General features: G+C 60.2%; 111 protein-coding genes and 1 tRNA gene (2 of these 112 cut by a window edge). 46 read left to right on the forward strand and 66 right to left on the reverse strand.

The features are described from left to right. Together FHW37_RS09075 and FHW37_RS09080 are read left to right on the forward strand one after the other, a co-directional pair. On the forward strand, positions 1-48 hold the final stretch of the coding sequence (locus tag FHW37_RS09075; RefSeq protein WP_145635220.1) for a LysR family transcriptional regulator. The gene continues 840 nt to the left of window position 1, outside the view; the window shows 48 of its 888 coding nt (coding positions 841-888); the start codon falls outside the window, past its left edge; its stop codon occupies positions 46-48. Positions 49-228: 180 nt separating this feature from the next. Next, entirely contained in the window at positions 229-1,557 is a 1,329-nt protein-coding gene (locus FHW37_RS09080) for an alpha/beta hydrolase family protein (RefSeq protein WP_145635222.1), read from the forward strand. 267 nt (positions 1,558-1,824) lie between these two features. Here FHW37_RS09080 and FHW37_RS09085 read toward each other — a convergent pair whose 3' ends face one another. Continuing rightward, on the reverse strand, positions 1,825-2,400 hold the full coding sequence (locus FHW37_RS09085) for a TetR/AcrR family transcriptional regulator (RefSeq protein WP_145635224.1): 576 nt from the start codon (positions 2,398-2,400) through the stop codon (positions 1,825-1,827). 131 nt (positions 2,401-2,531) lie between these two features. On the opposite strand from FHW37_RS09085, the gene FHW37_RS09090 reads away from it, so the two are divergent. Together FHW37_RS09090 and FHW37_RS09095 are read left to right on the forward strand one after the other, a co-directional pair. Beyond that, complete coding sequence (locus FHW37_RS09090; RefSeq protein WP_246690711.1) at positions 2,532-3,140, forward strand: DUF308 domain-containing protein; 609 nt, start codon at positions 2,532-2,534, stop codon at positions 3,138-3,140. A 188-nt stretch (positions 3,141-3,328) separates the two neighbouring features. Beyond that, positions 3,329-3,517: a hypothetical protein gene (locus tag FHW37_RS09095; RefSeq protein WP_145635226.1), complete on the forward strand. Its 189-nt coding sequence runs from the start codon at positions 3,329-3,331 to the stop codon at positions 3,515-3,517. Positions 3,518-3,535: 18 nt separating this feature from the next. On the opposite strand, the gene corA is transcribed toward FHW37_RS09095, so the two are convergent. From corA to FHW37_RS09115, 4 genes are all read right to left on the reverse strand, one after another. Continuing rightward, the gene (corA, locus tag FHW37_RS09100; RefSeq protein WP_145635229.1) at positions 3,536-4,543 is read right to left on the reverse strand and encodes a magnesium/cobalt transporter CorA; all 1,008 of its coding nucleotides are present in this window, start codon (positions 4,541-4,543) and stop codon (positions 3,536-3,538) included. A 276-nt stretch (positions 4,544-4,819) separates the two neighbouring features. Beyond that, positions 4,820-5,101 carry an acylphosphatase gene (locus FHW37_RS09105; protein ID WP_145635231.1) on the reverse strand — a complete coding sequence of 94 codons (282 nt, stop codon included), beginning with the start codon at positions 5,099-5,101 and terminating at the stop codon, positions 4,820-4,822. A gap of 124 nt (positions 5,102-5,225) precedes the next feature. Next, on the reverse strand, positions 5,226-5,615 hold the full coding sequence (locus tag FHW37_RS09110) for a hypothetical protein (protein WP_145635233.1): 390 nt from the start codon (positions 5,613-5,615) through the stop codon (positions 5,226-5,228). A gap of 223 nt (positions 5,616-5,838) precedes the next feature. Continuing rightward, positions 5,839-6,867, reverse strand: a complete 1,029-nt coding sequence (locus tag FHW37_RS09115) for a YihY/virulence factor BrkB family protein (RefSeq protein ID WP_145635235.1) — start codon at positions 6,865-6,867, stop codon at positions 5,839-5,841. 141 nt (positions 6,868-7,008) lie between these two features. Between FHW37_RS09115 and FHW37_RS09120 the strand changes: the two genes are divergently transcribed. Together FHW37_RS09120 and FHW37_RS09125 are read left to right on the forward strand one after the other, a co-directional pair. Continuing rightward, on the forward strand, positions 7,009-8,586 hold the full coding sequence (locus FHW37_RS09120; RefSeq protein WP_145635237.1) for a helicase HerA-like C-terminal domain-containing protein: 1,578 nt from the start codon (positions 7,009-7,011) through the stop codon (positions 8,584-8,586). 28 nt (positions 8,587-8,614) lie between these two features. Then, positions 8,615-9,013, forward strand: a complete 399-nt coding sequence (locus FHW37_RS09125) for a c-type cytochrome (protein WP_145635239.1) — start codon at positions 8,615-8,617, stop codon at positions 9,011-9,013. Positions 9,014-9,211: 198 nt separating this feature from the next. On the opposite strand, the gene FHW37_RS09135 is transcribed toward FHW37_RS09125, so the two are convergent. The 4 genes from FHW37_RS09135 to FHW37_RS09150 form a co-directional block, all read right to left on the reverse strand. Next, entirely contained in the window at positions 9,212-9,514 is a 303-nt protein-coding gene (locus FHW37_RS09135) for an alkylphosphonate utilization protein (protein WP_145635241.1), read from the reverse strand. A 130-nt stretch (positions 9,515-9,644) separates the two neighbouring features. After that, positions 9,645-10,475: a M10 family metallopeptidase C-terminal domain-containing protein gene (locus FHW37_RS09140; RefSeq protein WP_145635244.1), complete on the reverse strand. Its 831-nt coding sequence runs from the start codon at positions 10,473-10,475 to the stop codon at positions 9,645-9,647. Positions 10,476-10,560: 85 nt separating this feature from the next. After that, positions 10,561-12,003 carry a DHA2 family efflux MFS transporter permease subunit gene (locus FHW37_RS09145; RefSeq protein ID WP_145635246.1) on the reverse strand — a complete coding sequence of 481 codons (1,443 nt, stop codon included), beginning with the start codon at positions 12,001-12,003 and terminating at the stop codon, positions 10,561-10,563. A 162-nt stretch (positions 12,004-12,165) separates the two neighbouring features. Next, entirely contained in the window at positions 12,166-13,077 is a 912-nt protein-coding gene (locus FHW37_RS09150; RefSeq protein WP_145635249.1) for a LysR family transcriptional regulator, read from the reverse strand. A 124-nt stretch (positions 13,078-13,201) separates the two neighbouring features. Between FHW37_RS09150 and FHW37_RS09155 the strand changes: the two genes are divergently transcribed. Then, complete coding sequence (locus tag FHW37_RS09155; protein WP_145635250.1) at positions 13,202-13,936, forward strand: SDR family oxidoreductase; 735 nt, start codon at positions 13,202-13,204, stop codon at positions 13,934-13,936. A gap of 21 nt (positions 13,937-13,957) precedes the next feature. Here FHW37_RS09155 and FHW37_RS09160 read toward each other — a convergent pair whose 3' ends face one another. Continuing rightward, positions 13,958-14,377 carry a winged helix-turn-helix transcriptional regulator gene (locus FHW37_RS09160; RefSeq protein ID WP_145635252.1) on the reverse strand — a complete coding sequence of 140 codons (420 nt, stop codon included), beginning with the start codon at positions 14,375-14,377 and terminating at the stop codon, positions 13,958-13,960. 119 nt (positions 14,378-14,496) lie between these two features. Here FHW37_RS09160 and FHW37_RS09165 point away from each other — a divergent pair, with 119 nt between their 5' ends. Beyond that, positions 14,497-15,252, forward strand: a complete 756-nt coding sequence (locus FHW37_RS09165) for an SDR family oxidoreductase (RefSeq protein ID WP_145635254.1) — start codon at positions 14,497-14,499, stop codon at positions 15,250-15,252. A 263-nt stretch (positions 15,253-15,515) separates the two neighbouring features. Here the strand turns inward: FHW37_RS09165 and FHW37_RS09170 are convergent, their stop codons facing one another. From FHW37_RS09170 to FHW37_RS09180, 3 genes are read right to left on the reverse strand one after another with little or no spacing between them, the layout of a single operon-like run. After that, entirely contained in the window at positions 15,516-16,334 is an 819-nt protein-coding gene (locus tag FHW37_RS09170) for a VOC family protein (RefSeq protein ID WP_145635256.1), read from the reverse strand. A gap of 46 nt (positions 16,335-16,380) precedes the next feature. After that, positions 16,381-16,842, reverse strand: a complete 462-nt coding sequence (locus FHW37_RS09175; RefSeq protein ID WP_145636029.1) for a DUF1579 domain-containing protein — start codon at positions 16,840-16,842, stop codon at positions 16,381-16,383. A gap of 42 nt (positions 16,843-16,884) precedes the next feature. After that, positions 16,885-17,640, reverse strand: coding sequence for a DUF899 domain-containing protein (locus FHW37_RS09180; RefSeq protein ID WP_145635259.1), 756 nt, complete (start codon positions 17,638-17,640; stop codon positions 16,885-16,887). Positions 17,641-18,160: 520 nt separating this feature from the next. Here FHW37_RS09180 and FHW37_RS09185 point away from each other — a divergent pair. Next, positions 18,161-20,590 (forward strand): glucose/quinate/shikimate family membrane-bound PQQ-dependent dehydrogenase, encoded by a 2,430-nt coding sequence (locus FHW37_RS09185; protein ID WP_145635261.1) that lies wholly within the window; start codon positions 18,161-18,163, stop codon positions 20,588-20,590. 82 nt (positions 20,591-20,672) lie between these two features. On the opposite strand, the gene FHW37_RS09190 is transcribed toward FHW37_RS09185, so the two are convergent. Further along, positions 20,673-21,050 carry a nuclear transport factor 2 family protein gene (locus tag FHW37_RS09190; RefSeq protein ID WP_145635263.1) on the reverse strand — a complete coding sequence of 126 codons (378 nt, stop codon included), beginning with the start codon at positions 21,048-21,050 and terminating at the stop codon, positions 20,673-20,675. A 124-nt stretch (positions 21,051-21,174) separates the two neighbouring features. Here FHW37_RS09190 and FHW37_RS09195 point away from each other — a divergent pair, with 124 nt between their 5' ends. After that, positions 21,175-21,636, forward strand: coding sequence for a MarR family winged helix-turn-helix transcriptional regulator (locus tag FHW37_RS09195; protein WP_145635265.1), 462 nt, complete (start codon positions 21,175-21,177; stop codon positions 21,634-21,636). Positions 21,637-21,721: 85 nt separating this feature from the next. Here FHW37_RS09195 and FHW37_RS09200 read toward each other — a convergent pair whose 3' ends face one another. From FHW37_RS09200 to FHW37_RS34460, 6 genes are all read right to left on the reverse strand, one after another. Continuing rightward, entirely contained in the window at positions 21,722-22,471 is a 750-nt protein-coding gene (locus tag FHW37_RS09200) for an SDR family NAD(P)-dependent oxidoreductase (RefSeq protein ID WP_145635267.1), read from the reverse strand. A 128-nt stretch (positions 22,472-22,599) separates the two neighbouring features. Continuing rightward, complete coding sequence (locus tag FHW37_RS09205) at positions 22,600-23,520, reverse strand: LysR family transcriptional regulator (RefSeq protein WP_145635269.1); 921 nt, start codon at positions 23,518-23,520, stop codon at positions 22,600-22,602. A gap of 113 nt (positions 23,521-23,633) precedes the next feature. Next, positions 23,634-24,059 carry an SRPBCC family protein gene (locus tag FHW37_RS09210; protein ID WP_145635271.1) on the reverse strand — a complete coding sequence of 142 codons (426 nt, stop codon included), beginning with the start codon at positions 24,057-24,059 and terminating at the stop codon, positions 23,634-23,636. Then, positions 24,052-24,387, reverse strand: a complete 336-nt coding sequence (locus tag FHW37_RS09215; protein WP_145635274.1) for an ArsR/SmtB family transcription factor — start codon at positions 24,385-24,387, stop codon at positions 24,052-24,054. The genes FHW37_RS09210 and FHW37_RS09215 overlap by 8 nt, the downstream gene beginning before the upstream one ends. A 131-nt stretch (positions 24,388-24,518) precedes the next feature. Then, the gene (locus FHW37_RS09220) at positions 24,519-26,111 is read right to left on the reverse strand and encodes an ABC transporter ATP-binding protein (protein ID WP_210249283.1); all 1,593 of its coding nucleotides are present in this window, start codon (positions 26,109-26,111) and stop codon (positions 24,519-24,521) included. Positions 26,112-26,482: 371 nt separating this feature from the next. Beyond that, positions 26,483-27,910 (reverse strand): M10 family metallopeptidase, encoded by a 1,428-nt coding sequence (locus FHW37_RS34460; RefSeq protein ID WP_145635278.1) that lies wholly within the window; start codon positions 27,908-27,910, stop codon positions 26,483-26,485. 245 nt (positions 27,911-28,155) lie between these two features. Here FHW37_RS34460 and FHW37_RS09230 point away from each other — a divergent pair, with 245 nt between their 5' ends. Continuing rightward, a complete protein-coding gene (locus tag FHW37_RS09230; protein ID WP_145635281.1) occupies positions 28,156-29,502 on the forward strand; it encodes a M10 family metallopeptidase C-terminal domain-containing protein in 1,347 nt (448 codons plus the stop codon). Between the two features lie 6 nt (positions 29,503-29,508). On the opposite strand, the gene FHW37_RS09235 is transcribed toward FHW37_RS09230, so the two are convergent. The 3 genes from FHW37_RS09235 to FHW37_RS09245 form a co-directional block, all read right to left on the reverse strand. After that, complete coding sequence (locus tag FHW37_RS09235) at positions 29,509-30,255, reverse strand: RES family NAD+ phosphorylase (RefSeq protein WP_145635283.1); 747 nt, start codon at positions 30,253-30,255, stop codon at positions 29,509-29,511. Then, positions 30,215-30,598 (reverse strand): MbcA/ParS/Xre antitoxin family protein, encoded by a 384-nt coding sequence (locus FHW37_RS09240; RefSeq protein WP_145635286.1) that lies wholly within the window; start codon positions 30,596-30,598, stop codon positions 30,215-30,217. The genes FHW37_RS09235 and FHW37_RS09240 overlap by 41 nt, the downstream gene beginning before the upstream one ends. Before the next feature lie 120 nt (positions 30,599-30,718). Beyond that, complete coding sequence (locus FHW37_RS09245; protein ID WP_145635292.1) at positions 30,719-31,141, reverse strand: organic hydroperoxide resistance protein; 423 nt, start codon at positions 31,139-31,141, stop codon at positions 30,719-30,721. Positions 31,142-31,284: 143 nt separating this feature from the next. Between FHW37_RS09245 and FHW37_RS09250 the strand changes: the two genes are divergently transcribed. Next, complete coding sequence (locus FHW37_RS09250; RefSeq protein WP_145635293.1) at positions 31,285-31,746, forward strand: MarR family winged helix-turn-helix transcriptional regulator; 462 nt, start codon at positions 31,285-31,287, stop codon at positions 31,744-31,746. Between the two features lie 78 nt (positions 31,747-31,824). On the opposite strand, the gene FHW37_RS09255 is transcribed toward FHW37_RS09250, so the two are convergent. The 6 genes from FHW37_RS09255 to FHW37_RS09280 form a co-directional block, all read right to left on the reverse strand. After that, positions 31,825-32,544: a L,D-transpeptidase gene (locus tag FHW37_RS09255; protein WP_145635294.1), complete on the reverse strand. Its 720-nt coding sequence runs from the start codon at positions 32,542-32,544 to the stop codon at positions 31,825-31,827. A gap of 257 nt (positions 32,545-32,801) precedes the next feature. After that, the gene (locus FHW37_RS09260; RefSeq protein WP_145635295.1) at positions 32,802-33,626 is read right to left on the reverse strand and encodes a L,D-transpeptidase; all 825 of its coding nucleotides are present in this window, start codon (positions 33,624-33,626) and stop codon (positions 32,802-32,804) included. Between the two features lie 271 nt (positions 33,627-33,897). Next, complete coding sequence (locus tag FHW37_RS09265) at positions 33,898-35,028, reverse strand: hypothetical protein (RefSeq protein ID WP_145635296.1); 1,131 nt, start codon at positions 35,026-35,028, stop codon at positions 33,898-33,900. Between the two features lie 70 nt (positions 35,029-35,098). Beyond that, complete coding sequence (locus FHW37_RS09270; RefSeq protein WP_145635299.1) at positions 35,099-36,724, reverse strand: cisplatin damage response ATP-dependent DNA ligase; 1,626 nt, start codon at positions 36,722-36,724, stop codon at positions 35,099-35,101. A gap of 172 nt (positions 36,725-36,896) precedes the next feature. Then, on the reverse strand, positions 36,897-37,907 hold the full coding sequence (locus FHW37_RS09275; RefSeq protein WP_145635301.1) for a ligase-associated DNA damage response exonuclease: 1,011 nt from the start codon (positions 37,905-37,907) through the stop codon (positions 36,897-36,899). Positions 37,908-37,947: 40 nt separating this feature from the next. After that, positions 37,948-39,420 carry an MDR family MFS transporter gene (locus tag FHW37_RS09280; RefSeq protein ID WP_432442843.1) on the reverse strand — a complete coding sequence of 491 codons (1,473 nt, stop codon included), beginning with the start codon at positions 39,418-39,420 and terminating at the stop codon, positions 37,948-37,950. 276 nt (positions 39,421-39,696) lie between these two features. Here FHW37_RS09280 and FHW37_RS09285 point away from each other — a divergent pair, with 276 nt between their 5' ends. Next, entirely contained in the window at positions 39,697-40,236 is a 540-nt protein-coding gene (locus FHW37_RS09285; RefSeq protein WP_145635303.1) for a MarR family winged helix-turn-helix transcriptional regulator, read from the forward strand. A gap of 3 nt (positions 40,237-40,239) precedes the next feature. On the opposite strand, the gene FHW37_RS09290 is transcribed toward FHW37_RS09285, so the two are convergent. After that, the gene (locus tag FHW37_RS09290) at positions 40,240-41,751 is read right to left on the reverse strand and encodes a sensor domain-containing protein (RefSeq protein ID WP_186458197.1); all 1,512 of its coding nucleotides are present in this window, start codon (positions 41,749-41,751) and stop codon (positions 40,240-40,242) included. 214 nt (positions 41,752-41,965) lie between these two features. On the opposite strand from FHW37_RS09290, the gene FHW37_RS09295 reads away from it, so the two are divergent. Next, on the forward strand, positions 41,966-43,336 hold the full coding sequence (locus FHW37_RS09295) for a TIGR03808 family TAT-translocated repetitive protein (RefSeq protein WP_145635307.1): 1,371 nt from the start codon (positions 41,966-41,968) through the stop codon (positions 43,334-43,336). Between the two features lie 331 nt (positions 43,337-43,667). Here the strand turns inward: FHW37_RS09295 and FHW37_RS09305 are convergent, their stop codons facing one another. Next, positions 43,668-43,994: a ribbon-helix-helix domain-containing protein gene (locus FHW37_RS09305; protein ID WP_145635312.1), complete on the reverse strand. Its 327-nt coding sequence runs from the start codon at positions 43,992-43,994 to the stop codon at positions 43,668-43,670. 145 nt (positions 43,995-44,139) lie between these two features. Here FHW37_RS09305 and FHW37_RS09310 point away from each other — a divergent pair, with 145 nt between their 5' ends. After that, a complete protein-coding gene (locus FHW37_RS09310) occupies positions 44,140-44,799 on the forward strand; it encodes a glutathione S-transferase family protein (protein ID WP_145635314.1) in 660 nt (219 codons plus the stop codon). A gap of 33 nt (positions 44,800-44,832) precedes the next feature. Here FHW37_RS09310 and FHW37_RS09320 read toward each other — a convergent pair whose 3' ends face one another. Then, complete coding sequence (locus FHW37_RS09320) at positions 44,833-45,726, reverse strand: LysR substrate-binding domain-containing protein (RefSeq protein ID WP_145635316.1); 894 nt, start codon at positions 45,724-45,726, stop codon at positions 44,833-44,835. Between the two features lie 101 nt (positions 45,727-45,827). Here FHW37_RS09320 and FHW37_RS09325 point away from each other — a divergent pair, with 101 nt between their 5' ends. Then, the gene (locus FHW37_RS09325; protein WP_145635317.1) at positions 45,828-46,034 is read left to right on the forward strand and encodes a hypothetical protein; all 207 of its coding nucleotides are present in this window, start codon (positions 45,828-45,830) and stop codon (positions 46,032-46,034) included. Positions 46,035-46,052: 18 nt separating this feature from the next. Here FHW37_RS09325 and FHW37_RS09330 read toward each other — a convergent pair whose 3' ends face one another. Together FHW37_RS09330 and FHW37_RS09335 are read right to left on the reverse strand one after the other, a co-directional pair. Continuing rightward, entirely contained in the window at positions 46,053-46,682 is a 630-nt protein-coding gene (locus tag FHW37_RS09330) for a glutathione S-transferase family protein (RefSeq protein ID WP_145635319.1), read from the reverse strand. 80 nt (positions 46,683-46,762) lie between these two features. Beyond that, positions 46,763-47,122, reverse strand: coding sequence for a DUF4406 domain-containing protein (locus tag FHW37_RS09335; RefSeq protein WP_145635321.1), 360 nt, complete (start codon positions 47,120-47,122; stop codon positions 46,763-46,765). Between the two features lie 125 nt (positions 47,123-47,247). On the opposite strand from FHW37_RS09335, the gene FHW37_RS09340 reads away from it, so the two are divergent. After that, positions 47,248-48,003, forward strand: coding sequence for a DeoR/GlpR family DNA-binding transcription regulator (locus tag FHW37_RS09340; protein WP_145635324.1), 756 nt, complete (start codon positions 47,248-47,250; stop codon positions 48,001-48,003). A gap of 9 nt (positions 48,004-48,012) precedes the next feature. Here FHW37_RS09340 and FHW37_RS09345 read toward each other — a convergent pair whose 3' ends face one another. Then, positions 48,013-49,020: an asparaginase gene (locus tag FHW37_RS09345; RefSeq protein ID WP_145635326.1), complete on the reverse strand. Its 1,008-nt coding sequence runs from the start codon at positions 49,018-49,020 to the stop codon at positions 48,013-48,015. Positions 49,021-49,133: 113 nt separating this feature from the next. Here FHW37_RS09345 and FHW37_RS09350 point away from each other — a divergent pair, with 113 nt between their 5' ends. After that, positions 49,134-49,874: a DUF3750 domain-containing protein gene (locus FHW37_RS09350; RefSeq protein ID WP_145635328.1), complete on the forward strand. Its 741-nt coding sequence runs from the start codon at positions 49,134-49,136 to the stop codon at positions 49,872-49,874. A 73-nt stretch (positions 49,875-49,947) separates the two neighbouring features. Here the strand turns inward: FHW37_RS09350 and FHW37_RS09355 are convergent, their stop codons facing one another. Continuing rightward, entirely contained in the window at positions 49,948-50,094 is a 147-nt protein-coding gene (locus tag FHW37_RS09355; RefSeq protein WP_145635330.1) for a DUF1127 domain-containing protein, read from the reverse strand. A 691-nt stretch (positions 50,095-50,785) separates the two neighbouring features. On the opposite strand from FHW37_RS09355, the gene FHW37_RS09360 reads away from it, so the two are divergent. Further along, positions 50,786-52,015 carry a YcxB family protein gene (locus tag FHW37_RS09360; RefSeq protein ID WP_145635332.1) on the forward strand — a complete coding sequence of 410 codons (1,230 nt, stop codon included), beginning with the start codon at positions 50,786-50,788 and terminating at the stop codon, positions 52,013-52,015. Continuing rightward, on the forward strand, positions 52,012-52,599 hold the full coding sequence (locus FHW37_RS09365) for a hypothetical protein (protein WP_145635334.1): 588 nt from the start codon (positions 52,012-52,014) through the stop codon (positions 52,597-52,599). Before FHW37_RS09360 ends, FHW37_RS09365 begins: the two co-directional genes overlap by 4 nt. Before the next feature lie 77 nt (positions 52,600-52,676). Here the strand turns inward: FHW37_RS09365 and FHW37_RS09370 are convergent, their stop codons facing one another. The 4 genes from FHW37_RS09370 to FHW37_RS09385 all read right to left on the reverse strand — a co-directional run bounded on the left by FHW37_RS09370 (position 52,677) and on the right by FHW37_RS09385 (position 56,640). Then, a complete protein-coding gene (locus FHW37_RS09370) occupies positions 52,677-53,675 on the reverse strand; it encodes an NAD(P)H-quinone oxidoreductase (RefSeq protein ID WP_186458198.1) in 999 nt (332 codons plus the stop codon). Between the two features lie 112 nt (positions 53,676-53,787). Further along, a complete protein-coding gene (locus FHW37_RS09375; protein ID WP_145635337.1) occupies positions 53,788-54,156 on the reverse strand; it encodes a hypothetical protein in 369 nt (122 codons plus the stop codon). A gap of 163 nt (positions 54,157-54,319) precedes the next feature. After that, positions 54,320-56,122 (reverse strand): bifunctional diguanylate cyclase/phosphodiesterase, encoded by a 1,803-nt coding sequence (locus FHW37_RS09380; RefSeq protein WP_145635339.1) that lies wholly within the window; start codon positions 56,120-56,122, stop codon positions 54,320-54,322. Positions 56,123-56,331: 209 nt separating this feature from the next. Beyond that, on the reverse strand, positions 56,332-56,640 hold the full coding sequence (locus tag FHW37_RS09385; protein ID WP_145635341.1) for a HigA family addiction module antitoxin: 309 nt from the start codon (positions 56,638-56,640) through the stop codon (positions 56,332-56,334). Positions 56,641-56,774: 134 nt separating this feature from the next. On the opposite strand from FHW37_RS09385, the gene betC reads away from it, so the two are divergent. Together betC and betB are read left to right on the forward strand one after the other, a co-directional pair. Further along, positions 56,775-58,292: a choline-sulfatase gene (betC, locus tag FHW37_RS09390; protein WP_145635343.1), complete on the forward strand. Its 1,518-nt coding sequence runs from the start codon at positions 56,775-56,777 to the stop codon at positions 58,290-58,292. A gap of 2 nt (positions 58,293-58,294) precedes the next feature. After that, positions 58,295-59,758 carry a betaine-aldehyde dehydrogenase gene (betB, locus tag FHW37_RS09395; RefSeq protein ID WP_145635345.1) on the forward strand — a complete coding sequence of 488 codons (1,464 nt, stop codon included), beginning with the start codon at positions 58,295-58,297 and terminating at the stop codon, positions 59,756-59,758. 8 nt (positions 59,759-59,766) lie between these two features. Here betB and FHW37_RS09400 read toward each other — a convergent pair whose 3' ends face one another. Then, positions 59,767-60,132, reverse strand: a complete 366-nt coding sequence (locus FHW37_RS09400; protein ID WP_145635347.1) for a helix-turn-helix domain-containing protein — start codon at positions 60,130-60,132, stop codon at positions 59,767-59,769. Between the two features lie 9 nt (positions 60,133-60,141). After that, the gene (locus FHW37_RS09405) at positions 60,142-60,381 is read right to left on the reverse strand and encodes a type II toxin-antitoxin system RelE family toxin (protein ID WP_145635350.1); all 240 of its coding nucleotides are present in this window, start codon (positions 60,379-60,381) and stop codon (positions 60,142-60,144) included. 91 nt (positions 60,382-60,472) lie between these two features. On the opposite strand from FHW37_RS09405, the gene betA reads away from it, so the two are divergent. Further along, the gene (gene betA, locus FHW37_RS09410; RefSeq protein WP_145635352.1) at positions 60,473-62,122 is read left to right on the forward strand and encodes a choline dehydrogenase; all 1,650 of its coding nucleotides are present in this window, start codon (positions 60,473-60,475) and stop codon (positions 62,120-62,122) included. A gap of 9 nt (positions 62,123-62,131) precedes the next feature. On the opposite strand, the gene FHW37_RS09415 is transcribed toward betA, so the two are convergent. The 11 genes from FHW37_RS09415 to FHW37_RS09465 all read right to left on the reverse strand — a co-directional run bounded on the left by FHW37_RS09415 (position 62,132) and on the right by FHW37_RS09465 (position 71,081). Continuing rightward, positions 62,132-62,431, reverse strand: coding sequence for a type II toxin-antitoxin system RelE/ParE family toxin (locus FHW37_RS09415; protein WP_145635354.1), 300 nt, complete (start codon positions 62,429-62,431; stop codon positions 62,132-62,134). Continuing rightward, positions 62,428-62,709, reverse strand: coding sequence for a YlcI/YnfO family protein (locus FHW37_RS09420; protein WP_145635356.1), 282 nt, complete (start codon positions 62,707-62,709; stop codon positions 62,428-62,430). The genes FHW37_RS09415 and FHW37_RS09420 overlap by 4 nt, the downstream gene beginning before the upstream one ends. 82 nt (positions 62,710-62,791) lie before the next feature. Beyond that, positions 62,792-63,169 carry a type II toxin-antitoxin system VapC family toxin gene (locus FHW37_RS09425; RefSeq protein WP_246690713.1) on the reverse strand — a complete coding sequence of 126 codons (378 nt, stop codon included), beginning with the start codon at positions 63,167-63,169 and terminating at the stop codon, positions 62,792-62,794. Beyond that, a complete protein-coding gene (locus FHW37_RS09430; RefSeq protein ID WP_145635357.1) occupies positions 63,163-63,378 on the reverse strand; it encodes a CopG family transcriptional regulator in 216 nt (71 codons plus the stop codon). The genes FHW37_RS09425 and FHW37_RS09430 overlap by 7 nt, the downstream gene beginning before the upstream one ends. Before the next feature lie 60 nt (positions 63,379-63,438). Beyond that, the gene (locus FHW37_RS09435; RefSeq protein ID WP_186458199.1) at positions 63,439-64,818 is read right to left on the reverse strand and encodes a virulence factor family protein; all 1,380 of its coding nucleotides are present in this window, start codon (positions 64,816-64,818) and stop codon (positions 63,439-63,441) included. Then, positions 64,815-66,137 (reverse strand): GNAT family N-acetyltransferase, encoded by a 1,323-nt coding sequence (locus FHW37_RS09440; RefSeq protein WP_145635362.1) that lies wholly within the window; start codon positions 66,135-66,137, stop codon positions 64,815-64,817. Before FHW37_RS09440 ends, FHW37_RS09435 begins: the two co-directional genes overlap by 4 nt. 308 nt (positions 66,138-66,445) lie before the next feature. Beyond that, positions 66,446-67,483, reverse strand: a complete 1,038-nt coding sequence (locus tag FHW37_RS09445; RefSeq protein ID WP_145635364.1) for a sulfate/molybdate ABC transporter ATP-binding protein — start codon at positions 67,481-67,483, stop codon at positions 66,446-66,448. Between the two features lie 13 nt (positions 67,484-67,496). Then, a complete protein-coding gene (cysW, locus tag FHW37_RS09450; RefSeq protein WP_145635366.1) occupies positions 67,497-68,372 on the reverse strand; it encodes a sulfate ABC transporter permease subunit CysW in 876 nt (291 codons plus the stop codon). Beyond that, the gene (gene cysT, locus FHW37_RS09455) at positions 68,365-69,222 is read right to left on the reverse strand and encodes a sulfate ABC transporter permease subunit CysT (RefSeq protein WP_145635368.1); all 858 of its coding nucleotides are present in this window, start codon (positions 69,220-69,222) and stop codon (positions 68,365-68,367) included. Before cysT ends, cysW begins: the two co-directional genes overlap by 8 nt. A 43-nt stretch (positions 69,223-69,265) precedes the next feature. Then, entirely contained in the window at positions 69,266-70,312 is a 1,047-nt protein-coding gene (locus FHW37_RS09460; RefSeq protein ID WP_145635370.1) for a sulfate ABC transporter substrate-binding protein, read from the reverse strand. Positions 70,313-70,520: 208 nt separating this feature from the next. After that, entirely contained in the window at positions 70,521-71,081 is a 561-nt protein-coding gene (locus FHW37_RS09465; RefSeq protein ID WP_145635372.1) for a GNAT family N-acetyltransferase, read from the reverse strand. A 214-nt stretch (positions 71,082-71,295) separates the two neighbouring features. Between FHW37_RS09465 and FHW37_RS09470 the strand changes: the two genes are divergently transcribed. After that, complete coding sequence (locus FHW37_RS09470; protein ID WP_145635375.1) at positions 71,296-71,670, forward strand: hypothetical protein; 375 nt, start codon at positions 71,296-71,298, stop codon at positions 71,668-71,670. 171 nt (positions 71,671-71,841) lie between these two features. Continuing rightward, positions 71,842-72,582: a carbon-nitrogen hydrolase family protein gene (locus tag FHW37_RS09475; protein ID WP_145636039.1), complete on the forward strand. Its 741-nt coding sequence runs from the start codon at positions 71,842-71,844 to the stop codon at positions 72,580-72,582. 30 nt (positions 72,583-72,612) lie between these two features. Here the strand turns inward: FHW37_RS09475 and FHW37_RS09480 are convergent, their stop codons facing one another. Further along, positions 72,613-73,068 (reverse strand): RrF2 family transcriptional regulator, encoded by a 456-nt coding sequence (locus tag FHW37_RS09480; RefSeq protein ID WP_145635377.1) that lies wholly within the window; start codon positions 73,066-73,068, stop codon positions 72,613-72,615. Between the two features lie 366 nt (positions 73,069-73,434). Between FHW37_RS09480 and FHW37_RS09485 the strand changes: the two genes are divergently transcribed. The 5 genes from FHW37_RS09485 to FHW37_RS09505 all read left to right on the forward strand — a co-directional run bounded on the left by FHW37_RS09485 (position 73,435) and on the right by FHW37_RS09505 (position 80,467). Continuing rightward, complete coding sequence (locus tag FHW37_RS09485; RefSeq protein WP_145635379.1) at positions 73,435-74,244, forward strand: phosphoadenylyl-sulfate reductase; 810 nt, start codon at positions 73,435-73,437, stop codon at positions 74,242-74,244. A 46-nt stretch (positions 74,245-74,290) separates the two neighbouring features. Then, positions 74,291-75,244, forward strand: coding sequence for a sulfate adenylyltransferase subunit CysD (gene cysD / locus FHW37_RS09490; RefSeq protein WP_145635381.1), 954 nt, complete (start codon positions 74,291-74,293; stop codon positions 75,242-75,244). A 1-nt stretch (position 75,245) separates the two neighbouring features. Further along, on the forward strand, positions 75,246-76,736 hold the full coding sequence (gene cysN, locus FHW37_RS09495; protein ID WP_145635383.1) for a sulfate adenylyltransferase subunit CysN: 1,491 nt from the start codon (positions 75,246-75,248) through the stop codon (positions 76,734-76,736). A 513-nt stretch (positions 76,737-77,249) separates the two neighbouring features. Then, positions 77,250-79,973, forward strand: coding sequence for an ABC transporter transmembrane domain-containing protein (locus FHW37_RS09500; RefSeq protein ID WP_145635385.1), 2,724 nt, complete (start codon positions 77,250-77,252; stop codon positions 79,971-79,973). 41 nt (positions 79,974-80,014) lie between these two features. Further along, positions 80,015-80,467: a cyclic nucleotide-binding domain-containing protein gene (locus tag FHW37_RS09505; protein WP_145635387.1), complete on the forward strand. Its 453-nt coding sequence runs from the start codon at positions 80,015-80,017 to the stop codon at positions 80,465-80,467. Between the two features lie 212 nt (positions 80,468-80,679). Here the strand turns inward: FHW37_RS09505 and FHW37_RS09510 are convergent, their stop codons facing one another. Then, positions 80,680-81,159, reverse strand: a complete 480-nt coding sequence (locus FHW37_RS09510) for a class I SAM-dependent methyltransferase (protein WP_145635389.1) — start codon at positions 81,157-81,159, stop codon at positions 80,680-80,682. A gap of 14 nt (positions 81,160-81,173) precedes the next feature. After that, positions 81,174-82,511, reverse strand: coding sequence for a nucleotide sugar dehydrogenase (locus FHW37_RS09515; RefSeq protein ID WP_246690714.1), 1,338 nt, complete (start codon positions 82,509-82,511; stop codon positions 81,174-81,176). A gap of 329 nt (positions 82,512-82,840) precedes the next feature. Here FHW37_RS09515 and FHW37_RS09525 point away from each other — a divergent pair, with 329 nt between their 5' ends. Both FHW37_RS09525 and FHW37_RS09530 read left to right on the forward strand, forming a co-directional pair. After that, positions 82,841-83,932, forward strand: coding sequence for a glycosyltransferase family 4 protein (locus FHW37_RS09525; RefSeq protein ID WP_145635392.1), 1,092 nt, complete (start codon positions 82,841-82,843; stop codon positions 83,930-83,932). After that, a complete protein-coding gene (locus FHW37_RS09530; protein ID WP_145635393.1) occupies positions 83,929-84,666 on the forward strand; it encodes a polysaccharide deacetylase family protein in 738 nt (245 codons plus the stop codon). Before FHW37_RS09525 ends, FHW37_RS09530 begins: the two co-directional genes overlap by 4 nt. A gap of 5 nt (positions 84,667-84,671) precedes the next feature. Here FHW37_RS09530 and FHW37_RS09535 read toward each other — a convergent pair whose 3' ends face one another. Then, on the reverse strand, positions 84,672-85,658 hold the full coding sequence (locus tag FHW37_RS09535; RefSeq protein ID WP_246690715.1) for a glycosyltransferase family 32 protein: 987 nt from the start codon (positions 85,656-85,658) through the stop codon (positions 84,672-84,674). Positions 85,659-85,962: 304 nt separating this feature from the next. Here FHW37_RS09535 and FHW37_RS09540 point away from each other — a divergent pair, with 304 nt between their 5' ends. The 7 genes from FHW37_RS09540 to FHW37_RS09570 are packed head-to-tail and all read left to right on the forward strand — an operon-like array spanning position 85,963 to position 95,657. Next, positions 85,963-87,858 carry an ABC transporter ATP-binding protein gene (locus tag FHW37_RS09540; protein ID WP_145635395.1) on the forward strand — a complete coding sequence of 632 codons (1,896 nt, stop codon included), beginning with the start codon at positions 85,963-85,965 and terminating at the stop codon, positions 87,856-87,858. 2 nt (positions 87,859-87,860) lie between these two features. Continuing rightward, positions 87,861-89,789 (forward strand): ABC transporter substrate-binding protein, encoded by a 1,929-nt coding sequence (locus FHW37_RS09545; protein ID WP_246690736.1) that lies wholly within the window; start codon positions 87,861-87,863, stop codon positions 89,787-89,789. Position 89,790: 1 nt separating this feature from the next. Next, on the forward strand, positions 89,791-90,789 hold the full coding sequence (locus tag FHW37_RS09550; protein ID WP_145635397.1) for an ABC transporter permease: 999 nt from the start codon (positions 89,791-89,793) through the stop codon (positions 90,787-90,789). Then, positions 90,786-91,961, forward strand: coding sequence for an ABC transporter permease (locus tag FHW37_RS09555; protein WP_145635399.1), 1,176 nt, complete (start codon positions 90,786-90,788; stop codon positions 91,959-91,961). The genes FHW37_RS09550 and FHW37_RS09555 overlap by 4 nt, the downstream gene beginning before the upstream one ends. A gap of 58 nt (positions 91,962-92,019) precedes the next feature. After that, a complete protein-coding gene (locus FHW37_RS09560) occupies positions 92,020-93,225 on the forward strand; it encodes a glycosyltransferase family protein (protein ID WP_145635401.1) in 1,206 nt (401 codons plus the stop codon). A 9-nt stretch (positions 93,226-93,234) separates the two neighbouring features. Beyond that, positions 93,235-94,482 carry a glycosyltransferase family 4 protein gene (locus tag FHW37_RS09565; protein WP_145635403.1) on the forward strand — a complete coding sequence of 416 codons (1,248 nt, stop codon included), beginning with the start codon at positions 93,235-93,237 and terminating at the stop codon, positions 94,480-94,482. Continuing rightward, a complete protein-coding gene (locus FHW37_RS09570) occupies positions 94,479-95,657 on the forward strand; it encodes a glycosyltransferase family protein (protein WP_145635405.1) in 1,179 nt (392 codons plus the stop codon). Before FHW37_RS09565 ends, FHW37_RS09570 begins: the two co-directional genes overlap by 4 nt. Positions 95,658-95,759: 102 nt before the next feature. Here FHW37_RS09570 and FHW37_RS09575 read toward each other — a convergent pair. After that, a tRNA-Pro gene (locus FHW37_RS09575) sits at positions 95,760-95,836 on the reverse strand. Between the two features lie 259 nt (positions 95,837-96,095). Here FHW37_RS09575 and FHW37_RS09580 point away from each other — a divergent pair. Continuing rightward, positions 96,096-96,452 (forward strand): hypothetical protein, encoded by a 357-nt coding sequence (locus FHW37_RS09580; protein WP_432442834.1) that lies wholly within the window; start codon positions 96,096-96,098, stop codon positions 96,450-96,452. Positions 96,453-96,525: 73 nt separating this feature from the next. Here the strand turns inward: FHW37_RS09580 and FHW37_RS09585 are convergent, their stop codons facing one another. Next, the gene (locus FHW37_RS09585) at positions 96,526-97,842 is read right to left on the reverse strand and encodes a capsular polysaccharide biosynthesis protein (protein ID WP_246690716.1); all 1,317 of its coding nucleotides are present in this window, start codon (positions 97,840-97,842) and stop codon (positions 96,526-96,528) included. A gap of 312 nt (positions 97,843-98,154) precedes the next feature. Between FHW37_RS09585 and FHW37_RS09590 the strand changes: the two genes are divergently transcribed. After that, positions 98,155-99,585 carry a phosphomannomutase gene (locus tag FHW37_RS09590; RefSeq protein ID WP_145635409.1) on the forward strand — a complete coding sequence of 477 codons (1,431 nt, stop codon included), beginning with the start codon at positions 98,155-98,157 and terminating at the stop codon, positions 99,583-99,585. Positions 99,586-99,681: 96 nt separating this feature from the next. Beyond that, positions 99,682-101,109 carry a mannose-1-phosphate guanylyltransferase/mannose-6-phosphate isomerase gene (locus FHW37_RS09595; RefSeq protein ID WP_145635411.1) on the forward strand — a complete coding sequence of 476 codons (1,428 nt, stop codon included), beginning with the start codon at positions 99,682-99,684 and terminating at the stop codon, positions 101,107-101,109. 428 nt (positions 101,110-101,537) lie between these two features. Here the strand turns inward: FHW37_RS09595 and FHW37_RS09600 are convergent, their stop codons facing one another. The 4 genes from FHW37_RS09600 to FHW37_RS09615 all read right to left on the reverse strand — a co-directional run bounded on the left by FHW37_RS09600 (position 101,538) and on the right by FHW37_RS09615 (position 106,166). Next, a complete protein-coding gene (locus FHW37_RS09600; protein WP_145635413.1) occupies positions 101,538-102,818 on the reverse strand; it encodes a hypothetical protein in 1,281 nt (426 codons plus the stop codon). A gap of 141 nt (positions 102,819-102,959) precedes the next feature. Continuing rightward, positions 102,960-104,120, reverse strand: a complete 1,161-nt coding sequence (locus FHW37_RS09605; protein WP_145635415.1) for a polysaccharide biosynthesis/export family protein — start codon at positions 104,118-104,120, stop codon at positions 102,960-102,962. Between the two features lie 152 nt (positions 104,121-104,272). Further along, entirely contained in the window at positions 104,273-105,355 is a 1,083-nt protein-coding gene (locus tag FHW37_RS09610; RefSeq protein WP_246690717.1) for a polysaccharide pyruvyl transferase family protein, read from the reverse strand. Continuing rightward, positions 105,327-106,166, reverse strand: coding sequence for a polysaccharide pyruvyl transferase family protein (locus tag FHW37_RS09615; protein ID WP_186458200.1), 840 nt, complete (start codon positions 106,164-106,166; stop codon positions 105,327-105,329). Before FHW37_RS09615 ends, FHW37_RS09610 begins: the two co-directional genes overlap by 29 nt. Before the next feature lie 429 nt (positions 106,167-106,595). Here FHW37_RS09615 and FHW37_RS09620 point away from each other — a divergent pair, with 429 nt between their 5' ends. From FHW37_RS09620 to FHW37_RS09635, 4 genes are all read left to right on the forward strand, one after another. Further along, positions 106,596-107,780, forward strand: coding sequence for a glycosyltransferase (locus FHW37_RS09620; protein ID WP_145635420.1), 1,185 nt, complete (start codon positions 106,596-106,598; stop codon positions 107,778-107,780). 18 nt (positions 107,781-107,798) lie between these two features. Continuing rightward, positions 107,799-108,512, forward strand: coding sequence for a hypothetical protein (locus FHW37_RS09625; protein ID WP_145635421.1), 714 nt, complete (start codon positions 107,799-107,801; stop codon positions 108,510-108,512). A 148-nt stretch (positions 108,513-108,660) separates the two neighbouring features. Beyond that, positions 108,661-109,986, forward strand: a complete 1,326-nt coding sequence (locus tag FHW37_RS09630; protein ID WP_246690718.1) for a glycosyltransferase family 4 protein — start codon at positions 108,661-108,663, stop codon at positions 109,984-109,986. After that, positions 109,983-110,732, forward strand: coding sequence for a hypothetical protein (locus FHW37_RS09635; RefSeq protein WP_145635423.1), 750 nt, complete (start codon positions 109,983-109,985; stop codon positions 110,730-110,732). Before FHW37_RS09630 ends, FHW37_RS09635 begins: the two co-directional genes overlap by 4 nt. Before the next feature lie 135 nt (positions 110,733-110,867). On the opposite strand, the gene FHW37_RS09640 is transcribed toward FHW37_RS09635, so the two are convergent. The 3 genes from FHW37_RS09640 to FHW37_RS09650 form a co-directional block, all read right to left on the reverse strand. Beyond that, on the reverse strand, positions 110,868-111,113 hold the full coding sequence (locus FHW37_RS09640; protein ID WP_145635424.1) for a hypothetical protein: 246 nt from the start codon (positions 111,111-111,113) through the stop codon (positions 110,868-110,870). 162 nt (positions 111,114-111,275) lie between these two features. Then, positions 111,276-112,370: a hypothetical protein gene (locus tag FHW37_RS09645; protein ID WP_145635426.1), complete on the reverse strand. Its 1,095-nt coding sequence runs from the start codon at positions 112,368-112,370 to the stop codon at positions 111,276-111,278. Between the two features lie 716 nt (positions 112,371-113,086). Beyond that, a protein-coding gene (locus tag FHW37_RS09650) for a hypothetical protein (protein WP_145635428.1) crosses the window boundary here: on the reverse strand, positions 113,087-113,754 show its 3' portion. Its footprint extends 460 nt past the window's final position; 668 of the gene's 1,128 nt are visible here — the last part of the coding sequence; its start codon lies beyond the right edge, outside the window — the gene reads right to left on this strand; its stop codon occupies positions 113,087-113,089.

Below are 113,754 nucleotides of genomic sequence, written 5' to 3' on the forward strand. Positions count from 1 at the left end.
GTCCATGCAAGGGCGCTGGTCGACTATCTTTCCAAAGAGCGGGATTAACGTCTCGGCGGCCTGGGGTGGAAACCCACCCACCTCTTTCCGCATTTGGGCATGATCCGACCCATAACCCCCAGCAAAAACCGGTTGCCGGCCATCTCCCTGCCGCGATCGGTTGTTTCCTTCTCTCCGTGCCATAGATCCGCCTTTCGAGATGCAGAGGCAGGAATGGAGGAATTGTTGATGTATTTCAGATCGATGCTTGTTTCGGCGGTCGTTTTTGCCGCCTTTTTGCCCGCGGCACCGTTTTCCGCAGCCGCCGCCGACGAAAAAGCGGCGGGGCCGAAAAAGGCGGAATGCCCGGCGGCACTGCCGAAGGATGCCGACTGCTTTGCCGGCCAGGACGAGAACGGTGCCTATTACTGGATGGCGCGCCCGAAGAACTGGAACGGCATTCTGGTCGTGCATTCGCATGGCGGCCCGCGTACGGCGAAACCGAAGCCGGATGATCCGGTCGAGGATCTGGAGCGGTTCGCCGTCACTGTCGATGAAGGTTATGCCTGGGTCGGCTCGAACTATCGCAGGCCCGGTTATGGCGTGCGGATGGCGGCGGCCGATACCGACAATGTCCGAAAAATCGCGGAAGGTTTTCTCGGCAAGCCGAAACTGGTTCTGCTGCACGGCCAATCCTGGGGCGGCAATGTGGCGGCGAAAACGGCCGAACTTTATGCGATCGATCCGGACGGGCATAAGAACTATGACGGTGTCGTGCTGACCAGCGGCGTGCTTGGCGGCGGCACTTATTCCTACACGTTCCGCGCGGATTTGCGGGCCGTCTATCAATATTACTGCAAGAACCATCCGCGCGCCGACGAGGTGCAATATCCCGTCTGGCAGGGGCTGCCGAAGGACGGCAAGATGAAGCGCGAGGAGCTTGAGGCGCGCGTCAACGAATGCACCGGCATTTCCGAGCCGAAGGACAAGCGCACGCCCGAACAGGCGAAGAATTTGCAAAACATCCTGGCCGTGACGCATGTGCCGGAGAAGACGCTTGTGGCGCATCTTTCCTGGGCCACCGGCCTGTTCCACGACATGGTCTGGAAGCGGCTCGGCGGCAAGAACCCGTTCGACAATTCCAAAACCGTCTATGCCGGCTCGGATGACGATGCTGCGCTGAACAAGGGCGTCGAACGTTTTACCGCCGACCCTGAAGCCGTGCGCCTGCTCGCCTATGATGCGGACCTGACCGGCGAGATCGTGCTGCCGACGATCACCATGCACGCGAAAAACGACCCGACGGCGTTCGTGCCGCTCGAGGCGCATTATCGCGATGTCGTGGAAAAGGCGGGAAACAGCGACCTGCTCGTGCAGAACTTTACCGACGAGGCCGAGCATTCGAAACTTTCGACACCGCAATATGCGGCGCTGTTTTCGCAGATGGTCGACTGGATCGAAAAGGGCGAGAAGCCGACGCGGCAGACGGTGGCGGCGAGATGTGAGGAGAAGAGCAAGGTTTACAAGGAGCCTTGCCGGTTTCTGCAGGATTTCGAGCCGCAGTTGGAGAAGGAATGAGGCGGTGGGCTCTGGCCTAGCTGCTATCCGCCCCATGAGAGGCGGAGTTATTGCATGTGGGATTGGGCATCGATGCAGAGCTCCCGATGATCTCCCCCCTTGTGGGGGAGATGTCACGAAGTGACAGAGGGGGGTGAGCAACGGTTCCGCAAATTCGAGGTGAAACGGGAGCGTGGGGATACCCCCCTCTGCCCTGCCGGGCATCTCCCCCACAAGGGGGGAGATCGGCAAACCGCATGCCCATCGCCCATAGAAGCTAAGCCGCGATCACCCCCGCAACCGCGCCAAAAGCGGATCTGTAATCACCGAAAAAATCCCCGGATCGCCATAAGCCCTCGCCGACAGCATCGCGCCATGCACGATCGCCATGAAAGCCTCAGCCTCGGCACGCGGTGACGCGATCAGCGTCAACCTTCCCTCCGCCTCGCCAGCCTGCATCACCTCGGTCAGCCAGCCGGCCAGCGTGGAAAAATGGGCGCGCACGCCCTCTGCCACCGGTGCCGGCAGCATGGTCATTTCGCCGGCCAGCATGGCGCAGACGCAAAAGGGTGCCGTCGCATCGGTGATGCAGGCGCGCCAGTAACCGATGAAGGCGGCGAGTTTTGCGGACGGGTCGGTAACGGCGCGGTCGAGCGTCGCCAGCCCCTCGGTTGCCTCTCGTCGATAGCCCTCGACCACCGCATGCACGAGATCGGCCTTGCTGGCAAAATGATGGTGGATGCTTGCCTTGCGGATGCCGACGACGCCGGCAATGTCGGCATAACTGAAGCCGTTATAGCCCCCCGCGACAAGAAAGCTGCGGGCGGAGGCGAGGACAGCGGCTGAGGTCGAAATCTGGTCCATCGCGCACGCCTACCAACCAATTGGTAGGGCGTCAAGTCAGGACTGTTTGAACTTAAAGTGACTGGTCTAGACACCGCAGCGGATTGCGTCATTCTGGAAATCTACCTACTAGTAGGTTGACACCTTAGGAGATGATCATGACCAGCCAATCCACAACCTCGACCGGCAGCAGCACGGCTAAGAATGCGGGCAACAATGCCGGCAGCTGGCTGCGTTCCTATTATTTTACCCGCGGCGCCTTTTCGGTCGCCTGGGTCGCGGCCGCCTTTGCCACCGGCTCGAATTTCGGCCCCGTTACCGCAGTGCTTCTCGTCGGTTACCCGCTCTGGGATGCGGCCGCGAACCTTGTCGATGCGCGCCGCAATGGCGGGCTCGGGAAAAACCCGACCCAGACGCTCAACGTCTTCGTCAGCACGCTGACGGCGGCTGCAGTGGCGATCGGGCTCGGTTACGGCATGAATGCGGTGCTGGCCGTGTTCGGCGCCTGGGCGATCTTTTCCGGCCTTCTGCAGCTTGCGACCGGCGTACGCCGCTGGAAGATTGCCGGCGCGCAATGGGCGATGATTTTGAGCGGCGCGCAGTCCTCGCTCGCGGGCGCGCATTTCATCGTCAAGGCAACGGGCGATACGGTGCCCTCGATTGTCGATATCGCGCCTTATGCAGCCTTCGGCGCCTTCTATTTCCTCGTCTCGGCGATCAGCCTGTCGATCTCCGCCTACCGCGCCCGCCGCTCGGCCTGAGCCGCCCTCAGGTGGAGCCCCACACAGGATAGAGGCGCGTGAGAACCGGCGCGGCAAGGGTCGCGCCGGTTTTCCCTCAAGGCCTGCGATTATCCTCAAACCTCATCACGATCGCGTCTAATCCATCCTTCTGCGCTTGTTTGACAGCATTGACGCCTTAGATCCTGCCTCACAAACAGGAGACCAGCATGCTGCCGGAAAACAGGATAAAGCGCCACGAAGAGACCGTCGCACGCCTCAAGGAGGACATTGACTGGCTGCACGAAACCGGTTTCTGGACCGATATCGCCAGCAATGCCGACCTGATCGAGGCGAATGAAAAGGTCGTCGCGCACTATGTCAGCCTCGTGCGCGAGCTTTCGCGGGTACCGGGCTAAGAGAGGCGACGACCTGGCTTACAGCCAGCCTTTTCGCTTGAAATAGACATAAGGCAGAACCATCGAGGTCACCATCAGGACGATGGCGAGATGGTAGCCGTAATGCCATTGCAGTTCCGGCTGGTAGGCGAAGTTCATGCCGTAGACCGAGGCGACCAGGGTCGGCGGCAGGAAAACGACCGAGGCAACGGAGAAGATCTTGATGATCTGGTTCTGCTCCAGATTGATCAGGCCGAGCGTCGCATCGAGCAGGAAGTTGATCTTTCCCGACATGAAGGCCGAGTGGTCACCCAGCGAGGTCGCGTCCCGCTGCAACAGCTTCAGGCGCTGGCGCATTTCCTTCGGCAGCTTGCGGTCGACGCCATCGAGCGCCGCGTAATAAGCGACGACGCGCGAGACGCTGACGAGGCTTTCGCGGGTGACGGTGATGAACTCGCCCTTCTGGCCGATCGCCCGCATCAGTTCCTGCAGGTCGCGCGTCTTCTTGTTGGCCTTGTCGGCCTTGGCCTCGAAGACATCGCGGGAGATCTGGTCGATATCATTGCCGAGCCGTTCCAGCGTATCGGCCATGCGGTCGATGATCGCTTCGATCAGGCCGGTCATGATCAGCTCGCCGGTTGCCGAATGCAGGCCGGTGCCATTTGCCTTGCGGGCACGAGCCATGAAAGCGTCGAACGGGCGGGGCTCGGAATGGCGGACCGTGACGAGCACCGAACCCTTGACGATGAAGGTGACCGGCACCTTGTGCGGCGTGCCGGAATCCGGCCGGATCAGCACGGTCATGGTCATGAACTCGGCGCCATCCTCCTGATAGAGGCGGGCGGAAAGTTCGATATCTTCCATCTCGTCCATGGTGGGGACGGTAATGCCAAGGCATTCCCCGACCTGCCGCTCTTCCTCGGCAGTCGGGTTGATCAGGTCGTACCAGACAACGGCGGGTGCGGCTTCGGCGGGCTCCGCCACAACCCGATCATCGGGCGATGCGGAAACAAGGCGGTCAAGGTCATAGGCATGGATACGCAGCATGACGGCTCCTTTTCGGACCATCGGGTCCCCGGAGCGCGTATCCGAAAGAGAGAACGGATCAGAGCCCCGAAGAAACAGGTCTATGTATTGACGTCGAACTTCGACTGTCGGGGTTCATCTCGGTTGTCCTTTGAAAGAGCGGGGTCCGGTCGGGCCTCCGCTTTGCGCGTGAAATGGGCCTGTTTCGATGGAAAGTCAATGGGGTATGGGGTGGGGAAAATACCTAGGCGGCGAAGCGCAGTGAGGCTTGGCAGTGATCAGTTTCCGCAGGCCGGATCAGCGCGTGACTCGAAAGTCTGATGGAATTGCCTCTCCATCCGACGGCAGCATCGTGACATCTGCAACCGAAGCGCCCAGCGGGCCACGATGGAGACGTTCCAGCATCGTGGCGACCGCTTCAGGCCGGCCGGCGAGAAAGGCGGTGACGGCGCCATCCGGCTCGTTCCGCACCCAGCCTGTGAGACCAAGCCGCCGCGCCTCGCGTTCGGTCCAGGCGCGAAAACCGACGCCCTGCACCCTGCCCGTCACCCTTACCTTGGTAGTTGCAAATTCGACCATGATTGTCTCCCGCGGCGGTCCTGCTGCCGATCATGAAACGGCCGGGCCGGCAAAGCCATATCCTCGAACGAAAAAGCCGCCGGCCTCGGGACGCCAGCGGCTCGAAAGGTTTTCGATCAGCCGATCAGACGAACTGGCTCAAGCCCGGCACCGAGCCGATCACCTTGTCGACGATCTCATCGCCGGCATGTTCGCGGGCAACGGCCATGGTTTCCTTGGCAAGCGAGGTGATTTCGCCCATGCCAAGACCCTGGCTCATCAGCTGCTGGCCGAGCGCCATGACGCCGCCGCCGAAGCTTGCCATCAGGCCGCCGAGCAGGCCACCGCCGCCGGAACCTTCGCCGTTAAAACGGGCGACCAGTTCGGTCGCACCCGGTATGGCCTCGATCATCTGGGCGACCGCGCCGTCATCCGCTTCGCGCTGCAAGAAGCCGAGCATCATGCCGATCGCCTTTTCGGCGAGATCCGGCGAAATGCCGACGCTTTCGGAGACGCGGGAAACCAGTTCGTTCATCAATCTCTCTCCTCGGGGTTTTGACGTTCACGTCAAGGTAATATCGCATGTCGGTCATACAGCCAGTTTTGGCGAATGCCAACAGTCGCTCACAGTTGGCATGATCGATGCGCCGCTTCAACCACTGCCCGGCGCGACGGACACGATCAGGCTGCTACAGGAGGCCGCAGGCTGCGGCTTTCTCTATCACATCTTTGACAACAGGGCTGTGGCACAAGAGGCCTCAAGCCTGGTCGGAAGCTTCTCCGACCGTATCGGCCATGTAGGCGCCTCGCTCTCCCATCGGCTGCGGCCGGCCGGTGGTGGAATCGATGGCCGTCTGGTGCTCCAGTTCGGCATTGATCTCGGCGCCGGCGATCACGATGATGACGGAAATCCAGGTCCAGACCATAAAGCCGATCAGCGCGCCGAGCGTGCCATAGGTGGCGTTATAATTGGCGATGTTGGAGAGATAGAAGGAAACGCCGAGCGAGGCGGCGAACCAGAATATGGTGGCAAAACCGGCGCCCCAGGTGAGCCAGCGCAGTTTTGCCGGCTCGCGGCTCGGGCCAAATCGATAGAGCGCCATGATGCCGCCGGCGACAAAGAGCATCATGATCGGCCAGCGGGCGATGCGGATGATCAGTTCTGCCCAGCGGTCGAGCCAGAGATAGGAAAGCACGGCCGGCACGATGCCCATGGCGACGAGAATGACGATAGCGAGGAACAGGGCGCCGAGCGTGAAGACGAGCGAAATCAGATTGAGGCGAATGATGCTGCGCTTTTCCTGCTCGGCATAAGCGACGTTCATCGCCTCGAACAGCGCCTTCATGCCATTGTTGGCGCTCCACAGCGCCAGCGCGAGACCGCCGATCAGGCCGATGGAAAGAGTGGAGCCGCGTTCGGAGGCAAGGGCTGCGACCTGATCGAGGAAGATTTTCAGGCCATCTGCGGGCATGACCGTGCTGAGGAAAGAGATCCGATCGACGATCGCGGCGGGATCGGAGACGAAACCGTAGATCGAAACGAGCGCGCTTGCGGCGGGAAACAGGGCGAGAAGCAGGTAATAGGTGACGCCGGCGGCGATCAGGGTGATGCGGTCTTCGGTGAGCGCGGCAAAGACGCGCCAGAAGACGTCCTTCAGGCCACGGGCGGGGATTTCTTCCGGGCCGGTCGCTTCGCGGCCCCTGTCCTTCGCATGAATATCCTTGGCATGAATGTCTGCGGCACCGAGATCTGCGGAATAGGCGTTGCTCATATGATCGATGGCCATGGCCGCCCCTTCCCTCTCGTCGAACCGCGTCAGCAGTATGCGGCCTAAACCTTGCCTGCGACATCGCACAGCCGTTGCCGGGTTGTTCAGCTCATCCTATAAAGCTTTTCAAAACAACGCGCCGAGGGAGTGCATAGTTGCATGGACGAGACCGGAAAAATCTTCGTTGGCGGCAGCCGCAAGCCTGACGACACGCTCAACAAGGCCGAATATCTCGACCTGAAGTTCGGCAACCGCCACGGGCTCGTCACCGGTGCCACCGGCACTGGCAAAACGGTGACGCTACAGGTTCTGGCGGAAGGTTTTTCGCGGGCCGGCGTGCCGGTCTTCGCGGCCGATATCAAGGGTGACCTTTCCGGCGTCGCGGCCAAGGGCGTGGAAAAGGACTTTTTGCTGAAACGCGCCGAAGAGATCGGGCTGCAGGATTACGAATTCGAACAGTTTCCGGTGATCTTCTGGGATCTGTTCGGTGAAAAGGGCCATCGTGTGCGCACCACGATCGCCGAAATGGGCCCGCTCCTGCTCGCCCGGCTGATGGATGCGTCGGAGCCGCAGGAAGGCGTGATCAACATCGCCTTCAAGCTCGCCGACAAGGCCGGCCTGCCGCTGCTCGACCTCAAGGATTTTACAGCACTTCTGAATTACATGGCCGACAATGCCTCGGAGCTTTCCAAGGAATTCGGGCTGATTTCCAAGGCTTCGGTCGGCTCGATCCAGCGCGCCATGCTGGTTCTGGAACAGCAGGGTGCCGAACACTTCTTTGGCGAACCGGCGCTGAAGATCACCGATATCATGCGGGTGAACCCGAATTCGGGCTACGGCCAGATTTCCGTCCTCGCCGCCGACAAACTGATGATGAACCCGCGCCTTTACGGCACATTCCTGCTCTGGCTGCTTTCGGAACTGTTCGAGGAACTGCCGGAAGTGGGCGATCCGGAAAAGCCGAAACTCGTCTTCTTCTTCGACGAGGCCCATCTCCTGTTCGACGATGCGCCAAAAGTTCTGCTCGAGCGCATCGAACAGGTGGTGCGGCTGATCCGTTCAAAGGGCGTCGGCGTCTATTTCGTCACCCAGAACCCGCTCGATGTGCCGGAAACCGTGCTGGCCCAGCTCGGCAACCGCGTGCAGCACGCGCTGCGCGCCTACACGCCGCGTGAGCAGAAGGCGGTGAAGACGGCGGCCGATACGTTCCGCCCCAATCCGGATTTCGATTGCGCGACCGCGATCACCCAGCTCGGCACCGGCGAAGCGCTGGTCTCGACGCTGGAAGCCAAGGGTGTGCCCTCCATGGTCGAACGTACGCTGATCCGCCCGCCAGCGGCGCGGATCGGGCCGCTCACCGATGCGGAGCGCCAGACAGTCATGGACAAGAGCCCGGTGCTCGGCGTCTATGACGAGGATATCGACCGCGAAAGCGCGTTTGAAATGCTCGCCGCCAAGGCCAAGCAGGTGTCGGATGCCGCAGCCCAGAAGCAGGCCAAGGACGAGCTCGACCCGGCCCAGCCGCAGGCTTCCGGCCCGACGATCGGCGGCTGGACGCTGCCCGGCTTCGGCACGAATGACGATGACGACCGCAAGGGCAATGGACGCTCCACCGGCCGCTCCGGCTACCAGCGCGAGACGATCGTCGAAGCGGCGATGAAGAGCGTGGCCCGCACCGTTGCGACGCAGGTCGGTCAGGCGCTGGTGCGCGGCATTCTGGGGAGCCTGAAGCGGTAGGCCGAGGCCTGCCGCGATCGGATACAGCATGGCATATGAAATGATCTTTCGGCCGCTGATGGCAGCGGTCGTTTATGGGACCCTCTGTCTTGGCACGGCGACCCTTACCCAGGCCGCCGATGCCGCCCACGGCCAGCAGGTTTTCCGGCAATGCAGCGCCTGCCATTCGGCCGATACGGCGACCAACAAGGTCGGCCCGTCGCTCAAGGGCGTTGTCGGCCGGCATGCGGGCGCGGTGGCGGATTACAAATATTCGAAGGCACTGACCGACGCCGGCACCGGCGGAACGGTCTGGGACGACGCAACGCTCGGCGCCTTCCTTGCCAGCCCCCGCAAGGCGATGCCGGGAACGCGGATGAGCTTTTTCGGGCTGTCGAAACAGGCCGATATCGATGACGTCATCGAATATCTGAAGAGCAATCCGTGAGAGGGCAGACCTCTTTTCCTCACGGCACGCAAGGGTTTGCCCCTCACCCTAACCCTCTCCCCGTTCTGACGGGGAGAGGGGACGTGCCCCGTGTGATGTTGAAAGGTGGATTGAACCTGGCGACTTGCTCCCTTCTCCCCGCATGCGGGGAGAAGGTGGCGGCAGCCGGATGAGGGGCAAACTACACCCACCGTTCCTTTACCGCTTGCGCACGAACTCCGTCCGCAAAACCAGACCCTTGATGGCGTCGTGGCGGCAGTCGATTTCTTCCGGGTTGTCGGTGAGGCGGATCGACTTGATGACCGTGCCCTGTTTAAGCGTCTGGCCGGCGCCCTTGACCTTCAGGTCCTTGATCAGGGTGACGGAATCGCCGTCCTTCAGGACGTTGCCGGCGGCATCGAGCACCTGGTTTGCGGCGGCAGCTTCAGCGGCCAGTTCCGATGCCGGGCGCCATTCGCCGGTTGCTTCGTCGTATACGTAATCGTCGTCATCGGCTGCCATCGGCGTCTATCCTTCAAAAAAATGCAAGCATGTGTCGGATCGGCGCTTACAGCATGAAGGATCACACCCGCAAGAACCGGCGCGCACAAAGCGCCGTAGCGGTGGCGGTTTGTCACAGCCAGAAGGGACGTCAGAGCAGGAAGTCGTCCATGTAGATCTTGATCGACTTGTTGAAATGGATAGCGAAATCGGCTTTTCCGTCGCCATTCACATCGGCATAGACATAGGTGTCGTGCTTGAGTTTTTCATAGCGCAGTTCGCCGGCATGGCCGCTGAACTTCTTTGCGCCGATCCAGTCGAAATCCTGATGACCGGAAAGCTTCGTATTGGCATCGATCGCCTGCAGATCGATCACGTCGCGCATCGGATTGCCCTTGGCATGATCCCAGTCGGCAATCGTATCCGGCGCCTTCACCGTGCTTTCCTTGATCGACTTGTAGAGGAAGGTATCGGCTCCGTCGCCGCCATAAAGCGTATCCTTGCCGAGGCCGCCATACAGGACGTCATTGCCGTCGTAACCGTAAAGCTTGTCGTCTCCGGCGCCGGCGATGATCTTGTCGCTGCCGCCGGCTCCCTTGATGACGTCGGCCTTCGAGGTGCCCTTGATGATTTCCATCACATCCGTGACCTTCAGGGTCAGGATGTTTTCACCAAATCCGGACTCGCTCTTGACCCATTCGCCATCGACATAGGCCCGGATCTTGATTTCGATATGAAGCTCGTTGTCTTGCAGATATTCGTAATCGAGCGCCTTGTTGGTGACGATCTTGTTGCCGACCAGCTTGAACGCATCGGTGGGGATTTCGTTTTCGAGCCAGGTATAGAAGCCTGCGGCAATCGTATAGGTGACGTCACCATCCTGGGGTTCCGCGAGAGCCAGTTCCGCAATCACGGTGCCCTTTGGCACATTTTCGGGAACGGACGAACGGTAATAGGTATAATGAACCGGTTCTACTGCCACGACCACCCTCTCCTCGATCAGTTGATCGAAAATTAGTCGAAGGATGCTGCCGCATCAAGAATGCTTTGCAGGGAATTCGGTCGGATTATTCGGCTTCTTCCAGACGCATCTTGTAGCCGCTGACCGCCGCGCCATCCTCGCGGCGGAGGGCCAGAAAACCCGGTAGCGCAAGAAGCGGCAGGATGGCGGAGATGAGGAAGACGGTGCGGAATGTTTCCGCCGTCAGGCCGGCGCCGTCGAGCATGACGAGGCCGAGCAGCATGGCGGCGACCGAGACGCCGAAGGACACCGAAAGCTGCTGCAGCACGCCGAACAGGCTGGTGGCGCGGCTGAGCTTTTCCGCCGGCACATCCGAATAGGAGAGCATGTTCGAGCCCAGAAACTGCACCGAACGGGTCGTGCCGACGAGGAAGGCATAGATTGCCAGGAACCAGTGTGGCGTTGCGGGATCAAGGAACGCGAAACCGGCAAGCAGCAGCGACCCCGCAATCGCGCTGACATTCAGCAGCGTGCGGAAACCGAAGCGGCGCAGGAGGAAGGGCAGAAACGGCCGGTTGGCGAGAATGCTCAGCGCGCTGGCAGACGTGATCAGGCCGGCCGAGACCGGGCTCATGCCGAAACCGACCTGCAGCATCAGCGGCATCAGGAAAGGCACGCCGTTGAGGCCGATACGACAGAGGCCGCCATACAGCGTACCAACCATGAAGGTACGAGTGCGGAACAAGGTGAGATCGACGGCCGGCTCGCGGGCCGTCTTCGCATAAGAATAGAACATCGCCAGCAGGCCGGCGCCGAGTGCCAGAACGGCAATGATGGCCGGCACGGGGATGGCCGGGTGGCCGACATTCTCGATGCCGTATTGCAGGAAAAGACAGCCGAAGCCGACCATCAGGAAGCCGGGGAAATCGAAACGCGCCTTGGTATCAGCACGGGTATCGTCGATATAACGCAGGGCAACCAGAACGCCGATCAGGCCGAAGGGCACGTTGACCCAGAAAATCCAGCGCCAGTCGGCATAGGTGGTGAGCAGGCCGCCGAGAAGCGGGCCGATCAGCGGGCCGACGACCGCCGGCAGCGTCATATAGGTCATCGCCTTCATCAACTGGCTGCGCGGAAAGCTGCGGATCATGGCAAGCCGCCCGACCGGCGTCATCATCGCGCCGCCAAGGCCCTGCAGCGCCCTCACCGCGATCAGCATCGGCAGGCTGGTTGCCAGGCCGCAGAGAACGGAGCTGATGGTGAAGATAAAGAGGGCTGCGGCAAACACCTTCTTGGCGCCGAACCGATCGGCGAACCAGCCGCTGACGGGAATGAACATGGCCTGCATCAGCACATAGGCCGTGATCGCAAGGTTCATCCGGAGCGGCGTGGTATCAAGGCTTTTGGAAATGTCCGGAATGGCAGTGACGATGATCGTCGAATCCAGCTGTTCCATCAGGAAGGCGATCGCGACGACGCAGGGAATGATGATGCGAAGTTTCGGATCGCGCTCGACCGCGTAAACGGGTGTATGTTCGACGGTGGTCATGTCAGAGGTCTATGCCGGGCGAAATGGGACAGGGAAAAGCAGGCTGTCGCGATGGCGGCGGTCGGCGAGGCCCTTTAACCACCGATCATGCTGCATTGCAACAGAAGCGACCCTCCCGCTCACGCAGGCGTGACGCCTGGCAGATCTGCAATGGCGGCATGGCTAGAGCTGATCTTCCGCCAATTCGCCAAGGAAATCCAGAAACGCCCTGACCTTTGCCGGCATCAGGGTCTGCGCATGATAATAAACGTAAAGCGGAAAGGTTTCGTCAGCCCAGTCCGGCAGGATAGGGACGAGGCGGCCATCGGCGAGGAAATCGCGGGCGTAGACGCCGAGAAGCTGGGCTATCCCCTGACCGCCGAGGCAGGCGCCGATCAGGCCGCCGGTGTCGTTGACCATCATCTGGCCCCGGACCTTGACCGGAACCGCCTCTTCCCCGCGTGAAAACTCCCAGTCGTAATGCCGGCCGGTTGCCGGGTTGCGCAGGAGCACGCATTGATGCTCCGCTTCCAGATCGGACGGATGTTGCGGCAGGCCGTAGCGTTCGACATAGGCCGGCGAGGCGCAGGTGGTGACGCGGGTCTCGAAGAGGAGACGGCAGGCCAGCGCCGAAGGTTCCGGCTCGCCGAAATGCACGGCGACGTCAAATCCTTCCGCCGTCAGGTCCCCCACCCTGTCGCGGACCGCAAGATCGAGATGCAGATCCGGGTGGCGGGCAAGGAAGGCTGCGAGACGCGGCGGCAGGAAATGATGGCCGATGGCGCCGTCTGCCGTGACCCTCAGCCGGCCGCGCACAGCGACGGTCGAGCCACCGGCGCGGATGGCCGCCTCCTCGATGCCTTCCAGATGCGGGGCGACCGACTCATAAAAACGTCGTCCCTCGTCGGTCAGCGTGATCGAGCGGGCGCTACGGTGAAAGATGCGCAGGCCGACACGGCTTTCCAGCCGTGACACGGCGCGGCTGACGGCCGATTGGGTCAGGCCGAGCGCCTCTCCGGCGCGGGAAAAGCTACCGGTATCGATGACGGCGGAGAGGACGCCGATGCCGTTCAGGAGGCGGCTGTCGAAGGACATCAAGACATACTTTCAGTCATTTTAATGACGACATCTATGTATTATGCGCAATCTCGCGGCGGGTGTAAACCATCTCCATCGGACCGGCGTTGTTCTCGAAGCCGGCCATTTGTGGAGAAAGATCATGAGCACAGCAGGCAAGACAGCCATCGTTACCGGATCGTCGCGCGGCATCGGCAAGGCCGTGGCCGAACGGCTCGCCAAGGACGGGTTTTCGGTCGTCGTCAATTATTCGGGCGATGCAGCAGCGGCGGAAGAGACCGTGACCGCGATCAAGTGGGCCGGCGGAAAGGCCATCGCCTTCAAGGCGGATGTCGCCGACGAGGTGGCGGTGGCTGCCATGTTCGATGCGGCAGAAGCGGAATTCGGCGGCATCGACGTGGTCGTCAATTCGGCCGGCATCATGGTCCTGTCGCCGATCGCCGAGCTGAAGCTCGAGGATCTCGACCGCATGCACCGGATCAATATTCGCGGCACGTTCGTCGTCAACCAGCAGGCGGCGCGGCGGGTGCGGCATGGCGGGGCGATCGTCAATCTGTCGACCTCGGTGGAGAAACAGGCAATCCCCGGTTACGCCGCCTATGCGGCCAGCAAGGGCGCCGTCGAGGCGATCGGCATGATTCTGGCCCGCGAGCTGCGCGGCCGCCGGATCACCGTCAACACCGTCGCCCCCGGCCCGACCGCGACCGACCTTTTCCTCAAGGGCAAGGACGATGCGCTGATCGCTCAGATGGCCAAGCTCAACCCGATGGAACGGCTCGGCACGCCGGAAGACATTGCCGAGGTCATCTCCTTCCTCGCCGGTCGCAATACCTGGATCAACGGCCAGGTGCTGTATGCCAATGGCGGCATGAACTAAGACATTGGTGAAAAACGGGCGTCAGGCTCCGGCCTGCCGCTCTTCGAACTTTTGGCGCGCCGCCTCGATATCTTGATGGCGGGCGGCGGCCCATTCCCAGACGCCGCAAAAGGCGGCGCCGAGGCTGAGGCCCAGTTCCGTCAGGCTATATTCGACCTTGGGCGGGATGACCGGATAGACGGTGCGGGTGACAAAACCGTCGCGCTCCATCTGCCGCAATGTCTGGGTCAGCATCTTCTGGCTGATGCCGCCGACCTGACGGCCGATCTCGGTAAACCGCATCACCCCGTGTTCATCCAAGACTTCGAGGATCAGCATGGTCCATTTATCCGCCACCTGGCCGATAATGCCGCGCACCAGTTCCTCCAGCGCCGGGTCGATCTCGTCGGGGATTTCCCGGCCGGATGCGGACAGTCTTGGAGCGCGAACGCCTTGATCCACAGTCACTCTCCTTTTGGTGTGTATAAATCTTTCGGGTGCCTTCTTACCGATAAAGACCGATAGGCCTAAATCCCTCGCAGCGCAATCGAACGCAGCGCAAACAGCAAAGGCGATATCCCATGAAAATGAACGGAAACACGATCCTGATCACTGGCGGCGGCTCCGGCATCGGCCGCGCACTTGCCGAAGCGTTTCATGCGCTCGGCAACAGCGTCATCATCACCGGCCGCCGCAAATCGGCGCTCGATACGGTGACCGCCGCCAATCCCGGCATGCAGGCCATGGTGCTCGACATCAACGATGCCGAGGCGATCAAGGGTTTTGCGGCCGAGATCACCAAAACCCATCCGGCGCTCAACATCGTCATCCACAATGCCGGGATCATGGTGGCCGAGACGATCGGCGACGCGCCGGATTATCTGGAAACCGCGGAAGCGACGATCGCCACCAATCTTCTCGGGCCGATCCGGCTGACGGCAGCGCTCCTGCCGCATCTGAAGACGCAAGGCGATGCCTCGGTCGTCAACGTCTCCTCCGGACTTGCCTTCATTCCCTTCGTGCTGACGCCGACCTATTCGGCCACGAAGGCGGGCATCCATTCCTATTCGATGGCGATCCGCGAACAGCTGAAGGGCACGTCGGTCAAGGTCGTCGAGATCGCCCCGCCTTACGTGCAGACGGAGCTGATGGGCGAACATCAGGCGAGCGACCCGAACGCCATGCCACTGACCGACTTCATCTCGGAAGTGATGCAGATCCTGACCGACAATCCGGATGCGAAGGAAGTCATCGTCGAACGCTGCAAACCGCTGCGCTTTGCGGCCGAGAGCGGCAATTTCGATGCGATGTTTGCGGGCGTGAATTCGCGGCATTGAGAAGAGGCCACCGAACCTTAGAACGATACCCCATTGAGCGGGCACCGCATATGGAGCGAAGGCCCCTCCCCACCCTCCCCACAAGGGGGAGGGCTTAACCCAGTCGATCCGCCGAGGCTCAATTCGAGGCAGGAGAGTGCCGCAAGTCTTCTCCCCCCTTGTGGGGGAGATGGCCGGCAGGCCAGAGAGGGTCTTGGCCATATGCGACAGCCCTGCCCCTAAAAGATGCTCTCGCCCCATCATCAAGGCGAGTGCGCACAAATCTACCTTTTCGGCGCCACCAGACAAAAGAACGCCCCCTGCGGATCCGTCGCCTGAACGACAAAACTGCCGCCGGGGACTTCCATCGGGCCGTTTGCCACCTTGCCGCCTGCCGCTTCGATGCGGCCAACGGCGGCGTCGATCGCGTCGATGTTGAAATAATAGACCCAGCAGGCGACGGGAACGCCCGGCGGTCTCGTCATCATGCCGCCGATGTCCTGGCCGGCATGGGCGAAGACGCGGTAGGTGCCCATCGGGCCCATGTCGACAGCGCGCGACAGGGTCCAGCCGAAAACCGTTTCATAGAAGGAAAACGCCTCTTCGCCATCGCCGGCATAAAGCTCGTGCCAGCCGACATTGCCCGCCGCATTTGGCGCAAGTTCCGGCGGCGGATCCTTTGGCGGGATCGGGGTCATGATGCAGATGACGGCGCCATGCGGATCGGCGACGACGGCAAAACGGCCAATCTCGGGAATATCCTCCGGCTCGCGCTGGATACGCCCGCCGAGCTCTGAAAACTGGCGCGCGGTCGCATCGACATCATCGACGGCGACATAACCGGTCCAGTTCGGCGGGATCTTGCCTTCGAGTTCCGGCGGAAAATTCATCATGCCGCCGACGCCGGGGCAATTGTCGCCCTCGCCCATGCCGAACAGGTAATAGGACATGCCCGGCATCTGCATTTCGCGCACTTTCCAGCCGACGACCTCGGCATAAAAGCGGCCGCCGGCATCGGTGTCGGTCGTCATCAGCTCGCACCAGATGAACTTGCCATGGGTGTCGGAGCGGATGGCGGAGTGGGTCTGCGATGTCTGATCCATCATCATTTCCTCTCGTCGGTTGACCGGGCCCTATCGACCCTCGGTTTCATGCCTTGCGGTGGTAATGCGCTTCCATGAACTGTTTCCAGCTGCCGTCCGGCTGTTTTGCGCCCGACGTGAAGGTGCGGTGGTCGTCGCTGAGGAAACGGATCTGCTCGCGATAATCCGCCATGCCCTCGCCTTCCATGGACGGGCCGGTGGTATAGAGGCTGAGCGTCTTGCCGTCCGGCTCGACCTCGCCGTCATAGACCCAGAGATTGTCCATCATCGAACCCAGCCAGGTACCGACATATCGGCCCCTGGCCGCATCGAAACCAAGCGTCAGCATGGTCGTTGCCGGGCCTTCGCCGCCCGGCATGTCGCCGCTGCCCTCGGCAATAAACCAGATGCCGGAGAGCGAGCGGACGGTTTCAACCCAGGGCTTGTCGCTCATTTCCGACGTTACATCCCAGCGCCCGACCAGCTTTTCCAGAAAACCATGCTCGGCACGCGGTTTCGCCATGACCATCGTCATGTCTTCCTCCCTAATCCGTTACAATTTTAGGCCGTCTCAATGGCAGCAGGATGAACCACCGCTCTCGGCCGGCTTCGGCGCGTATTCGTCATGCCGTTTGACGAAATGCATCGTCTGATCCTCGTTGCGGCCAAGCGGCGCGCGATCGAGAATCATCAGCGTGCCGATCAGCTCCTCCGGCCCGCGCGCATAACTCGAATAGGTGTGAAATACCTGACCGTCCGCGTCCTTGTAGAAGGCGGAAAGGCCGGGCAGTTCGTCATGGCCCTGGGCGCGCGGGATGTCGGTGAAATTGTAGCGGATCGTCTCGCCCGACAGATCTTCCGGCGCAAACGAGACGTGATAATCGAAGTTGAAATCGCTGCCGTTCGAAGACACCCAGGGGAATTTCCAGCCCATACGCTTCCTATAGGCCTCGATCTTGTCGAGCGGCGCGCGGGAAACGGCGACCCAGGTGACGTCGTGATTGTTGAGATGCGGCAGGGCGCCGTCGACATGGTCGGACAGGAAGGAGCAGCCGACGCAGCCCGCATCCCAATCCGGCCCGAGCATGAAATGGTAGACGAGCAGCTGGCTGCGGCCCTCGAACAGATCGGCCAGCCGCTTTTTGCCCTGTGGCGTGTCGAAGACATAGTGCTTGTCGACCTTGACCCAGGGCAACGCCTGTCTTTCGGCGCGCACCCTGTCGCGTAAATGAGTCTCTTCCTTTTCCAGTAGAAGCAGCCGGCGACGTGCCTCCAGCCATTCCTCCTGGCTGACGACCTTGTTCTTCGGTGTCGTGGTGATGTCCATCTCGGTCTCCTCTTCCTCGATAGATTGCGTTCATACCAATACAATCATGGCAGGCTGTCAAATCTGCGGTCGGCCTGCCTTTCGGGCCTGTTTGGGCTTTTCACAAAAGCCCGCGCCGCTGCGAAAAACGGCGGCCCTCAAGTTGAAGACGTGCGGGGAGAGCGTCATCCGACACATGCCACAAGAATTTTTGTCGCTGCGGTCATTTGTCATCTGACATTTCGTTGATCATCAAACGATATGTTTATAATTTTAGAACTTGAAAAATTTCATTTCATGGATTTATAACCCGATCCGCAGGGTAATACCTGCGATCCCACAACGCATGGGAGGGCGTTGCGCTGGATTTCCGACAATGCCCGAAAGACACTCCCGATAAGACAATCCATTGTTCTCGGTTCGGTGTCTGCTCGGCTGAATGACGAGGCCCCTGCGCGATGTTGTCCAACAAGACCTGCTACAGACCAACGGTTCTCCACTGTCCTTCAGTCGACACTCTCAAAGGAACTGGAAACCACAAATGACCGACACAAAAGGGGCGCTCCCCCTGATCGCCAGACTATGGCTGATCCTCCTGGGCGCCGTACTCATTCTCGCAGGCCTCTTCTTCGCCATTGGCGGGGGCAAGCTCGCCATGCTCGGCGGCAGCCTCTACTTCCTGATTGCCGGTATCGGCATCGTCATTTCCGGCCTGCTCGTCATTCTGCGCAAGCCGTCCGGCGCGCTTCTTTTCGGTCTCGTCACCATCGGCACCGCCATCTGGGCCGTTGCTGATGCCGGTTTCGATTTCTGGCCGCTGATTTCGCGCCTGCTCGCCTTCGGCGTCGGCGCAACCGTGATCGCGCTGACTTTCCCGCTTCTGCGCAAGGCCGCCGGCCGCAGCCCGGCCACTGTTCCGTCTTTCATTCTCGCTGCCGTGCTGGCCATCGCCTCTGCCGCAGCTTTTGCCGGCATGTTCGTGCCGCATCCGACCGTTGCCTTTTCCGGCACACCGGAAGCCCTGACGCCGGTCGATCCGGCCAAGGAACAGAAGAACTGGGCAGCCTATGGCAATACGACCGGCGGCTCGCGTTTTGCCGCGCTCGACCAGATCACCCGCGACAATGTCAAGGATCTGACGGTCGCCTGGACCTACCATACCGGCGATACGCCGATCAGCCCCGGCGCCAATGGCGCAGAAGACCAGGAAACGCCGCTGCAGGTCGGCGACCGCGTGTTCCTGTGCACGCCGCATAACAATGTCATCGCCATCGATGCCGATACCGGCAAGGAAATCTGGAAGAACGAGATCAACGCAAAGTCGTCCGTCTGGATGCGTTGCCGCGGTCTTGCCTATTTCGATGCGACCCAGCCGATCGTGCAGCCGACGGCCGACGGCTCGACGCCGGTGCTGCCGGCCACCGTTGCCGAAGGTGCGCTTTGCCAGCGCCGCATCCTGATGAACACGATCACCGCACAGCTGATCGCGCTCGATGCCGATACCGGCGCCTTCTGCCCGGATTTCGGCGTGAATGGCCGCGTCGACCTGAAGGCCGGCATGGGCAATGCGCCCGATCCGCAATATGTTCTGACCGCCCCGCCGACCGTTGCAGGCACCACCGTCATCGTCGGCGGCCGCGTTGCCGACAACGTCCAGACCGACATGCCGGGCGGCGTCATGCGCGGCTTCGACGTGATTACCGGCAAGTTCCGCTGGGCTTTCGATCCGGGCAACCCGACCGATCACAGCGAACCGGCTGACGGCAAAACCTATGCCCGTTCGACGCCGAACAACTGGGCCGGCATGTCTTATGACGCGGCCTCCAACACCGTCTTCATTCCGATGGGCAGCCCGTCCGTGGATATCTACGGCGTGCCGCGCACCCCGCTGGAGCACAAATACGGCGCTTCCATGCTGGCGCTGGACGCTTCGACCGGCAATGAGAAGTGGGTCTACCAGACCGTCCATAACGACCTCTGGGATTTCGACGTGCCGATGCAGCCGTCGTTCATCGACTTCCCGAAGGCCGATGGAACGACCGTTCCGGCGCTCGTCTTCGGCACCAAGGCCGGCCAGATCTGGGTGCTTGACCGCGCCACCGGCCAGTCGCTGACCAAGGTGGAAGAAGTTCCGGTCAAGCCGGGCAATATTCCGAACGAGCCTTATTCCCCGACCCAGCCAAAATCTGTCGGCATGCCGCAGATCGGCGCTGAAACGCTGACCGAAAGCGACATGTGGGGTGCCACCCCGTTCGACCAGCTTCTGTGCCGCATCGCCTTCAAGGGCATGCGTTATGACGGCCTCTACACCGTGCCGGACACGACGCTGTCGCTTGCCTATCCAGGTTCGCTCGGCGGCATGAACTGGGGCGGTCTTTCCACCGACCCGGTGACCAACACGATCTTCGTCAACGACATGCGCCTTGGCCTGTGGAGCCGGATGATCCCGGCCGCACCGAGCGACAAGGTCGCTTCGGGTGGCGAATCGGTCAATACCGGCATGGGCATCGTTCCGATGAAGGGCACGCCCTATGCGGTCGACAAGAACCGCTTCCTGTCGGCACTCGGCATTCCCTGCCAGAAGCCGCCTTTCGGTACGATGACTGCGATCGACATGAAGACGCAGAAGATCAAATGGCAGGTTCCGGTCGGTACCGTCCAGGATACCGGTCCGCTCGGCATCAAGATGGGCATGCAGATGCCGATCGGCATGCCGACGCTCGGCGGCACGCTCGCCACCCAGGGCGGCCTCGTCTTCATCGCCGGCACCCAGGACTATTACCTGCGCGCCTTCGATTCATCGACCGGCAAGGAAGTCTGGAAAGCCCGCATGCCGGTCGGCAGCCAGGGCGGCCCGATGACCTACAAGTCGCCGAAATCAGGCAAACAGTATGTCGTCATCTCCGCCGGCGGCGGCCGCAACTCGCCCGACCGCGGCGACTATGTGATCGCCTACGCACTGCCGAAGTGACCGGCCAAGACTGAGAGAACAAGGAAATGCCCGGTGATGAGCCGGGCATTTTCGTTTCTGGGGGACCAGAAGAGCAGCCGGCTCAATCGGTTTCGCGGATATCGAAGCGGGCGACCTTGCCGCTTCTGATCGTGAAGACATGGAAAACGGTCTTGTCCTTCAGGCCCTGCACCTCCCCTCCGAGCGGATTGCCGTCCAGATCGAAAAGCTTCTGGATCACTTCCACGGCAAGCACCCCGCCCTCCTCCGGCTTGAACGCGACCGGCTCGACATGCGGGCTGACGAGCGCCCATTGCCGCGTCCAGTAATCCCGAATGGCGTCCAGCCCATGAACATGGCCGCCTTCCATGCCATTGGCCCAGGCGACGTCATCGGACAGCGCGGCAAGCACGCCGTCGATATCCCGCGCATTAAAACGCTCGTAGAGATGGTTGATCAGCTGAATCTGGTTTTCGGACATGAGATTTCCTCGATATCGTTTTCGAACGTCTTCAAGCCGGCAAGCCGAGCTTGATCGGCGTTTCATGTAAATATATATGTACGTATATATCTAGGCGTCAACGGCGAAAACAAGGACCGATCCGATGAAAGAAGACGTGCTGTCGACACCGGGGCATCTGATCAGCCTGGCTGCACGCGGCTTCGCGCGGCTGAGCGAGGCGCGGCTGAAACCGCTCGGTTTCGGCGTTGGCCAGTTGCCGGTGCTGGTGGCGCTTGGTGAAGGAAAGGCGAGCACGCAGCGTGATCTCGCCCGTTTCGCAAAGGTGGAACAGCCGCCAATGGCGCAGATGCTGTCGCGCATGGAGCGGGATGGGCTGATCAGCCGGACACCGGACCCGGCCGATGGCCGCAGCAGCAGGGTGGAACTGACTGCAGCCGCGCGGGAAAAGATGCCTGAAGCGATAACGACCCTGTTTCAGGGCAATCGCGAGGCGCTGGACGGATTTTCGGATGAAGAGGCGGCACAGTTCGTCCAGTTCCTGCAACGCGTGATCGACAATCTGGACCGGATCGCCGGTACCGAGACGGGGCCGCAGCATCCGTGACCCACGTTGCGGGTCGTCACTTTTCGCCCGTTTCTCGCGTGAATGGGAGCCGCTTGGCAAAGCGGCTCCGGTGATGTCAGGCAGCTTAAACCTGCGCCCAGCCGCCATCCACCGTCAGTTCGACACCGGTGATGAACTCGCTGTCATCGGAAGCGAGGAAAAGCACCGATTTAGCAATCTCTTCGCTCGTCCCCATCCGGCCGAGTGGCGTATGGGCGGTCGCCTGACTGGTCATTTCGGCGATCATCGCGTCGCTAAACCCGGTCCGCTGCATGACGCCGGTATCGATGTAACCCGGCGCCAGCGCGTTGATGCGAATGCCCTTCGGACCGTATTCGGCGGTCAGCGAGCGCGCCAGAGAACGGAGCGCTGCCTTCGTCGCGGAATAGACGGAAAAGCCGGCCGTGCCGCGCACACCCTGGATCGAGGTATTGAGAATGATCGAGCCACCGGCCGTCATCAGCGGAATGAGCTTCTGGACGCTGAAGAACGTGCCCTTGAAATTGATGCCGACCGTGAAATCGAAATCCTCCTCACTCACCTCTTCGAAAGACAGGGGCCTTGCACCGCCCGCATTGGCAAACAGGATATCGAGACGGCCGTAGCGCTGCTCGATATGCGCTCTCAGCGCCTCGAGGTCCGAAAATTTCGAAATGTCGCTGCGGACCGCGTCGATATCCGGGCCGATTGCCGCGACGGCGGCATCGAGCGATACCTGATCGCGGCCGGTGATGATGACCCTGGCGCCCTCTTCGGCCAGCAGCCTTGCGGTTGCGAGCCCCATGCCGAGGCTGCCGCCGGTGACGAGGGCGATCTTTCCATCCAGTTTTGCCATGATTTTATCCTTCCATCCTGTGCTGCGGGAGTGCAGCCATGGGCAGGATCTAATCAACGCTCCGGCCTCGCCGTAGGCGGGGCAACGGACTAGTATCCATTCCGGCAGGGAATGGATGTGAAAGGCGCCTATGGTTTTGGGCGCGATCCGGAACGCAGGGCGGGCTCTTCCGCACAGATATCGGCAAGGAAATCGGCAACGACGCGAAACCGCTCCGGCATGCGCCGGCCGCTGACGCAAATGACATGAATGGGCGACGGATCGGGCGCAAAATCCTCCAGCAGCGGCACGACGTTTCCGGCCCTGATATCCGCCTCCAGCATGGCCCGCCCGGTATACCCGATGCCGAGACCGGCAAGGATGGCGGCGCGCTGGTCCTCGACATCATTGGAGCGGAGATTGCCTTCCGGCTCGACCAGAAAAGGACCGCCGGGACTGTTGAATTTCCAGGCCTGCGTTGCCCCTTGCGTCTGGCCGGCGATCAGGTTGTGGTCGCGCAGGTCTGCCGGCGTCAGAGGCATTCCGTGCCGCTCGATATAGGCGGGCGTGGCGGCGACCATCATGTGCAGATCGCCGATTTTTCGCGCTATCAGCGCGGAATCGCTGAGAGGCCCGACCCGGAGCGCCATATCCAGCCCTTCCCGCACCAGATCGACACGGCGTTCGGCAAGAGAGATATCCAGCGAAAGATCCGGGTAGCGGGCAAAAAAGCCCGGCAGTCTTGGAATGATATACATGCGCCCGAGCGCCGGCGGTGTTGCCAGACGCGCGATGCCCGCCGGAGTGATGCCGCTTCGACCGATCCGCCCTTCGGCCTCATCGAGGTCGGCGAGGATCTTTATCGCGGAATCATAAAAATCCTGGCCGGCCGCAGTGGGATTGAGACCTCGCGAGGTGCGACTGAGAAGCTGCGATCCGAGGCGCAGTTCCAGGGCGGCAATCTGCTTGCTGACTGCCGGCTGGCCAAGGCCAAGCTCGCGGCCGGCGCGGGTAAAACTGCCGCTTTCCACGACGCGGACAAAGAGCTGTAATGACGAAAAGCGATCCATAATAGCCATTCCCTTCGGGAATAGCGTTGCCAGCTTTTTGTGCCGACCTCAACCGCGTTTTGTGAGCAAGGCGCACCCATCTTCGCGGCGATGCGCCTTGCTGCTTGCCCTCTTCAGCCGAGCATTGTTTCGAGATTGCCCAGAATGGCGGTCCAGCCGCCGATATGGCCGTCGCGCGCCTCGATGCTGCGGAATTTGACCTGGCGCAGGGTCAGTTCCGTCGTGCCGGCATCGATCTCGGCAAAATCGATCGTCACGACGCTGTCGTCCAGCGAATAGGGCGATTCCCAGGTGAAGGAGAGATGTTGGTGCGGATCGACCGCCAGATAGGTGCCGCCATGGGGGATTTCCTTGTCGCCGGCAAACATCACGATGGAAAACCGGCCGCCCTTGACGGGATCGGTGGAGGTACGCGACGGCGGGCCGCCGGAGGGTGTGCGCATGAAGGCCGCAAGGGTTTCCGGCGAGAGCCAGGCCTGAAATACTTTTGCACGCGGAGCGGCGATCTTGCGGGTGACCGTCAGTTCAAGTTCACTCATCACTGTCCTCCTTCTGAACAAGCAGTTTTTCGAGCGCCTCAAGGCGCAGTTCCCAGATGGACTTGAGATCGGAAAACCAGGCCTCCGTCAGCCGGAGGGGTTCCAGCTCGGCGGTGATCAGATGCTCGCGACCAAAAGTTCGGCGGGTGACAAGTCCCGCCTCCTCCAGCACCTTGATATGCTTCGAGACGGAATTCAGGGACATGTCGAAATGGTTGGCGAGCGCCGTCACTCTCAGCGCCCCCTCCTGAACGAGAAGCGTGAGGATCTGCCGCCGCGTGGCATCGCCAGCGGCCTTCAAAATACGTGATAGCGCGTCGTCGTCCATTCATTCACCCGTATGGTTGAATATAAATATCCAGCTGGAATAGTCAACCATATGGGTGAATGATTTTGAAGCCGTGCCACGATGCCGCCCACAGGAACTGCTGTGCGGAAAAGCGGATGGCCACGCGGAACTCAGTTCGGAGCGGGAGTATCGAGGCTGACAATCCGGTCTGCCGGGCCGATCACGGATCGCCTGTGCGTGATCGCCAGCACGGTGACATCGCTGCAGAGAATGCGGATATGGTCCATCACGCCTTTCTCCGTCGCTTCGTCGAGGGCGGAACTGGCCTCGTCGAGGAAGAGGATGGCCGGATCACCATAAAGGGCACGGGCGATGGCGATCCGTTGCCGTTCACCGCCTGACAGTTTCAATCCGCGCTCACCGACCGTCGTTTCAAACCCATCCGGCAGGTCCTCGATGAACGTCAGGATTGCCGCCTTGCCGGCCGCAAGCCGCAGGCGTTTCTCGTCTCTCGGTCGGCCCAGAAGGATATTGTCGGCGAGCGTCTCGTTCAGTAGGATAACCTCCTGCGGCACCACGGCGATGGCCGAATACCAGTCGGCCCGGCCTATGGTCTCGAGATCGGTGCCGTCGATGACGATACGGCCGGCGGTCGGTGACATCGATTTCAGCGCGAGCTTGAAGATCGTCGATTTGCCGGAGCCGGTCTCGCCGACGAGAAAGGTGATGCCGCCGCGGCTCGCGTCAAATGAGACGTTCTCGACACCACGACCGTTGTCATAGGCATAACCGACATTTTCGAATTGCAGCTTGCCGGTTCGCGGAGAAAACCTGGCCGCGTGCGGAAGAACCCGTTCCTCGCCAGCCCGCCACATGTCCGACATCGGCGCAAGATCCGACCTGACACGGGCAAGATCGTCGAGCGTATGGGCAATCATCTCGAACGGCATGTTGAGCTGGATGAGAAGAGCATTGAACAATACGAGATCGCCAACCGAGAGTTCTCCCGACTGGTAACGTGGCAGAAGAAGCAGAAGGGTGACAGCGAACTGCAAGGCAAGACCAAGGCCGATCACGGCGACATAACCGATGCGCTGCAGCACGTAGCTGCGCCAGCTGGCGCGAACCTCCTCTGCCTTTTCGACAAAACGTCGCTTCATCCAGGCATGGCTGCCAAATTGCCGAAGCGTCTCCATGGCATTCATCGCATTGCCGACAAAGCGCGAATTCTCCTGCCCCGCCTCGACGGCGCGGTCGAGGAAGACGCGTGCCCGCCGGGTCGAAACCAGCGTCAGCCATGTGGAGAACACGCCATAGGCTGCGACGATGGCCACGACCTGCAGGTCGATCATTGCGCCGAGTGTCACAAGCGTCAGCGCGATCTGCACCATGCCCGGGATGAAGACGATCAGGCCGAGCTGAAGAAGCTGCGTCAGGGCGCCCTGCCCCTTTGCTCCCGCCAGCATGATCTCGGACGGATTGTGCTCGATGAAGAAGGCAGATGTCTTCCTGAGGATCGTTTCGAAAAACTGCGTGCTGGCAACGAAGCCGAGATTACGAGCAGTCATCAGCGACAAGAACTGCACCATCTGCTGCAGGACCGACGAGAGGCCCAGAAGCAGAGCATAGACGATGAAGGCAAAGGCGACGCCTTCCACTGCCCGGTCACGCGGAAGCGCATCGATGATGCGCGAGAAAACGATCGGAGCCGCAATGGCGCCGCAGCTGGCAATCGGCACGATGGCAAAGCTCAGAAGGATCATCCAACGATCCAGCTTCCAATAGGCTCGAAAAATTCCACGGACAGGTTCGAAAACGTGTCGGTTATCCGGCATGACAATAACCTCTCACCTTGCGGGGAAACCTGCCGCCGTTGCGGTTCAAAAGGCATGGAAATGCGCTGAAGCGCGCGGCGGCAATGCGGAGTAACGATTTGCTTCAAAACAGGAATTGGGCGCAAAGCAGTTGCGATACCAACGATCGCCATATGCACCCGAAACTGGTGTAACGAAACATAATATTGACTGCAACAGTCATATTAAATTCCGACGACCAATGGTTCAGCAGGCCGTGAAACAAAAAATGCCCGGTTCGCCACCGGGCATTTCGTCGATCAAGATCACCGCAAAAACGATCATGCGATCAGGAAATCGTTGAAGGCGAGTTTGTAATTGTTGTCGAGCTCGGCCAGCTTGATGGCCGCGGCACCTGTGCCGGCGCCGTCCCTGTCGTAATAGACCCAGTGATCCTTGGTGTCGTAGAACAGGTGGTCGCCCTTGCCCATCGACTTTACCGAGGTGCCGGAGGAAAAGTCCGCCTTGGAGACGCCGGTCTTCTTGTCGGAATCGAAGACCGTGAATGTGGTGTCCAGCAGCGTGATCTTGTCGCCCTTGCCGAAATCGAGGATCAGGTCGAGGCCGAGCTTGGAGAGGGCCGAGCCACCGAAAACGAAATAATCGCGGCCGGCGCCGCCGGAGAGCGTGTCCTTGCCGGTACCGCCATAAAGCAGGTCGTTACCGCCGCCGCCATAAAGCTTGTCATTGCCGCCATTGCCGATCAGCGTGTCGTTGCCGCCGCGGCCTTCCAGCTTGTTGGCCACGGCATTGCCGGTGATCTCGTCGGCGCCCGAGCCGCCGATCGCGTTTTCGATCGTCACGCCCTTGGCGATCGAGACATTGTATTTCAGGCCGCCGACCGAGGAAAAATGTTCGGCGTTGAGATCGATCACCTGCTTGTTGGAATATTTGGCGAAATTCAGCGTGTCATTGCCGCCGGCATCCCAGATCGAAAACACCGATTTGTCGCTGGCCGAAGACAGGCCATAGACGCCATCGCCGCCGAAACCATAGGTGTCGTTGCCGGTGCGCGTCGTCATGTTGGCGCCGTAGAGGCGCTGCAGGGCGGCGATATCGTGCAGGCCGAGCGTCTTCAGATAACGGCCGCCGAACACCGCGCCGGTCTCGGACGCATCGAAATAGCTCATGACCGTGTATTGCAGGCTGTCCTCGACATAGGAGGCGTCGGACGCATAATCGAAATCATCCGGATAGTCGGTCGGATGTTCAAGGCCGAGCGAATGGCCGAGTTCGTGCATGACGGTGTTGTAATCGTCGGAACCGACCCGGATATTCGGGCTGTTGCCATTGTCGTTCGGGCCCCGGAGATTGTACCAGAAGTCACCATCCGTCGAGGCGGCGCTGCGGTCGCCGTAACCGACCGTGTAGGAATAACCATAGGTGTCGCTGTTCGCGCGGTCGGCGTAATTGCCGAGCAGGATCGTTGCGTCATCGGAATAACCGTCCGTGCCGGAAACGCGCGTCAGGGTGATGCCGGCCACGTCCTCGAACTGCTTGAAGATCAGTTCGCTGATGGCGATCTGGCTGGAGGTGAAGCGCTGGAAGGTCGAGGCTTCGATGTAATCACCCTCATAACCGGACGGAATGCTTGCCCGGTAGGCATAGGTGACCGTCGCGTGTTCCTTAAGGTAATCCGACCAGCTGGAATCGTAGCGCGTCAGCTGCGCGGCAGCCTGCGCCGTGGTCAAAGATTTCTTCGTGGCCATCAACTTCCCCTTTAGTCCCGCCGGTGTATAGAAACACGCCAGATTCGCAGGAATATGGCAACCGGCCCAGTATTTCGATACGGGAATACACTTAATAAATCAGCCTTATACATGAAGTATGGCTCACTTTTTCCGGGATCGGTTCTCAAAGCTCGACCCCGCGTGTATAAGCAAGCCGGGATGGCAAGATCGGCGGCGTGATCCGCCCGTGGCCAGTTTTGCGAAGGCATGATCGGGAGGACGATATGGCGAACCTTACCCCGCAGGAACAGCTGATGCTCGAACTGACCAACCGGGCCCGGATGGACCCGGCCGGCGAGGCGAAGCGGTTCGGCATTTCGCTCAACGAGGGCCTTTCGGCCGGAACCCTGTCCTCGGCGCCGCGGCAGGTGCTGGCGGGCAATGATGCCATCGCCAAGGCTGCCGACAATCACAGCGCCTGGATGATCGAGAACGACAATTTCGCCCACCAGGAAACAAAGGGCACGACCGGCTTTACCGGCGAAGGCCCCGGCGACCGCATGACGGCCGCGGGCTATGAATTCACCGGCAGCTGGACCTATGGCGAAAACATCGCCTTTCGCGGCACGTCGCAGACCCTGACGACCAAGATGCTGACGGAATATATCATCCTGCAGCATCAGGATCTTTTCGTCGACGAAGGCATTGCGGGCCGCGGCCACCGGCTGAACATTCTCGGCAAGGATTTTCAGGAAATCGGCATCGGCCAGCAGACCGGCGCCTTCACCTCCGGCGGCACGACCTTCAATGCCTCGATGGCGACGCAGGATTTCGGCAAGACCGGGGATAAGGTCTTCATCACCGGCGTCGTCTACAAGGACACGGTGATCAAGGACGATTTCTTCAGCGTCGGCGAGCAGATGACGAAGGTGAAAGTGTCGTCTTCAGGTGCCGTTACGAACACGACGGGCGCCGGCGGCGGCTACGAGCTTGCCTATAGCACCAGTGGAACGAAGACGGTCGATTTTGCGCTTTCGACCGGCAAGATCTCCGTCGGGCTTGCGCTTGGCGCGACCAATGTGAAGCTTGATGTCGTCAACGGCCACGAAGTCTGGTCGAATGCCTCGATCAGCACGGCCTCGGCCAAGGTGACCGAGCTGCATGTGCTCGGCATTGCCAAGACCAATCTTTCCAGCGGCTCGACCGGCCAGAAACTGTTCGGCAATGACACGGTGAATGTGCTGAAGGGCAATGGCGGCAATGACACGCTGTATGGCGGTCGCGGCGCCGACGACCTTTATGGCGGCACGGGCAAGGACACCTTTGTGTTCAAGGCAGCGACCGACAGCACGGTGAAGAGCAGCGGCCGCGACACGATCTTCGACTTTTCCGGCACGAGCGGCGATAAGATGGATTTTTCCGATATCGACGCCAATTCGAAGACGGCCAAGGACGACGCTTTCAGCTTTATCGGCACCAAGGCCTTTAGCGGCCATGCCGGCGAGCTGCGTTACGAAAAACAGGCTTCGGACACTTATGTCTATGGCGATGTGAACGGCGACAAGAAGGCCGATTTCGCCGTCCATCTCGATGACGCGATGGCGCTCTCTAAGGGCTATTTCCTGCTCTGACAGGCGTCAGAGCCTGCCGTCAGCGGCAAAATCGGCGGTGGCGAAACCGAGCCGCATGGGCGGGAAATCGCGGATAGCCTGAATGCCGGCGCGAGACAGGCGGATGCGCCAGGTCTGGCGTTCGGTCGGCTCGCTTGCGGCAAAACCCTTTGCCGTCAGCAGGGCGACATTCACCCCTCCCCCCGGATCACGCACCGAGCGATAGAGGATCGCCTCGGCGCCAGCCTCCCGGGCGGTATCGGCAAGCGCCTGGCAGGCGGTATAATCGCGCCGGTCCTCCCAGAAGGTACGATCGCGATCGAGCGGCGGCAGCGTCAGGTCGATGCCGAAACCGGTTTCGATCGGCACGGCGAAGGCGGAATATTCGGCAGCATTGGCTGGAAGCGGCGTTGCCGGCGATTCGGCAAAGAAAAGCAGCCGGTAAAAGGCCATTTCGGCAACCGCGGTTTCGATCCGGGCGGCCGCATAAAAGACGCCGAGCGTCTTGCCGGCGCGCCGGAAACGCGAGCCGTAGGGATAGGCGGCGGCATAACGGAACGGGGTTTTAAGGAGATAATCCAGCCCCTCGCATTCCGGCGGGAAAGCAGGTTTCGTCTCTTCCAGCAGCGTTTCCAGAAGTGCCTGCTCCTCCACCGTATCGACGAGCTTCATTGTCGAGACACGGTGCTGTGCCTCGACGAGCCGCCAGAAGACGCCGGAGACGGTGCGGAACTCAGACGAGAGCGCGGCGGGCGTCCAGATAGGCAAGGACATCGGTCAGGCCGGATATGGAAAGGATCTTTTCGGCGGGAATGCCGCCGAGTGCGGTGTTTTCATTGCGCAGCCAGCTACGCGCCACTGCCTCGTCACCGCCGGAAATCGCATCCAGAGAACGGAACAGGCGGATGAAGAGAAGCGCCAGTTCATACGGCTTGCTGCCCTTTTCGAGCAGATGATCGAGCCGTTTCATGCGCGATACGGAGGCTTCCGAGACGCCGATGACGCCGGCAAGGGCGCGGGCATTCAATCCCAGCCGCTCGGCTGCGACGGTCGCGGCCTTGGTGACCACCTGGCCCTCGGATATGGCGAGAGGCTCTCTTTGCTGCTGCAAACCCATGGCAATTTCCTTTCCCAAGAAAGAAATAGCAGGGATCTACATAAAATTCAAGGAAGCGACCGAAGCCGCTTCCCTGATTGTCTTTACAGATCTGCTTGTCCGCCCGACAGGGCGAGTTTGTCAGGCGAGCTTGACCGGCACTTCGGTCGAGGTGCGCATGGCGTGGCTGTAAGGGCAGACGATATGAGCCTTGGCAATCAGGTCTTCCGCGACGGCGCGATCGACGCCCGGGATATCGACGAGGAGCGACACTTCGATGCCGAAACCGGTGCCATCATCACGCGGGCCGATGCCGACGGTTGCGGTGACCTTGGCGTCTTCCGGGATCTTTACCTTGGCCTGACCGGCGACGAACTTCAGCGCGCCGAGGAAGCAGGCCGAATAACCGACCGAGAAGAGCTGTTCCGGATTGGTGCCGGTGGCGCCATCACCGCCAAGTTCCTTCGGAACCGTCAGCGTGACATCGAGAACGCCGTTTTCAGAAGCGCCGTGGCCAGCGCGACCGCCGGTGGCGGAACCCTTGGTGGTGTAGAGAATAGCCATGATCGATACTCCTTGGTTTAAAAATTTGTCCGCAATTCAATTGCGCACAATCTAATTACGCGCATTGAAATCTGCCGTCAAGCCTGCGATATTGTGTTTGAGGAAAAAACTTAGGTCACGAGAGCGTGACGTCAGGACCCGCCATGTCGAAAAATGCGCAGACAGTTGCCCCGGAACCGCCGATCAAGATCGATGCCATGCTCTGCTTTGCGATCTATGGCGCGGCGCATGCCTTTACCCGCACCTATAAGCCGCTACTCGAGCCGCTTGGCCTCACCTATCCGCAATATCTGGTGATGGTGGCGCTCTGGGAGGAGGATGCACAGACGGTGAAGGCGCTCGGCGAACGCCTCGGCCTCGATTCCGGCACGCTGTCGCCGCTGCTGAAACGGCTGGAACAGGCAGGCCTCGTCGCCCGAAAGCGCAATCGCGAGGACGAGCGGCAGGTCAATGTGCATCTGACGGAACAGGGGCTGACGATGAAGGCCGAGGCCGCATCGGTGACCGCGAATATCGGCAAGGCGATCGGCTGCAGCCTCGACGAGGCCGTGGCGCTGCGGGATGCGGTAAATGCGCTGAAGGGGCGGCTTGACGGGGCGGAGTAAGGCGAAAGATCCAGCCTCCATGAAAAAAGGCCGCAATCGCTGCGGCCTTTTCCATGTCTTGATCGCTGTGCGCCAGGCTTACTGCCAGACGACGATCCGCGCCTTCTGCGGCACGCGGTCGTAGAGATCGATAATGTCCTGGTTCATCAGGCGCACGCAGCCGGACGAGACGGCTTTGCCGATTGAATTCCATTCCGGATTGCCGTGCAGGCGATAAAGCGTGTCCTGGCCATTCTGGAAGATATAGAGCGCGCGGGCACCGAGCGGGTTCAAGAGGCCCGGCGGCATGCCGCCATTCTTCGACGAATATTTGATGAGCTCCGGCTGGCGGGCGACCATTTCGTCCGGCGGGGTCCATTTCGGCCACTTTTGGCGCCACTGGATGACGCCCTCGCCCGACCACGAAAAACCCTCGCGGCCGATGCCGACGCCGTAACGCATGGCGCTGCCGCCTTCTTCGACCAGATAAAGGAAACGCGACGGCGTATCGACAACGATCGTGCCGGGACGTTCGCCGGTCGGATCGACGACGCGCTGGCGGTAATAGCGCGGATTGATCTTCTGGTAGGGAATGGCCGGAATGTGGAAACCGCCATCATCGACGGCGGCATACATGGAGGCGGCATCGACGGAGCCGGCCGCATCCGGGCTGCGGAACGTGACGCCGTCACGATAGCTGATGATGGAGCCGCCCGGACCGGGTGCTGCGGTGGAAGCACAGCCGGCCAGCGTGGACGCGGCACCGACGCCCATCAGCGACAGGAGGCCCCGGCGGGATAAACGGATATCTGAGATCATGTGAGGCAGGACCACCCAAGAGAAACGCAACGAAATGCTCAAAAGCACATTTAAACGGCGCCATCCCCAAAAGGTTCCGATTCGCCGTCCCCGAGATTTGAGAATAGGCCGCCGGTCATTAACCAACCATTCACGACAAGACACGCCGGTTCACACCGGCGCGATCCCCACACAAGAAAAAGGCCCGCGGATCGCAAGATCCACAGGCCCAAAACTGTCTAGACGAGCGGCTTTTCCAGCCACTTTCGTTGCATAGCTCAGATGACGACGATCGGCGTGCCGCTCGGGACGCGGTCGAACAGGTCGATCACATCCTGATTGAGCATGCGCACGCAACCGGACGAGGTCGCCTTGCCGACGGACTGCCAGTCCGGCGTGCCGTGGACGCGGTAAAGCGTGTCGCGGCCGTTCTGGAAGATGTAGAGCGCGCGGGCGCCGAGCGGGTTGTTGAGGCCGGGTGTCGCGCCGCCGGCGGCAGCCGAGAAGGGGCGCAGGTCCGGCTGGCGGTCGACCATTTCATCGGGCGGCGTCCAGCGCGGCCATTTCGCCTTGCGTTGGATGACGCCACGGCCGCTCCAGGCAAAACCGGCCTTGCCGAGACCGACACCATAACGGATCGCCTTGCCGCCGGTCTGGACGAGATAGAGGTAATGCGAGCGGGTATCGACAACGATCGTGCCGGGCGCTTCGGTCGTCTGGTAATCGACATCCTGGCGCAGAAAACGCTGGTCGATGCGCGAATAGGGAATGGCCGGGAGCGTGTGGCCGTCATCGCGGATCATCGCATACATGGTGCGGTGAACCGGGTTGGAAACCGGCAGGCCATAGGTCTGGTGGAACTGCGTCTGGTAAAGTTCCCGGCGCTGCGGGATCGGCTCACGCTTCTGTTTAGCCTGTTCCTGTACCGGATCGATACCGACCGGCGCATTGAAGACCGGCATGGTTTCCTGCACGAAGACATCCGGATTCATCCGGCTCGTATCGGTCACAAAGGGAACCTGGCAGCCGGCAAGCGTGGCGGCTGCAACGAGACCGGCGATCGGGCTCAAAACCCTACGGAAAGATTTGGCTGAATATGGCATGGAGCCCCGCTTACGGCAGATGACGTCTGGCCCATGAATGGCAGGCGCGGCTGGCGCGAGGCTGGATTGAAACGGTTATGTTCATCCGGGCGAACCTATGCGGCAAGAAACCCCTCCCCACCCTCCCCACAAGGGGGAGGGCTTAACCCGGCGGGCCCGCTGAAACTCAAATTGAGGCAGGACGGTTGCCGCGAGTTTTCTCCCCCCTTGTGGGGGAGATGACCGGCAGGCCAGAGAGGGCTTTTCTTTCAAGCCCCCGATTGCCTTCACCTCACTTCCAGCTCTTAAAATCCGCCGCAGCACATCCATAAGGCGCCGGGCCATTGCCGAAGCGTTTCTGCAGCTCGCCGCAGCCCCAGCGGTTCATCGGTGCGGGCATGACGTTGTTCAATTCCATGCCGATCTGGTTGTACTGGGTTTCGGAACTGGTGACATACCAGACCCAGAAGCCGAGAAGGCCGATGATGAAGAGCAGAATGACGGCGAAGAAAGTGACGATGCCGCGCAGGATCCTTGGCATGCGTTTTGGCGCATTCAACGTGATCATGCCGCCATAGGGCGCCAGTTCCGCCTCGATCGGGTCGAGGATCGCCCGGCGTTCCTCCTCCGTCAGTTCCAGCCGGTCGAGCTTGCTGTCGAGCAGGACCGGCAGCGGCGCGCGGCCGTGGCGCACGGCAAGGCCGACGGCCTGGCTGCCCTTGGTATTGCCGGGCTTGCGGCCCTTGCCTTCCGTCAGCCCGATGATCAGCGGCTCTTCGCCCGGCGCAAAATGCGTATGGGCGGCGCGGTTCGTCCTGTGACTCGACAGCTTGTCGGCATAGGTGACAGCGAGGCCGCGGCGGCTGCGGTCGAAAGCGGTGATCTCGACCGGAATGGCGGTGAGTTCAGCCGGATGCCGCAACATGCGACGGACGCGGCCGGCGCGAAAGGCCTGAAAGAGAAGGCCTATTGCGACGGCGACCATGATCAGCACGATGGCGGCAAGCGAGATCACCCGGTTCCACAGCTTGTCGAGACCGATCGTCAGCGTGGCGAGTTCCGGCTTCTCGGAAGAGATCACCATGTCGGTCTCGTAATCGCCGACATGCAGGTCTACGAAAAACAGCTCGACATCGCGCTCGTAATGCTTGCCGTTGTAATCATAGGCGAGATGCGCCTCGCAATCGGTGAAGACACCCTTGCGCGTCGTGCAGCGGCCATCGCGGATATTGCCGTCCTGAAGCACCAGCGGATGTTTGCTGATCTCAAGATCCTTGATCAGATCCGGCGCCTGCCAGAAGGCGATCAGGCCGGCAAAAACCAGCATCATCACCGTCAGGAACGCGTAACCGCGCGGCGGCTGAATGACATTTCCCCGAACCGCGACGGGGCGGCTCGGAAACGAAATACCTGAAAATGACATGACCCTCTCCAATGTCCCTCAATATAGAAGACCCGGCGAACCCCTCCGGCAGGCCCTCTTCGTCAAAAAATCAGTCCTCCCCGCCATCGATCATGGCGGCGAGCGTCGACAGCCGGTCGGCATCGCGTGGCAGCTTGTCCTGGCGCAGGCGCGCGATGCGCGGAAAGCGCATGGCGACGCCGGACTTGTGGCGTGTCGAGCGGTTGATGCCCTCGAAGGCGACTTCCAGCACGAAGCCAAAATCCTTTTCGGCGCGCACGGCACGCACCGGCCCGAACCGCTCCACCGTGTTGTCGCGCACGAACTTGTCGAGGATTTCGAGCTCGGCATCAGTAAAGCCGAAATAGGCCTTGCCGACCGGTACGAGCTGGTCGCCCTCGGGCGTCTCTGTCCAGACGCCGAAGGTGAAATCGGAATAATAACTCGAGCGCTTGCCATGGCCGCGCTGCGCGTAAAGCATGACCGCATCGATATTGTAGGGATCGCGCTTCCACTTGAACCACAGGCCCTTCAGTCGGCCGGCCTGATACGGGCTGTCCTTCTTCTTGATCATCACCCCTTCGATGACCGGATCGGGTGGCGCCTTGCGCAGGGTGTCGAGTTCGTTCCAGCTCGTGAAGGAGACGAGGTCGGAGAGATCGAAACGGTCATGCGGCGCATGTTCGATGATTTTGGCGAGGCGCTCGCGGCGCTCGAGAAAGGTTTTGGCGCGGATGTCGTCGTCACCCTGGAAGAGGAGATCATAGGCGCGCACGAAGGCCGGATAATCCTCCGTCATTTTGGCCGTTACCGTTTTCCGGTTCAGCCGCTGCTGCAGGTCAGAGAAGGTGCGGGTCGGGTTGTTGGAGCGCTTTGTGCCGCCGACCAAAAGCTCGCCATCGACGACGCCGTCGAAATCGATCGCCTCGACCACATCCGGGAAAGCGCCGGTAATGTCATCGCCGGAGCGGGAATAGAGCTTTTTCGTGCCAACGAAACTCGACATCTGCACGCGAATTCCGTCCCATTTCCATTCTGCGGCGTAATCGGCTGGATCGAGCTTTTCGAGATCGCCATCCTCGACCGGATTGGCGAGCATGACAGAGTGGAAGATAGCGGGCGTTGCGAGAACCGGCTTCTCCGCCCTGCCCTCGAGCCAGGCGAAGAGTTCCACATAGGGCGGGGTGAGGCCGTGCCAGAGGGTCTCGATCTCGGTAACGTCTTTTCCGGACATGTCCGACAAAGCCTGCTTGGCAAGCCTTGCCGAAACACCGATCCGGAGCGCGCCTGTGACGAGTTTCAGGAAGGCGAAACGCGCCGAGGGATCGAGATGATCGAGCAGATCGCGGACGGCGGAACGGACTTCGGTGCGGCCGAGTGCATTCATGCGGGTGACGACCTGTGACAGCCGCGGCTGTTCGGCGTCGGTTGTGTCGTCCTTCTCCCGGCCATCCCAGACGAGCGCGATGGTTTCGGCGAGGTCGCCGACATAGTCGTAGGAATACTGGAAGAGGACGGGGTCGAGCTTTTCCAGCACCAGTTCGCGCAGCATGGCCGGCTTGACGCTTTTCAGGTCGAGTGCGCCGGCAAGGGCGGCGAGGCCGTAACCGCGGTCGGGATCAGGGGTGTCGCGAAAATAGTCGGCGAGGAGTTTGAGCTTGCCGTTGCGCGAGGGGGTGAGGACGAGGCGGTCCAGGAGGGTGGCGAAGGGTTTCATGGGCGGTACAAACCTCGCGTCATGCCCCTCACCCTAACCCTCTCCCCGTCTTGACGGGGAGAGGGGACATGCCCCGATCGAGGCAGCGAGCGCGCGGCAAGTGTCCTTCTCCCCGCAAGCGGGGAGAAGGTGCCCGGCAGGGCGGATGAGGGGCAAACTTTGTAGCTCATCCTCAATCCCCCTCATCCTCATAACCCACCAGATGCAGCGGCCTGGCCGGAATGCCCTTCAGCTCGCACCAGCGCACCAGCGCCTCCTCACGACCATGGGTAACCCAGACTTCAGAGGGGCCAATCTCGCTGATCGTGTCCAGAAGTTCCGGCCAGTCGCAATGGTCGGAAATGACGAGCGGCAGTTCGACGCCGCCCTGTTTGGCGCGCTGGCGCACCATCATCCAGCCGGAGGCAAAGGCGATCAGCGGTTCGTTGAAGCGTCGCGCCCAGCGATCCTGAAAGGCCGAGGGCGGGCCGACGACGACGGCGCCCTTGAACAGATCGGGTGTGCTTTTTTCGATCGTCGCGGGGCGGATGTCGCCGAGTTCCACCCCCTGCCCGACATAATAGTCGCAGAGCTTTGCCAGCGCACCATGGATATAGATCGGCTGGTCATAGCCGCAATCGCGGATCAGCCGGATCACCCTTTGCGCCTTGCCCAGCGCATAGGCCCCGATCAGGTGGCTGCGTTCGGGAAACTGTTTGAGCGAGGTGAGCAGCTTACCTATCTCGCCCTTCGGATCGGGATGGTGGAAAACCGGCAGGCCAAACGTCGCCTCGGTGATGAAGACATCGCAGGACAGCGGTTCGAACGGCGCGCAGGTCGGGTCGATACCGCGCTTGTAATCGCCCGAGACGACGATCTTCAAGCCGTCCTTTTCGATGGCGATCTGGGCCGAGCCGATGACATGGCCGGCCGGATGAAAGCTCACCTTGACGCCATCGAGATCGATCACCTCGCCCCATGCGGCCGCCTGTTCTTCCCCGCAGAAATCCTCGCCGTAACGAATACGCATGACATCGAGCGTCTGGCGGGTGGCCAAAACCTTGGCGTGACCCGAGCGGGCATGATCGGAATGGCCATGTGTGATCAGCGCCCGCTCAACGGGACGCACCGGATCGACGTAAAAGCGGCCAATCGGGCAGAACAGCCCGGCAGGGGTGGGGTGAAGCAGCGCCTCTGGTTTCATCGGCCAGAAGATAGGCCGCGAGGCGCCGCTTGGAAGGGTTTTATGCCGCGTTCTTTTCAACCACGGGCGGCGTGACCGGCGCGGCCGGCAGTCTTGCCGGCGGCAGACGTTTCGGCTTCAGGCAAAGAGCGGCGATCAGGCCGATTGCGGCAATAGCAGTCGCCGTCAGGAAGAGCGGCGTGAAGGCGCCGTAATAGACGGTCGCGATCGCCATCCGCGAGCTTTCCGGCAGCTCGGCCATCAGTTTTGGCGTCAGCGCAGCGATATCCGGCACGCCGGGGATTTCGACGGTGACGCCTTTGAGCGACATACCGATGATGGCGCCATAGACCGAAATCGCGATCGAGGCACCGCCCATGCGCATCAGCGTCACGGCACCGGTGGCGGCTCCGATATCCGAACGCGGCGCCGAATTCTGCACGCCGATGATCGGCGCCTGCTGGCCGAAACCGATCGCCATGCCCTGCAGCAGCAGCAGACCGGCGATGACATAAAGCGGCGTATGCGGGCCGATCTGCGATATCGCAAACAGGCAGGAGACATTCATCGTCAGGCCGATGATCGAAAACGGCTTGTAGCGGCCGGTGATCGAGATCAGCCGCCCGGCAGACATGGAGCCGATGACGATGCCGCCGGTCAGCCCGATGAAGAACAGGCCGGCCGTGGACGGCGAAAGGCCGGTCGTCGTCTGCAGGAAAAGCGCGTAATAATTGACCATGCCGATCGCGATCGCACCCGAGCAGAGGGTGACGATCAGGTAGAGCGAGAAGGTCGAATCCCGGAACAGTTTCAGCGGGATGATCGGCTCGGGCACGCGCGATTCCACAAACGTCCAGAGGCCGGCGCAGACGATGCCGAAGGCGAGAACGCCAAGGGCTGCGGGGGCAACCATGGAGCCAAAGATCTGGCGGCTGTCGGCCCAGGCGACAAGGCTGGCAATGGTGGCGGCGAGAAGAACGGCGCCGGCATAATCGATCTTCGGGCGACGCTGCGGGCGTCGATAGGGCAGAAGCAGGGCAATGCCGGAAACGACGATGACGCCGATCGGCACGTTGATCAGGAAGATCGAACGCCAGCCGAACAAGTCGCTCATCGTGCCGCCGAGAACCGGGCCGATACTTCCCGAGGCCATGATCATCAGGCTGGAATAGCTCTGGTACTTTGCCCGCTCGCGCGGTTCGAACAGGTCGGCATTGATGGAGAAGATCGACACCATGATGCCGCCGCCGCCAAGGCCCTGCAGGATGCGGGCGGCAACGAGGCTGTCCATCGACCATGCGAAACCGCAGACAACCGATCCGACGGTGAAAAGGATGATGGCAAACAGCATCACATATTTGCGGCCGAACAGATCACCGAGCTTGCCATAGATCGGCATGACGGCGCTGGTCGCGAGAAGGAAGGCGGACGTGACCCAGCCAAAGCGCTCCATCTGGCCGAACTCGCCGACGATGGTCGGGAGCGCCGTCGAGACGATCTGGTTGTCGAGCGTCGCCATGAACAGCGCCGCCATCAGAAACCAGAACACGGCCAGTTTCTGCCGGTGGTCGGCAACGAGGGGCTCGAATGCAGGCGGGGCGGCAGGAGCGGAAACAGATGAAGACGCTGCCGCTTGGCCAGAGGTGTTGGCCGCGGAAGCAGCCGGGCGGGACATGTCCATGAAGATCCATCCAAGGTTCTCTGGATTTATGTGCTTTCAGCATATAATTGTCAATGGCATGCTTATGTGATTTGCAAGAATGCATTGAAACCCGCTTGCCGGCTCTGATAAGCTGCGGAGATGAAAGCGATGACCGACACTGTTTTGCCAATAACGCCTGCTGCGACCGACGCCGTGGAGGACCTGACGCGCATCAGCGAGACGCTGGGCCGGTTCCGCATGCTGATGGGGCGGCGGATGATTGCCCGCACGGCAATTGCCAATACCGTGCCGGGCCTAGACCTGTCGCATCTGGATGCACTGGACGTGATGCAGCGGATCGAGGGTGAAGTGACGGTGGGTGCGATCGCCGAGGCGATGCGCATGGATCCTTCACGCGGCAGCCGGATCGTTGCCGAACTCGTATCGCGCGGCGTGCTGCGCCGTGATGCCTCGCAGCAGGATGGACGGCGTTCGCTGCTGGTGATGACGGAGCTTGGCTGCCGGCTGCAGGCCGAGCGCAGGGCCGTGAAGGCTTCGGTTCTCGAGGAAGTGCTGGATGGATGGTCAGAAGAAGAGCTTGCCGCCTTCTCCCACCTGTTCGAGAAATTCATCGGCCGCTTCGAGACCACCTATCTCTATGCCAGCAGAACGGAAGGCGGCGAAGCCGAGCTTACCGGAACACGCTAGAATTCAGGCACATAAGCAGAGCGTGTCGCGGCCGGACTGCTTTGCCTCGTACATGGCGCGGTCGGCCGCGGCCAGAAGGCCTTCCGGATTGTCTCCATCGCGCGGGAAAAAGGCAACGCCCATGCTGGAGGTCACGACGATGCTTTCGCCTTCGATCGTGATCGGGCGGCAGATGACATTGCGGATATCGCCGAGCCGGCGGAGGATCGCCTCCTCGTCATGATCGGGATTGCTGAAGACGATGGCGAATTCGTCTCCCCCCAGCCTGACGACGATATCGCTGGCGCGGATCGAGCCGGCAATCCGCGAGGCCAGCACTTTCAGCACCTCGTCGCCGGCAGCATGGCCGAGCGTATCATTGACCGGCTTGAAATTGTCGAGATCGATATAAACGACCACGACCTTGCGGGCCTCGCGACGCGCCTGCACGAGCGCATGGTTGAACTGCGCCCAGAACAGCGCCCGGTTGGGAAGCCCGGTCAGCGGATCATGATGCGCCATGTGCTGGATGCGGTCTTCATTGCGGGCACGCTCGATGGCGATGCCGGCAATATCGGTCGCCATGGCCATCAGTTCCGTTTCCAGCTTCGTCGGCGTGCGCGGGCCGGCGGAATAAAGACCGATCGTGCCGAGCACGCGCCCCTCCGGCCCCATGATGGGGGTGGACCAGCAGGAGCCGAGTTCGAACATGATTGCGAACTCGCGAAATGGCTCCCAGAGCGGATCGGACAGGATATCGCAGGCAATCACCGGCGAACGCCGCCAGGCGGCCGTGCCGCATGATCCGTGGAATGGTCCGATCTCCAGACCCTCGGTCAGCTTGACGAAGGCCGGCGGCAGGCTGGGGGATGCGGCACTCGACAAATGGCGCTCATCCTCATCGAGAAACATGACCGAGGCCATGATGCCATCGAGTTCCTCTTCGATGAGATGGACGAGCGCATGCAGGACGCTGCCGAGCGGCTGGCCGCGGGCGATCATTTCCAAAAGCCGCGCATGGCCGTGGCGAAGCTTTTCCTGCCGCTTGCGCTCGGTAATATCCTGCGAAATGCGGATGACGCCGACGATCTGGCCATCCTGGTCATGAAGCGGCATTCTGGACGTCGTCATCCAGAGGATACGGCCATCGCGCAGCCGGACGGCTTCTTCCATGCCGGTAACGGCCTGACCGGTCGACATCACTTCCTGCTCGATCGCGAAGAAGCCGGAGGCAACATCCTCGTCGAGGAGGTCAAAATCGGTCTTGCCGACCAGAGCGGGCCGCGAAATGCCGACATTGCGGATGACGGCTGCGTTGGCGAAGACATAACGGCTGCGGCGATCCTTGACGGCGATCGAATCCGGCAGCTGGTCGAGAAGCCTTGCGGTGTGAAGTTCGGGCGCTGTGGCGCCGGCATCGATATCGCGCTCGGTAGCAATACGCAGAAGGCGGCTGCAAAGCTCTTCGAGTGGATCCGAAGCCAGCAGATCCGAAGACTGATCGAAATCCGCGCTGCCTGCCGGTGAATTCACCATTCGCCCCTCCCCTTGCTCTAAAATTCGAACACTGCAGCCCAACGAATACGCGGCATCGGCGGATTTCCTTGATCCTGAGCAAAAGAGCATGTCGATTTCCCATTTCCAAGATGGAGGAGGACGCGATCCCAACTATGTTGAGCCCACCCGTGCCGAAACAATGCAAAAGCTGTGGCATGGAAAATGCCTGTTAAACCGCCAAGGAGAGATGTGGATGATTTCGAGACGAAAGATCCTTGGACTGATCGCAACAGGCGGTGCTGCAGGCCTGTTGCCGCTTGCTGCCACGGCCGCGCCGGCACGAATCGCCACCGTCGACCTGCGCGGTTCGATCGATGCGCGCGACCATGGCGTAACGCCGGATGGCGGTGACAAGGCGAGCCGCAAGCTTGCCGATGTGATCAAGAAGGCGGCCGCGCAGAACATGCCGGTCTATCTGCCGCCCGGCAATTACCAGGTTTCGGGCCTCGATCTGCCGGACAATACCCGCATCGTCGGCGTCGCGGGCGCCTCGCGGATCGTCTATTCCGGCGACGGTTTTCTGATGCGGGCGGACGGCGCGAAGCGGATCGAGCTTTCCAATCTCGTGATCGATGGCGCCCAGCGCTGGCTCGACGACCAGAACCCGGCGCTCCTGCATTTCCTTGGCGTCGATGATCTTTACCTCGACAATTGCGAGATTTCCGGTTCGCGCAAGACCGGCCTGCAGCTTGAACGCTGCGGCGGGCGGATCGAACGGTGCCAGATCTCCGGCGCTGCCGAATATGGTCTCTACGCGGTCGAGAGCCGCGGGCTTTCGGTGACCGGCAATAGCGTCTCCGATTGCGGCAATGGCGGCATTCTCATCCATCGCTGGACCAAGGCCGAGGATGGCACGATCGTCACCGGCAACCGGCTCTCCAATATCGGTGCGACCCGCGGCGGCACCGGCCAGTATGGCAATGCGATCAACCTGTTTCGCGCCGACAATGTGATGGTGAGCGGCAACCACATTACCCGGTCGGCCTTTTCGGCGATCCGCGCCAACAGCGCCTCCAACGCCCAGATCGCCAACAACCAGTGTTTTGGCTCGGGCGAGACGGCAATCTATGCGGAATTCGCCTTCGAGGGGGCGATGGTGTCGGGCAATATCGTCGATGGCGCCGCGAACGGCATTTCCGTCGTCAATTTCAACGAGGGCGGCAGGCTGGCAACGATCGCCAACAATATCGTCCGCAACCTGTCTGCGACCGGCCCTTACAAGCTCGACGAGGCGATTTTCGGCGTCGGCATTTCGGCCGAGGCGGATGCGGCGATCACCGGCAATGTGGTGGAAGGCGTCCCGCTCTGGGGGCTGGCGCTCGGGTTCGGGCCTTATCTGCGAAACCTGGTCGCGAACGGCAACATTGTTCGAGAGGCCGGGATCGGCTGCGCGGTCAGCGTCGTCGAAGGGGCCGGCAATGCGGTCATTACAAACAACCTGTTCCAGGCCTGCCGCAATGGCGGCGTGATCGGTCATCGCTGGAAGGCGGCCGCGACTGGGGAACTTGGCAATGGCAGCAAGCAGTTTGCCAATCTGACGATCGAGATGAACCGGGTGGGGTGAGCGAACGTTGGGTCGGCTCCCAAAGGCTCTCCACCTTTGGGCGGGACTATGCAGTAAGGTACGGGCCTTATTGGCACCGGTTTCAGCCTCCTCTCCTCATTCCTGTGCTTGTCACAGGAATCCAGCCAGCCCAAGTCCTTGGGCTGAAAGGAGTCTCTCTGCGTCGCAGACGCGACGCTGCTGGATCCCTGTGACAAGCACAGGGATGAGGTAATTGGGGCGCCGTCCGCTACCAATCCTCAAGAGTGGTTAATCTCCAGCATCAGAAGATAGTCCACTCGCTCTGGCAGATCAGCAGCACCCTCCATCACAATCCATCAAGCCCAACATATCATTGACGAACCGCCTTCCCCGACTTCTCCTCCTCCATCAGCATGTCGATCCGCTCATCGAGGCGAGCATTGATCTGATCGAGAGTGAGTCCGCGTTCGGGATGAGCTTGCATCTCGTCAAAAGTGGGTGCCACCTGTTCACGCAGCCATTTCTCGATTTCCAGATCATCCGGATCCACCTCGGTATCGTCGGGAAAAAAGAGCTTCAGCAACGCGGCCTGAATAACATCGCTTTCCGACGCATATTCACCGGAAGCCACCTTCGCCCTTACCATCTCCGCAAGTTCGGTCGGTAAGGTTATGACAAGCGACTGTGTACTGGTCATGAGAACGCGCCTCTCAAGATCCACAGAAGGAAATCGACAGGCCAAATCCTATCAAAAACTTTGATCACCGTCCAACGCGCCAGACGCTTCCGTTTTGCCGCGGCGCGCCATAGGTTGCCGCGCATTCATTCACGGGGAGACTTCCATGCTGAAAATCTACGGTGTCTATCGCTCGCGCGCGACGCGGCCGCTCTGGCTTGCGGAAGAGATGGGACTGACGTTCGAACACGTACCGGTCATCCAGGCCTACCGGCTGGCCGAGCCGATGGCGCCGGGTTGCCCCGTCAACACGCTGTCGCCGGAATTTCTCGGCGTCAACCCGATGGGCTCGGTTCCCTCGATCGACGATGACGGTTTCGTTCTGCATGAATCGCTTGCCATCAGCGTCTATCTCGCCCGCAAATATGGCGGCGAACTTGGGCCCAAGGATATTCAGGAAGAAGCGCTGATGATGCAGTGGTCGCTGTTTGCGGCAACCAGCATCGAGACGCCGGCCCTGAAGATTTCGGCAACGATCGCCGGCGGCAAGCAGGATACGGAAGAAGGCAAGGCCGATATCGCCGTGTCCGCCCGCCTCCTGAAGCGCCCGCTCGACGTGCTCGAAAAGCATTTTGCGGCCAATGCCTATGTGCTGGGTGACCGGTTCACGGCAGCCGACGTCAATGTCGCGGAAATCGTCCGTTATGCGCAAGGTTATGCGCCGCTTCTCGACGAACGTCCGGCACTGAAGGCATGGCTGGAAAAATGCCAGGCCCGCCCCGGCTTCAAGGCCATGTGGGACAAGCGCAACGCCGAGCCGGCGTGATTTTCTAAAAAGAGCGGGCCTCGCTGGAACGGTTCAGCGGGGCTCCTGAAATTCGGCAAGTTCGCCGGTCAGCCATTGGTGAAAGGCTTTCACCTTGGCCGGCGGGCGGATGCTGCTGCGGGTGACGAAATAATGTCCGAACCCGGTTGCCGCACGGATGCCGAAGGGTTCGACCAGCCGCCCCTCCCCCAGCGCATAGGCGGCCAGTGTCTGCCAGGCGAGCATCACGCCGCTGCCGGCAATTGCCGCATCGAGGTAGAGCGAGGCCTCGTTGAAGACATGCCGGACATTGACCGGCCGCGGCTCGACACCCGCCGCCTTCAGCCAGACATCCCAGGAAAACATTGCCTGGCCATCGACGATCACGGGCAGGTCAAAGATGTCGGCCGGCTTTTTCAGGCGTTTCGCCAGTGACGGCGCGCAGACGGGAAAGACGAGCTGCGGCAGGAGCGGCTGGGCATCGACGCCCGGCCATTTGCCGAGGCCGACGCGAATGCCGAGATCGACGCCATCCGTGGCGAGATCCGCCAGCGACGAAGTGGCCTCGATCCTGAGGCGGATATCGGGATGGAGTGCTGAAAAACGGTCCAGCCGGTGCACGAGGAAACGCGCGGCAAAGACGGGCGCGACCGAGATGGTGAGAAGGCTGTCATCCCGCCGGCGGCCGATGCCGACGGCTTCGGAAAGCGAGTGAAAGCCGTCACTCAGGCGCAAAAGCATCGGGCGGGCTGCATCGACCGGCACCATGCCGCGCGGCATGCGGTGAAACACGGTCTGGCCGAGCTGCGCCTCGGCCTTGATGACCTGCTGGCTGACGGCGCCGACGGAAACGCCAAGCTCGTCTGCCGCGGCCTGCAGCGAGCCGAGACGGCCCACCGCCTCTAGCGCACGCAGCCCGTTCAGATGCACGAGATTGAGGTTGTTCATATAGATATTCTAAAGGCTCGCCTTTGAGAACTCAATTGAAAATTGTGGCCCGCACGCCCATATGAACCCTGCAAATGAACTCTTATTTGCAAAGGTGATATATGACACCATTCAAGTTTTTCTTGAGCCTGAGGCAGGCACTGACCGCCCCATCCGTCGCAAGCGACGATCCGCTTCTCCACCCTGATCTCAGAGAGATGACCCTGCGCCAGCTGGCGGATCTGCCCTTCCCCGAGGCCTTCTATCGCCCGGCGGCGAAGGCGAGCCTGCGGCCCTCGCCGCCGGTCGTGTTTGCGAAATGCGCCTGAGCGCAAACCGCTGAAAACTCAGGCGGCCTGTTCTTCTGCAAGCACCTGCTGCACGGCCGGGCGGCCGGCGATGAGATCGTAATGCGCCTTGGCGCGCGGAAAATCGTCAAGACTGCCGATATCTTCCTTCAGCCAGCCGGTCATGACGAACAGATAGGCATCGGCAACCGAATAGGTCGAGCCCAGCACATAGGGGCCGGTGAGATAGCCGTTCTCGATCAGAGCAAAGCAGTCGCGCATCGTCTGCGGCACCTTTTGCTTCATGTCGGCGATCGACGTTTCTTCATTCGCCCAGCGCGCGCCGCGGCGGCCATGGGCGTGATTGACGTGGACTGTCGAGGCCAGATAGGCGTTGAAGGCCTGCATTTCGGCAAAACGGAACGGATCGTCCAGCGGCGCCAGTGCCTTTGCCGGGGCCAGTGCAGCGATATAGGCCAGCAGCGCCACGGTTTCCGTCAGCACGCCCTTGTCCGTCACCAGAGCCGGCACGCGGCCTTTCGGATTGATCTTCAGATAGGCTTCCGAACGCTGCTCGCCTTCGGCAAATTTTACGCGCGAGACGGTGTAAGGCAGGCCCGTTTCGGCCAGCGCGATATGGCTGGCGCGCGAGCAGGAGCCGGGCGAGATATAGAGTTTCAATTCGGTCATCGTGTGGGGCCTCTCCATTGATGGAAGGGTTTTAGCACGATGGCCATGACGGTGAAGTCCATATCCCGCCCATTCGAAAATCAGGCGGCGATGCCGGGCACATCCTCCAGCCGGTACCAGACCGGAATGCCGCGCTCGGTTGCGATCTTCACATCGTTATCGGCCCCCTTGGAGGCACCGGGCAGGCGCAAAACCCCGTCGCAGAGCTGCAAAAGGCGCCCGGCCGTCGGGTGAAAAATCTCTTCATAGAGGTCGTCACCCACTTCCTTGCCACCCGCCGCATGCCAGACCGGCATAGCCACCCATTCGCCGATCATCGGCAGGTGTCCTGCCTTGAACAAAGCGTGCGAGGGCTCTTCCAGCCGCTTAAGGTTAGCGGCCATCTTTTCCGGGTCGTCACCGGTGCCGGAACGGTAAGGGCCGGCGATCAGTATCAGCATGTCATCCTCCAAAAAACGTCCGCAATCATCACGGAATTACACGATATTGCCCGAATTGAATTGTATCTCAGCATCAATTCGGGCATATTCATAACTATTCGTGCAATTTCATGCAGAGTCAAGACATGCTGACGACACAACGCAAGGCCCTCATTCTCGACCGACTGCGCGCCCAGGGCCAGATCATCGCCAAGGACGTGGCGGAGGAATGGTCGCTGTCGGAAGACACGATCCGCCGCGATCTGCGCGAGATGGCGGCGGAAGGGCTTTTGAAGCGGGTGCATGGTGGCGCGATGCCGCTTTCGCCGGACCTGCCGGATTTTTCGGCGCGACGGACGATTTCTTCCGATGCCAAAAAGCGGCTGGGATCAACGGCGGCGGCGATGATAAAGCCCGGCCAGACGGTGTTTTTCGATGGTGGCACCTCGACGGCCGAGATCGTTCGGGCGATCCCGCGCGACCTTGGCTTTACCGCTATCACCCACAGCCCGACGATCGCGGCGGAACTGGAGCATTTTTCGGCGGCCGAGGTGATCCTGATCGGCGGAAAAATCTACAAACATTCGATGGTGGCAACGGGTGCCGCGGCGATGGCGCAGATCAGCCTGATGCGGCCCGACATCTTTTTTCTCGGCGTGACCGCCGCCCACCCTGCCCGCGGGCTTTCGACCGGCGATTTCGAGGAAGCGGCGATCAAGCGCCATATCGCCACCTGTTCGGCGGAGACGATCACCCTGCTGACGGAGGAAAAGATCGACGCCGTTTCGCCGCACACGATCATGCCGGTGACGGAACTTTCGTGCATGATCGTGCAAAGCGGGATCGGCGAAGAACGCCTGGCGCCCTACCGGGCGCTCAGGCTTTCTATCGTGGAAGTCTGATCGTCTGGATCAGGCAAACATCGCGTCGGTCACGCGGATATCGCCGACGCGAAGACCGTTCCAGTTCTTCATCGTGCGGTTGGCCATGCCCATCAGGGTTTCCTGCGTTTCGCTGCCCTTTTCGAAATAACGGGCGATCAGCGCAAAGATCATCGCTTCGGCGGCGCGGGTCGTGCCGTCTTCGCATTTCACCGCCATGGCGAGGCCCTGCTCGGGAAGGGCTGCGACGAAGACGCCTTCGGCGCCGGTCTTGGCAAAAATCTTGCCCGGCGCGACCTGCATCAGCTTCGTGCAGGCGCGGTTGGTGCCGGCAACGTAGAAGGGTTCGGCCATGCAGGCCTCGATCAGCCGGCGCGAGGCTTTTGCACGGACGGGCTCGAGGCCCTGACCGGTCAGCATTTTTGCAAAACCATGGGCCAGGCCCTTGAGCGGCACGGCATAGGTCGGGATGGAGCAGCCGTCGGTGCCGCAATTGTCTTCGGCCAACACGGCGCCGGTCAGGCTTTCCATGATGCCGCGGATTTCCTGCTGCAGCGGATGTTCGTAACCGACATAACCTTTCAGCTGCGTGCCACTGTGAACGCAGGCGCAGACGAAGCCGGAATGTTTGCCGGAGCAGTTGTTGTGCAGGGCGGTCGGCGCGGTGATCGTGTGCGCCTGATGGATCAGCGCGCTCTGCTCGGACGACCAATGGGCGCCGCATTCAAGGGCGGAAACATCCTGGCCCGCCTTTGCCAGCATCGAAGACGCCATCGCGACATGCACGTCTTCGCCGGAATGCGAGGCGCAGGAAAAGGCCAGCTCCTTGTTGCCGAAACCATAGGCATCGGCAGCGCCGCTTTCCATCAGCGGCAGCGCCTGCATGGCCTTGCAGGACGAGCGCGGAAAAACGCCCGCCTCTGCATCACCGAAGGAAAACACGGTCTTGCCGCTTGCATCGACCACCACGCCAAGGCCGCGATGGCGGCTTTCGACGAGATTGCCGCGGGTCACTTCAACGGTCACGGGATTTTGCATGGTCAGTCCTGAATTGTCTGGCTTCAATGGATGTTTCAAGCATGAGCGGCCCTGAAGCTGCCCCGGTGGCGGCCTTCATAACCGGTTTGCGCTTAAGTTGCACAGGAATGCTTATGAAAGCGGTAAAACGATTATTGCTCGTCATCTTCATCATCTACCTCGTGCCGACCTTCGCTTCGGCCGGATTGTGGGCGATGCGCGATCACCCGTCAGGCTGGAGCGCGGCAAGATGGTCTTCCGCCGGCATTCTGCCGAAGCCGGAAGACGCGCCCGACGCAGCAATTTACGTGTTTTCGGCAATGACCGGCGGCCTGAAGGGCTCGGTCGCGAGCCATGCCTGGATCGTCTTCAAGGAAAAGGGCGCAAAAGCCTATACGCGCTACGACAAGGTCGGCTGGGGCAGCCCGATCCGCCGCAACCACCGGGAACCGGATGCCTACTGGTATTCCAATCCGCCGCAGCTGGTCACGAAGATCACCGGCTCAAAGGCGGAACTGCTGATCCCCAACAAGGTCGAGGGCGCGATCGCCGCCTATCCTTATGCGGAGCCCGGTGGCTACACGATCTGGCCCGGGCCGAACTCAAACACTTTCGTCGCCTATGTCCTGCGCACCTTGCCGGAGCTCGGCGCCGTGCTGCCGCCACATGCTGTGGGGCGCGACTATCTGCCAAACGGCGAATTCGTGCATCTCGACGAGGATGGCCGCGACCTGCATGTGACGATCCGCGGCCTGATCGGCTTTTCCGCCGGCGTTCGCAGCGGTTTTGAGCTGCATGTCCTCGGTCTGGTCGCCGGCCTCGATCTCGCAAATCCCGGCATCAAGGTGCCGGCGGTCGGGCGGATCGGGATTTGAGGGTCAGCCATGCATAAAACGCAAAACGCCCGCAGGGATGCGAGCGTTTGCAGACAAGATGATCAGATTGCGATCAGAAGCCGACGGCGGCGCGTGCGACGCGGCGGATATCGTTGCGTTCGATACCGAGGTCATTGAGTTCACGCGAGGTCATACGGCCCAGTTCGGCAACCGTCTGACGGTACTTGCGCCAGTTGTTCAGAGTGCGTGTAATGGTCATGATGGTCCCCTTTCCTGGGTTTTCGAAGTCTTGGCGGCCAGCTGTTTGGCGCCCTCTCTGTCTTCGATGACCCTTATATACTCTGCCTATTTCTGAACCAAAAGCGCTGGCTTTTCACCTCACCCATGCGTTCTTTGCATGGGTCATCGTGACATGGATCAAGGAAAGCGGATGGAGGAACTGAAAGGGAATGCCGGAAACGGAAAAGGGCCGCACGAGGCGACCCTTCCATGAGTTTGGTCCGGTTGAACGAACCCGGGCCGTCTTCGCGACAGTCCGAAGGAAAGTGAGGTTCAGGCCGAGGGTTGCCCCGTCAAGACCGCCACCTTTCCATTGCCCGTTACACAGACCGAAATCTCATTAGACATTGGATCACCTTCCTTTCACTACGTTGACGATGACTAAAAGGTAGGAGCGATCCGCTTTCCCTGCAAGGCAAGTTATGTAAACGGTCGCGCATGTAATTGAGTTGCTATCTCATGCGGTTGCGTTACCATTCGCACGCTCGCCGGATATGGCCGACTGCCCGTTCCGCATTCCGGCCCGCTCTGGGCTGATTTTCACAACTGGACATCCGCAACCGCTGCGCTAGATCGACCGCATATTGCGTCCGATTTTTACGACAGGTTTGCCCGTGAAGCTGCCGACAATCCGCAGAGACGAGACCAGCCCCTCAGAAGCCGGCAGGGAGATGACCCTGCTAGAACCGCCGCTTTCGATCACCGTTATCCAGACGCTCGATGACAAGGCGCAGGCCTATATCCTGCAGATGCGCTCCTACGGCGTGAAGAAGGAGGGCAAGTCGTGGACACATGCCCTGATCTGGACATGGCTCGTCGCCGCACTCGCCTTCGGGGCGATCTGGTTTGACGAGATCAAGGCTCAGGGCTTTTCGCGGTTTCTCGCGGAATTCGACCTCATGAGCGTCCTGCCGACGCTGATCCTGCTGATGGCCGCAAGCGCCGTGCTGTATCTCCTTTCGCGCGGGGCAGAAGCCCGCAAACGGTCGGGTTACCGGGCACATCTGCGGCGCACCGGCGAGGAAGGTGAGCGCGGGATAACGATCGTTTTCGACGGCGAAGGCATTTCCACCAGGGAGACGAGCGGCGAAGTGCGGTTTTTGCCCTGGCGGCCGGAAATCGCATTTTTCGAGGACGAGCGCTGGCTCTGCCTGTTCATGCCGATGCAGGAGATGAATATCGTCATCCCCAAACAGCAGCTGACGCCGCAGGAGATCGAGGCCGTGCGCCGCTGGAACGGCCTGCGCGACAAGGGCCCTGTCGACGAAAGGCCGAAAGCGCAGGCGGGCCTTGCCGGCCGGGAAATCCTGCGCACGCAGGAATTCGCACCGGAAAAACCCGAGCTCGTGGCTGCAATGCTCGAGATTGCGAATGCGCCGGGCTGGCGCTATCGGCGGCGCAAGACCTATCTCACGCTCGCCCTTTGCTCCGTTCTTCTGATGCCCGCCTTCTATCTGGTCGGCTGGCTTGTCGACCCGGACCGCCTGCCCCTGGCGCTGACCTGGCCGCTTTATCTTGAACTGTTTGCGACGACATTCTGGATCCCGGCCGCATGGGGGCTTGGCGCGGTTACGGCTTTGATGTTGGCGCAGCCCTGGCTGCAGCGGTGGAATGCCGGTTATTTCGCTTCGAAAATGATGGAAACTGGCTTTGGCCGCGGCATTGCCGTATTCGGCGAAAAAGGCATCTGGAACGACAATCTGACGGACCGGCAGTTTCTGCCCTGGCCGACGATCCGTGCTTTCCGGTTCACCGACCAGCATATCCTGATCACCTTCCGCATGGGCGCGGTTATGGCCTATCCGAAAAGCGCCCTGCCACCCGGCACGCTGCCTGAGGTCGAGACGCTGTTTCGTGAGCGTGCCGGAAAGCCGCTTACAACCGAAGGAGCCGCCGCATGAAACGCGTGTCCCTTGCCGCCGTGTTGATCCAGCTGCTGGCGGCCACGGCTTCGATTGCACAGGACGTGCAATCGGAAGCGCCGACCGAAATCACCCTGGATGACGGCATTTCCTTCACCCTGCCGGCCGGATGGGTGGTCGCGAACCGGCGTGATACGCGCCGCGGCGACAAGGGGCAGCTTTCCGTCAATCTCGTTTGCGAAAGCGCGCGTTGTCAGAAAACGCAGGAGACCTGCCATTTCAGGATGCCGGCGCAGAGATCCGGCACGCAAGGCGGTGACGCGGCAAGCCTGGCTGCACTTTATGCCGACCCGCTCGACCGCTATTTTCGCCTCCGCGCGGTAAGAAACGCCACCAGCAAGGATGCGGAATTCAGAAAGATGCTCGGGCCGATGACGATCGGTACACGCGACTGGCAGGTGGTCGAGACCGATGCCCGCCACAACATGAAATCCGGCCTGTTCGCCCAGACTTTTATCGACGGTTTCGAGATCCTTGCCATCTGCAAGACCTGCGAAACCGGCGAGATCCGCCATCAGGGTGCGATGGAGATGATGAAGAGTTTTCGGCGCGACGAGGATTGAGGCGACGAGGTTCTGGAGACGACCTCCCCTATGCGCGACCTTGGCCAGGGGAAGATCGTCGGAGCTTGCAAGGGCAATCAGATCGTCAGGATGATCTTGCCGATATGATTGCTTTCCTCCATCAGCCGGTGCGCCTCGGCGACCTCGGCAAACGGCAGGACCGCGTGGATGACGGGCGCGACTTCGCCCTTCTCGAGCAGCGGCCAGACTTCCGCCAGAAGATCGTCGCGGATCGCCTGTTTTTCATCTGCCGTGCGCGGGCGCATGGTCGATCCGGTCACCGTCAGGCGCTTGACCATGATCGGCGTCAGGTTGACCTTTTCGGCGACATTGCCACCGAGGAAGGCGATGATCGACAGGCAACCGTCCTTGGCGAGGATGGAGAGGTTCTTTTCGAGATAATCGGCGCCGATCATGTCCAGCACCGCATCGACGCCCTTGCCGCCGGTCTCGGCCTTGATCACCTCGGCAAAATCTTCTTTTCTGTAGTCGATGCCGCGCTTGGCGCCGAGCTTTTCGCAGGCCTCGCATTTTTCGCGGGAGCCGGCCGTGGCGTAAACCGTTGCCCCAAACGCCTTGGCAAGCTGGATCGCGGTCGTGCCGATACCGCTGGAACCACCATGGATGAGGACGCTTTCGCCTTCGGTAAGGCCTGCCATCTGGAAGAGATTGGCCCAGACGGTGAAGAAGGTTTCCGGCAGGGCAGCGGCCTTCACAGCGTCATAGCCCTTCGGCCAGAACAGCGCCTGACCGGCCGGCACGGCGCAATATTCGGCATAACCGCCGCCATTCGCAAGCGCGCAGACCTTGTCGCCGATCTTGAAGGTGGACACGCCCTCCCCGAGAGCAACAACTTCACCGGCGATTTCGAGCCCGAGGATCGGACTTGCATCCTTCGGCGGCGGATAAGCACCCTTGCGCTGCTGCACATCCGGCCGGTTGATGCCTGCCGCCTCGACCCTGACGAGGATTTCGCCCGGACGGACGCTCGGCAGCGGCCCGGTGGCGGCCGTCATCACATCCGGCGCACCAAAGGACGGCAGGTCAATGTAGCGCATGGTTGCGGGTAAGGTCATTGAAGGCTCTCCTCTCAGCAATTGTTCACTGACTTAGGACAGTCCCTTGCCGGTTAAAAGGCGACGTTCGGCCGCGTGGTCATTTTGTCTCGGTGAAACCGGAGCGCGGATTTCAGCCGCAGGACGGCACGGTCGCGAAGGTGGCGCCGATCTGGGACAGGGGCGGATGCTTTGGATTGGCCTCCTTGTAACCGTCGCTGTCGAACCAGGTATCCGTATTGCCGATCGCGATCGGCTCATCGGCCCACCATGGCTTGAAGACGCCGCTAACAAGCTTGAGCTCGACATCGGCGCTACCGACCTTCAGGACCTGCCAGCACCCCTCTGCCTCGCCCTCATCGGCACCGGCAAGGATGCGGTTGCTGTCCGAATCCCAGTGCTTGACCTGTTTTACGAAATCGCCTGCCTTGAACTGAACCTCGGCTGCAGCGGGAAGCGCCCATGACACGGACAGGAGAAGGATCGGAAAAAACCTGCTCATGGAATACCAGACCTCAGATAGCGCAGTTCAGGGGAACCGCGGGATTGGGATCGATTGACGGCATGTCCTTGAGGCAGATAGCCCGGCCGGCCGGCATTTCAACAACTGCCGGCGGTTTTTATCCGGGCCTTTTCACAGAGGCCCGGTTACTGGGGTCAGACGATTAGCGGTCGCCGAAGGTGGCAAAGACGAGGCCGTCTTCGCTTTCCTTGGCCGCAGCCTTGACGGCGGCGATTTCCGAGCCGATGCGGGCGACGTCATCGAGAACGAGGCCCTGCGGCAGTTCGACGACACCGATCGAGCAGCGCAGGAGCGGGAAATCCCGTTCAAGGCCGGCACGGTCATGGCCGCGGATCTTTCCGGCCAGGCGCTCTTCTTCCGAATAAAGCTCGATCGCGTCGTCATGGAAATCCGACAGCAGGCGCTCGAGGATTTCCGACAGTTCTTCCTGGCTCCAGTCGCGCACGCCGATGAAGAAATCATCGCCGCCGACATGGCCGAGGAAATGTTCGTCGGAGAAGAAATAACGCTTCATCAGGGCCGCAAACAGCGAGATCGCATGGTCGCCCATGTGGAACCCGTAATGGTCGTTGAACGGCTTGAAATTGTCGAAGTCGCAATAACAGAAGAAACGCGGCTGATCGTCGTCACGGCCGGCCTCGCGCATGAAATCGCGGATGGCGTGATTGCCCGGCAGGCCCGTCAGCGGGTTCTGGTCCTGGGCGATCTTCAGCTGCTTTTCGTTGACGACCTTGATGAGCGATGCCGCAGAGACGACGCCGGCATAACGCATGTTCTCGGTGAGGATGACGCAGGCACTGTTTTCCATATTGGCAAACAGGCTCATCAGCTCTTCCGCCTCGGCATCAAGACCGATGATCGGTGCGCGTTCGACGAAATGCGAGATCGAGCGCTCATAGACCTTGTTCTTCAACAGATCGCGGCCGAAGGGCTGATAGATATATTCCTTCAGGTGATATTCGTTAATGACGCCGCGCGGCTCGCCATTGGCATTCAGGACCGGAAAAAAGGCCTGGCGCGGATTGCGGCGGAAGAGTTCAAAGATGCTGTCGATGCTCTCGTTTTCATAAACCGTCGGCAGGTGTTCGATCTGCTTTCGGATGAGGATCTCGTCGAGCGACTGGCTGGAACGGCGCGAACGGCCGATATCGGCGAGATAGGAAAACGAGGTCTGCAGCTCGTTGATAAAAGTGGTAGGCCGGGCGATGAACCAGCCCTGGACCAGATCGACGCCGTTATCGCGGCAGGTCAAAAATTCCGCTTCGGTCTCGATGCCCTCGGCAATCACGCGGATACCGAGAACATGGGCAATGTTGACGATGCTCTTGAACAGATGCCGCTTGCGCGGATCGGAATCGACGCCCGAAACGAAATGGCGGTCGATCTTCAGGTAATCGATCGGGTAGTCGCAGAGCAGTTTCATTTCGCCATGGCCGACGCCGAAATCGTCGATGGCCAGCTTGAAACCCGCCTTGCGCATGGCGGTGACCAGCTCGGCGAATTGCGGCACGCTGGTATTGTCGAAACGCTCGGACAGCTCGAAACAGACGGAAGACGGCGCAATGCCGGCCTGGCGCAGGTGCTGGACGATCTTTTCGAGGAAATGGTGGCCGTCCTGGATCAGCCGCACATCGAGATTGAGGAACAGCGTCGAGGAGGAGAAATCCGGCAGGCTGGCGAATTTCGCCAAGGCCCGTGCCGCCATCATCTGCTCGAGAGCGAGAAGCTGTCCACCATCCTGCGCCTGATCGAGCAGTTCGAGCGGCGAGGAAAAACCGAGGCGCTCATGACCGCGCAGGAGTGATTCATAACCGAAGACCGAACCGGTGGCGACTTCGACAATGGGCTGAAAAGCGTTTTCGAGAACCAGTTTTCCGAGGGCAATCAGCTGATCGCTCGCATAACGACGGAAGACGCCGGGTTCCAGAATGGCCGCTGACGACATGACTTGACCTACTCCAATGCGCAATGGCCTTTAAGAATTAGGCCGGTACCTTGGCGGTCAATCGTCAAGATTCCCTTTCTGGCAAATGACAGTTCTATGAAACTTTGACGACATCAGATTCTCTTTTTATTACAATTGCTTATAAAGTCAGTCAGCACGACCTACAGCAGCCAGGAAGACGCGATCCAGACGCACCGCTTCATCGGCATTCAGGCCGCCTGAATAATCGGCTTGGCGCGGCCGATGCGCTCCTGCTCCTTCGGGTCGTGCATGGCCTGCCAGAGATCGCTGCGCCGCTGGATGTTCAGCCAGAAATCCGCACTATTGCCAAAAACCCGCGCCAAGATGAGCGCCGTCGGCACGGTCATGCCGCGCCGGTCGTTGCAGAGTTCGTTGACATGCTTGCGCGGCACGCCCATCGCCTCGGCGAGTACCGATTGCGTCAGCTTCATCGGCTCCATGAATTCCTCTATAAGGATCTCACCGACCGTGGCCGGCTTGCGCGGTGTCATCAGCATGCTGCACCTCACCTGCTTCAAAGGGTTATGCCGCGCTTTTTGGATAGTATGGTTCGCAATCGTTTCTTGATTGCGGATGCGATCGAAAATAACTCACTCTAACCGAGTTCCGATCGTAAGAAAGCCGAGCAGCCATGGCCCGCCCGAATATTCTCATCATCATGGTCGACCAGCTGAACGGCACGCTGTTTCCGGATGGCCCGGCGGACTGGCTGCATGCGCCTCATCTGAAGGCGCTCGCCGCCCGTTCGGCGCGGTTTCAAAACAATTACACGTCCTCGCCGCTCTGCGCCCCGGCGCGGGCCTCGTTCATGGCCGGGCAATTGCCGAGCCGGACGCAGGTTTATGACAATGCCGCCGAATATGTCTCCTCGATCCCGACCTATGCGCATCACCTGCGCCGCGCCGGATATTACACGGCGCTGTCCGGAAAGATGCATTTCGTCGGGCCGGACCAGATGCATGGCTTCGAGGAGCGGCTGACGACCGATATCTACCCGGCCGATTTCGGCTGGACGCCGGATTACCGCAAGCCGGGCGAGCGGATCGACTGGTGGTATCACAACATGGGCTCGGTTACCGGCGCCGGTGTCGCCGAAATCAGCAACCAGATGGAATATGATGACGAGGTCGCCTTCCTCGCCAACCAGAAGATCTATCACCTGTCACGCGAGCGGGACGATGCGGACCGGCGGCCGTGGGCGCTGACGGTTTCCTTCACCCATCCGCACGACCCCTATGTGGCCCGGAAAAAATTCTGGGATCTTTATGAGGATTGCGAGCACCTGGTGCCGGAAATCGGCATGCTCGACGAGCAGGATCCGCATTCTGCCCGCATTCTCAAATCCTGCGATTATGCCGCCTTCGACATTTCCGAAGACAATGTCCGCCGTTCGCGCCGCGCCTATTTCGCCAACATTTCCTATATCGACGAAAAGGTCGGCGAGCTGATCGACACGCTGACCCGCACCCGCCAGCTGGACGACACACTGATCCTGTTCTGCTCCGACCATGGCGATATGCTGGGCGAGCGCGGATTGTGGTTCAAGATGAACTTCTTCGAGGGTTCGGCGCGCGTGCCGCTGATGGTCGCAGGCCCAGGCGTCACCCCTCACCTCCACACCGTACCCGTTTCCAATCTCGACATCACCCCGACGCTCTGCGACCTCGCCGGCATTTCCATGGCCGAGATCGCGCCCTGGACGGATGGCGAGAGCCTGAAGCCCGTCATCGACGGCGCCACGCGCACGACGCCGGTTCTGATGGAATATGCCGCCGAAGCCTCCTATGCGCCGCTGGTCGGCATTCGCGAGGGCAAGTGGAAATATATCCATTGCATGCTCGATCCGGACCAGCTCTATGATCTGGAAAGCGATCCGCACGAACTGAAGAACCTGGCAGACGATCCGGATTTCGCCGAGGTCGTGGCCATGTTCCGCAAAAAGCGGGAAGACCGCTGGGATATGGGCGCCTTTGACGCCGCCGTTCGCGAAAGCCAGGCGCGCCGCTGGGTGGTTTACGAGGCGCTCCGAAACGGCGCCTATTACCCCTGGGATCATCAGCCCTTGCAAAGGGCATCCGAGCGCTACATGCGCAATCACATGAACCTCGACAATCTCGAGGAAAGCAAGCGCTATCCGCGCGGAGAATGACCATGAGAGCCCAGCCTATTGCCAGCCATTTCATCGACGGCGAATATGTCGAGGATACCGACGGCACCGTGATCGAAAGCCTTTATCCGGCAACCGGCGAAGTGATTGCAAGGCTGCATGCCGCGACGCCCGCCATCGTCGAGCGCGCCATTGCCGCCGCCAAGCGCGCCCAGCCGGAATGGGCCGCGATGAGCCCGACCGCGCGCGGCCGTATCCTGAAACGTGCCGCCGAAATCATGCGCCAACGCAACCGCGAGCTTTCCGAGCTTGAAACGCTCGATACCGGCAAGCCGATCCAGGAAACGATCGTCGCCGACCCCACTTCCGGCGCCGACAGCTTTGAATTTTTCGGCGGCGTTATCGCAGCCGGCATGAACGGCGAATATATCCCGCTCGGCGGCGATTTTGCCTATACGAAGCGGGTGCCGCTCGGCGTCTGCGTCGGCATCGGCGCCTGGAACTATCCGCAGCAGATCGCCTGCTGGAAGGGCGCCCCTGCCCTTGCCGCCGGCAATGCCATGGTCTTCAAGCCCTCCGAAAACACGCCGCTCGGTGCTCTGAAGATCGCCGAAATCCTGATCGAAGCCGGCCTGCCGAAGGGGCTTTACAATGTCATCCAGGGCGACCGGACGACCGGGCCGCTGCTCGTCAACCATCCCGATGTCGCAAAAGTGTCGCTGACCGGCTCGGTGCCGACCGGCCGCAAGGTGGCAGCGGCGGCTGCCGGCAATCTGAAACATGTGACGATGGAGCTCGGCGGCAAGTCGCCACTGATCGTGTTCGACGATGCCGATATCGACTCGGCGATCGGCGGCGCCATGCTCGGCAATTTCTATTCGACCGGCCAGGTCTGCTCCAACGGCACGCGCGTCTTCGTGCAGAAGAAGATAAAGCAGGAATTCCTCTCCCGCCTCAAAACCCGCACCGAAAACATCGTCATCGGCGAACCGCTGGACGAGGCAACGCAGATGGGGCCGATGGTTTCCTTCGACCAACGCCAGAAGGTTTTGGCCTATATCGACAAGGGCAAGGCCGAGGGCGCGACGCTCCTGACTGGCGGCGGCCTGCCGAACCATGTGACCGGTGAAGGCTATTACATCCAGCCGACCGTGTTTGCCGACGTGACCGACGAGATGACCATCGCCCGCGAAGAGATCTTTGGGCCGGTCATGTGCGTGCTCGATTTCGAGGGTGAGGAAGAGGTGATCGCGCGGGCCAATGCCACCGAATTCGGCCTTTCGGCCGGGGTCTTTACCGCCGATATTTCCCGCGCTCATCGTGTCGTCGATCAGCTGGAAGCCGGGACTTTGTGGATCAACACCTACAATCTCTGCCCGGTGGAAATCCCCTTTGGCGGCTCGAAGCAGTCCGGTTTCGGGCGCGAAAATTCGCTTGCAGCGCTTTCGCATTATTCCGAGCTGAAGACGGTTTATGTCGGCATGGGCAAGGTCGAGGCGCCGTATTGAGGATGGGATCAGTCCGGCTCGACCTCGAAGACGAGATCATCCAGATCGATCCTGAGCGCCTTGGCGATGCGCTGCAGCACGTCCACCGAGCCAGTCTTCTTGCCGGCCTCGATCTCGGAGAGTTCAAGTTCGGATATGTCGGCGGCTGCGGCAAGTTCCGCGACCGACATTTTGCGATAGGTGCGATAGGTGCGGATGCGGCTGTCGGTTTCCCACAATTCATAGACAAGCTCAGCAGGCCACGTTTCCTCGCCCGCTCTAACACGCTCCATCACACGCTGTGCGTGGATGGTGTCGAGCAAATCCTCGTATTCCTCTTCAGGAACCAGAACATAAGACTGACCGTCGATCACGGTTTTCTGCAACTGCCCCATGTCTTCCTCCTAATAGACGCTTCCGCGTGGGCCGACTTCGACAACCACAACCAAGGCCGTCTGCTCATCGATGATGACACGATCGTCTCCGACTCGAATTCGAACGAGCCCGCTGCCTTTGAGTTTTTTCACATCGACCTTATCGCCGCGTGCGAAGGAATCAACTTTACTTCGGATAGCAGCGCGCCGCTTTGGCTGCATTCGTTCCAGCTCTTTCCGGGCGGCTCTCGTATACTGCACAAGCTTCATGAATATAGCCCCCAGCGATACAATTGACCACCGCAAATAGCGATCAGAAACACACCCTATAGTAGCACATAAGAAACCTACGGGAACAATCATGCAGGCAGATTTCGTCATCATCGGTTCCGGGTCGGCAGGATCCGCCATGGCCTATCGCCTGTCGGAGGACGGCAAAAATTCGGTGATCGTCATCGAGGCGGGCGGCACGGATATCGGGCCATTCATCCAGATGCCGGGCGCTCTTGCCTGGCCGATGAGCATGAAACGCTACAATTGGGGTTATCTTTCCGAGCCTGAACCGAGGCTCAACAATCGCCGCATCACCGCGCCGCGCGGCAAAGTGATCGGCGGGTCATCATCGATCAATGGCCTCGTTTATGTCCGCGGCCATGCGGAGGATTACAATCGTTGGGAAGAGCTCGGCGCGAGCGGCTGGGCCTATGCGGACGTGCTGCCCTATTTCAAGCGCATGGAACATTCGCATGGTGGCGAACAGGGCTGGCGCGGCACGGATGGGCCTTTGCATGTGCGGCGCGGGCCGGTGACCAATCCGCTCTTTCACGCCTTCATCCAGGCCGGTTCCCAGGCAGGCTTCGAGCTGACCGAGGATTATAACGGCTCCAAGCAGGAAGGTTTTGGGCTGATGGAGCAGACGATCCACAATGGTCGTCGCTGGTCCGCCGCCAATGCCTATCTAAGGCCTGCCCTGAAACGCCCGAATGTCGAGATCGTCTATGGTTTCGCCAATAAGGTGGTGATCGAGAACGGCCGGGCGACCGGTGTTGAAATCCTGCGCAAGGGTGTCACCGAAGTTATTAAAGCGAACCGGGAAGTCATCGTCGCGGCCTCATCCTTCAATTCGCCAAAACTGCTGATGTTGTCCGGCATCGGGCCTGCGGCGCATCTGAAGAAGATGGGGGTCGACGTGGTGGCAGACCGGCCGGGCGTCGGCGCCAATCTGCAGGACCATATGGAATTCTATTTCCAGCAAGTCTCGACAAAACCGGTCTCGCTTTATTCCTGGCTGCCCTGGTTCTGGCAGGGCGTGGCCGGCGCCCAGTGGCTGATGACCAAGGGCGGGCTCGGTGCTTCCAACCAGTTCGAGGCCTGCGCCTTTTTGCGCTCGGAAGCCGGGCTGAAACAGCCTGACATCCAGTTTCATTTCCTGCCCGTCGCGATCTCCTATGACGGCAAGGCGGCGGCCAAGAGCCACGGGTTCCAGGTGCATGTCGGCTACAACCTGTCGAAATCGCGGGGTTCCGTTACGCTGCGTTCGGCCGATCCGGCGGCCGAACCGGTGCTGAACTTCAACTATATGAGCCATGAGGAAGACTGGATCAAATTCCGCCACTGCGTGCGCCTGACCCGCGAGATCTTTGCCCAGAAGGCGTTTGACGAGTATCGCGGCCCGGAAATCCAGCCCGGTGAAAAGGTGCAGTCGGACGAAGAGATCGACGCCTTCCTGCGCGAACATCTGGAAAGCGCGTACCATCCCTGCGGCACCTGCCGCATGGGAGCCAAGGACGATCCGATGGCGGTCGTCGATCCGGAATGCCGGGTGATTGGCGTGGAGGGATTGCGCGTCGCGGATTCCTCGATCTTCCCGCATGTCACCTATGGCAATCTCAACGGCCCGTCGATCATGACCGGCGAGAAGGCTGCGGATCACATTCTCGGAAAGCAGCCGCTGCCGCGCAGCAACCAGGAGCCCTGGGTCAATCCGCGGGCGATGGTGAGTGATCGGTAGTCGGGACGGTCAGTGGTAATCGTCTTCGCGCTGATGGCGGATGGCTGCAACGGAGACAATATCGCTGCCATCGATACGAAAAAGGACTACGTAACCCGACGCGCCAAACGGGACGACCAGTTCGCGAAGCAGCGGGCTGTCTTCTGAAGCTTTCCGGCAAGAAAAGGGAAATTGCTCAAGCAATTTGATCGCATCCCGGATTTTGGCCAGAGCACGTTCGGCGAGGTCGATATCGTAGGCAATCAGATAATCATAGAGCCGATCGAAATCTTCGATCGCTTCATCCGTATACCGGATTCGATAGCTCATTTCTTTGTTGCCGAACGCGCAGCCTTGGCTGCGGCAAGCTTGGCTTCCAGCATGTTCAACACATCTTCTGAAGTGTGGTACCGCCCGGTTTGCTCGGCTTTTTCCAGGGATGCCAGCCCCCGCGCGATGAATTCCGCCTGCGTCTTCCGGAAATGCACCTGGCGCTTGACGGAATCCTCGACAAATGCCGACAGCGTCTCGCCCTCCTTCAGCACGCTTTCGGCAGCGGCACGCAGTTTCGGGTCGACACGCAGAGAGGGAATGGTCGCAGTTTTCATATCATCGCTCCATGCGTTGCAATTGCGATGCAAGGATGCGCCTATCGCAATCGCCTGGCAAGGGACTATTGAGGCCGTTCACTCAGTGACGCAGGACATAAGGAATCCGAATACCCGGCAGACCGACTGGAAAATCCTTCGTGTTCCTGGTGACCAGCAGCATCGAATGAATATCGGCGCTGGCCCAGATGATGGCATCGGGCAACCTTATTTTGTAATGCTGCCGAAGTGAAACAGCCCTGTCGGCAACGGCCGCGTCGAGATGAACGATATTCAGCGTATCGAGGAATGCGCGTGTCGCCGCCGCAAGATCAGGCGGCGCACCCACCAAGACCTCCATCCACGTCACGATGCTGATGCTGGGCCGGTCGTATCGCTCAAACTCTTCACGGCCCTCGGGTATCGAATTCAGATAGTCGATGATGATATTGGTGTCGAACAGCACCTGATCGATCACCATTCTCCACGAACTTTTTTCTGGAATTCGAGGCCGTCGATCGTGCGATTTCCCCATAGACCGTAGGCATCAATCTTGGCCTGTCTATCGTTCTTGTCCAGAAGGGCTCGTACAGCGCGCTCGATCAGCAACTCGCGGGACGTGTTTTCTGCCTGAGCCAGGCGGTCCAACGCCTCGATCTCCGCTTCAGGCAATTCGACAAGGGTCCGCAAGACAATCTCCATGGCAATCGCGAGCCAAGAATATCGAATACAGGCAGGGAATACCAGAAATCAGTTCACCGCCACCAGCGTCTTCAGCCGCTCCACGATCAGCCGCTCGATTGCCTTGTAGTCGCCGTCGAAATGGTGGCCGCCGTTGCGGGCGAGCACTTGTGCGCCAGCGATCGCCTGAACGTCCGGGCAGGCCGTGTCCTCTTCCTTGATGCCGTAGACGCACTGGATCTTGAAAGGCTCGATCGCCTTCAGGTCCTCCACCGGATCGCCATGTTTGCCGGCGCCGGCATAACCCAGCCAGCCGGTGACGGCGATCTCGAAATCGGCCTGGTGCGACAGCGCGAGAAGCGAGATGAGCGAGACCATTTTGCGATCGGCTTCCGGCAGCGCCCGGTAGGTTGCCGGCAGGATGTTGGCGCCGAAAGAATAACCGATCAGCACGACATGGCCTACACGATAGCGCTTGCGATAGGTATCGATGATGCGCGACAGGTCGGCGGCCGTCGCTTCCGGGCCCTTTTCCGTCCAGAAATAGCGCAGCGCATCGACGCCGACGACCGGAATGCCGTCTTCCACCAGATAGGCGGCGAGCTTGCGGTCGATATCGCGCCAGCCGCCGTCGCCGGAATAGATGATCGCCATCGTGTCATGCGCAGCCACTGTATCCAGCGGGATGATCGGCAGGTCGAGTGGCGTCGAGGCATCACGCTGATGGCGCAGCATGACGACAAGATCGCGCAGCAAAAGTTCAGGGGCGGTTACGGCGGTGCCGGGATCAGTCGCAGCGTCGGCGGTCTCGATATCGGCATGAGCCGCGCGCAATTCCCCGACATGGGCGCGGCCGGCCTCATCTGCCTGCGGGCCGAAAACGACACGGACCGGGTTCGGCAGCGGGCCATCGGTCAGGCCATAGGCCATGCCGCCCTCAACGGGCGTCTTTTTTGCCGGAGTGCAGAGGATTTTCTGGAGTGCGATATCGGCTTTCGGATTAATGGCGAGCGTGCCGGCGATCGTCGAGGGCGGGGTCTGGGCGGCGATTGCCAGTGCCAGCGCGCCGCCGGCGCCGATGCCTGCGACCAGCGGCTGGTGATAGATCGGCATATTCCGGTCGCGGTGAATGCGCCGGCTGATCTCCTCGATGTCGGAGACCAAGTAGAGGCAGTCGCGCTCTTCGGCAGAGAGGGAAGCGTAATAGTCCGGCAGATCGACACCGACAACGACGGCGCCTTCGGCGACCAAAGCATCGGACATGTCCTCCTCATCGTCCGTCCAGCCGTCTTCATCCGACAGGAGGATCACGATGCCGGAGGCGTTTTCATCCGGATAGGCAATAAGCGAGGTCGGCAGGCTTGCCAGCTCGCTATAGGTCTCGCAATCCGCATTGGCGACAAAGGACGCAATCGTCAGACACCCGACGATGATCGGCAACAGCTTCATCGGCGCAGGATGCCCTTGACCCCTCCGGCAATCAGCTTGGTAACATCGAACAGTGCCACGACAGGCATGCCGCGGCCGCTGACAGCGAGGTAACGCGGCTGCCATTCCGGATCGAATTTAGACTTGAAGGCGAGCACGCCCTGGAAATTGTAAAAGCGCTCACCCTTGCGGAAAATGCGCTCGCCGACATGATTCCACAGCGGCGCGCGGCGATGGGTGGAAAGGCCGGCCAGCGGCGCCATGCCGAGATTGAGCGTACGGAAACCTTCGGCCTTCATATGGTCCATGATGCGCACGAAGAGCAGATCCATCATGCCGCGATGGGTATCGGGAATATGCCGCATCAGGTCGATAAAGGCATCGCCGCCGGAATTCGTCGTGTGGAGATTGGCGAAGGCGACGATGCGGCCTTCGAGCCGGATGATCGCGACCGGGCCTGCTGCAACATAGGCCGGCTGGAAAGTGCCGAGCGAAAAGCCCTTTTCGGCCGCATTATGGGCGGCAAGCCAAACACGGGAAACTTCCAGCAGTTCGTCCAGCACGGCCGGCACTTCGGCTGCGGGCAGCATGGAGAATTGCAGGCCGTCGCGTTCGGCACGGTTGATCGAACGGCGCAGCTTTAGCCACGCCCCGCCCTTCAAGTCGAATTTCGTCAGGTCAACGACGGCCTGTTCGCCGAGCTTGTAAGGCTTCAGGCCCGCTTCGACCGCGCAGGGCAGGAAATCGGCGGAGACCTGGTAGAAGACCGGACGGCAGCCATCCTTGCGGGCCTCGTCCATGAAACGCATGATCAGGCCCGGCCATGCCTTGCGGCAGCCGACGGGATCAAACAGCGCCGCCCAGGTTTTTCCGGAGCGGGCATACATGATGAAGGCCTTGCCGCATTCGGAAAACAGAAGGTTCTTGTCGCCAAGACGTACAAGGCCAGCGCTGGCGCTCGGCTGTGCTGCCAGAATATCGACAGCGCGGGCGAGGTCTTGGCTCGAAGGCCGGGCGCGCTTCGGTCGATTGACGCGCAAAGCCCGTGCGGCAACCAGGCAACCGGCCAGAACGGCGGCGGCCAGCATGACGGAGACATGCACGCCCTTGTCCACCATGACCATGCGCCAGCTGACGGCGACAAGATTGTCTTCCAGGAAAACATAGAGGGAAAGGCAGACGGTAAAGGCCAGGAGACCGAGGAAAAGGACGATGCTCCTGTCCGGCACAAGCCGCCGCAGCAGGTTATCCTGCAAGAAAGCCCCAAAGCTTGCAGCTTTCAGCTGGCCCGCCGCATCCTGATGCAAGGGTTCGGCGATTTCATTGGCGACGTCTGCCATGGATTACCTGTCGGAGAAAACAAAACCGCGATTTCTATAGCGTAAACCCATTTACCGAAACTTACGCGCAGCGGCTGCATATCAGCTTATTTCCGTCAGAAAATTGACGCTGATCAATTTTGACGCGAAGTTCCGGCAGTGATGCGGCGGTGCATCTCAAGACGTGGCTAAGAATGGGTTAGCGGGAAGAGAAGACAGGCCGCGATAGACACGCGCCTTGTGTGCGGGAGCCCGCTGGTTCGTCCTGCCGTATCTTTGCCGACTTGCTCGACGGGTGTTTGATGAGGCGCAACGCCCCTCACCAAAACCTACTTTGCAAACACTTTCCAGCGCGTCGGACGGAAGCGCACTTCGCTGCCGAGCTCGACGGCCGCGTGCAGCGGCACTTCGACCTCGACATGATAAGGCGCGTGGCCGTCATTGGCGATGTCGATCTCGGCGATACGCGTACCGGCAAGGCGGCGGCTGGCAGTGACCTTGCCACAGAGCGCGTCCTTCTCGTCAACCAGCGCGACATCTTCCGGCCGGAAGAACAGGTCGCCTTCGCCTTGCCCAGCTTCGGAAATACCGATCGGCTCACCCTGGAAGAGGACCGTGCCTTCCTTAACCGACACCGGCAGATGCGAGGATTCGCCGATGAAGGAGAAGACGAAAGGCGATTGCGGGCGGTCGTAAACATCATCGGCCGAACCGACCTGCTCGATTTTTCCCTGGCTCATGACGACGACGCGATCGGCGAGTTCCAGCGCCTCTTCCTGATCGTGGGTGACGAAGACCGTCGTGTGGCCGGTGCGGTCGTGGAATTCGCGCAGCCAGCGGCGCAGTTCCTTGCGCACCTTGGCATCGAGCGCGCCAAACGGTTCGTCGAGGAGCAGGATGCGCGGCTCGATTGCCATGGCGCGGGCGAGCGCCACGCGCTGGCGCTGGCCGCCGGAGAGCTGGTTCGGATAACGCTTTTCGAGACCCGAAAGCTGCACCATGTCGAGCAGTTCGGAGACGCGGCGGCGGATTTCGGCTTTTGCCGGGCGCGTGGCCGACGGGCGAACCTTGAGGCCGAAGCCGATATTGTCGGCGACCGTCATATGCCGGAACAGCGCATAATGCTGGAAGACGAAACCGACATTGCGGTCCTGAACCGAATGATGCGAGGCATCCTCGTCGCCGAACAGGATCTGGCCGGCGGTCGGGAAATCAAGACCGGCGATCAGGCGCAGCAGCGTCGTCTTGCCGGAGCCGGAGGGGCCGAGCAACGCGATCAGCTCGCCCGAGGCAATTTTCAGCGAGACATCGTTCAGCGCCGGAAAGCGCTCGAATTCCTTGCGGATATTGTTGACCGTAACTTCCAAGAGAGCGCGCCTTTCAATGCCTGCCGCCGGCAGCGCCGGCACCGAACCGAAGTTCGAGAAATGTTTTCAATGCGAGCGTGACGAGGGCAAGGGCCGCCAGCAGCGAGGCCACGGCAAAGGCCGCCACCATATTATACTCATTATAGAGTATCTCGACATGCAGTGGCATGGTGGTCGTCACGCCCCGGATACGGCCGGAGACGACAGAGACGGCGCCGAACTCACCCATGGCGCGGGCGTTGCAAAGCAGCACGCCGTAAAGCAGGCCCCATTTGATATTGGGCAGCGTCACATACCAGAAGGTCTGCAAGCCGGAGGCCCCAAGCGAAAGCGCCGCCTCCTCGTCGCCTGTGCCCTGGTCTTCCATCAGCGGGATCAGCTCGCGAGCGACGAAGGGAAAGGTGACGAAGACGGTGGCCAGCACGATGCCCGGCACGGCAAACAGGATCTCGATGCCGTAGCTCTTGAGCAAGGGGCCGAGAAAGCTGGCTGAGCCGAACAGCAGCACATAGACCAGGCCGGAAATGACCGGCGAGATCGAGAATGGCAGGTCGATCAGGGTAATCAGGAACGACTTGCCCTTGAACTCGAATTTGGCGATCGCCCAGGAGGCACAGAGGCCGAAGATCAGGTTGAGCGGCAGGGAGATTGCCGCGACAGTGAGCGTCAGCCAGATGGCGGCTGCGGCGTCCGGCTCGATCAGCGCCTCGTAATATTCCTCCCAACCCTTGCGAAACGCCTCGACGAAAACCGAGACGAGCGGCAGGACCAGAAAGAAGCCGAGAAAGGCGACCATCAGCACGACAAGCACGAGCTTGAAAACAAGGCCCTCATCGGTCGGGCTGCGGAAGGTTTTGGGGCGCCCATTCACGCGACGGATATCAGCCATTGCCATATCTCCTGCGGTTCCAGCCCTGGATCAGGTTGATGACAAAAAGCATGGCAAAGGAGATCAGCAGCATGATCGTCGCGATCGCCGTTGCGCCGGCATAATTGAACTCCTCCAGCCGGATGACGATCAACAGCGGCGCGATTTCCGAGACGTAAGGAATATTGCCCGCGATGAAGATGACCGAGCCATATTCGCCAACGCCACGGGCAAAGGCGAGCGCAAAGCCGGTCAGGATCGACGGCGTGAGGCCGGGCAGGATGACCTTGAAAATGGTCTGCAGCCGGCTCGCTCCGAGCGTTGCCGCGGCCTCCTCCACCTCACGGTCGAGTTCTTCCATGACAGGCTGGACGGTACGCACCACGAAGGGAAGGCCGATGAACACCAGCGCGATGACGATGCCATAAGGCGTGAAGGCGATGCGGAAAGGCATGAAGAACGAACCGACCCATCCCTGCGGCGCGTAAAGCGAGGCAAGCGCGATACCGGCGACCGCCGTCGGCAGCGCGAAAGGCAGATCGACCATCGCATCGATCAGCCTGCGGCCGGGAAAGCGGTAGCGGGTCAGGACCCAGGCGGTGATGACGCCGAAGACCACATTGACCAGTGCCGCAAAGAAGGCCGTGCCGAAAGAGACGTAGAGTGCGCGCAGCGTGCGCTGGTCGAGAAGTACGGCAAAAAAGCCGCCCCAGCCGAGGGCGGCCGTTCGCCAGAACAGCCCGGCGATGGGAATGAGGATGATCAGCGACAGGTAGGCGAGCGAAAAGCCGAGCGTCAACCCGAAACCCGGGATGATGCTCGGCCGTTTCAGTCGCCACCGCGTCAATGCGGCAGTGGCGGTATGCGTCATTCAATATCCCGACTTGGCTGCGATTGCGGACGACATGGTCGGCTTATTTGCCGGGCTTGTAGATCTGGTCGAAAATGCCGCCATCGCCAAAATGTTCCGGCTGCGCCTTCTTCCAGCCGCCGAAGATCGGATCGTCGATGGTGACGAGCTTGATCGGCGGCAATTGCTTCAACAGTTCCGGTTTTACCACTTCGGGCTTCGACGGGCGATAGAAGTGCTTGGCGGCGATGTTCTGGCCCTCGTCCGAGTAGAGATACTGGAGATAGGCCTCGGCAACCTTGCGGGTGCCCTTGGCGTCAACGACGCTATCGACGACGGCGACCGGCGGTTCTGCGAGAATGGAGATCGGCGGCACGACGATGTCGAACGCGTCCTTGCCGAATTCCTCACCGGCCAAATAGGCCTCGTTTTCCCAGGCGAGCAGAACGTCACCGATCTGGCGCTGCGCGAAGGTGACGGTGGCGCCACGGGCGCCGGTATCGAGAACCGGGGCTCGCTTGTAGAGCTCGCCCACATAGGCCTTGATCTTGTCTTGATCGCCCTTGAACTCTTCGTTCGCCCAGGCCCAGGCCGCGAGATAGTTCCAGCGGGCGCCGCCTGAAGTCTTCGGGTTCGGCGTGACGATCTGCACGTCCCCCTTCACCAGGTCACCCCAGTTCTTGATGCCCTTCGGATTGCCCTTGCGGACGAGGAAGACGATGGTCGAAGTGTAGGGAGATGCGTGGTTCGGCAGGCGGTCGCGCCAGCCGGCCTTGATCTTGCCGGTCTTCTCGATGGCGTTGATATCACTTTCCAGCGCGAGCGTCACGACATCGGCGTCGAGACCGTCGATCACCGAACGTGCCTGTGCGCCGGAACCGCCGTGCGAGGCACGCACGGTCACGTCATCGCCACCCTGCGCCTTCCAGTATTTGGCGAAGGCCGCGTTGAAATCCTTGTAGAGCTCGCGGGTCGGATCGTAGGACACGTTGAGAAGCTGGGTCGCGGCGAAGGTCGGTGCGACCGAGCCGACGGCAAGCGACAGGCCCAGAATTGCGGTTCCGAGAACCTTGCCGAAAGAGCTTCCGAATGGTTTGGCAGATGTGAACATGCGTTCCCTCCTGATGTCTGCTCAAAACTCTATCGGTTAGGTCGAGTTAGTCAATCTGAGGCAAAAAGAAGGCAAAACTGTTTCCCTCGGCCGCTTTGGCGCAGCACAGAAGCCCCGGACAGGCATGTTCATGGAGAAGAGGCCGTTCGGCAAAACGGCGCTTGGCGGAAACACAATCCGGCGAAAATTGCCGATCCGAACCCCGAAATTACCTGTCCGATGCGGGATCGAGCAGGCAGCTCATGAAAACTTCGGTCTCGGTGAAGAGAGTATGCACCGAACGGAAAGGCGGGCAGAAGGCGAAACCGGACGCCTGATAAAACCGGATCGCATCGGGGAGATAGACCGAGGTCTGCAGAACGATCCGGCGCTTGTTGCCTGCCGTGATGCCGGCGAAAACGGCTTCGATCAGCGCCTTGCCGATCCCCTTCTTTCGGAAAGCGGGATCGACATAGAACCTGTGCAGTTCATCGGCCGTCTCATCATGAGGCGCAAAGCCGAGGCAACCGGCCGGCTGGCCGTCCCAGCGGGCGAGAAACATCGCGGCGGGCGCGACATAGAGTTCGGCAAGGTTCGGATTGTCGTCCCGGTGAAAAAGCTCGAAGACGAGATCGGGCGGGATGCCCTTTTCGGCATGGATGCTCGCATCGAGATCCGCCAGCCGGTCGCACATGACCGTGACGGCCTGAAAATCCTTCGGCGAGCTTGCCATCGAAACCGAAATCACACCTTTTCCCCATTCCGGCGGTTGCAGCTGGATTGCTAGCATGAATGCCCGCGTGCCGGAAGCTGATGACGTTATTCCCGTCGTTTCGCAGAAGCGGGTGCTGCAGCGCAATAAAGCTTTTCTTCACGCTTTCGGCACATCCCTCCCCGCCATCCTTGCGGGCGACCCGCTCCGGCACTACCTTCGACTGCAGAGACATGCAGATCCGCCGGGCAGATCCGCCAGGCGACAGCGCGCGGCCGCCGGGAGAAAACGCATGGTAGATGCCATTACATCGATTTCCAGTTCGGCCGCATCACGGGCGACGCAGGCAGACAGCAGCCTTTCCTTTGCCGAGCCGACCAATGCCTGGGTCGGCGCCCGGCAGTCGCATATCACGGCGGACCTGCTTGCCCGACAGAGTGCCGCGCTGAACGAGGAGGAAGTCGCTCCCGCCCCGCATCCTCATGGCGACGAAGTCGATGCGGATGGACAGCACGGACATCGGCCCCAGGAGCGCGCGCTGCTGGAGGAAATTGCAGCGGAAGCATCCCCAGAAGAGACCGCAACGCTTTCAGGCGAAAGCGACCGCATCGGCACGATGAATTTCGACGACGACACGCCATTTGGCGAGCGCAGCGCGTTTCTCTGACCAGACGCCTTCTGGCCTTTTATACGCGTTGCCGATGCGGAAATGGCGCTGGAGAAGGATGCGGCTATCGGCGACAATGGCGGCCGACTCGCCACTCCTCCCCGAACCCTTGCCGGATTTCCATCCATGCCTGCCCAACCAGACCGGAGCGTGAAAACCGGTTGCGATACCATCGCTTCCGTCAGGATCGCAGCCGCCCAGACGCCGGAATTTCGCGACGACGTTTTTGCTGCTCTGGCCCATCTCACGACCCTGGTCGCCGAGGCTGAGGAAGCCGGAGCGCAACTCGTCTGTTTTCCCGAAGGTTTCCTACAGGGCTATCTGATCGACGCGGCTTCGGCACGGCAGGTCGCGATCGACCTTGCTTCCAGCGAATTTGAGACCCTGCTGGACCAATTTCCGAAGACGGGGCCGGTGATCGTCTTCGGCATGATCGAGAGTGATGGCGACAGGCTGTACAACACGGCCGTCGTGATCGAACGGGGAAAGCTTGTCGGCCGCTATCGCAAGAAACATCTCCTGCCGGGCGAGAAGGCTTTTACACCCGGCACTGATACGCCGCTGTTTACGGTCGGCAAGATGCCGTTCGGCATCAGCGTCTGCTACGACACCAATTTTCCCGAAACGACCCGCGCCATCGCAGATCTCGGCGCCATGCTGATCGTCTGCCCGACCAACAACATGATGCCACGACAAAGGGCCGAGGAATTTCGCGACGTGCACAATGCCGTCCGCGGCGAGCGCTGCCGCGAGACCGGCCTCTGGCTCATCTCCGCCGACGTCACCGGCGAACGCGACGGCCGGCTCGCGATCGGGCCGACTGCCGTGCTCGATCCGCAGGGCAAGGTGGCGGCACAGCTTCTACTCGGAACGCCGGGACTGCTGGTGTTTGATATTCCCTTGACGGGCTGACCTGCCGCCGTATCGCGAGGATTGCCGGCCTTACGCCGACATCAGCTCGCGGACCGGAGCCTTGGGCTCGCCGGCGCCTTCGACGGCGTCTGCGATCGTGGTGTTGAACAGCACGTCACGGGTGGCATCTGCAACGCGGGCGAAGACGTGGCGGATCTCGCAGAGATGTTCGCCGTCGCAATCATCGCATTTGCGGTAGGCTGTCTGGGAAAGACAGGGAAGCGGCGCGATCGGGCCGTCGACGAGGCGAAGAACTTCGCCGAAGGTGATGGCATCCGCAGGCTTCAGGAGCAGATAACCGCCCTGCTTGCCGCGCCGGCTGATGACGATCCCTGAGCGTTTCAGGTCAAGCAGGATCTGCTCCAGGAACTTCTTGGGGATGCTCTGCTGGACCGCAATGTCGGAGATCAACATCGGTTCTGCCGGATCGGACTGCGCCAGGGCCGTCAGGGCTCGCAGCGCATATTTCGCCTTCTGGGATATCATCACGCAACCGTTGGAACGCTTTATCGCCGCCGCGGGGTAAAAGACCACCCTGCGACGTCGCTCGATCATCTCATTTCAGGGCATCCACCGGCGCTTGGGAAAGACGTTCGAAGGGTGCTCGTCAAAGGCCGCGGAACCGCAGCTCTTGAGCCTGTTCAGGCTTACCTCAAATGATGAGGGAATACAAACGAATGACCGGGCGGAAAGCCCTAAAAATGCTCACATTTGGTTAAGGCGGCTGGTTTTCTGTGTGCAGCGCGGTTTGGAGAGATATTTGCTCCCGACACAGGCCGGAAGAAACCGCTTTTTCTCGTTTTTCACGTGCATTCCCGGGATAATTCCGCAAATGCTCATGAAAGAACATCCATGACTTTGCATGAAATAACCAGCCACGGGCGTCCGGCACTCGCAGCCGACCTGAATACCGAGTTGCAGAACCTCGATCTTGCCGGCCGTCTGGCGCTTGCAGCCAAGCTTGGCCGGGCCGTGTTCACCACCTCGCTCGGCATCGAAGACCAGGTCATCACCGCGGCGATCGGAACCCATCGCCTGCCGATCGAAGTCTCGACGCTCGAGACAGGCCGCCTCTTCAAGGAAACAGTCGACCTCATCGCCGAGACGGAAGCCCGTTTCGACATGTCTATCCGCCGCTTCTTTCCGGAACAGGACGATATCGACGCTTATGCCGAGAAATACGGCCTGAACGGCTTTTACGACAGCGTCGAAGCGCGGCATGCCTGCTGTCATGTGCGCAAGCTGAAGCCTCTCGCAAAGGCCTTGGCTGGCGCCGACATCTGGATCACCGGCCTCAGACGCGGCCAGTCGGGCAATCGCGCGACGACGCCGTTTGCCGAATATGATGCCGAGCGCAACCTGATCAAGATCAACCCGCTGGCCGACTGGGATATCGAAACGATCCACGCCCATGTCGCGGCGGAAGCGATTCCGGTCAACCCGCTGCACGGTCGCGGTTATCCTTCGATCGGCTGCGAACCCTGTACCCGCGCCATCAAGCCCGGCGAGCCCGAACGCGCCGGCCGATGGTGGTGGGAAAACGACGAAAAGCGCGAATGCGGCCTGCATGTCCCGGACAATCATGGTGCCGAAGACAGCAGCCAGCAGAACGTCGCTCAGCCTGTTTCCCAGGCCATTTCCCCGGCAAGCGCGGTCCGCTGAGGACACCCTGCCAACTCTTGTGTTTGTTGAATACCCGGAGACTGAAATGCCCCTGTCCGCACAGGAAACGGAAATCAAGAACCCGCCCGTTTCCAAGCCACCGCTCGATCCGCATCTGAAGGCCCTCGAAAACGAAGCGATCCACATTTTTCGCGAGGTCGCGGCCGAGTTTGAAAAGCCGGTCATGCTCTATTCGATCGGCAAGGATTCCTCCGTCCTCCTGCATCTCGCCCGCAAGGCCTTTTATCCCGGCCGCGTCCCCTTCCCGCTTCTGCATGTCGATACGACCTGGAAGTTCAAGGAGATGATCGAGTTCCGCGACGAGATTGCCGAAAAATACGATCTCGACCTCGTCGTACACACCAATCCGCGCGGCAAGGCGGAAGGCATCACGCCGTTTACCCATGGCTCGGCGTTTTATACCGACATCATGAAGACGGAAGCGCTGAAGCAGGCGCTGGATGCCGGTGGTTATGACGCAGCCTTCGGTGGCGCCCGCCGCGACGAGGAGGCGAGCCGCGCCAAGGAGCGGATCTATTCCTTCCGCACGCCCGACCACAAATGGGACCCACGCAACCAGCGTCCGGAACTGTGGAACGTCTATAACGGCATGATCAAAAAGGGCGAAAGCGTCCGCGCCTTCCCGCTGTCGAACTGGACCGAGGTCGATATCTGGCGCTACATCCAGGCCGAGGATATTCCGCTCGTGCCGCTCTATTACGCCGCCGAACGGCCTTACGTTGAGCGCGATGGCATGATGATCCTGGCCGAAGATCCGCGGCTTCAGCTCCTGCCCGGCGAGACCGTGCAGCATGGCTCGATCCGTTTCCGCACGCTCGGTTGCTTCCCGCTGACCGGCGCGATCCGCTCGACGGCCTCGAACCTCGAGGAAGTCATCGCCGAACTGGAAATCGCCACCGTTTCCGAACGCCAGGGCCGCGCCATCGACCGCGACCAGTCAGGCTCGATGGAAAAGAAGAAGCGTGAAGGATATTTTTGAGATGACCGCAACCGCTGCTTCCTCATCAGCCACCATTCTGCCCTTCGCTGAACCGGCAGCCCGCTCGGGCCGTGACGCGCGACCGCTGCGGCTGATCACCTGCGGCTCGGTCGACGACGGCAAATCCACCCTGATCGGCCGCCTGCTCTGGGACACAAAGGCCGTCAAGGAAGACCAGGCCGCGACGCTTGCCCGTGACAGCGGCCAACAGAACGATCTCGGCTTGCCCGATTTCGCACTGTTGCTCGATGGCCTGCAGGCCGAGCGCGAACAGGGCATCACGATCGATGTCGCCTATCGCTATTTCGCAACCGACCGGCGCTCCTTCATCGTCGCCGACACGCCCGGCCATGAGCAATATACCCGCAACATGGCAACCGGCGCCTCGACTGCCGATCTTGCCATCCTGCTTGCCGACGCTCGCGCCGGCCTGCTGGAACAGACTCGTCGGCATGCGACGATCGCAGCGCTGATGGGCATCCGGCAGTTCGTGCTGGCGGTCAACAAGTTCGATCTCGTCAATTACGACAAGGCGATCTTCGACCAGATCTCGCATGATTTTCGCGAGCTGGCTTTGTCGCTCGGCGTGCGCCAGGTGACCGCCATCCCGATGTCGGCACTGAAGGGCGAAAACGTCGTCTACGCATCCGAAGGCGCCATGCCCTGGTACCAGGGGCCGACGCTGATCGAGGCGCTGGAGCTTGCCACGACACGGTCGACCCAGACCGGCGGTTTCCGCCTGCCCGTGCAGCGCGTCGCGCGTCCGGGCGAGAGTTTTCGCGGTTATCAGGGCACGGTTGCCGGTGGCGCAATCAAGCCGGGCGACAGTGTCGCCATCCTGCCCTCCGGCACGATCGCCAATGTGAAGCAGATCGTCACCTTCGACCTCGTGCGCAATGCCGCCGTGGCCGGCGATGCGATCACGCTCGTTCTCGACCGGCAGGTGGATGTAGCCCGCGGCGACATGATCGTCTCGATCGATGGCCCGCCGATGACCGGCACGGGTTTCGATGCACAGATCGTCGCCTTGCAGCCGGGCGGCATCGAGCCGGGCAAGCGTTACTGGCTGAAGAGCGGTTCGCGCCGCCAGCGCGTCACGGTCGAGCCGGTCTCGCAGCTCGAGCTTTCAAGCGGCAAGTGGCAACCGCATGCCTCGACGCTTGCCATGAACGCGATCGGCAAGGTGCACCTCGCCTTCGAAGAACAGGCGATCTTCGACACCTATGAGCAGAACCGGGCAACCGGCGCCTTCATCCTGATCGATCCGGATACGCTGAACACGGTTGCCGGCGGCATGATCACCGCCAAGCGCGCCGATCTCGGCGGCATTCATCTGGAAGGCCAGCGCGTGCTCCTGTCCCTGCCGGCGGATCTTGCCGAACAGATCATGGCCAGCGAGCTTTTCGCCGCCCGCCGCAACGAAGTGGAGATCCGCCGGTTGAGCGGCAAGCAGGCTACAGACCTGTTGTCGGACACGGGCGAGAACGACTGAAGACCGACAACGCCTTCCTGAGACCCGGCAGCTTCACGGCTTGCCGGGTTTTCGTTTTTCCGCTGCTCCCTTCCACGACGCTGGAAAGACCGCGAAGGCTGACCGCCCGGCATATTGAAACATCCCGATTTTTACCGGCAGGCGCAGGGAACCACGCAATGCGCTCCCGGATCGCGGCCTGTTTCGCCGATTGCAACCCATGCAACAAAACCGTCAGAAAACACAGCTCTTGCGCGATCTGGCGGGAATTGCCACTCTATTGAACACAGATACCGGAAAAGCCGGACAATTGGTGCGAGCTATGCGCGACACCTGTTTATGCCAAAGATTTCAATTCATTGTGCGAAGATGTGCATTGCGGAAACTGGCAGGTTTGCCACATTCGCCGACTAAGGAACAGGCAGGTTGCACGACCTGTTTGCACGACTGACACAAACGCCTATATCATGGCTTCCTTAACTCTCCGGGAATCGCGCTTTAGCGCCGCATGCCTCGGGCAAAGATCTGCTGTCGATGGAAAAGCATCTACTCCGATATATCTGGAACCATACGCGGCCACAGCAGATCTGGATCCTGGCGATCGTCCTGATCTCGATGATCCCCTATTTCATGGCCTTCGACCTGCCCAAGCAGATCATCAACGGGCCGATCCAGGGACAGGGTTTTAACGGCCCCCGCGCCACGATGCCTTTCCTGGCATTCGATTATTCCATTCCCTTCGTCGGCTGGTCGATCAGCTTCGACGGTTTCGAGATGAACCGCCTGTGGATGCTGATGGCGCTTTCCGGCGTCTTCCTGCTGCTCGTCATCATCAACGGCCTCTTCAAGTTCTATATCAACAACTACAAGGGCCGGCTCGGCGAGCGGCTGCTGCGGCGCATCCGTTACGAACTGGTCGATCGCCTTCTGCGCTTTCCGCCGAGCACGATGCGCCAGATCCGCGGCGCCGAAGTGTCGAGCATGGTCAAGGACGAGGTGGAGCCTTTCGGCGGCTTTACCGGCGATGCCTTCGTGCAGCCGGCCATGCTGGGCGGCCAGGCGATTGCGGCACTTTGTTTCATCGTGCTGCAGAACCTCTGGCTCGGCCTGATCGCCGCCTTCATGGTGGCCATTCAGGTCGGCATCATTCCAAAGATGCGCCGGCGGCTGATCGAGCTTGGACGCCAGCGCCAGATCACCGCCCGCCACCTTGCCGGCAAGGTGGGCGAGATCGTCGAAGGCATGGACACGATCCACAGCTATGACACGACGAATTACGAAAGGGCGGATATCGCCCACAGGCTCGGGCAGATCTACAAGATCCGCTACGAGCTTTATCAGTGGAAATTCATCGTCAAGTTCGTCAACAATTTCCTGTCGCAGCTGACGCCGTTCCTGTTCTATTCGATCGGCGGCTATTTTGCGCTGCGCGGCACGCTCGACGTCGGGCAGCTGGTTGCCGTCATCAACGCCTACAAGGACCTTCCGGGACCGCTCAAGGAACTGATCGACTGGGATCAGGCCCGCCAGGACGTACAGGTCAAATACGAGCAAGTGCGGGAGCAGTTCGAGCCGACCCAGCTGATCGAGCCGACCGTGCATGCGCTCGCCGTCAAGCTTCCCGATCACGACGCCTCTCCGCTCGCAGCCGTCAACCTGACGATCGTCGATGGCAGTGGCGCAAGCGTTGCCGAAAACGTCACGCTCAAGATCGAGCTTGGCGAGACGGTGGCGGTGATCGACAATGCCGGGATTGGCGCGGAAGCCGTCGCGGAAGCGTTCGGCCGCATCGTCTGGCCCGCCTCCGGCAAGGTCATGCTTGGCGATACGGATATTCTCGAGCTGCCGGAAGCCGTGACCGGGCGGCAGATGACCTATGCCTCTGCCGACAGCTATTTCTTCCATGGCACGCTGAAGGACAATCTTCTCTACGGGCTGAAACACGCGCCGATGACGAAGGAGAAGGAGCCCAAGCTGACGATGGCGCGCCGCTGGGCGCTGAACGAAGCACAGATGGCCGGCAATTCGACCCATGATCCGAATACCGACTGGATCGATCGGCGCTCGACATCCGTTTCCCGCGGCTCGCAGGACGATGTGAAGCAATCGGTGCTCGGCGCGCTCGATGCCGTGCAGCTGACCCCGGATGTCATGGAACTGGCGCTGCATTCCTATATTGATCCAGCCGAAAACCCGACGCTGACCGAGCGCGTGGTGGAAATGCGTTTCGCGCTGCGTGAGGAGCTGACCAAACAGGGCCTCGGCAGCATCGTTTCGCATTTCGATTTCAGCGCCTACAATACCGAGGCGACGGTGCGCGAAAACCTGCTTTTCGCCGCAACCCGCCAGAACGGCAACGGCACGCCGGATGTGGAGATCGAAGAAGGCGAATATGTCTTCGAGGTGCTGAAGACCGCACAGCTCTTCGACCTTCTCTACGACATGGGTCTGGCGATTGCCGAGAACGTCACCGAAATCTTTGCCGGCCTGCCGCCGGAACATCCGCTCTTTCAGCAGCTGGAGCACATCACGGCGGAGGACATCGCCTTCTACCAGCAGTTCCTGAAGCGCAAGCGCTCACGCCGCGACCTGCAGGTGAGCGCCAACGAACAGCGGGCAATCGTCAAGCTCAGCCTGTATTACGTCGAGCCGCGCTATCGTTTCGGCGTGCTGACGCCGGACATCATGAGGCAGATCGTCGCGGCGCGCGACATCTTCTATGCCAACCTGCCGGCCGCCCTGCGCGACCGTATCGAGCGTTATGACCCGCACAAGTACATGTCTGCGGCGACGCTTCGAGAAAACATCCTGTTCGGCAAACTGTCGCATCGCAGCCCCGATGCTCCGGCGAAGATCCGCAATGTCGCGGCAAGACTCTTAAGGGAAATGGGGCTTTACGAGAGCTTCATCGGGCTTGGCCTCGATTACGACGTTGGCGCCAGCGGCCGGCGGCTGACGTTGATCCAGCGCCACAAGCTCAGCCTTGCCCGCGCATTGGTGCGCCGGTCGAGCTATTACGTGTTCAACAAGCCTCTTCCGGGCCTCGATCGACGGGTTCAGGAGGAAATTGTAAAAAATGTGCTTCACTTCCTGCAAGAGCAGGACAATAATCCCTCCGTGGTATGGGTTTTGTCTAACACATCCCTGTCACGATTGTTTCATCGGGTGATAGTATTCGACCGCGGTCACGTGGTCGAAGACGGTACCTTCGAAACGCTAGACATGAAGAGTGGAATTTTCAAATCATTGGTGGCATAATACCGGTGTCATCAAAACAAACGACCAGACTGGTGGGCGTCATGTTGCTGAATGAAGAAGTCCAATTGCTGCGCAAGGTCCCCTACTTTTGCAGGGTAGATCCGTGCAAGCTCAAGCTATTGGCTTTTACATCGGATCGCGTGTGCTACGAGCCTGGCCAGTATCTGTTTACCCAGGGCGACGATAGCGAAGCCGCTTACGTCATTCTCTGCGGCAAGGTCGATCTCCTCACCGATTCGTCGAACGGAGAAGTAAAGATCGGCGAAGCCGGATGCAATTCAATCATTGGTGAGATGTGCCTTCTCTCCAACGCGTCGCAGGCGGTCACCGCACGCGCCACCACCGAAGTCGATGCGTTGCGCATCACCAAGGACGCGTTCTTCAAGGTCATCGCCGACAATCCGCGAATCAGCATGGAGATCAGCCGTACGCTGGCTGAGACGATCCGTGGCTCGCGTTTGAGCGACATGCAGCACGAAAAGCAGCACGCCTGATCCAGACCGGAACGGTTATCCACAATTAAGTTCGGTGGCAGTTTGATAGCTGTCATCGCAGTGGTTCGCCGTGATCTGATGCGGAAGATTTGCCGTTCCAATATGGCAAAAAGCGGGCAAAACGCCCGCTCCAGCAATCACGATAAACTCATCAGCACGTTACTTTTTGTCTGTGATGACAGGCACTTATCGTAACCAATCGTTAACGATCTTCAGCGCCGGCGATAATAGAAGTAACGCCCCTCTTCCACCGTCGGCAGGAGCGGCAGGGCTTCGAGGTCGGCATGTTCGAGCGGCAGGCCGCTGACGGCATAACCGCCCTTGGCGAGCATGCCGGCCACCATCTGCGGCAGCCAGGTCAGCGTGATCGCATCCTTATCCGGGTAACCGGTGCCGATATCGGCATGGACGAGGGCCGCATTGCTGCCGACGAAGCCGAGACCCGTCTCCTTGATCTCGCCGAGCACGACATCTTCCGGCTCCGGAGCTTCCGTCTTGTGGGCGCCCATCTGGCGGTCGAAGGCGATGATGCGGCGGTCGGAAAACAGCTGGCGCAGGTGGCTGTGGGTGCGACCATTGCCGAGGCCGACTTCCAGAACATCACCCGCCGGGAGCCCCAGAACCTGATCGACATGATTGAGAATGTCGCGCTGGGCGGTCATCCGGCTGATGAAGCTGTCTAGTCTGCTCATTTTATGTTTCCTTCTCAGGCCTTGACGATATTGGCGGATGCGATGCCGCGCACCGCCATGGCATTGCGGGTATCGACGACGAGCTGGGCATCATGCGCCAGAGCGGCGTAGTCAATCTGATCGTGGTCGGTGGCAATGATCACCGCATCGAACTCAGAAGGCTTGTCGATTGCGACTGAGCGGCGGCCCATGAGGTGGCCGTATTCGCGCGTCTTCGGCACTTCGTCGATAAAGGGGTCGTGATAGGCGACATCGGCGCCGCGCTCGAGCAGCAGTTCCATCAGCCTGAGCGACGGGCTTTCGCGGATATCCGGCACGTTCTTCTTGTAGGCAAGGCCGAGCACGAGGATTTTCGAGCGGCTGAGTGCCTTGCCGAGATTGCGGTCCAGCGCTTCGGCAAGACGGTCGATGACGTAACGCGGCATGGCCGTGTTGATCTCGCCGGCGAGCTCGATGAAGCGGGTCGGCTGGTCGTATTCGCGGGATTTCCAGGTGAGATAGAAGGGATCGATCGGGATGCAGTGGCCGCCGAGGCCCGGGCCCGGATAAAACGGCATGTAACCGAAAGGTTTTGTTTTGGCGGCGTTGATGACATCCCAGATGTCGATGCCCATCCGCTCGTAAACGACCTTCAGCTCGTTGACGAGGGCGATGTTGACGGCGCGAAAGACGTTTTCGGTCAGCTTGACCGCTTCCGCCGTGCGTGTGCCGGAGACAGGCACGACGGTCTTCACGACCGAACCGTAAAAGGCCTCGACCAATGCCGATGCGATCTCGCCATCGCCGGCAACGACCTTTGGGATGCTCGACGTGTCGAAATCGCGATTGCCGGGATCTTCGCGTTCCGGCGAATAACCGAGGAAGAAGTCACGGCCGGCGACGAGGCCGGTCGCTTCGAGAATGGGTTTCATCACCTCTTCGGTCGTACCGGGATAGGTGGTCGATTCGAGCACGACAAGCTGGCCGGGCCTGAGCGTCTTGGCGATCTGCTCGCAGGTCTTGCTGACATAGGTCAGGTCCGGCTCGCGATGGCGGGTGAGCGGCGTCGGCACGCAGATGGCGATGATGTCGCATTCGGCAAGGCGGGCGAAATCACTGGTGGCGGAAAAACGCCCCTCGCCGGTCTCACGGGTCAGAACCGTGTCGGACACCGCCTCGATATAGCTCTTTCCGGCCTCGATCGCGGTGATCTTGCCCGGATCGATATCGAAACCGATCACCGAGAAGCCGGCGCGGGAAATCGTCATGGCGAGCGGAAGACCGACATAGCCCAATCCGATGACGCCGGCGCGGGCATGTTTCGTCTCAATGGCAGGCAGAAGATCCGCCGCCTGGGGTCGTTCCTGGCTCAAGGGAGGTACTCCGGAAGGATAGTCTTTATGGCTTCTTCACGTGGTCCCGATGGGCGGCGGTGTCAAGAGAGGTTTCCGGGAGGGATGATGGCTGGATAGAGGGCGAAGAGGGCGCCGCCAGCCGATCTCCCCCCTTGTGGGGGAGATGCCCGGCAGGGCAGAGGGGGGTATTATCGCGCTCTTATTTCGCTTTGAAATCGCCGAGACGTTGCTACCCCCCTCTGTCACTTTCGTGACATCTCCCCCACAAGGGGGGAGATCACTGAGCGCTGCAGAAAAATCCACCCCGCCCCTTGCAAAAAGCCACCCGCTTGCGGCTATCTGCGGCGATGAACATCGCCTTTTATGCGCCTCTCAAATCCCCCAGGCATCCCGTACCGTCCGGCGATCGGCTGATGGCCCGGCAATTGCTGGAGGCTTTGCGGCTGGCGAGGCATGCGGCAGATGTGGTTTCGGAATTTCGCGCCTTCCTGCCGGATGCCACGTCGCCAACGGAAGAGCGTGATGCGCAGGCTGAGGCCGAGATCACGCGGATCTCAACAGTTTGGGAAGAGACCGGGACGCCGGACCGTTGGGTGACCTATCACCCCTATTACAAGGCGCCGGACCTGATAGGCCCGAACCTATGCCGCCGTTTCGGCGTACCGTATCTGACCGTCGAAACCTCCTATTCGAACCGGCGCAATCGCGGCCAGTGGATCCGGGCGCAGGAACTGGTGGCGGAAGGGGCGCGGCAAGCGACTGTGAATATCTGCATCACCGAGCGGGACGCGCATGGGCTGCGGGAGGTCATTCCCGAGGCGCGGCTGGCGCGGATTTCGCCCTTCATCGATCCGGCCCTTTACCTCGTACATGATCCCGTGCCTCAGCTTGGGAAGCTGATGACGGTGGCGATGATGCGGCCCGGCGACAAGCTTTCGAGCTATACGGCGCTGGCAGAATCGCTTTCCCGCATCGGACATCTCGACTGGGCGCTTTCCATCATCGGCGACGGGCCGGCGCGGGCGGAGGTGGAGGCGCTGTTCGAAAACCTGCCGGAAGGCCGGATCGAATGGCTGGGCCAGCGGGAACCGGCCGAGATCGCAAAACTTCTGTCGACGGCCAGTCTCTATGTCTGGCCCGGCCATGGCGAGGCCTATGGGCTGGCCTATCTCGAGGCGCAGGCGGCGGGCCTGCCTGTCGTCGCCGAGGCGGTGGCAGGCGTTTCGGAAGCCGTTGCGAATGGCCGAAGCGGCATTTTGACACCGGGCGGCGATCGGGATGCCTATGCGATGGCGATCGCACGTTTGCTCGAAGATCAGACGGAACGGCAAAAACTTGCCGGCAATGCCCGCGACTTCATCCTCAGCGAGCGGTCCATCACCGCAGCGGCGACGCGGCTCAACGACATCATCACAAACTGCGGAGACATGCCGGCGTGAGCGAGATCGATCTGAAACAGGCTTTTGACCGGCTGGCGCAGCAGGGCAAAAGCGTCGATTTCTGGCTGCGGGATGATGACGCAACCGAGCCGACGGCAGCGCTCGACCAGCTCACGGGTCTTTGCATGGAATTCTCCGTGCCGCTTCTCCTCGCCGTCATTCCCGAGCCAACCGACGAAAGGCTGGCCGCGCATCTGGACGGTTTGGACAAGGCCGATGTCGCGGTCGCCGTGCATGGATGGACGCATCAAAACCATGCCGGGCCGCAGGAGAAGAAACAGGAGCTGGGCAGCCATCGCCCACTGACCGAGGTGACGGACGAGCTGGCGGCCGGGTTTGCGAAACTGACCGAACTGCATGCCTCACGCTTCGTGCCCATGCTGGTGCCGCCGTGGAACCGGATTGCGCCTTCAGTCATCGCGGCCCTGCCCGATCTCGGTTTTCGCTCGCTCTCCACCTTCGGCCCGAAAAAGCCGGCGCCGGTGGCCGTGCTCAACAGCGATGTCGATATCATGGACTGGCATGGTACCCGTGGCGGGCGTCCGGCAGATGCGCTTTTCGCCGAGATTTTGGCGCTTCTCGACGGGGCAGACGAAAAGCCGGTAATCGGCATTCTCGGCCATCATCTCGTTCATGATGAACAGGCCTGGGATTTTCTGACGCGCCTGTTCCGCCTGACATCCGGGCACCCGGCCTGTCGCTGGCGGTCAGCGCCAGACTTGCTGCGGCACTAAGCCGCCTACCAGGATTTCCAGGCGATTAGCAAACCATCGCCGCCACCGGAAACCGCCGCCTTGCAGGCCGCTTCGACATCGCTCATCGGCGCGCCGCGCGAAAGTTCGGCGGCGACAAGGTCTGCCGGTGCGACGAATGTGCTGGTCTGGCGGAAGGCGACCGTCATGGCGAGCGGGCCGGTGGACCACCAGGCCGGTGCGTCGGGAAGTGCCGCGACGATATCGGGGATCGTCTGTAGCATGCGTTTGAAGACCGGATGACCGGGGGGCGTGGCGATGAAGGAATTGGCGAGAAGCAGGCTGCCAAAACCCGTCTCGCGCGGCACCGCCTCGGCCATGGCGCCAAGCCCGATCAGCGGCAGCAGATCGGCAAAACCGAGATCGTCGCGGGTCGGGTACCAGTCGCAGTCGAGGTAGATGCCGCCGAGCGCCTGCAGGATGGCATAACGGGCGATATCCACGGCACCGGGATAATCGCCGATCTCCAGCATGCGCAGATAGGATGGATGGGCATCGGCCCCGAGCTTTTCGAGATCGGCCTCGCGCCACAGGCGGTATTCGAAACCGGTCTTTTCCGCATGGATCGCCCAGCGCTCGACGCTTGGCGGCACCGGCAGAGTGCCGAGCCAGATCTGGTGGATGATGCGCGGTACCGGCGCACGGGCAAGTTCGGTCATCACGCGGCGTTCCGCGGGATCGAAAAGCCCGAGAGCCGCCATGGCCTGCGGCGGCGGTACGAGGCTGTGCTGCAGGCCGACGCGGCGGACGATATCGCGCTCGGCCTTGGCGAGCTTCAGATAGGCGGAATGCAGCTTTCGCGGATAACCGAGCAGCGTCATCTCGCCGAGCGCCCGGCTCTTCATCGCCTCGGCATCTGCGCGCAGGGCGTCCAGGGTCTGGCGGGCCTCATCGAGCCTGCCTGCCGAAATCAGATCGCGGGCGGCAAGCAGAAGCGCACGGAAATTCTTGGGTCCGGAAGTTTCAGCCGACAAATAACTCATCCCCGCAATTCACTCTGCCCGGATTTTATCGGTACGTTTCACGCCGATGTCACGCAACCAGCTTACGCGGCATGCGTTCTTACCCGAATTCACGCGCATATTCGTCAAGACAGAAACCTTTTCTTCTGTCTTATCAAGGACAGATCGCATCCAAACCCCGTCAAGGGCGTTAGACGAACAGTACAAAACCAATGAGAGCCTTATACATGGACAGGCCCCGGACCCTAGGCTAGGCTCTGTTCCAACCCCGATGACATTCTGTTTACCCAAAATAAACGAGCTGGAATAATCCCGTATGATCAAGCGTCCAGAACTGCTTCACATCGAAGGACTGAACGTCTCCTTCCCTGTGTGGGGTGGCTCTATTCATGCCGTGAAGAATTTCGGCATGAGCCTGCGTCCGGGCAAGGTGACGGCGCTTGTGGGGGAATCCGGATCCGGCAAGTCGGCGCTCGGCCGGGCGGTGATGGGCATCGAGACCGAAGCGGCGAAGATTTCCGGCCGTGCGGTGTTTACGGATCCCGCCACCGGCAAGTCGATCGACCTTCTTTCGCTGCCCAAGGATGGTCGCCAGATCCGCGCCATTCGCGGCAGCCGCATCGGCATGATCTTTCAGGAACCGATGACCTCGTTTTCGCCGATCCACACGGTCGGCGACCAGATCGAGGAAGTGCTGAAGATCCACACGGCGATGTCGACCGCGGAGCGCCGCAAGGCGAGCGAGGAAATGCTCGGCCTGGTCGGCTTCGACAATCCGGCCCGCGTCTTCGACATGTATCCGTTCGAGCTTTCCGGCGGCATGCGGCAGCGCGCAATGATCGCCATGGCGCTCGTCTGTCGCCCTGCCCTTCTGATCGCCGACGAGCCGACGACCGCACTCGACGTCACCATTCAGGCGCAGATCCTGAAACTGCTGCAGGACCTGCAGTCGCAGCTCGGCATGGCGATCATGCTGATCACCCACGATCTCGGCGTCGTTGCCTCGATGGCCGACGAGGTGGTGGTGATGTATCGCGGCGAAGTCATGGAAGCGGGCACCGCCGCCGACATTTTCGACGACCCGCAGCATGCCTATACCAAGGGCCTGATGGCCGCCGTTCCGGATTTCGACCGGCCGCGCACCGAACGGCTGAAGCCGCTGCGCGAGATCCAGGTCGATACCCATGGCCTGATGTCCAAGGGTCGGGCGATCGGCAACTGGCAGGCGCCGGAAGTGCTCCTCTCCGTCAAGCACGTGACGAAGACATTCGCGAGCAAACGCAGCGGCAGTTTTGGCTTCGGCGGGAATTCTGCCCGCACCGTTGCCGTCAACGACGTCTCATTCGACATCAAGCGCGGCGAAACGCTGGGCCTTGTCGGCGAAAGCGGCTGCGGCAAGACCACGCTCAGCAAGATTCTCATGCGCGGCCTTTCCGCGGATCATGGCGAAGTGACCTATCACGGCGAAAACGGGCCGATCGACGTTCTGCATGCCAAGGGCGATGCGATGCAGGAACTGCGCACCCGCCTGCAGATGGTGTTTCAGGATCCGGTCTCGTCGCTTTCGCCGCGCATGCCGGTGCAGCATATCGTGCGCGAACCGCTCGATATCCATGGCCGCGGCGACAAGAAGAAGCGCCAGGAACAGGTGCGCAAGCTGATCAACGCCGTCGGCCTGCCGGATGCGGCGCTGATGCGGTATCCGCACAGCTTTTCCGGCGGCCAGAGGCAGCGTATCGGCATTGCCCGCGCGCTGGCGCTCGGGCCTGACCTCTTGATCTGCGACGAGCCGGTTTCGGCTCTCGACGTGTCGATCCAGGCGCAGATCCTCAATCTGATGAAGGACCTGAAGCAGGAACTTGGCCTCACCTATCTGTTCATCTCGCACAATCTGGCCGTGGTGAACTATATGGCTGACCGGGTCGCCGTGATGTATGCCGGCCGCATCGTCGAGATCGGCCCCTGCGAGACGATCATGCGCAAACCGGTTCATCCCTATACAAAGAAGCTGTTGGCGGCCGTGCCGCTGCCGAGCCTCGATCACAAGCTGGATTTCGGCCTGACCGGGACCTCGACCTCCGCCTCCAAGAAAATCTGGGGCAAGCAGTTCATCGAGGAAAAGGATTCCGACAACCTGACCCATATCGACCTCGGTGGCGGGCATCTGGTGCTTGCCCAGAAGAATGTCGATGCGCGGGAGCTTTCCGCATGACCATGTCCGATTTTTCCACCATCACCCGCCGCCAGATGCTGGCGCTTCTCGGCTCGGCTGCCGGGACCGCGGTAATGTCCGGCACGGCCTTCGCCGCCTACAGCCAGTCCGATTTCGTTGCGACGATCTCACCCGACCAGCCTCTGCCGCCGGTGGACGAGCGGCTGCCGAAAGTGCCGCGCGTGCTGAAACTCTCGGAACGTGGGCTTCTCCCCGGCAAACATGGCGGCACGATGCGGATGCTGATCGGTGGTCAGCGCGACATCCGCTACATGCCGATCAACTGCTACAGCCGGCTGGTGGGTTATAATCCGCAGCTGCAGCTGGAGGCCGATATCCTTGAAGCCTATGAGGTGAAGGACGAGCGGGTCTTCACCTTCCACCTGCGCGAAGGCCATAAATGGTCGGACGGCACGCCGTTCACGACGGAAGATTTCCGTTATGTCTGGGAAGACGTTTTTCACGAGAAGAAGCTTGCCCGCGGCGGCCCGCCGACCTCGCTGCTGATCAACGGCAAGGCGCCGCGTTTCGAGGTGATCGACGAGCGCACCGTGCGCTACAGCTGGGACGATCCGAACCCGGATTTCCTGGCGGACCAGGCATCGCCTTCGCCGACACGTCTGATGTTTCCGGCCAACTACCTGAAACAGTTCCACGTCAAATATCAGACCAAGGAAATCCTCAACCAGTATATCAAAAAATTCAAGGTGGATGACTGGGCGGCCGTGCACCAGCGCATGTCGCGCACCGTGCGGCCTGAAAACCCGGAACTGCCGACGCTCGACGCCTGGCGCAGCCGCACCGAACCGCCGGCCGAACGTTTCGTGTTCGATCGCAATCCCTATTATCACCGGGTCGACGAAGACGGTCGGCAGCTGCCCTATATCGACAGGGTGCTGCTGGATGTGAGCTCGGCCGACCTGATTGCCGCCAAGACCGGCACCGGCGAAAGCGACCTGCAGATCACCAATCTCGATTTTGCCGACTACACGTTCCTGAAGGGCGCGGAAAAACGCTACTCGCTGGAAGTGGACCTGTGGAAGCGCACGCAGGGCTCGCGCATGGCACTTTTCCCCAATCTCAACTGCAAGGACGATGTCTGGCGCAAGGTTCTGTGGGACAAGCGGTTCCGCCGGGCAATGTCGCTTGCGATCAATCGCGGCGAGATCAACAAGGCCGTCTTCTACGGGCTCGCCAAGGAAAGCGCCAACGCGATCTTGCCGGAAAGCCCGCTGTTCAAGCCGGAATATCGCGATGCCTGGGCGGCCTTCGATCCGGCCAAGGCGAATGCCCTGCTCGACGAGGCGGGTCTGCCGATGGACGAGGATACCGGGCTGCGCAAACTGCCCGACGGACGGCCGGCGACGATCATCGTCGAGATCACCGGCGAAAACAGCTTTGAGACGGACGTGCTGGAACTGCTGACCGACCAGTTCCGCGAGATCGGCCTCAGGATTTTCCCGCATGTGTCGCAACGCGAGCTTCTGCGCCGGCGCGTCAAGGGCGGCGATGCGATCATGTCGGTCGGTATCGGCCTCGACAATGGCGTGCCGACGGCCGACATGTCGCCGAAGGAGCTGGCGCCGACCAGCGACGACCAGCTGCAATGGTGCATCTGGGGCCTGCACACGCTTTCAGGCGGCGGTGACGGACATCCGCCGGAACTGGAAGAGGCGATTTCGCTGCTCAACCTCTATGACGACTGGCGCAAGGCCGAGGGCCATGACCAGCGGGCGGAGATCTGGCACAAGATGCTGGCGCTGTTCACCGACCAGGTGTTTTCGATCGGCATCGTCAATGCGACGCTGCAGCCGATCGTGCGCACGAGAAAACTGAAGAACCTGCCGGAAAAAGCCCTCTACGGTTTCGATCCGACCTCCTATCTCGGGGTCTATCTGCCCGACGCCTTCTGGTACGAGGAGAGCGCCTGACATGCTGCGTTATATTCTGTGGCGGGTGATGGTGATGATCCCCACCCTGGTGCTGATCTCGATGCTGATCTTCACGATCATCGAACTGCCGCCGGGCGACTATTTCGAAAGCTATATCGAACAGCTGAAGGCGATCGGCGAAAAGGCCGACCTGCAGGAAATCGAGGAGCTGCGCGCCCGCTATGGCTTCGACCAGCCGGAGCCGATCCGTTATCTCAACTGGGTCGTCGGCATGCTGCATGGCGATTTCGGCTATTCGTTCGAATACCGCCTGCCGGTGACGGACGTGGTCGGCGACCGGATCTGGCTGACCATTCTCGTCTCGACAGTGACGATCGTCTTTACCTGGCTGCTCGCCTTCCCGATCGGCGTCTATTCCGCCACGCACCAGTATAGCTGGGGCGATTACGGGCTGACGCTGCTTGGCCTGATCGGCCTTGCGATCCCGAATTTCGTGCTGGCGCTGGTGCTGATGTATTTCGCCAATATCTGGTTCGGCACGTCGATCGGCCATCTGATGGACCCGAACTACATCAGCGAACCCATGAGCTGGGCGAAGTTCAAGTCGATCCTCGAACATCTCTGGATCCCGGTCATCATCATCGGCACGGCCGGCACCGCCGGCATGGTTCGCCGCCTGCGCGCCAATCTGCTGGACGAGTTGCACAAGCAATATGTGATGACTGCCAAGGCGAAGGGCCTGCATCCGTTCAAGGTGCTTGTCCGTTATCCGCTCAGGATGTCGCTCAACTTCTTCATTTCCGACATCGGCTCGATCCTGCCCTCGGTCATCTCAGGTGCGGAAATCACCGCCGTGGTCCTGTCGCTCGAAACCACCGGCCCGATGCTGATCCGTGCGCTGCAGAGCCAGGACATGTATCTGGCCGGCTCGTTCCTGATGTTCCTGAGTTTCCTGACCGTCATCGGCGTGCTGATATCGGATATCGCGCTTGCCCTGTTCGACCCGAGAATCCGACTGCGCGGAGGAAAAACCAAGTGACCGTTGATCGGCCGAGGGAAGCGGGCGCACTGGCCCATTACGTGCATCAGGGGCCCTTCGACCCCTATGACGTCGAAAAGACCGCGCAAGGATCGTCGCAGGCGAAGGAAGCCTCGCAGCTGACGCTGATGTGGTGGCGGTTCAAAAAGCACCGGCTGGCGCTGATTTCCGGCATCTTGCTGTTGATCGCCTATATCGCGATCGTCTTCGTCGAGATCCTGGCGCCCTACAAGGTGCATAGCCGCAATGTCGATTTCATCTATGCGCCGCCGCAAGGCGTGCATCTGTTCCATGACGGCAATTTCGTCGGCCCCTTCGTCTACGGGCAGAAGATGGAACTGGACATGACGACGCTGAGGCGCGTCTATTCCGACGATCATTCCGACGTGCAGAAACTGCGTTTCTTCTGCTCGGGCGAAAGCTACCGGTTCTGGGGCGCGATACCCGGCAATTTCCACCTCGTCTGCCCGGCCGAAGGCGGTCAGTTCCACCTACTTGGCACAGATCGCCTCGGCCGCGACATGCTTTCGCGGATCATCTACGGCGCCCGCATCTCGCTGACGATCGGCCTTCTCGGCGTGGCGACCAGCTTCATCCTCGGTATCGTCATCGGTGGCATTGCCGGTTATTGGGGCGGCTGGTTCGATCTCGTCACCCAGCGTGTCATCGAGGTTCTGCAATCGATACCGCATATTCCGCTCTGGCTGGCGCTGGCCGCCATCATGCCGGCCGACTGGAGCCCGATGCTGATCTATCTCGGCATTACCTTCATTCTCGGCATGCTCGACTGGACGGGGCTTGCGCGCGCGGTGCGCTCGAAATTGCTGGCGCTGCGTGAAGAGGATTACGTGCTTGCGGCACAGCTGATGGGGGCCGGCAGCACGCGCATCATCGGCCGGCATCTCATCCCAGGCTTTATGTCGCACCTGATTGCCAGTGCAACACTTACCATTCCGGGTATGATCCTTGGCGAAACCACGTTGAGTTTCCTTGGACTTGGTCTTAGACCTCCGATCACGAGCTGGGGCGTGCTTCTCACAGAAGCGCGAAGCGTCAGCGCCGTCGCTCTTTATCCTTGGCTGCTGATCCCGGTCGTGCCAGTGATATTCGTTATTCTTGCATTCAATTTCCTCGGTGATGGCCTCAGAGATGCAGCAGATCCATACAAGTAGCATGTGCTGCATACGGGCTATGTTCAGCGAGTTTCAGGGTATTGGGGGCAGATAGGGCATGTCGCGTCATCTGGGTAACGCACGCATTCTCATGTACAGCCATGACACGTTCGGTCTCGGCCATCTGCGCCGGTGTCGGACGATTGCCGACTCGCTGGTAGAAAACTACCGCGGTCTGCAGGTGCTGATCATTTCCGGCGCAACGATTGCCGGCGCGTTCAACTATCGCGCCCGCGTCGATTTCGTGAAGATCCCGAGCGTGATCAAGCTGCGCAACGGTGAATACACGTCGATGGACCGGCATATCGATCTTCAGGAAACCATGAAGATGCGCCAGTCGATCATCCGCCATACGGCGGAAAGTTTCGAGCCGGACATCTTCATCATCGACAAGGAACCACTTGGCCTGCGCGGCGAGGTGGAAGACACGCTCGTCTACCTGAAGACCAAGGGCACGACGCTGGTTCTCGGCCTGCGCGACGTGATGGATGCGCCGCATCTGCTGCAGGCCGAATGGCAGCGTCATGACACGCTGCGCAAGATCGGCCAGCTTTACGACGACATCTGGGTCTATGGCCCGCCGGAATTCTACGATCCGCTCGAAGGCATGGATGCGCCACCCGCCGTGCGCTCGAAAATGCAGTTCGTCGGCTTTCTGCAGCGCAAGGTCTCGATCGACGCCCAGCCGGAGGCGGAAACCGACGAGGACTATCTGCTGGTGACGACCGGTGGTGGCGGCGATGGCGCCGATCTGGTGCGTGACGTGATCGCCGCCTATGAGGCCGACCCGACGCTGACCTACAAGGCCGTGATCGTGCTCGGCCCCTATATGCCGGCCGAACAGCGGGCGAATTTCACCGAGGCCTGCAAGAACCATCCGCTGCTCGAAGTCATCGAATTCGACAACCGCATGGAAGACCGCATTGCCGGCGCCAAGGCGGTGATCGCCATGGGGGGCTACAATACCTATTGCGAGATCCTCTCCTTCGACAAACCGGCACTGATCGTGCCGCGCACCCAGCCGCGCGAAGAGCAGCTGATCCGCGCCACCCGCGCCGCCGAACTCGGGCTGATCGACATGCTGTCTGCCGAAGACAGCTGCGATGCGCCGAAATTCGCCGACGCGATCAAGCAGCTCTGGGAGCGGGATCCGCCCTCAGTCAGCGCGCCGGGACTGCAGATGGAAGGCCTGCCGCATATTTCGCAGATCGTCGAAGGCTGGTTCAAGAACAAGGGTTTTCACCTTGCCGTCGTGCAGGGCTGACATTTTATCATGACGAACAAGACAATGGTCGTGCTCCTGAAGGGCTATCCGAGGCTTTCGGAAACCTTCATCGCGCAGGAGCTGCTCGGCCTCGAACGCGCCGGTTTTCGCCTGAAACTGGTGGCGATGCGCCGGCCGACCGACAAGAAACGCCACCCGGTGCATGACGAGATCCAGGCGCCGGTGAGCTACCTGCCGGAATATCTGCATGAAGAACCCGGCCGTGTCCTCAAGGCATTGTGGAAAGTCTGCCGCATGCCCGGCTTCGGCAAGGCGCTGTCCGCCTTCCTGCGCGACCTGCCCAAGGATGTTTCCCGTAACCGCTTTCGCCGTTTCGGGCAGGCTGCCGTGCTGGCCGCCGAATGGCCGGCAGACGCATCCTGGCTGCATGTGCATTTCATCCACACACCGGCCGCCGTCGCCCGCTACACGAGCCTGATGAGCGGCACGCCCTGGACCGTCTCGGCCCATGCCAAGGATATCTGGACATCCGGCGACTCGGACCTCAGGGACAAGCTGAACGACGCCCGCTGGGCCGTGACCTGCACCCGCACCGGCTTTCAGAAACTTGCAAGCCTTTCCACCCGGCCGAACGTGCATCTGAGCTATCACGGCCTCGACCTCAAGCGCTTTCCGGCCTTCGAGGGCGACCGCAGCCGACGGGACGGTTCCGATCCCGCCGATCCGGTGCGGATCCTGAGTGTCGGCCGCGCCGTGCCGAAAAAGGGCTATGACACGCTGCTCAAGGCCCTTTCGCTTCTGCCGGCCGAACTCTGCTGGACGTTCATCCATATCGGCGGCGGCGAGGAATTGTCCCGGCTGAAAGCGATCGCGACCGACCTGAAGATCGCCGAGCGTATCACCTGGAAGGGGGCACTCGACCAGCGCGACGTGCTGCAGCACTATCGCGACAGCGACCTCTTCACTCTCGCCTGCCGGATCACCGCCGATGGCGACCGCGACGGCCTGCCCAACGTGCTTGTCGAAGCCTCCAGCCAGAACCTGCCGATCGTCGCGACCGATATTTCCGGCATTTCGGAATTATTCGTCGACGGCGAAAACGGCCTGCTGGTCGAGCCGGACCAGCCGCAGCAACTGGCGCAGGCGCTGGAGCGGGCGATGCGGGATCCAGCCTTGCGTATCGGCCTCGGCAAGGCGGCGGAAAACCGGGTACGCAGCGATTTCGACTATCACACCAGCATTGCCGACCTGAAACGGCTGTTTTCCGAAAGCTGGACGTCGGGAGCGAAGTCATGAGCGCTGCAACGACGTCTTCCCTTCCTTATACGTCTCTTCCCGGTGCCGGCCGACCGGTTCTGTTTTATGTCCAGCACCTGCTCGGCATCGGCCATATCGTGCGCGCGAGCCGGGTGGCGCAGGCGCTGCAAAAAGCTGGTTTCGACGTGACGCTGGTGACGGGGGGAACACCCGTGCGCGGCTTTCCGCCGGAAGGCGTGAAACATGTCCAGCTTCCACCCGTGGTCGCCTCGAACAGCGGCTTTTCAAGCCTCGCCGACGAGAACGGCAAGCCGGTGGACAAGGCTTTCGAGGAGCGCCGCACCGCGCTTCTGCTTGAAACCTTTCACGAGACGAACCCGGTTGCCGTGATCATCGAAGCCTTTCCCTTCGGCCGTCGACAGGTGCGTTTCGAACTCCTTCCGCTGCTTTCCGCCGTCAGGCAGGCGCCGCAAAAGCCCCTCCTGCTCTCCTCCGTGCGCGACATCCTGCAGGAAAACCGCAAGGCCGGGCGCGACGACGAGACGATCAGCCTGGTCAACGACCATTTCGACGGCGTGCTGGTGCATGGCGACGAGCGCTTTGTGAAACTGGAAGAAACGTTTCCGCGCGCATCCGAATTTGCATCAAAAATCCATTATACGGGCCTCGTCGCCCCGAGGAAGCCGGAGCCTGCTGCAGACCGTTTCGACATGCTCGTCTCGGCCGGCGGCGGCGCGGTCGGCGCCGGGCTGATCACGGCATCGCTCGAGGCACAACGCATCCTGGGTGACCGCCGCTCCTGGTGCGTCATTACCGGCCCGAACCTGCCAGCCGCTGATTTTGACCACATTTCCGCATCTGCACCAGACAATGTCACCGTCATCCGCTTCCGCCCGGATTTCCCTTCCCTGCTCGCCAATGCCGAGCTCTCGATCTCGCAGGCCGGCTACAACACGGTCTGCGACCTGCTCCAGACCGGCTGCCGCCCGGTGCTGATCCCCTTTGCGACCGGCGGCGAGACGGAACAGACGGTGCGGGCTGAAAAACTAGCAGGCCTCGGACTTGCGGAAGTCGTGACCGAAGCGGAACTGTCTGGCGAAGCACTCGCCGCCGCCATCACCCGTGCTGCCGCACTGAAGCCGGCAGCGACGCTGTCGCTCTCGCTGGACGGTGCGGAGGAAACGGCCGCGATCCTCGATCGGCTGCTGGCATAACGCCAACGCAGTCTTCGGCCTTTTCATGAAGATCGCGTATGAGCGGTTTGGCATTTTCAAACGGCAGAAAAAGAAAAAGCCCGCAAATGCGGGCTTTCTGACTGGTCGGAGTGGCAAGATTCGAACTTGCGACCCCCACGTCCCGAACGTGGTGCGCTACCAGACTGCGCTACACTCCGTGACCAGTGGCGCCTCTATAGAGCAGCATTTTCCGTTCCACAAGCGCCCTTTTGAAAAATTTGCCGGCAAAATTTCTCAAGCCCCGAAATGGCCGCCGGCAGCCGTCGCGAAAGCTTGCAATGCGTTGCAAAAAAGCGGCTTTCGTAAAATTTGATGTGCATTGTTCCGCATGACCTCGCAGACGCGCCCAAAAATCTGTTAGCTGCGCTTTAGCAAAACCTTGCTCACACTTTCGACATTACGAGGATTTCGAGGATCATGAGCCGCAGCCTCATCGCATCGACCACCCTTCTTGCACTTGCCCTGACCTCCTGCACCACCGTCAGCATCGCGGAAAGCCCGATCAACGCCCGCTGGGTTGGCCATTCGGCCGGCGAGTTCTTCGCAAAATACAATCCCCCGCTCAGCGATACCGACAGCGGTTCCTCGACCATCTACAACTGGCGCGGCGGTTACTCGCGGATCAAGACGAAGGAAGGCCGCTCGGTCAGCGTCAGCTGCTCGGCCAAGATCACCGTTTCGGAAAATTACACGATCCGCGACATTTCCGTGATCGGCGACCGTCCGGGCGCCAGCGGCAAAAGCTATTGCGAAGAAGTGCTGACCGCCAAGTAAGCGGGCAGGCATTTTCAAAAACATCAGGCCGGCAGCTGGCAATGCGCCTCTGCCGGCTTTTCTTTGCCCTGTGTCAGCCGTCGTGTGGATAAAGTAGGCGCCCGAGCCTTCTCAGCTTCGGGTTCGAAAGCTCGCGGAAGAACAGGATCGGGTTTGTCCGGTAATCCGTCACGTCGTCTGCAGAGCCGATTGTCGCGATAAGGCGAGCGACGAAGGGCGTCATGAGATGGCGCCAGCCGAGGAGGCCGTAGGGTCCTGAGAGAGCGAAAGCAGGTTTTGGCGGCATCTGTGCCGATGCGATGCGGCTTTCCGGCATGCCGGACTTTCGCCACTGCAGCGCGTTCTCAAAACATGTCTCGAAGCTTATCTCAGCTCCTTCGACGGGATCGAAATATCGGGGATAGAGAAGATAGGCAGCGGCAAAAACTTCCTCTACAGCGAGTTTGCGTCCGCGCCGCGGGCTTGCCTGCCGGTCATCGGTCAATCCCCATCCGGCATAAAAGGGCATTCCGAAAGCCGTGACCGGCTTGCCGCGCATCAGCGCCTCGAAACCGCCGAGCGAGGTGATGGTATAGACATGATCAACCCGGTCGAGCAGCTGCGGCAGCGGCACCGGGTCCGTCACGATCGTCGCCAGATGAGCAACGTCGGACGGGTCGGAAAGACGCTTGCGGACGCCATTCAGCACATCCGGATGTGGCTTGTAGAGGATCTCGCAGCCGGGGTTTTCCGATGCGGCGAGGCGGACGAGGTCGTTGTTGTTGACCAGCCGGTCGCAGCCGAGCTGAATCGAGGCATCATCCTCGACCTGACCGATAACGAGGATACGGCGCGTTGTCGGCCTAGTCTCGACCTCGGCAACGGATGCCGATATGGCCGCCGGAGCGTTGTATTTGCTGAGGCCCGAGGCAAGCAGCTTGTCCATGGCCAAACGGGCACGCGCAATCAGTGCGGGATCGGCCGCGAAGTCGTAGGTCGCCAGGATGTTTTCGAGATCCGATGCCTGGCGGCTGTCGAAATAGGGCGTACGGCTATCCAGCGTCAGCGAGAAGGACAGGCTGTGACTGGCATTGGCGGCCAGTGAACGGATAAAGCCATCCTCCATGAAATAGACCGGGATGGAATTTTCACGGGCAAATTTCAGGACCTCGTCCGGGATGTTGCGCCCCCAGACAAGAAGCGCGCTGTTCGGCGTGGCAAGGATGGTTGCCTTCCAGTCTCGGAAAAAGGCTTTTGGCGAAAGATAGAGCGGCAGATAATCGAAGCGTGTACCGGGAAAATAGGCCTCGAGCATCGGCCCTTTCCAGCGGCGCATCTGGAGCGCAAAGACATGGCGACCTGCAAGATCCGGCCTGTCGATCGATACGTTTGCCACCAGAATGTTTTCCAAGTTTTGGCTTCCCTCAAAACCGCACTTCGGGCACAGCCGCAGAGCGATGATGACCAGTTAACGCGGGATGGCCAGATGGTCCATCGCAACCTGAAATCGCTCCCTAAATATCGATAGCCAAACAGATGGCGCCTTGTGCCCGAAAAGGTTGTTTCCCCATGCTTCGGCCTTCTCCGAGCCCGACAAGATGAGACAAAGCTTGACCCGGAACGCATGGTCTTGCATAGCAAATCGGACATCAAACGGCGGACTTTCAAGGTTTGCCGGACCATTCCGTTCAGTGAAACCGAAACCTGGCGCAAAAGAAACTGCATGTCTCTTAAATTCGGAACCAGCGGTCTTCGTGGACTGGTGATTGATCTTGAGGGACGTGCTTCCTCGCTCTACACGACCGCTTTTGCACGACACCTGCTTGAAGCCGGCCTGCTCCCCCCCGGCGGCATGGTTCTGGTCGGGCAGGATTTCCGCTCATCGAGCCCTTCGATTGCCGCCACCGCCATTGGTGCACTGGCAAGAGCCGGTCTTTCGCCGGTGGATTGCGGCGCCTTGCCGACGCCGGCTCTGGCGCTCTACGCCTCGAGCATCGGTGCCGCCTGTCTGATGGTCACAGGGTCGCATATTCCGGACGACCGCAACGGCATAAAATTCTATCGCCCGGATGGTGAAATCGACAAATCGGATGAGGCGCGCATTACCGCGATCGCCGCCGAACTGGAAAAATCCGAGATCGACTTCACGCCCGGCACCGCGCCCGACCGGTCGCAGGATGCGCTGGTGAAATTTGTCGCCCGCAATTCGGTCCTTCTGCCTGTCGATGCACTCAAGGGCCTGAAGGTCGGCGTCTACCAGCATTCCACCGTCGCCCGCGACCTGTTTGTCGAGGTGCTTGAAGGTTACGGTGCAGAGGTCTTGGCGCTCGGGCGCTCCCAGACCTTCATTCCCGTCGATACGGAAGCGGTCTCCGCCGAGACGATTTCCTTCCTGAAGGGCTGGGCTGCTGAACACGGGCTCGATGTGATCGTTTCTGCCGACGGTGATGGCGATCGTCCGCTTGTTGCCGACGAAACCGGTGAGCCGCTGCGGGGCGACCTGCTTGGCCTGATTGCCGCAAAATTCCTCTCCGCCGATGCGGTCGTGACCCCGGTCACGTCGAATTCCGGCATAGAGGCCGCCGGTGAGTTCGAAGTTCTGCGCACCAAGGTCGGCTCTCCCTTCGTGATTGCCGGCATGCAGGATGCTGCCAAAGGTGGGAAGACGGCGGTGGTCGGTTTCGAGGCCAATGGCGGAACGCTGACCGGTTCTGATTTTTCCGTTGCAGGCGAAACGCTTGTTGCCCTGCCGACCCGCGACAGCTTCCTGCCGGTTCTAGCGACGCTTTATGGCGCCGCGTCCACCAAGGCGAGCTTGAGCGCGCTTGCGGCAAGCTACAAACTCGCATTTGCCGCAGCCGACCGTCTGGAAAACTTTGCCGTCGAAATCAGCGCCGCATTGATGAAGCACTTGAGGGCTTCCGATGCGAATCTCGCTGTTTTTCTGGCGCTGATCGGCAAGGTCGCTTCGAAGGACGACACCGACGGGCTTCGCGTGACGCTTGCTGATCGCCGGATCGTGCACCTTCGCCCCTCCGGTAATGCGCCGGAAATGCGCTGCTATGTCGAAGCTGGCAATGAAGCGGATGCCAAGACGCTTCTGGCGCAGGGCCTCGGCCTGATCCGCGCCTGGGCACAAAACGCAAAATACTGACCTATTGATTGACAAGGCGGCGCCGAATGATCGGCGCGGCATGAACAACAGCAAGCGAACAGCGACCGACACCACAAGGCACGACTGGAGAGAAAGATGGTTGGCAAGATTATTCCCGTGATCATGGCTGGCGGCAAGGGCACAAGGCTCTGGCCCCTGTCGCGGGCAAGCGCGCCAAAACAGTTCATCCAGTTCGTCGGCGATCGCACCCTGTTCCAGTCGACCCTGTCGCGGGTTTCCGACAGCGAGCTCTACGAAGCGCCGATCATCATCACCAATGAGGATTTTCGCTTCCTAGCGGCCGAGCAGGCCCGCGAAATGGACATGGCGCTGACCACGATTCTTCTGGAGCCAATGGCGCGCAATACCGCCGCTGCCGTGGCCGCTGCCGCTGCCTTTGTCGCCGGCCGTTTCGGCGAAGATGCCATCCTGCAACTGCTTGCCTCCGACCACGAGATCGTCGCCAAACAGGACTACTTCGAAGCGATCACGGTCGCGGCCAAGACAGCTGCCTCCGGAAAGCTCGTGACCTTTGGCATCACCCCGACCGAACCCGCGACCGGTTATGGCTATATCGAGATCGGCGACAAGCTGCCGGGCGGCGCCCATGCAGTGAAGCGTTTCGTCGAGAAGCCGGCCCTCGAAAAGGCCGAGGCCATGCTTGCTTCCGGTGGATATGTCTGGAATTCCGGCATCTTCATGTTCAAGGCGAGCCAGGTTCTGGAGGAGCTTTCCCGCTTTGCACCGGCCGTTTCCGAGGCAGCGACCGCAGCCGTCGAGAAGGCCAGCGGTGATCTGGACTTCATCCGCCTTGACGAGGCTTCCTTCGGCGCCAGCCCGGATATCTCCATCGACTATGCGCTGATGGAAAAGACCTCGAATGCCGCCGTTGTCCCCTCCTCCTTCGTCTGGTCGGACATGGGCAGCTGGGACGCGGTCTGGAAGCTCGGCAACCAGGATGAGGCCGGCAATGTCACCTCCGGCAATGCCACACTGGTCAATACGAAGAACTCGCTCGTCATGTCGCGCCACGGCCATCTCGCCGTACAGGGCCTTGAAGGCGTCGCCGTCATCGCCAGCGAGGACGCGGTCTATGTCGGCCGTCTCGACGAGAGCCAGAATGTCGGCAATATCGTCAAGCAGCTTGCCGCCGCCAAGTCGACCGCAGCGCTGACCCAAACGCATCCGACCTCCTATCGTCCGTGGGGCGGCTACACCTCAATCCTCAACGGCGATCGTTTCCAGGTGAAGCGCCTGTTCGTGACGCCGGGCAAAAAACTGTCGCTGCAGAAGCACCACCACCGCTCGGAACACTGGATCTGCGTCAAGGGCACGGCCGAAGTGACGATCGGCGACAAGGTGCAGACCGTGCGCGAGAACGAAAGCGTCTACATTCCCCAGGGTGAAGTCCATCGCCTCGCAAATCCGGGAAAAATCCTGCTCGAGATGATCGAAGTGCAGACCGGCTCCTATCTCGGTGAAGACGATATCATCCGTATCGTCGATGAGTTTGGTCGAGGCTGAGGCTAGGTAGGCCGCATCGGCCGTACAGCTATGAGAAGCCCGCAGTCGCGGGCTTCTTTTGTTTATCGCCTAGAGCTAACTCGACGTTCTCCGAAGTAATTGGCGATGTTGGTCGCAAACCCCGCGCTGATTATCGGTTAGCTGACCCCGCATGGTGGCTCCGGATTGCGCAAACCAAGCGCTGGCGGCCTCTCACACATAAATGACGGAATGCGTTTCGGCACCAGTAGGTCAGGTATTAATCGGCATTTTCTGGGCACGCAGTGGAGAAGCTGCGGCACTATAAAGTCTCGCTAATGGAGCGGAGCGCATGAGTTGCCGAGACAAGGGGGCGCACACATCAGCGCCATTCTCACAAAAAAAGACCCCAAACGCAAAATCACTCCTGACTGGCGCCAGAAGTGATTTTGCATAACTTCTGAGATTCCTCAGACGTGATCGCGAATACTGTAATAAACCAGCGTCAACACGATCCAGATGCCGCAGGATGAGAGGAAAATCAGGAATGTCTCAAAGAATGCGCGTGGATAAGTCGCGATCTCTGGTAGCCCGGGCTGGACATAAGTTGCCAGATAAATCTGGTTATTGTTCGCCTGAGCACGGGCCGTCTCGTAATTCGTCAGTGATGATTCGTAGAGCTTTGAGGTGATCTCAACGTCCGTCTGGATCTGATCGTAGCGCGTCAACGCCTGAGCGTTCAGGGTATCACCACCAGCATCATCGGATTTGCCGTCGCTGCCAACCTGGTTTTGCATCTGCGCGATCTGATCCTGGAGCGCAGAAATCTGCTGTTTCATCACGGACAGTCGCGGAGACTTTGGATCCATATAGCTTGTCAAGCTAGCGTATTGCGACTGGAGGGCTGCCAGATCGCCACGCAGTTTCACGTTAACCTGAATACGTCCATCGGCTTCTTTCCGTGTGTCGATTGACTTCTGGTTTGTCCGCATCTCCGTTTCTTCGGCACGTACCGCCTTGAGCCGGGCTTCGGAGCGATCGAGTTCTGTCTTCGCGAACTCCATCTGACTTTTGCGCGCATCGTCGGATATCTGGTTGACCAACTTTTCACACAAAAGCTTCAGTGCCATAGCGATACGCTGGGCGTCCTGTGGAGAAAATGCAGACACCTCAACGACATTAATCCCAGTCGTAATATCGTAGCTCGTATGGATACGTGAATTCCAATAGGAAATCATGCTCTCCACAGACGCATCCGGATCAAGTCGGCTGAGGAAATCGGCCGTCTCGGTTGAATACAGCTTCTTGAGATCAACAGCCTTATCGAGTGCCAAAACAGCGTCACGGCTGGCGACATAATCCGAGACGATATAGCTGTTGGACATGGCCAGCATCGTGTCCACTGCCGCGGCACTGGTCGAGCTCGTCGAAATATTGGGCCGCACCGAAAAGCGAAATTCCGATACGTATTGCGGCGAAGCGAACAACGCATAATAAATGCCGCCGGCAATCGTTGGCAAAATGACGGCGATGAAGAAGAAGAGCCATTTACCCCACTGCTGGAGCCCGTTCTTGGAAACGACGCCGTGAACCTTATAGGTGACGACCGTCTTCTTCTTATTAGCCGGAACAGCAACAGGCGTCCGTTGATCCGGGGCTTTTGGAACAGGCGGCTGCGAGCGAGCAACAGATGCGGAGCTTCCAGGCCGAACCTCGTCAAGCCGCCGTACAAGTGAGCCTTCTGACTTCATTCCCCGCCCTTCGCAAACAGCACGATTTTTCAGAGACTAACACAGCTAAGCTGCGCTGCCCAAAGGAATTTGCATAATCGCAAATCAACCGGCATCAGCCGAAGGCCGATCCAATAATCAACAATCTCGGCTCAAAAAAGGCTAGTTTCCTAGAGCACCGACACTGTTGGCGACAGATGCTCCCTGGACAACCGGCGCAACCGTGGTGCCGATAAGCGTCGAGAACTTCCGAATCTCGGCCAACGACGAATTGGCGATATAGATCAGGTCGCCATTTTTGATCTTGAAACTCTTCAGCAAGAAGAAGCCGCTCGGATCCTTCAGGTCAATCTGATAAATGACGTTGACGGTTCCGTCGGAATGCATCGCGCGCGCGGACGGAATCAGCTTGCGCACTTCTTCAATTGGCTCGCGGCGATAGATGAAGACGCCCTTGGCATTGGCACGATCGTCATTCAGGCCACCGACCTTCGCAAGCGCCTGATTGAGATAGAGTTGCGATTCGTCAAACTGAATCGAAGCGTTGGCCATTGCTGCGCCAAAGACGGTAAAGCTGCGGGGCTGACGAATCAGAGTGACGACGTCATTAGGCTGGACAAAGATGTTCTCGCGCGGATCCGAGATCAACTTTTCCATTGGCATGGTCTCGGTTCGCAAGCCTCGGGAAATCTGGACTGCCAGCTGATGCGCCTCGACGCGCGGACCACCGGCTGTCGCAATAACATCCATCAGGCGCTCGCCGCCGGCAGTCAGCGGGATACGACCACTTTGCGCGACTTCACCCGTAACTGTAACCGTATTAGAGTTGTTCTTAACGACATTGACGAGCACCTGAGGCTCTACGGCCATGCCGGCCAACGCCTTCTCGATTACCGCTTTAACTTCCTGAGGGCTACGGCCAGCGGCCTGAATGGTACCTGCATAAGGCACGACAATCATGCCCCGCTCTGAAACCGGCTGCTCGGGTATCTGCGTGCCCGATTGGCGTGCCCCAGAGGAAAAAAGTCCATTCTCGGACGCTTCCCAAATCGAAACAGTAACGATGTCGCCTACACCGATCAGCGCAGTGCTGGACTTTCGGGAATTACCGAAAGCAACCGACAGCGGCTTGTCCTGGCTGGCCGACAGAATGTCCGCTACTGCCTGCGTGATATTCACGAGAACATAGGGGGTATCAACTGTCTTGCCGCCCGACTCGATTGCGCCGGAACTCGGTCCGGAGCTTGGAATCATCGTGCAGGAAGTCGTTGTCAGAGACAGGGCGACGGCCGAGGCGAGCAAAAATAGGTTACGAGATGCCATTCACTCTATACTTTCCGCCATTTCCGCCAGCTCCCCAAAGACCAGCGCGCCCGCATCAGTAAACCAGCCCGTCCGGTTCTTCAACATCCAATGCGAGCGTTAACCATCTTGCACCCAGTTCCTTTTTAAAAGGTGTGACTTAACAGCCAATGCTAAAGCGGTATCTTCGATAGGACCTGTTCCGGAATGATCCAGACGGCATCCTCGAAACGAACCTTTTTCTGCAGCGGAAAAGCCCTAAAAAGGCTCTCTCCCGTATAAGATAGCGAGCGCCAGTTGTCGTCGATGAAACGAATCGCACCATCCCAGTCGGTTGGCTGCGCCAGCGGCTGCAAATAGCTCAGCACGTAATCTCGATCGACGCCGCTGTAAAAATCCTTCATACGGTGGTCAATGGAAAGCTCGCCCTCGATCGCCAGCGGACCTGAAGGGCCGGCATAAGTGGCGAACCAAGCGCAAGGTATGCCGTAGGTTTCGGCAATCACCAATCCATGCAGGCTCGTTGAGAGAATCCGCCTGCAAGCTGCGATTTCTTCGACCTTGTCGCGCAGGCCGTCGATCGTCGCCGGCGTATAGGTGTTGATTATATGCACCCGGTCGGCGAGTTCCGGCGGTATGCGATACCGTTCGATCGTCGCGCGCACGAGCGAATCGGCCGTCGGCCTATCGAGTTCAGAAATGTGGACAATGACGCCAAGGTCCCATTTCTTTTCTACACGGGCCGGAAAAACCTTTGGAAGGAACCAAACCGGATCCCCGTAATTTTCGCCGACATCGAGGCCGCGCTGGCGCAATGCGGCAGCAGTCCGGCGGCCACGCACTGCATGGACCACCATCTCGGTATCATCCGGTATGCTGTACCCCGTCAACGCGCCAGTCTTGTCGCGCCCCATATCGAAACCGGTACCCCACAAATGCACCTTGCCGAAATGCAATGCATGACCAATCGTACCGACGGCCGCGAGACGCTCACTATCGGCGCTGAAAGCTGCACGACTGATCGGAAGCTGACAGATCGCTGCAACAATGACTGCACTTAGCGCATCGCCGAGATTGGCATCGGGGTGGGTCGCTGTTGTCCAGACCCACGAGAACCGCAGGCTCTCGACCCCCTTCTTTCCGTCACGCGCAAGCGCACCGGAAGCCGGATACCGCTTGTTGCGGCTCAACAATCGCTTGGCAGCAGCTAAAGGCATCGTATCTCGCTTACCGGAATTTCGAAACAAGCTGTCCAAGGAACGACGCTTTTGGCTTCGTGCCCGTGGCGATCAGCGAATGGTCGAAAGCACTTCCGGTAGGTCCTTTCGCAAGCGGCTTAGCCGGGATCGGGAAAGCCCCGATCAATGCATCTTCATCCAATTGCTTGGGATACCAGACACGGTCGATCGTCTCGATCAAAGCGTTCCAATCGGTCTCTTGACGACGCGGCTGGTACCAGACGTCGACGAAGGACTGACCCAGACCGCGGTAAAGGTCGTTGAACCGGAGATCGATGGCGTCAGGCGTTTCGAAATCGACGCGGCCGAGGCCTGCACTGGAAGCGCGCGGCGAGAAATATAGGCAAGGAATTCCGTAGCTCTCTGCAAAAACCATACCGTGAAGGCTGGTGGAAACGATCCGCTTGCAGGCCAGAATCTCGTCAAGCCGCTCACGCAGCGCTGCGGTCGTCGGCGCGGTGACAGTGTTGATCAGCTTAATCGAACCCGCATCCTCAGGCGACAGATTATAACGGACATGATCAGGTAGCGGCTTTGCCGAATAGCTACGATCGGCCAATTCCGAAAGATGAAGAATGACGCCGAGCTCATAACGCTTTTCAACAGGCGCAGTGTGGAAGCGTGGCAGCAACCACAGTGGATCGCCATAGACGCCCGGGCCGGAATCCGGAGCCAGCAGCGCACGCGTGAACGGCCCACGCGTCGCATGGACATGCATCGTCGTGTTACGCGGAAGAGTGTAAGGAATCTTCGCCTCATCGCTCTGACTCGGATTCGTGTGCGGCGAGGTACCAGTACCCCAGAAAGACACGCTACCGCCTTCGAACATGTGACCGATCGTGCCGACAGCCGCCAGCCGCGTTTCGCCGGACTTGGATGCAACATGCTTGACAGGCAGACCGGAGACCATCGAAACGATGATCGGAGACAGCGCATCTCCGAGGTTCAGATAATCCTGTTTGGCAGTTTTACCGACCCAGGACAGAGGTATGGTGCCAGTCGAGGCAACAACCTCTTTCAAGCTATTTGACATTTTATACCATTCTAGCGTTGCAGAACCGACGCTTGCCGCAGCAGAGCTATTATCGGATGCCGCCTATAACACGACACTGCAAATCACAATAGCGCAGATATTCAATCTCCCCAATCAGCGGATGAATGCGTATATGTGTGTGGCGCCGGACCGCTCCGATGCGCGCCAAATGAGTACGCTGCACGAGGAGAGAGCGCCCACTGGGTCGCATCAAAAGAAAAAGCAATGTTCATACTATCGATGCCCCCTGCCCGGATTGAAACAACGCGTGTGCTATTCGATATTTCACGCCTATTCAGATGCCGCAGCAATGCTTTTGCGACAGGGGTAGATCGTATTGACCTTGCACTGGCGTTCAACCTTGTGAGGCAATTCGCGGATCACTGCCATTTCGTGCATGCCGGCCCAGCGGGACCGGCGATCGTCGATCAAGCAGCCAGCCTCGCACTGCTCGCGCATCTTGATAAACGTTGGAACGACCCCTCTAGCGGCGATCTGGCGCCTTTTTCAGGCCGACGCTTTACCGCAGATGCCATCTTGCGCGGACTAACTCGCAGCGAGCAGCGGAAGCTGGCGACGGCCGACACGACTTATGTCGTCGCCTCGCATTCGGGTCTTGGCAAAGTCGAAGGCGCATTAAAACGCCTTGATCCGGAACAAAGGATGCGGCGGTTTGTCTATCTGCACGATATCATTCCACTTGAAATGCCGGAATATCAGCGACCGGAGACGCGAGGCGCATTCGAACGTTATCTGCGCGAATTGACTGATTCGCCTCTGGTGATCGCCTCCAATTCCGACGATACCGACATGCGCGTGCGCAAACTCGCGGCCAAGGAGAAATGGCCCGTCGAGACTTTCACCGTTCTCAAGCCGCAGCTTTCGCAGATGCCGATAAAGTCTGGCGAACCACGTCCTCTGGTCTCGGCATATCTTGCAGATCCCCGTCCGTTCTTCACCATCATCGGCACGATCGAACCCCGAAAAAACCATCTTTTGCTTCTCAATCTCTGGCGGCAGCTTGCCGAGGAATGTGACGCCCCCCCGAGGTTGTGCATTATCGGCAAGCGGGGATGGGAGAATGAAAATGTTCTGGATATGCTTGATCGCTGCGATGCCATCAAAGGTCTGGTCACGGAATTCGGCTCTCTTTCCGATACCGAGGTGCAGCTTTTGATGATGAGGGCGGAGGCGCTTCTGTTTCCCTCGTTCGTCGAAGGTCTCGGCATCCCATTGCTGGAAGCTGCGGCGATGAATCTACCATGTATCGTTTCCGACATCCCGGTGTTTCGCGAAGTCGCGCCGGCAGGCACAATCTTTCTCGATCCACTCGACGGGCCCGGCTGGAAACGGTCTATAATGTCTAAAACCGGAAAACAGCACGTGCCCTCGCCGGCCGGCAGCCTCTGATCGTCGATTGGTTCCAGAATGTCGATAACCTTCAGCAACGTTCATAAACAACTTCGCCAGAAGACCAAGAAGACAAAGGTTTTCGATGGTGCCGACGCGCTGTTCCAGCAGGACAAGATAACCGGTATTTTGGCGCCCCCGGGCTCTGGCAAGACTACTGCGGCACAGTTGACCACCGGAAAACTACGCCCCGATATCGGTCGAGTGCAGAGGACCTCGCTCGTCTCGTTTCCAGTCGCATCAGGTGGCATATTCAACGGCTTGCTATCCGGTCGCGAGAACTTGGTTTTCTTATGCCGCGTCTTCGGATTCGATCCACGGCCAATAATCAAATTCATCATTGAATTCACCAACCTCGGCAAAGTGATCGACAAACCGCTGAAGACCTATACACGAGATGAACGAACGAAGCTGATGTTCGCGTCCTGCTATGCGATCCCGTTCGATATTTACGTCGTCGATGATTCGATCATCGGAGGGCGGAACACTTTTCGTGACCGCTGCGAGGCACTGGTGCTCGAAAGGATGACCACCTCCGGCTTCGTCATTTACAGTTCATCCCCTAGCCTCTTGCGCAAATACTGCAACGATTTCTACATCATCGACCGGCTGGGTCTGCTGAAGGTGGATACGATCGAAGAAGCGGTCGAAATCATCGGCCCGGCAAGGCTCAAAGAAGGAGATGGCTACACAGAGAATGCAGACGCAGGCGGTGACGTCCTGCAGCTCTGATCTGTTGAAGCCCGTCCATCTTTGCTGGTGGGAGGCGCAAAATTCAGACGAAGACCACTGCATCGGTTGCAAATCAGGTCAAGATCACGCAATTAGGCGCTCTGCACAGGCATAGCGGCCGCTCGTCAGCTCTCCATACGGGAATACCATGTCAAGTACACGTATCATGATCGATGGCTACAATCTTGCGCTGGAAAAGGGCACGGGCGTAGCAACCTATTCCCGCAACCTCAGCCTGGAGCTTTCCAAGCTCGGCCACAAGATTGACCTTCTATACGGTGTGCGCGCCTCGACCGGCAAACATGCTCTAATGAGCGAAGTCAACTTCTTCGACCCCATGGCGAAGTCACTGAAGACCTCTGAAGTCGTTAAGACGATGTTCAAATCGCCACTCGGTCTGACGGCCCGAGAAGTACCGATCACCGGCCGCGTCATCGCCAAGAATCCCGTGCGGGTCCTGCCGCCCTATGACCGCATCTTCAACTACCGTAACCTGTTTTCGCTTTCCCGCTGGCATTTCCGCGTCTTTGGGCGGTTCATGGAAACCTCCTACGAACAGCCGGCCGACATCGCCCATTGGACCTATCCGCTGCCGATCCGCCTCAAGAAGGCGCAGAACATTTATACGATCCACGATCTTGTGCCACTCCGCCTGCCCTACACGACGCTCGACAACAAGAAGGAATATTATCGCGTTGCGCGCGACATCGCCCGCCACGCGGATCATATCGTCACAGTGTCGGAAGCCTCCAAGCGCGATATTGTCGACCTTCTGGAAGTCCCCGAGGAGCGGGTGACAAATACCTATCAGTCAGTCAGTCTGCCGCCGGCTCTGCTTGCCCGCTCATTCGACGAGGTGGCTCAGGAGGTCGAAGCGATCTTTGGTCTGGAACCAAAGAAATATTTCCTCTTTTTCGGCGCGATCGAGCCGAAAAAGAATGTCAGCCGCATCATCGAGGCGTATCTGGCCAGCCAGTCGAAATATCCGCTAGTCGTCGTCGGCCAGTTGACCTGGAAGGACACCAACGACCTTCGGCTTCTCGGAGTATCGGGGGGAGGAGGCGGCAGCAAAACGCAGGCTGCTGATCCGTCGATCTCGGCTGTATCACGCGCGCAACAGATCATCCGGCTTGAATATCTTCCGCTCGCCCTGTTGACCTCGATCATTCGCTGCGCCCGCGCCGTCGTATTTCCTTCGCTTTATGAAGGGTTCGGGCTGCCTATCCTGGAAGCCATGCAGCTTGGCACGGCTGTGATAACCGGTACAGAAGGCTCCAACCCGGAAGTGGCCGGCGATAGCGCCTATCTGGTTGATCCCTATGATGTCGGAGCGATTGCGCAAGGCATTCGTGACATGCAGAATGATGATGACATGGTTGCTCATTACGAAACCGTCGGAAAGCAACGTGCCGAGGTCTTTTCACCAGAGCGTTATTCTGAAAGACTGGATGCCCTCTACAAGCGACTGAAATGAGCTCGATAAACAAGATTACAGACGCTCTTGGGTTCAGAAAAAGGGGATCGACCATCACTGAAAATGCCAATCAGGTCGCATCCACGCAGCTGGAGATCCTACTGTCCACAGCCCGCCGCCACGCGGCGCAGGCTCCACAAACACGGGAATCCGAGCTTATTCTCGAACTCTGCGCCGTAATCGAAGCGGCGCCGAGTGATCCAGCGGAGCTGCGTCGGGAAATCTTTCGCGATGCCGTCAAAGGCATTGCCAATGTAATACGCAACAGCCAGCTACCGGTTGATCTACCGCTGTCGAAAATGGTGCCGGGCGCCTATGGCACACCGGAGCTGCTGGCTGCGGAAATCGAACGCGCCAATGCGACCGAACCGGTCTTGCTCGGAGAACTGCGCCAGATCCGCCAGAAGCTGAAGAGTGCGACCGAAGGCAATGACGACATCGACGATTCGATCCGGCGCCTCTATTACGCGTCAGTTTTTGCTAAGAACCCATCAACCGAAGATATACTGCCACCTGGCTCGCCTTCCCGTTCGCTCGATCTGGCCGCGCTTGTGGTACAAAAAGTCTTGCCGAACGGCTGGTGGACGCTCGGCGCCAGCGGCCATAATCTCGATGACATGCCTGTCGCCAAAGTCGGAACATGGACGGGTGATAGTCCAAAACCAGAATCCGCGCCGACGACCCCGCTCACGCTACTCCTCGCGCTGATGCTTACGCTTATCGAAGCGGAGAAGAAGAGCGGCTGACGCCTTGTTCGTCAGCAGCCGTCAAAATCACAAGTTGTCGGGATGATGCCGCGGGGCACCTTTAAATGGGGATTAGGCTAAAACAAGCCCTTGTAAGCTTACGCTTAATCAACCGCTAGTCGACCCAAAGTCCTATCAGGCGTGCGCCATGCTCGAGCGCGCGGCACGGCGTTCTGCACGGATCTTCTGCCGCCTCTGTTCGCGCTTTGCCGCGATCTGCATATGTTTTTCCATTGACCGCTCAAGGGCCCGCTCCTCAGCAAATTGCTGACGATAGGCAAGCGAGAGACGGAAGATTGCAAGTCCGATCACGCCTGCGACAATGGTCAAGACCACAATAAAACCTGTAAACATCAGAAACACGCTGCTCATGTCCATCATGTGGTGTGCCTTTCCGATGATCTCAACGCCGTATGGCGAGATTTTGTTCGCTCACCATTTGTTTATTCCAGCCGTTCGAAAGGCGAGCGAACGTCTATGTCCCCGGAATTTCTCCGCGCGCCACCTCGAAAGGCAGCGCGGGATATGTTCATTCGGAAAGGTTCATTTCCAATAGAGGTCATCGGCGAGGCCGTTGACGAACTTCAGGTAGTCGGTAGACGTCGATGGTACGGCCGCATTGGTATAATCCTCGCAGAGCGTCATATACCAAGTGTGATCCTGGCCGGTTTCCCTGTCGCGGACGGTCCGGGCATAGGCCTTGGGATCCCCCGACGTTGCAGAAACTTGCAGCTTGTCGTTATACGAAACCCCATCAAGTGCGGGGCGGCTACAACGGCCCGCAGCAGCGATGCGAGCTGCAAGTGCGGGTGCTGCCTGACCAGAGCGCGGATGCACCCAATCTTCACGAGCCCATTTTTCCCAGCGCGACAGGCCGAACTCTCTAGTCCAATAGGTCTGCTCCACCTGCATTGCCTCGCCTGGCGTCTCACCGCTCTTGGAACTGCGCGAATAATGGCTGGACACGATCGAGACGAGATTCAGGTTTGACTTGTATTGGAATTTCGTGGTGAACCACGTCGTCAGGCCGCGATTGTATCGCTGTGCACAGCCGGTGGCGAGTTTTGCCGGATCGCCGGTATTCAGCTTGCTCGGGAAGACGCCGTAGCCAGCAGTACCAAGCGCCGGAACAATAGAAGGCGCGATCACCCAACCACGGAAGAAGCGCTGAGAGCTTTCGGGATTCTGCGCGCAAAGATCCGACTCGAAGCTCGATAACGCAACCGGGCTGTAACTGCCCATAATGAACCCGTATCCGCCATCATACCATTGAATCGAAGCACCGTTGCGATCAGCGTCGTCGTCATCGGCAGCGACCGGCTCGCCACAAGCAGAACGGATCGTAGAAGAAACTATGCGTGTGTTCTTTCCCTTCTGGACAGGGACGTTAATTTTCGTCACCGGACCCTGACCGCAGCCGGATTTCGGTGCTGGGAAGTTACCGACGACATAAGGCGGGCGCTCACCGGGGCGGATGTCGCGGCGAGCCTTGCAGTCGGGCGTACCGGGAATCTTTCCGGGCGCGATGGAACCGTCAGGCTGGGTACAGACGTCCATCGTCATGAAATCCGAGATCGGCCCCAGCGAGCCGCCTGCCGCATGGCCAATTGAGGCCGATCCGGCGAAAAAGGCGGCCACAAGGAGGCGCCTGCAAGTTGAATTTGATAGGAGCACGTGCTTCCTCCGTTGAAGGGAATCGTCAAAGACCAGACCAGCGAACCCGGTTCTCAAAGAAGCACCGGACCTAGCGCAATCTTGTCGATGCGTGCGGCGAGAATATGAATTTGTTCCGACGAAAACACCTGTGCAAAATACGTAATGCGCGTGGGAACCATCCCCCGCCAATCGGGCACGAAAGACTATGACCGCATCGCTGTCGCCAATCGAAATAGTTCCCGGCTTGCTAGTCGTTTCAATGATGTGCCTTATTGGCCTTGGCTTGCATCAGATGGTGAAAGCGCGCGAGAGGATGCTCGCCGAATACAATAGACGCGAAAAGGTCCGCCAGATGGCGGCCGTTTTTAAAAACAGTCTAGCGCACGAATTGCAGCCTCTCAGCATGCGCCGTATTTCTCTAACCTCAGACCGCATGATCAGGCCCGTCATGACTCGTAGACGCCTGAATTTACATTCGCGACTATTCCAGAAGGAGCCACCGCGAAAATAATCTCGCGGCCGCCGGCGTTTACCAGCCGCGAGGCTTAAGGATGAGACGCAAAGGTTATCCAGCACCCGATCAACCGCCGAATCTTGCGCCTATGGCGCGACGGCATCGCGCCAAAATTGGGATTCATGATAACGTCTATTCGGAATAGCTGCTGCGGTCCGGTGCGTTTGACAGAATATCCGAGACGCTAGCAGCACGCCAGCCGCTGGTAGCGCATTAAGATCGGCAGCAGACGCTCGCTAGAAACACGAAGAGAAGAAGTGCGGCTGACCGCTTCGCTTATATAGGAGACAAGAGCGGTTTGATCGAAGGGCACAAGTTGACCCGTAACCGGTGGCGGTGTGTCTTCCTCAAGAGCCTTCAGCCAAATTAAAAGCTGCTTGAGATTACCGAACTGGTCCTTCCTCACAAAATGGGCATTGAGTGAGGAAACGGCACCGCATTCGAAAATTGCACAAGGCTTTCGCAACATTTCAAAGTCGATAACCGCTGTTCCAACTGTTGCGATACCTGCTCGGCACCGTCCTATAAGTTCGGTTAGCGTAGATTGATCTCCCTGCCCACCGCCGACCAACGTAACATTGGGGAAGTCCTTCGGCTCCGCCCTGATTGCATTGATCAGTTCAAGTAGAACAGGATTTGTGGGAGACCACTCGGCAGGATGAGGCTTCCAGATAAAGCGCGTACGCGGCAAGCTGCAAAACAACTGCCTTAGTATATGGCGAAACCGATAGCGATCCTCTTCACCATATATGTGCCAGTTGGTATTCGTTGCCACAAGGATCGGCGCATGCGACTGCGGCTGCGCTAAATGTTCCCTCTTGTAACGCGGATAGCCTATGCCATTGACACCCG

The organism is Neorhizobium alkalisoli, from assembly GCF_007829835.1.
Lineage (GTDB): Bacteria > Pseudomonadota > Alphaproteobacteria > Rhizobiales > Rhizobiaceae > Neorhizobium.

Coding starts and splice junctions, on each gene's coding strand:
- FHW37_RS09485 (WP_145635379.1), top strand. CDS start 73,435: ATGACTTTGCATGAAATAACCAGCCACGGGCGTCCGGCACTCGCAGCC.
- FHW37_RS09175 (WP_145636029.1), bottom strand. CDS start 16,842: ATGGTCATGGCGAAACCGCGTGCCGAGCATGGTTTTCTGGAAAAGCTG.
- FHW37_RS09620 (WP_145635420.1), top strand. CDS start 106,596: ATGTTCATACTATCGATGCCCCCTGCCCGGATTGAAACAACGCGTGTG.
- FHW37_RS09215 (WP_145635274.1), bottom strand. CDS start 24,387: ATGGACGACGACGCGCTATCACGTATTTTGAAGGCCGCTGGCGATGCC.
- FHW37_RS09590 (WP_145635409.1), top strand. CDS start 98,155: ATGTCTCTTAAATTCGGAACCAGCGGTCTTCGTGGACTGGTGATTGAT.
- cysW (WP_145635366.1), bottom strand. CDS start 68,372: ATGGCTGATATCCGTCGCGTGAATGGGCGCCCCAAAACCTTCCGCAGC.
- corA (WP_145635229.1), bottom strand. CDS start 4,543: ATGCTGCGTATCCATGCCTATGACCTTGACCGCCTTGTTTCCGCATCG.
- FHW37_RS09385 (WP_145635341.1), bottom strand. CDS start 56,640: ATGCTGATGACACCGCGCAAGCCGGCCACGGTCGGTGAGATCCTTATA.
- FHW37_RS09360 (WP_145635332.1), top strand. CDS start 50,786: ATGACCCTGCTAGAACCGCCGCTTTCGATCACCGTTATCCAGACGCTC.
- FHW37_RS09330 (WP_145635319.1), bottom strand. CDS start 46,682: ATGACCGAATTGAAACTCTATATCTCGCCCGGCTCCTGCTCGCGCGCC.
- FHW37_RS09500 (WP_145635385.1), top strand. CDS start 77,250: ATGGAAAAGCATCTACTCCGATATATCTGGAACCATACGCGGCCACAG.
- FHW37_RS09270 (WP_145635299.1), bottom strand. CDS start 36,724: ATGAAACCCTTCGCCACCCTCCTGGACCGCCTCGTCCTCACCCCCTCG.
- cysT (WP_145635368.1), bottom strand. CDS start 69,222: ATGACGCATACCGCCACTGCCGCATTGACGCGGTGGCGACTGAAACGG.
- FHW37_RS09115 (WP_145635235.1), bottom strand. CDS start 6,867: ATGGCCATCGATCATATGAGCAACGCCTATTCCGCAGATCTCGGTGCC.
- FHW37_RS09640 (WP_145635424.1), bottom strand. CDS start 111,113: ATGATGGACATGAGCAGCGTGTTTCTGATGTTTACAGGTTTTATTGTG.
- FHW37_RS09125 (WP_145635239.1), top strand. CDS start 8,615: ATGGCATATGAAATGATCTTTCGGCCGCTGATGGCAGCGGTCGTTTAT.
- FHW37_RS09180 (WP_145635259.1), bottom strand. CDS start 17,640: ATGGACATCACCACGACACCGAAGAACAAGGTCGTCAGCCAGGAGGAA.
- FHW37_RS09090 (WP_246690711.1), top strand. CDS start 2,532: ATGATCATGACCAGCCAATCCACAACCTCGACCGGCAGCAGCACGGCT.
- FHW37_RS09335 (WP_145635321.1), bottom strand. CDS start 47,122: ATGCTGATACTGATCGCCGGCCCTTACCGTTCCGGCACCGGTGACGAC.
- FHW37_RS09380 (WP_145635339.1), bottom strand. CDS start 56,122: ATGTCGTCAGCGGCCATTCTGGAACCCGGCGTCTTCCGTCGTTATGCG.
- FHW37_RS09095 (WP_145635226.1), top strand. CDS start 3,329: ATGCTGCCGGAAAACAGGATAAAGCGCCACGAAGAGACCGTCGCACGC.
- FHW37_RS09150 (WP_145635249.1), bottom strand. CDS start 13,077: ATGTCCTTCGACAGCCGCCTCCTGAACGGCATCGGCGTCCTCTCCGCC.
- FHW37_RS09165 (WP_145635254.1), top strand. CDS start 14,497: ATGAAAATGAACGGAAACACGATCCTGATCACTGGCGGCGGCTCCGGC.
- FHW37_RS09345 (WP_145635326.1), bottom strand. CDS start 49,020: ATGCAAAATCCCGTGACCGTTGAAGTGACCCGCGGCAATCTCGTCGAA.
- FHW37_RS09340 (WP_145635324.1), top strand. CDS start 47,248: ATGCTGACGACACAACGCAAGGCCCTCATTCTCGACCGACTGCGCGCC.
- FHW37_RS09415 (WP_145635354.1), bottom strand. CDS start 62,431: ATGAGCTATCGAATCCGGTATACGGATGAAGCGATCGAAGATTTCGAT.
- FHW37_RS09465 (WP_145635372.1), bottom strand. CDS start 71,081: ATGCTAGCAATCCAGCTGCAACCGCCGGAATGGGGAAAAGGTGTGATT.
- betA (WP_145635352.1), top strand. CDS start 60,473: ATGCAGGCAGATTTCGTCATCATCGGTTCCGGGTCGGCAGGATCCGCC.
- FHW37_RS09605 (WP_145635415.1), bottom strand. CDS start 104,120: ATGGCATCTCGTAACCTATTTTTGCTCGCCTCGGCCGTCGCCCTGTCT.
- FHW37_RS09265 (WP_145635296.1), bottom strand. CDS start 35,028: ATGTCATTTTCAGGTATTTCGTTTCCGAGCCGCCCCGTCGCGGTTCGG.
- FHW37_RS09510 (WP_145635389.1), bottom strand. CDS start 81,159: ATGAGCAGACTAGACAGCTTCATCAGCCGGATGACCGCCCAGCGCGAC.
- FHW37_RS09310 (WP_145635314.1), top strand. CDS start 44,140: ATGCTGAAAATCTACGGTGTCTATCGCTCGCGCGCGACGCGGCCGCTC.
- FHW37_RS09185 (WP_145635261.1), top strand. CDS start 18,161: ATGACCGACACAAAAGGGGCGCTCCCCCTGATCGCCAGACTATGGCTG.
- FHW37_RS09195 (WP_145635265.1), top strand. CDS start 21,175: ATGAAAGAAGACGTGCTGTCGACACCGGGGCATCTGATCAGCCTGGCT.
- FHW37_RS09470 (WP_145635375.1), top strand. CDS start 71,296: ATGGTAGATGCCATTACATCGATTTCCAGTTCGGCCGCATCACGGGCG.
- FHW37_RS09155 (WP_145635250.1), top strand. CDS start 13,202: ATGAGCACAGCAGGCAAGACAGCCATCGTTACCGGATCGTCGCGCGGC.
- FHW37_RS09435 (WP_186458199.1), bottom strand. CDS start 64,818: ATGAAGCTGTTGCCGATCATCGTCGGGTGTCTGACGATTGCGTCCTTT.
- FHW37_RS09325 (WP_145635317.1), top strand. CDS start 45,828: ATGACACCATTCAAGTTTTTCTTGAGCCTGAGGCAGGCACTGACCGCC.
- betC (WP_145635343.1), top strand. CDS start 56,775: ATGGCCCGCCCGAATATTCTCATCATCATGGTCGACCAGCTGAACGGC.
- FHW37_RS09290 (WP_186458197.1), bottom strand. CDS start 41,751: ATGGTGAATTCACCGGCAGGCAGCGCGGATTTCGATCAGTCTTCGGAT.
- FHW37_RS09505 (WP_145635387.1), top strand. CDS start 80,015: ATGTTGCTGAATGAAGAAGTCCAATTGCTGCGCAAGGTCCCCTACTTT.
- FHW37_RS09145 (WP_145635246.1), bottom strand. CDS start 12,003: ATGACCACCGTCGAACATACACCCGTTTACGCGGTCGAGCGCGATCCG.
- FHW37_RS09110 (WP_145635233.1), bottom strand. CDS start 5,615: ATGAACGAACTGGTTTCCCGCGTCTCCGAAAGCGTCGGCATTTCGCCG.
- FHW37_RS09365 (WP_145635334.1), top strand. CDS start 52,012: ATGAAACGCGTGTCCCTTGCCGCCGTGTTGATCCAGCTGCTGGCGGCC.
- FHW37_RS09285 (WP_145635303.1), top strand. CDS start 39,697: ATGACCGACACTGTTTTGCCAATAACGCCTGCTGCGACCGACGCCGTG.
- FHW37_RS09305 (WP_145635312.1), bottom strand. CDS start 43,994: ATGACCAGTACACAGTCGCTTGTCATAACCTTACCGACCGAACTTGCG.
- cysD (WP_145635381.1), top strand. CDS start 74,291: ATGCCCCTGTCCGCACAGGAAACGGAAATCAAGAACCCGCCCGTTTCC.
- FHW37_RS09255 (WP_145635294.1), bottom strand. CDS start 32,544: ATGATCTCAGATATCCGTTTATCCCGCCGGGGCCTCCTGTCGCTGATG.
- FHW37_RS09235 (WP_145635283.1), bottom strand. CDS start 30,255: ATGTCCTTGCCTATCTGGACGCCCGCCGCGCTCTCGTCTGAGTTCCGC.
- FHW37_RS09085 (WP_145635224.1), bottom strand. CDS start 2,400: ATGGACCAGATTTCGACCTCAGCCGCTGTCCTCGCCTCCGCCCGCAGC.
- FHW37_RS09420 (WP_145635356.1), bottom strand. CDS start 62,709: ATGAAAACTGCGACCATTCCCTCTCTGCGTGTCGACCCGAAACTGCGT.
- FHW37_RS09440 (WP_145635362.1), bottom strand. CDS start 66,137: ATGGCAGACGTCGCCAATGAAATCGCCGAACCCTTGCATCAGGATGCG.
- FHW37_RS09220 (WP_210249283.1), bottom strand. CDS start 26,111: ATGATCCTTCTGAGCTTTGCCATCGTGCCGATTGCCAGCTGCGGCGCC.
- FHW37_RS09210 (WP_145635271.1), bottom strand. CDS start 24,059: ATGAGTGAACTTGAACTGACGGTCACCCGCAAGATCGCCGCTCCGCGT.
- FHW37_RS09540 (WP_145635395.1), top strand. CDS start 85,963: ATGATCAAGCGTCCAGAACTGCTTCACATCGAAGGACTGAACGTCTCC.
- FHW37_RS09200 (WP_145635267.1), bottom strand. CDS start 22,471: ATGGCAAAACTGGATGGAAAGATCGCCCTCGTCACCGGCGGCAGCCTC.
- FHW37_RS09595 (WP_145635411.1), top strand. CDS start 99,682: ATGGTTGGCAAGATTATTCCCGTGATCATGGCTGGCGGCAAGGGCACA.
- FHW37_RS09205 (WP_145635269.1), bottom strand. CDS start 23,520: ATGGATCGCTTTTCGTCATTACAGCTCTTTGTCCGCGTCGTGGAAAGC.
- FHW37_RS09170 (WP_145635256.1), bottom strand. CDS start 16,334: ATGGATCAGACATCGCAGACCCACTCCGCCATCCGCTCCGACACCCAT.
- FHW37_RS09630 (WP_246690718.1), top strand. CDS start 108,661: ATGTCAAGTACACGTATCATGATCGATGGCTACAATCTTGCGCTGGAA.
- FHW37_RS09600 (WP_145635413.1), bottom strand. CDS start 102,818: ATGAAGTCAGAAGGCTCACTTGTACGGCGGCTTGACGAGGTTCGGCCT.
- FHW37_RS09405 (WP_145635350.1), bottom strand. CDS start 60,381: ATGAAGCTTGTGCAGTATACGAGAGCCGCCCGGAAAGAGCTGGAACGA.
- FHW37_RS09625 (WP_145635421.1), top strand. CDS start 107,799: ATGTCGATAACCTTCAGCAACGTTCATAAACAACTTCGCCAGAAGACC.
- FHW37_RS09375 (WP_145635337.1), bottom strand. CDS start 54,156: ATGAGCAGGTTTTTTCCGATCCTTCTCCTGTCCGTGTCATGGGCGCTT.
- FHW37_RS09570 (WP_145635405.1), top strand. CDS start 94,479: ATGAGCGCTGCAACGACGTCTTCCCTTCCTTATACGTCTCTTCCCGGT.
- FHW37_RS09105 (WP_145635231.1), bottom strand. CDS start 5,101: ATGGTCGAATTTGCAACTACCAAGGTAAGGGTGACGGGCAGGGTGCAG.
- FHW37_RS09565 (WP_145635403.1), top strand. CDS start 93,235: ATGACGAACAAGACAATGGTCGTGCTCCTGAAGGGCTATCCGAGGCTT.
- FHW37_RS09190 (WP_145635263.1), bottom strand. CDS start 21,050: ATGTCCGAAAACCAGATTCAGCTGATCAACCATCTCTACGAGCGTTTT.
- FHW37_RS09550 (WP_145635397.1), top strand. CDS start 89,791: ATGCTGCGTTATATTCTGTGGCGGGTGATGGTGATGATCCCCACCCTG.
- FHW37_RS09320 (WP_145635316.1), bottom strand. CDS start 45,726: ATGAACAACCTCAATCTCGTGCATCTGAACGGGCTGCGTGCGCTAGAG.
- FHW37_RS09560 (WP_145635401.1), top strand. CDS start 92,020: ATGTCGCGTCATCTGGGTAACGCACGCATTCTCATGTACAGCCATGAC.
- FHW37_RS09260 (WP_145635295.1), bottom strand. CDS start 33,626: ATGCCATATTCAGCCAAATCTTTCCGTAGGGTTTTGAGCCCGATCGCC.
- cysN (WP_145635383.1), top strand. CDS start 75,246: ATGACCGCAACCGCTGCTTCCTCATCAGCCACCATTCTGCCCTTCGCT.
- FHW37_RS09525 (WP_145635392.1), top strand. CDS start 82,841: ATGAACATCGCCTTTTATGCGCCTCTCAAATCCCCCAGGCATCCCGTA.
- FHW37_RS09480 (WP_145635377.1), bottom strand. CDS start 73,068: ATGATATCCCAGAAGGCGAAATATGCGCTGCGAGCCCTGACGGCCCTG.
- FHW37_RS09240 (WP_145635286.1), bottom strand. CDS start 30,598: ATGGGTTTGCAGCAGCAAAGAGAGCCTCTCGCCATATCCGAGGGCCAG.
- FHW37_RS34460 (WP_145635278.1), bottom strand. CDS start 27,910: ATGGCCACGAAGAAATCTTTGACCACGGCGCAGGCTGCCGCGCAGCTG.
- FHW37_RS09545 (WP_246690736.1), top strand. CDS start 87,861: ATGTCCGATTTTTCCACCATCACCCGCCGCCAGATGCTGGCGCTTCTC.
- FHW37_RS09425 (WP_246690713.1), bottom strand. CDS start 63,169: ATGGTGATCGATCAGGTGCTGTTCGACACCAATATCATCATCGACTAT.
- FHW37_RS09230 (WP_145635281.1), top strand. CDS start 28,156: ATGGCGAACCTTACCCCGCAGGAACAGCTGATGCTCGAACTGACCAAC.
- FHW37_RS09275 (WP_145635301.1), bottom strand. CDS start 37,907: ATGAAACCAGAGGCGCTGCTTCACCCCACCCCTGCCGGGCTGTTCTGC.
- FHW37_RS09250 (WP_145635293.1), top strand. CDS start 31,285: ATGTCGAAAAATGCGCAGACAGTTGCCCCGGAACCGCCGATCAAGATC.
- FHW37_RS09370 (WP_186458198.1), bottom strand. CDS start 53,675: ATGACCTTACCCGCAACCATGCGCTACATTGACCTGCCGTCCTTTGGT.
- FHW37_RS09580 (WP_432442834.1), top strand. CDS start 96,096: ATGAGCCGCAGCCTCATCGCATCGACCACCCTTCTTGCACTTGCCCTG.
- FHW37_RS09280 (WP_432442843.1), bottom strand. CDS start 39,420: ATGGCGGCGCTGTTCATGGCGACGCTCGACAACCAGATCGTCTCGACG.
- FHW37_RS09400 (WP_145635347.1), bottom strand. CDS start 60,132: ATGGGGCAGTTGCAGAAAACCGTGATCGACGGTCAGTCTTATGTTCTG.
- FHW37_RS09635 (WP_145635423.1), top strand. CDS start 109,983: ATGAGCTCGATAAACAAGATTACAGACGCTCTTGGGTTCAGAAAAAGG.
- FHW37_RS09615 (WP_186458200.1), bottom strand. CDS start 106,166: ATGTTCGAAGGCGGTAGCGTGTCTTTCTGGGGTACTGGTACCTCGCCG.
- FHW37_RS09245 (WP_145635292.1), bottom strand. CDS start 31,141: ATGGCTATTCTCTACACCACCAAGGGTTCCGCCACCGGCGGTCGCGCT.
- FHW37_RS09355 (WP_145635330.1), bottom strand. CDS start 50,094: ATGACCATTACACGCACTCTGAACAACTGGCGCAAGTACCGTCAGACG.
- FHW37_RS09295 (WP_145635307.1), top strand. CDS start 41,966: ATGATTTCGAGACGAAAGATCCTTGGACTGATCGCAACAGGCGGTGCT.
- FHW37_RS09080 (WP_145635222.1), top strand. CDS start 229: ATGTATTTCAGATCGATGCTTGTTTCGGCGGTCGTTTTTGCCGCCTTT.
- FHW37_RS09120 (WP_145635237.1), top strand. CDS start 7,009: ATGGACGAGACCGGAAAAATCTTCGTTGGCGGCAGCCGCAAGCCTGAC.
- FHW37_RS09350 (WP_145635328.1), top strand. CDS start 49,134: ATGAAAGCGGTAAAACGATTATTGCTCGTCATCTTCATCATCTACCTC.
- betB (WP_145635345.1), top strand. CDS start 58,295: ATGAGAGCCCAGCCTATTGCCAGCCATTTCATCGACGGCGAATATGTC.
- FHW37_RS09460 (WP_145635370.1), bottom strand. CDS start 70,312: ATGTTCACATCTGCCAAACCATTCGGAAGCTCTTTCGGCAAGGTTCTC.
- FHW37_RS09135 (WP_145635241.1), bottom strand. CDS start 9,514: ATGGCAGCCGATGACGACGATTACGTATACGACGAAGCAACCGGCGAA.